At 62.1% G+C, this 100,411-nt stretch carries 91 protein-coding genes and 2 pseudogenes (1 of these 93 cut by a window edge); 42 read left to right on the top strand and 51 right to left on the bottom strand.

Translation table 11 applies throughout. The features are described 5' to 3' along the window. Positions 1 to 507 precede the first annotated feature (507 nt). The 3 genes from B0G73_RS21175 to B0G73_RS21165 all read left to right on the top strand — a co-directional run bounded on the left by B0G73_RS21175 (position 508) and on the right by B0G73_RS21165 (position 3,147). Positions 508 to 1,008: a DUF305 domain-containing protein gene (locus B0G73_RS21175; RefSeq protein ID WP_106283224.1), complete on the top strand. Its 501-nt coding sequence runs from the start codon at positions 508 to 510 to the stop codon at positions 1,006 to 1,008. Beyond that, positions 1,005 to 2,483 carry a YncE family protein gene (locus B0G73_RS21170; RefSeq protein ID WP_106283223.1) on the top strand — a complete coding sequence of 493 codons (1,479 nt, stop codon included), beginning with the start codon at positions 1,005 to 1,007 and terminating at the stop codon, positions 2,481 to 2,483. The genes B0G73_RS21175 and B0G73_RS21170 overlap by 4 nt, the downstream gene beginning before the upstream one ends. Positions 2,484 to 2,841: 358 nt before the next feature. Beyond that, positions 2,842 to 3,147, top strand: coding sequence for a hypothetical protein (locus B0G73_RS21165; RefSeq protein ID WP_258193399.1), 306 nt, complete (start codon positions 2,842 to 2,844; stop codon positions 3,145 to 3,147). 262 nt (positions 3,148 to 3,409) lie between these two features. On the opposite strand, the gene antC is transcribed toward B0G73_RS21165, so the two are convergent. The 10 genes from antC to B0G73_RS21110 all read right to left on the bottom strand — a co-directional run bounded on the left by antC (position 3,410) and on the right by B0G73_RS21110 (position 13,324). Continuing rightward, entirely contained in the window at positions 3,410 to 4,435 is a 1,026-nt protein-coding gene (gene antC, locus B0G73_RS21160) for an anthranilate 1,2-dioxygenase electron transfer component AntC (RefSeq protein WP_106283222.1), read from the bottom strand. Positions 4,436 to 4,449: 14 nt separating this feature from the next. Then, a complete protein-coding gene (gene antB / locus B0G73_RS21155; RefSeq protein WP_106283221.1) occupies positions 4,450 to 4,938 on the bottom strand; it encodes an anthranilate 1,2-dioxygenase small subunit in 489 nt (162 codons plus the stop codon). Between the two features lie 4 nt (positions 4,939 to 4,942). Continuing rightward, complete coding sequence (gene antA / locus B0G73_RS21150; RefSeq protein ID WP_106283220.1) at positions 4,943 to 6,331, bottom strand: anthranilate 1,2-dioxygenase large subunit; 1,389 nt, start codon at positions 6,329 to 6,331, stop codon at positions 4,943 to 4,945. A 119-nt stretch (positions 6,332 to 6,450) separates the two neighbouring features. Next, entirely contained in the window at positions 6,451 to 7,371 is a 921-nt protein-coding gene (catA, locus tag B0G73_RS21145; RefSeq protein WP_106283219.1) for a catechol 1,2-dioxygenase, read from the bottom strand. 95 nt (positions 7,372 to 7,466) lie between these two features. Further along, positions 7,467 to 8,423, bottom strand: coding sequence for a transporter (locus B0G73_RS21140; protein WP_106283218.1), 957 nt, complete (start codon positions 8,421 to 8,423; stop codon positions 7,467 to 7,469). Positions 8,424 to 8,462: 39 nt separating this feature from the next. Beyond that, positions 8,463 to 8,993 (bottom strand): flavin reductase family protein, encoded by a 531-nt coding sequence (locus B0G73_RS21135; protein ID WP_106283217.1) that lies wholly within the window; start codon positions 8,991 to 8,993, stop codon positions 8,463 to 8,465. Positions 8,994 to 9,020: 27 nt separating this feature from the next. Next, the gene (locus tag B0G73_RS21130; protein WP_106283216.1) at positions 9,021 to 10,259 is read right to left on the bottom strand and encodes a styrene monooxygenase/indole monooxygenase family protein; all 1,239 of its coding nucleotides are present in this window, start codon (positions 10,257 to 10,259) and stop codon (positions 9,021 to 9,023) included. 84 nt (positions 10,260 to 10,343) lie between these two features. Beyond that, the gene (locus B0G73_RS21125; RefSeq protein WP_106283215.1) at positions 10,344 to 11,132 is read right to left on the bottom strand and encodes an SDR family oxidoreductase; all 789 of its coding nucleotides are present in this window, start codon (positions 11,130 to 11,132) and stop codon (positions 10,344 to 10,346) included. A gap of 29 nt (positions 11,133 to 11,161) precedes the next feature. Beyond that, complete coding sequence (locus tag B0G73_RS21120) at positions 11,162 to 12,403, bottom strand: dienelactone hydrolase family protein (protein WP_106283214.1); 1,242 nt, start codon at positions 12,401 to 12,403, stop codon at positions 11,162 to 11,164. Positions 12,404 to 12,796: 393 nt separating this feature from the next. Beyond that, positions 12,797 to 13,324 carry a lecithin retinol acyltransferase family protein gene (locus B0G73_RS21110; RefSeq protein WP_106283213.1) on the bottom strand — a complete coding sequence of 176 codons (528 nt, stop codon included), beginning with the start codon at positions 13,322 to 13,324 and terminating at the stop codon, positions 12,797 to 12,799. A gap of 355 nt (positions 13,325 to 13,679) precedes the next feature. On the opposite strand from B0G73_RS21110, the gene B0G73_RS21105 reads away from it, so the two are divergent. Beyond that, positions 13,680 to 14,717: an AraC family transcriptional regulator gene (locus B0G73_RS21105; RefSeq protein ID WP_106283212.1), complete on the top strand. Its 1,038-nt coding sequence runs from the start codon at positions 13,680 to 13,682 to the stop codon at positions 14,715 to 14,717. Positions 14,718 to 15,017: 300 nt separating this feature from the next. Here the strand turns inward: B0G73_RS21105 and B0G73_RS21100 are convergent, their stop codons facing one another. Beyond that, on the bottom strand, positions 15,018 to 15,443 hold the full coding sequence (locus B0G73_RS21100; protein ID WP_258193398.1) for a hypothetical protein: 426 nt from the start codon (positions 15,441 to 15,443) through the stop codon (positions 15,018 to 15,020). Between the two features lie 686 nt (positions 15,444 to 16,129). Between B0G73_RS21100 and B0G73_RS21095 the strand changes: the two genes are divergently transcribed. Further along, positions 16,130 to 17,047 (top strand): helix-turn-helix transcriptional regulator, encoded by a 918-nt coding sequence (locus B0G73_RS21095; protein WP_106283210.1) that lies wholly within the window; start codon positions 16,130 to 16,132, stop codon positions 17,045 to 17,047. Between the two features lie 279 nt (positions 17,048 to 17,326). Next, entirely contained in the window at positions 17,327 to 20,236 is a 2,910-nt protein-coding gene (locus B0G73_RS21090) for a winged helix-turn-helix domain-containing protein (RefSeq protein WP_106283209.1), read from the top strand. 113 nt (positions 20,237 to 20,349) lie between these two features. On the opposite strand, the gene B0G73_RS21085 is transcribed toward B0G73_RS21090, so the two are convergent. Continuing rightward, positions 20,350 to 21,126 carry an SDR family NAD(P)-dependent oxidoreductase gene (locus tag B0G73_RS21085; RefSeq protein WP_106283208.1) on the bottom strand — a complete coding sequence of 259 codons (777 nt, stop codon included), beginning with the start codon at positions 21,124 to 21,126 and terminating at the stop codon, positions 20,350 to 20,352. 197 nt (positions 21,127 to 21,323) lie between these two features. Between B0G73_RS21085 and B0G73_RS21080 the strand changes: the two genes are divergently transcribed. Continuing rightward, entirely contained in the window at positions 21,324 to 21,911 is a 588-nt protein-coding gene (locus B0G73_RS21080) for a TetR/AcrR family transcriptional regulator (protein ID WP_106283207.1), read from the top strand. 86 nt (positions 21,912 to 21,997) lie between these two features. Here the strand turns inward: B0G73_RS21080 and B0G73_RS21075 are convergent, their stop codons facing one another. Both B0G73_RS21075 and B0G73_RS21070 read right to left on the bottom strand, forming a co-directional pair. Further along, a complete protein-coding gene (locus tag B0G73_RS21075; protein ID WP_106283206.1) occupies positions 21,998 to 23,482 on the bottom strand; it encodes an esterase-like activity of phytase family protein in 1,485 nt (494 codons plus the stop codon). A 247-nt stretch (positions 23,483 to 23,729) separates the two neighbouring features. Beyond that, a complete protein-coding gene (locus tag B0G73_RS21070; protein WP_106283205.1) occupies positions 23,730 to 24,701 on the bottom strand; it encodes a LysR substrate-binding domain-containing protein in 972 nt (323 codons plus the stop codon). Positions 24,702 to 24,802: 101 nt separating this feature from the next. Here B0G73_RS21070 and B0G73_RS21065 point away from each other — a divergent pair, with 101 nt between their 5' ends. The 6 genes from B0G73_RS21065 to B0G73_RS21040 all read left to right on the top strand — a co-directional run bounded on the left by B0G73_RS21065 (position 24,803) and on the right by B0G73_RS21040 (position 31,152). Next, complete coding sequence (locus tag B0G73_RS21065) at positions 24,803 to 25,882, top strand: ABC transporter ATP-binding protein (protein WP_106283204.1); 1,080 nt, start codon at positions 24,803 to 24,805, stop codon at positions 25,880 to 25,882. A gap of 65 nt (positions 25,883 to 25,947) precedes the next feature. After that, positions 25,948 to 26,661 (top strand): HAD-IA family hydrolase, encoded by a 714-nt coding sequence (locus tag B0G73_RS21060; RefSeq protein WP_106283203.1) that lies wholly within the window; start codon positions 25,948 to 25,950, stop codon positions 26,659 to 26,661. Positions 26,662 to 26,665: 4 nt separating this feature from the next. Continuing rightward, on the top strand, positions 26,666 to 28,003 hold the full coding sequence (locus tag B0G73_RS21055; protein ID WP_106283202.1) for an FAD-binding oxidoreductase: 1,338 nt from the start codon (positions 26,666 to 26,668) through the stop codon (positions 28,001 to 28,003). Continuing rightward, on the top strand, positions 28,000 to 28,908 hold the full coding sequence (locus B0G73_RS21050) for an ABC transporter permease (RefSeq protein WP_106283201.1): 909 nt from the start codon (positions 28,000 to 28,002) through the stop codon (positions 28,906 to 28,908). The genes B0G73_RS21055 and B0G73_RS21050 overlap by 4 nt, the downstream gene beginning before the upstream one ends. Further along, positions 28,905 to 29,699, top strand: a complete 795-nt coding sequence (locus B0G73_RS21045; protein WP_106283200.1) for an ABC transporter permease — start codon at positions 28,905 to 28,907, stop codon at positions 29,697 to 29,699. Before B0G73_RS21050 ends, B0G73_RS21045 begins: the two co-directional genes overlap by 4 nt. Positions 29,700 to 29,724: 25 nt before the next feature. Continuing rightward, the gene (locus B0G73_RS21040) at positions 29,725 to 31,152 is read left to right on the top strand and encodes an aldehyde dehydrogenase family protein (protein ID WP_106283199.1); all 1,428 of its coding nucleotides are present in this window, start codon (positions 29,725 to 29,727) and stop codon (positions 31,150 to 31,152) included. 82 nt (positions 31,153 to 31,234) lie between these two features. Here B0G73_RS21040 and B0G73_RS21035 read toward each other — a convergent pair whose 3' ends face one another. Then, a complete protein-coding gene (locus tag B0G73_RS21035; RefSeq protein ID WP_106283247.1) occupies positions 31,235 to 32,914 on the bottom strand; it encodes a GMC family oxidoreductase in 1,680 nt (559 codons plus the stop codon). Positions 32,915 to 33,034: 120 nt separating this feature from the next. Continuing rightward, on the bottom strand, positions 33,035 to 34,096 hold the full coding sequence (locus tag B0G73_RS21030; protein WP_181196610.1) for an ABC transporter substrate-binding protein: 1,062 nt from the start codon (positions 34,094 to 34,096) through the stop codon (positions 33,035 to 33,037). A gap of 239 nt (positions 34,097 to 34,335) precedes the next feature. Between B0G73_RS21030 and B0G73_RS40585 the strand changes: the two genes are divergently transcribed. From B0G73_RS40585 to B0G73_RS40580, 5 genes are all read left to right on the top strand, one after another. Further along, on the top strand, positions 34,336 to 34,506 hold the full coding sequence (locus tag B0G73_RS40585) for a hypothetical protein (RefSeq protein ID WP_181196609.1): 171 nt from the start codon (positions 34,336 to 34,338) through the stop codon (positions 34,504 to 34,506). An 87-nt stretch (positions 34,507 to 34,593) separates the two neighbouring features. Continuing rightward, positions 34,594 to 35,217, top strand: coding sequence for a hypothetical protein (locus B0G73_RS21025; protein ID WP_258193397.1), 624 nt, complete (start codon positions 34,594 to 34,596; stop codon positions 35,215 to 35,217). Between the two features lie 256 nt (positions 35,218 to 35,473). Next, the gene (locus tag B0G73_RS21020) at positions 35,474 to 37,126 is read left to right on the top strand and encodes a cyclic nucleotide-binding domain-containing thioredoxin-disulfide reductase (RefSeq protein ID WP_106283197.1); all 1,653 of its coding nucleotides are present in this window, start codon (positions 35,474 to 35,476) and stop codon (positions 37,124 to 37,126) included. A gap of 204 nt (positions 37,127 to 37,330) precedes the next feature. Next, positions 37,331 to 37,621 (top strand): hypothetical protein, encoded by a 291-nt coding sequence (locus tag B0G73_RS21015; RefSeq protein ID WP_106283196.1) that lies wholly within the window; start codon positions 37,331 to 37,333, stop codon positions 37,619 to 37,621. A 53-nt stretch (positions 37,622 to 37,674) separates the two neighbouring features. After that, positions 37,675 to 37,818, top strand: coding sequence for a hypothetical protein (locus B0G73_RS40580; RefSeq protein ID WP_166679001.1), 144 nt, complete (start codon positions 37,675 to 37,677; stop codon positions 37,816 to 37,818). 204 nt (positions 37,819 to 38,022) lie between these two features. Here the strand turns inward: B0G73_RS40580 and norR are convergent, their stop codons facing one another. Further along, entirely contained in the window at positions 38,023 to 39,618 is a 1,596-nt protein-coding gene (gene norR / locus B0G73_RS21010) for a nitric oxide reductase transcriptional regulator NorR (RefSeq protein ID WP_106283245.1), read from the bottom strand. 112 nt (positions 39,619 to 39,730) lie between these two features. Between norR and hmpA the strand changes: the two genes are divergently transcribed. Continuing rightward, positions 39,731 to 40,912 carry an NO-inducible flavohemoprotein gene (hmpA, locus tag B0G73_RS21005; RefSeq protein ID WP_106283195.1) on the top strand — a complete coding sequence of 394 codons (1,182 nt, stop codon included), beginning with the start codon at positions 39,731 to 39,733 and terminating at the stop codon, positions 40,910 to 40,912. A 79-nt stretch (positions 40,913 to 40,991) separates the two neighbouring features. On the opposite strand, the gene B0G73_RS21000 is transcribed toward hmpA, so the two are convergent. Together B0G73_RS21000 and B0G73_RS20995 are read right to left on the bottom strand one after the other, a co-directional pair. After that, a complete protein-coding gene (locus B0G73_RS21000; protein WP_106283194.1) occupies positions 40,992 to 41,279 on the bottom strand; it encodes a hypothetical protein in 288 nt (95 codons plus the stop codon). Between the two features lie 486 nt (positions 41,280 to 41,765). Further along, positions 41,766 to 42,290 carry a phasin family protein gene (locus B0G73_RS20995; RefSeq protein WP_106283193.1) on the bottom strand — a complete coding sequence of 175 codons (525 nt, stop codon included), beginning with the start codon at positions 42,288 to 42,290 and terminating at the stop codon, positions 41,766 to 41,768. A gap of 754 nt (positions 42,291 to 43,044) precedes the next feature. Between B0G73_RS20995 and B0G73_RS20985 the strand changes: the two genes are divergently transcribed. Next, the gene (locus B0G73_RS20985; RefSeq protein ID WP_106283192.1) at positions 43,045 to 43,536 is read left to right on the top strand and encodes a low affinity iron permease family protein; all 492 of its coding nucleotides are present in this window, start codon (positions 43,045 to 43,047) and stop codon (positions 43,534 to 43,536) included. A 54-nt stretch (positions 43,537 to 43,590) separates the two neighbouring features. Here B0G73_RS20985 and B0G73_RS20980 read toward each other — a convergent pair whose 3' ends face one another. Then, the gene (locus B0G73_RS20980; RefSeq protein WP_106283191.1) at positions 43,591 to 44,622 is read right to left on the bottom strand and encodes an alpha/beta fold hydrolase; all 1,032 of its coding nucleotides are present in this window, start codon (positions 44,620 to 44,622) and stop codon (positions 43,591 to 43,593) included. A 127-nt stretch (positions 44,623 to 44,749) separates the two neighbouring features. Continuing rightward, a complete protein-coding gene (locus B0G73_RS20975; RefSeq protein WP_106283190.1) occupies positions 44,750 to 45,064 on the bottom strand; it encodes a DUF4148 domain-containing protein in 315 nt (104 codons plus the stop codon). A gap of 545 nt (positions 45,065 to 45,609) precedes the next feature. On the opposite strand from B0G73_RS20975, the gene B0G73_RS20965 reads away from it, so the two are divergent. Continuing rightward, on the top strand, positions 45,610 to 46,356 hold the full coding sequence (locus tag B0G73_RS20965; RefSeq protein ID WP_106283188.1) for a hypothetical protein: 747 nt from the start codon (positions 45,610 to 45,612) through the stop codon (positions 46,354 to 46,356). A 188-nt stretch (positions 46,357 to 46,544) separates the two neighbouring features. Here B0G73_RS20965 and B0G73_RS20960 read toward each other — a convergent pair whose 3' ends face one another. Together B0G73_RS20960 and B0G73_RS20955 are read right to left on the bottom strand one after the other, a co-directional pair. After that, positions 46,545 to 48,023: an MEDS domain-containing protein gene (locus tag B0G73_RS20960; RefSeq protein WP_106283187.1), complete on the bottom strand. Its 1,479-nt coding sequence runs from the start codon at positions 48,021 to 48,023 to the stop codon at positions 46,545 to 46,547. A 302-nt stretch (positions 48,024 to 48,325) separates the two neighbouring features. Then, positions 48,326 to 49,195, bottom strand: coding sequence for a class I SAM-dependent methyltransferase (locus tag B0G73_RS20955; RefSeq protein WP_106283186.1), 870 nt, complete (start codon positions 49,193 to 49,195; stop codon positions 48,326 to 48,328). 128 nt (positions 49,196 to 49,323) lie between these two features. On the opposite strand from B0G73_RS20955, the gene B0G73_RS40575 reads away from it, so the two are divergent. Beyond that, on the top strand, positions 49,324 to 49,473 hold the full coding sequence (locus B0G73_RS40575) for a hypothetical protein (protein ID WP_166678903.1): 150 nt from the start codon (positions 49,324 to 49,326) through the stop codon (positions 49,471 to 49,473). A gap of 15 nt (positions 49,474 to 49,488) precedes the next feature. Here B0G73_RS40575 and B0G73_RS20950 read toward each other — a convergent pair whose 3' ends face one another. Next, a complete protein-coding gene (locus B0G73_RS20950; protein WP_258193405.1) occupies positions 49,489 to 50,094 on the bottom strand; it encodes an ester cyclase in 606 nt (201 codons plus the stop codon). Between the two features lie 373 nt (positions 50,095 to 50,467). On the opposite strand from B0G73_RS20950, the gene B0G73_RS20945 reads away from it, so the two are divergent. Together B0G73_RS20945 and B0G73_RS20940 are read left to right on the top strand one after the other, a co-directional pair. Continuing rightward, positions 50,468 to 51,397, top strand: a complete 930-nt coding sequence (locus B0G73_RS20945) for a Dyp-type peroxidase (RefSeq protein WP_258193404.1) — start codon at positions 50,468 to 50,470, stop codon at positions 51,395 to 51,397. Further along, positions 51,390 to 52,193 (top strand): family 1 encapsulin nanocompartment shell protein, encoded by an 804-nt coding sequence (locus tag B0G73_RS20940; protein WP_106283185.1) that lies wholly within the window; start codon positions 51,390 to 51,392, stop codon positions 52,191 to 52,193. Before B0G73_RS20945 ends, B0G73_RS20940 begins: the two co-directional genes overlap by 8 nt. A 62-nt stretch (positions 52,194 to 52,255) precedes the next feature. Here B0G73_RS20940 and cydB read toward each other — a convergent pair whose 3' ends face one another. The 5 genes from cydB to B0G73_RS20915 form a co-directional block, all read right to left on the bottom strand. Further along, positions 52,256 to 53,263: a cytochrome d ubiquinol oxidase subunit II gene (gene cydB / locus B0G73_RS20935; protein ID WP_106283184.1), complete on the bottom strand. Its 1,008-nt coding sequence runs from the start codon at positions 53,261 to 53,263 to the stop codon at positions 52,256 to 52,258. Between the two features lie 4 nt (positions 53,264 to 53,267). Continuing rightward, complete coding sequence (locus B0G73_RS20930) at positions 53,268 to 54,656, bottom strand: cytochrome ubiquinol oxidase subunit I (RefSeq protein WP_106283183.1); 1,389 nt, start codon at positions 54,654 to 54,656, stop codon at positions 53,268 to 53,270. Between the two features lie 213 nt (positions 54,657 to 54,869). After that, positions 54,870 to 57,650, bottom strand: a complete 2,781-nt coding sequence (locus B0G73_RS20925; RefSeq protein WP_106283182.1) for an ATP-dependent Clp protease ATP-binding subunit — start codon at positions 57,648 to 57,650, stop codon at positions 54,870 to 54,872. A 390-nt stretch (positions 57,651 to 58,040) separates the two neighbouring features. Then, positions 58,041 to 58,421 carry a TraR/DksA C4-type zinc finger protein gene (locus B0G73_RS20920; protein ID WP_106283181.1) on the bottom strand — a complete coding sequence of 127 codons (381 nt, stop codon included), beginning with the start codon at positions 58,419 to 58,421 and terminating at the stop codon, positions 58,041 to 58,043. A gap of 49 nt (positions 58,422 to 58,470) precedes the next feature. After that, entirely contained in the window at positions 58,471 to 58,719 is a 249-nt protein-coding gene (locus tag B0G73_RS20915) for a hypothetical protein (protein ID WP_106283180.1), read from the bottom strand. Positions 58,720 to 58,870: 151 nt separating this feature from the next. Here B0G73_RS20915 and B0G73_RS20910 point away from each other — a divergent pair, with 151 nt between their 5' ends. Next, entirely contained in the window at positions 58,871 to 59,188 is a 318-nt protein-coding gene (locus B0G73_RS20910; protein ID WP_106283179.1) for a DUF6566 family protein, read from the top strand. Between the two features lie 78 nt (positions 59,189 to 59,266). Here the strand turns inward: B0G73_RS20910 and B0G73_RS20905 are convergent, their stop codons facing one another. Further along, positions 59,267 to 59,623, bottom strand: coding sequence for a host attachment protein (locus tag B0G73_RS20905; RefSeq protein WP_258193396.1), 357 nt, complete (start codon positions 59,621 to 59,623; stop codon positions 59,267 to 59,269). 285 nt (positions 59,624 to 59,908) lie between these two features. Between B0G73_RS20905 and B0G73_RS20900 the strand changes: the two genes are divergently transcribed. After that, entirely contained in the window at positions 59,909 to 60,778 is an 870-nt protein-coding gene (locus tag B0G73_RS20900) for a LysR family transcriptional regulator (protein ID WP_106283178.1), read from the top strand. 55 nt (positions 60,779 to 60,833) lie between these two features. On the opposite strand, the gene B0G73_RS20895 is transcribed toward B0G73_RS20900, so the two are convergent. After that, a complete protein-coding gene (locus B0G73_RS20895) occupies positions 60,834 to 61,820 on the bottom strand; it encodes a zinc-dependent alcohol dehydrogenase family protein (protein ID WP_106283177.1) in 987 nt (328 codons plus the stop codon). Between the two features lie 346 nt (positions 61,821 to 62,166). Here B0G73_RS20895 and B0G73_RS20890 point away from each other — a divergent pair, with 346 nt between their 5' ends. Further along, positions 62,167 to 62,511, top strand: coding sequence for a DUF4148 domain-containing protein (locus tag B0G73_RS20890; RefSeq protein ID WP_106283176.1), 345 nt, complete (start codon positions 62,167 to 62,169; stop codon positions 62,509 to 62,511). Between the two features lie 140 nt (positions 62,512 to 62,651). Here B0G73_RS20890 and B0G73_RS20885 read toward each other — a convergent pair whose 3' ends face one another. Next, positions 62,652 to 63,392, bottom strand: coding sequence for a GntR family transcriptional regulator (locus tag B0G73_RS20885; protein WP_106283175.1), 741 nt, complete (start codon positions 63,390 to 63,392; stop codon positions 62,652 to 62,654). Positions 63,393 to 63,750: 358 nt separating this feature from the next. Here B0G73_RS20885 and B0G73_RS20880 point away from each other — a divergent pair, with 358 nt between their 5' ends. Further along, positions 63,751 to 64,182: a VOC family protein gene (locus B0G73_RS20880; protein ID WP_106283174.1), complete on the top strand. Its 432-nt coding sequence runs from the start codon at positions 63,751 to 63,753 to the stop codon at positions 64,180 to 64,182. 148 nt (positions 64,183 to 64,330) lie between these two features. Then, positions 64,331 to 65,644: an MFS transporter gene (locus B0G73_RS20875; RefSeq protein ID WP_106283173.1), complete on the top strand. Its 1,314-nt coding sequence runs from the start codon at positions 64,331 to 64,333 to the stop codon at positions 65,642 to 65,644. 82 nt (positions 65,645 to 65,726) lie between these two features. On the opposite strand, the gene B0G73_RS20870 is transcribed toward B0G73_RS20875, so the two are convergent. Together B0G73_RS20870 and B0G73_RS20865 are read right to left on the bottom strand one after the other, a co-directional pair. After that, the gene (locus tag B0G73_RS20870) at positions 65,727 to 66,065 is read right to left on the bottom strand and encodes a DUF190 domain-containing protein (protein ID WP_106283172.1); all 339 of its coding nucleotides are present in this window, start codon (positions 66,063 to 66,065) and stop codon (positions 65,727 to 65,729) included. Positions 66,066 to 66,517: 452 nt separating this feature from the next. Beyond that, the gene (locus tag B0G73_RS20865) at positions 66,518 to 67,006 is read right to left on the bottom strand and encodes an SRPBCC family protein (RefSeq protein ID WP_106283171.1); all 489 of its coding nucleotides are present in this window, start codon (positions 67,004 to 67,006) and stop codon (positions 66,518 to 66,520) included. A 253-nt stretch (positions 67,007 to 67,259) separates the two neighbouring features. Here B0G73_RS20865 and B0G73_RS20860 point away from each other — a divergent pair, with 253 nt between their 5' ends. Continuing rightward, positions 67,260 to 67,694: a MarR family winged helix-turn-helix transcriptional regulator gene (locus B0G73_RS20860; RefSeq protein WP_106283170.1), complete on the top strand. Its 435-nt coding sequence runs from the start codon at positions 67,260 to 67,262 to the stop codon at positions 67,692 to 67,694. A 65-nt stretch (positions 67,695 to 67,759) separates the two neighbouring features. Here B0G73_RS20860 and B0G73_RS41355 read toward each other — a convergent pair. After that, positions 67,760 to 67,933: pseudogene (locus B0G73_RS41355) on the bottom strand (enoyl-CoA hydratase); the annotation flags it as partial. On the opposite strand from B0G73_RS41355, the gene B0G73_RS40570 reads away from it, so the two are divergent. From B0G73_RS40570 to B0G73_RS20825, 7 genes are all read left to right on the top strand, one after another. Then, positions 67,902 to 68,180, top strand: a complete 279-nt coding sequence (locus B0G73_RS40570; protein ID WP_181196607.1) for a hypothetical protein — start codon at positions 67,902 to 67,904, stop codon at positions 68,178 to 68,180. The pseudogene B0G73_RS41355 and the gene B0G73_RS40570 overlap by 32 nt on opposite strands. 359 nt (positions 68,181 to 68,539) lie before the next feature. Further along, the gene (locus B0G73_RS20850) at positions 68,540 to 69,637 is read left to right on the top strand and encodes a sugar ABC transporter substrate-binding protein (RefSeq protein WP_106283169.1); all 1,098 of its coding nucleotides are present in this window, start codon (positions 68,540 to 68,542) and stop codon (positions 69,635 to 69,637) included. 8 nt (positions 69,638 to 69,645) lie between these two features. Then, positions 69,646 to 70,635 (top strand): ABC transporter permease, encoded by a 990-nt coding sequence (locus tag B0G73_RS20845; protein WP_241974875.1) that lies wholly within the window; start codon positions 69,646 to 69,648, stop codon positions 70,633 to 70,635. After that, positions 70,635 to 71,405 (top strand): ATP-binding cassette domain-containing protein, encoded by a 771-nt coding sequence (locus B0G73_RS20840; protein WP_106283167.1) that lies wholly within the window; start codon positions 70,635 to 70,637, stop codon positions 71,403 to 71,405. Before B0G73_RS20845 ends, B0G73_RS20840 begins: the two co-directional genes overlap by 1 nt. 150 nt (positions 71,406 to 71,555) lie before the next feature. Then, positions 71,556 to 73,190, top strand: coding sequence for a D-alanyl-D-alanine carboxypeptidase/D-alanyl-D-alanine-endopeptidase (locus B0G73_RS20835; RefSeq protein ID WP_106283166.1), 1,635 nt, complete (start codon positions 71,556 to 71,558; stop codon positions 73,188 to 73,190). A gap of 237 nt (positions 73,191 to 73,427) precedes the next feature. Next, positions 73,428 to 73,685, top strand: a complete 258-nt coding sequence (locus tag B0G73_RS20830; RefSeq protein ID WP_308706148.1) for a hypothetical protein — start codon at positions 73,428 to 73,430, stop codon at positions 73,683 to 73,685. Positions 73,686 to 73,737: 52 nt separating this feature from the next. Next, positions 73,738 to 74,586, top strand: a complete 849-nt coding sequence (locus B0G73_RS20825; protein WP_258193395.1) for a transposase — start codon at positions 73,738 to 73,740, stop codon at positions 74,584 to 74,586. Positions 74,587 to 74,641: 55 nt separating this feature from the next. Here the strand turns inward: B0G73_RS20825 and B0G73_RS20820 are convergent, their stop codons facing one another. From B0G73_RS20820 to B0G73_RS41345, 5 genes are all read right to left on the bottom strand, one after another. After that, positions 74,642 to 74,851, bottom strand: coding sequence for a hypothetical protein (locus tag B0G73_RS20820; RefSeq protein ID WP_012428068.1), 210 nt, complete (start codon positions 74,849 to 74,851; stop codon positions 74,642 to 74,644). A 409-nt stretch (positions 74,852 to 75,260) separates the two neighbouring features. Next, the gene (locus B0G73_RS20810) at positions 75,261 to 75,893 is read right to left on the bottom strand and encodes a response regulator transcription factor (protein ID WP_106283163.1); all 633 of its coding nucleotides are present in this window, start codon (positions 75,891 to 75,893) and stop codon (positions 75,261 to 75,263) included. Continuing rightward, positions 75,871 to 77,520 (bottom strand): response regulator, encoded by a 1,650-nt coding sequence (locus B0G73_RS20805; RefSeq protein WP_106283162.1) that lies wholly within the window; start codon positions 77,518 to 77,520, stop codon positions 75,871 to 75,873. Before B0G73_RS20805 ends, B0G73_RS20810 begins: the two co-directional genes overlap by 23 nt. Continuing rightward, positions 77,517 to 79,682, bottom strand: a complete 2,166-nt coding sequence (locus tag B0G73_RS20800; RefSeq protein WP_106283161.1) for an ATP-binding protein — start codon at positions 79,680 to 79,682, stop codon at positions 77,517 to 77,519. The genes B0G73_RS20805 and B0G73_RS20800 overlap by 4 nt, the downstream gene beginning before the upstream one ends. Positions 79,683 to 79,879: 197 nt before the next feature. Continuing rightward, positions 79,880 to 80,548: a hypothetical protein gene (locus B0G73_RS41345; protein WP_258193394.1), complete on the bottom strand. Its 669-nt coding sequence runs from the start codon at positions 80,546 to 80,548 to the stop codon at positions 79,880 to 79,882. Between B0G73_RS41345 and B0G73_RS20790 the strand changes: the two genes are divergently transcribed. Continuing rightward, the gene (locus tag B0G73_RS20790) at positions 80,543 to 81,424 is read left to right on the top strand and encodes a hypothetical protein (protein ID WP_106283159.1); all 882 of its coding nucleotides are present in this window, start codon (positions 80,543 to 80,545) and stop codon (positions 81,422 to 81,424) included. The genes B0G73_RS41345 and B0G73_RS20790 overlap by 6 nt on opposite strands. A gap of 195 nt (positions 81,425 to 81,619) precedes the next feature. Beyond that, positions 81,620 to 82,117 (top strand): hypothetical protein, encoded by a 498-nt coding sequence (locus B0G73_RS20785; RefSeq protein WP_106283158.1) that lies wholly within the window; start codon positions 81,620 to 81,622, stop codon positions 82,115 to 82,117. Between the two features lie 23 nt (positions 82,118 to 82,140). Here the strand turns inward: B0G73_RS20785 and B0G73_RS20780 are convergent, their stop codons facing one another. Further along, a complete protein-coding gene (locus B0G73_RS20780; RefSeq protein ID WP_258193393.1) occupies positions 82,141 to 84,387 on the bottom strand; it encodes a PAS domain S-box protein in 2,247 nt (748 codons plus the stop codon). Positions 84,388 to 84,917: 530 nt separating this feature from the next. On the opposite strand from B0G73_RS20780, the gene B0G73_RS20775 reads away from it, so the two are divergent. The 3 genes from B0G73_RS20775 (at position 84,918) to B0G73_RS20765 (ending at position 88,444) form a co-directional block, all read left to right on the top strand. Beyond that, positions 84,918 to 86,237, top strand: a complete 1,320-nt coding sequence (locus B0G73_RS20775) for an MFS transporter (protein WP_106283157.1) — start codon at positions 84,918 to 84,920, stop codon at positions 86,235 to 86,237. Positions 86,238 to 86,287: 50 nt separating this feature from the next. Further along, a complete protein-coding gene (locus tag B0G73_RS20770; protein ID WP_106283156.1) occupies positions 86,288 to 87,256 on the top strand; it encodes a dihydrodipicolinate synthase family protein in 969 nt (322 codons plus the stop codon). Positions 87,257 to 87,367: 111 nt separating this feature from the next. After that, positions 87,368 to 88,444 (top strand): LacI family DNA-binding transcriptional regulator, encoded by a 1,077-nt coding sequence (locus B0G73_RS20765; protein WP_181196606.1) that lies wholly within the window; start codon positions 87,368 to 87,370, stop codon positions 88,442 to 88,444. A 28-nt stretch (positions 88,445 to 88,472) separates the two neighbouring features. On the opposite strand, the pseudogene B0G73_RS20760 reads toward B0G73_RS20765, so the two are convergent. The 10 genes and pseudogenes from B0G73_RS20760 to B0G73_RS20715 all read right to left on the bottom strand — a co-directional run. Beyond that, positions 88,473 to 88,559, bottom strand: a pseudogene (locus B0G73_RS20760) (SDR family oxidoreductase); the annotation flags it as partial. Between the two features lie 10 nt (positions 88,560 to 88,569). Continuing rightward, a complete protein-coding gene (locus B0G73_RS20755) occupies positions 88,570 to 89,268 on the bottom strand; it encodes an SDR family NAD(P)-dependent oxidoreductase (protein ID WP_106283155.1) in 699 nt (232 codons plus the stop codon). Positions 89,269 to 89,312: 44 nt separating this feature from the next. Then, on the bottom strand, positions 89,313 to 90,080 hold the full coding sequence (locus B0G73_RS20750; protein ID WP_106283154.1) for a DeoR/GlpR family DNA-binding transcription regulator: 768 nt from the start codon (positions 90,078 to 90,080) through the stop codon (positions 89,313 to 89,315). 134 nt (positions 90,081 to 90,214) lie between these two features. Then, a complete protein-coding gene (locus B0G73_RS20745) occupies positions 90,215 to 91,402 on the bottom strand; it encodes an exo-alpha-sialidase (RefSeq protein WP_106283153.1) in 1,188 nt (395 codons plus the stop codon). A gap of 25 nt (positions 91,403 to 91,427) precedes the next feature. After that, the gene (locus B0G73_RS20740) at positions 91,428 to 92,852 is read right to left on the bottom strand and encodes a sodium:solute symporter family protein (protein ID WP_106283152.1); all 1,425 of its coding nucleotides are present in this window, start codon (positions 92,850 to 92,852) and stop codon (positions 91,428 to 91,430) included. Positions 92,853 to 92,978: 126 nt separating this feature from the next. After that, on the bottom strand, positions 92,979 to 95,312 hold the full coding sequence (gene pdxA / locus B0G73_RS20735) for a 4-hydroxythreonine-4-phosphate dehydrogenase PdxA (protein ID WP_106283151.1): 2,334 nt from the start codon (positions 95,310 to 95,312) through the stop codon (positions 92,979 to 92,981). Next, positions 95,309 to 96,478 carry an iron-containing alcohol dehydrogenase gene (locus B0G73_RS20730; RefSeq protein WP_106283150.1) on the bottom strand — a complete coding sequence of 390 codons (1,170 nt, stop codon included), beginning with the start codon at positions 96,476 to 96,478 and terminating at the stop codon, positions 95,309 to 95,311. The genes pdxA and B0G73_RS20730 overlap by 4 nt, the downstream gene beginning before the upstream one ends. 53 nt (positions 96,479 to 96,531) lie before the next feature. Then, on the bottom strand, positions 96,532 to 97,419 hold the full coding sequence (dapA, locus tag B0G73_RS20725; protein WP_106283149.1) for a 4-hydroxy-tetrahydrodipicolinate synthase: 888 nt from the start codon (positions 97,417 to 97,419) through the stop codon (positions 96,532 to 96,534). Positions 97,420 to 97,486: 67 nt separating this feature from the next. Continuing rightward, positions 97,487 to 98,650 (bottom strand): porin, encoded by a 1,164-nt coding sequence (locus B0G73_RS20720; protein ID WP_374957024.1) that lies wholly within the window; start codon positions 98,648 to 98,650, stop codon positions 97,487 to 97,489. Positions 98,651 to 98,986: 336 nt separating this feature from the next. Continuing rightward, positions 98,987 to 100,411: the 3' portion of a hybrid sensor histidine kinase/response regulator gene (locus B0G73_RS20715; protein WP_106283148.1), read on the bottom strand. The gene runs 1,149 nt beyond the window's last position; the window shows 1,425 of its 2,574 coding nt (coding positions 1,150-2,574); the start codon falls outside the window, past its right edge; its stop codon occupies positions 98,987 to 98,989.

Raw genomic sequence — 100,411 nt, 5'->3', positions numbered from 1 at the left:
GGCCGGCGGGGTAATCAGGGTTTCGAGATTCTGTTCGTCTGACCAGCGCTTTACTTCCGGCTTCCTTCGGATTCCAGGTTGCCCGCAGCACCGTTGCCTTTCGCTAACTTCCCCCTGTCGGGCCCGACGCGGTTTGGCCGAACCCGGAAGTTCGTCGCAAGCCGCACCGCCAACGGCGGTGAACTTCGGCTGTCGATCCGTATCAGCCGTCGGGAACGGTGCGGCATCAAGGGCGGCTGCTGATGATCTTCGTACCTCGCTTCGCTCTGGTTCACAGCCTGTGTGGGCCACGCGATGTCATCTTCAGATCGTCCTCCTCGCGCACTACCATTCCTTTACGATCCGATGATCTTGACGTGATTTGACGGCACTCGGCAGGCTATGCCGCGGCGCCCAATCGGGCCGCAAACGCTCATCTGCGCGAAATCTGTGTCAGATACGGAATAACTCCGCATCTGACAGGTTCACTCCAATGAGACACCTGTTTATAACAACGGGAGAACCATCGTGCGTACCCCAAGCCCCCGTACCGTGCTGACGATCCTGAGCGTCGTCATTGTTCTGGCGATCTCGGCGCTTTGCGACTCACCTGCCTTCAGTGCCGGCTTACAGACCGACGGTACGTCCAACGAAACCCCCTTCCTCGCGGAGAACAATACCGCCATGACAAGGATGATGGACGGCATGTCGACGAGACCGACAGGCAACGTCGATCGCGATTTTGTCGCAATGATGGTGCCTCACCATCAAGGTGCCATCGACATGGCGCAGGCCGAACTGCGTTACGGTCACAACGAACAGTTACGCCGCATCGCGCAAGAGATCGTCGTCGAGCAACAACAGGAAATTGTCGCCATGCGCGTCGCACTCGGGCAGCCATTGCCGCCACCTGCCGCCGCCCCGGACCAGCAAAAGCCGGCGTCTATGCCTGTCGCACCTGTTCACCGGACGTCCGACCACGGCATGCAAATGAACACGCCAAACCGTATGCAGGAGGACCGGCAATGAAACGCCAATCAAGAATCACCATCGCGTTGTCTGCAGCCATGCTGGTGGCGACTCAGCTCGCGTGCGCTGGGCAGGCCCCTGGATCGCAGTCCGATCCTGACATTCCCGTAAGCCATCACGACCGCGTTTACGCCGCTGAGCAGTTTTCGAACACGGTGTCGGTGATCGATCCGGCCGACACCACGCTGCTCGGCCTGCTTCGGCTCGGCGATCCCTCGCCGGGCAATTTCAGTCCGTTGTACAAAGGTCAGTTACTAGTGCACGGCATGGGTTTCTCGCCGGACCATCACACGATTGCGGTTGTCTCGATCGGATCGAACTCGGTTTCATTCATCGACACGCAGACTAACGCCGTCAAGCATGTCACCTACGTTGGCCGCTCGCCTCACGAGGCTTTCTTCACGCCCGACGGAAAGGAGGTCTGGGTGACCGTGCGTGGTGAAAACTACGTCGCGGTACTTGACGGAAAAACGTATGAGGAGAAAACACGCATTATTGTCCCGGCTGGCCCCGGAATGCAGATATTCTCGCCGGATGGGAAATACGGTTATGTCTGTTCGTCCTTCAACCCGGAGATCGAGGTGGTGTCCGTGGCCGACCACAAGATCGTCGGCACGGTCCAGCAGGCCAGCCCTTTTTGTCCCGACCTGGCGGCGACGCCCGACGGCAAGCAGGTCTGGTTCACGCTCAAGGACACCGGCAAGGTCCAGGTGTTCGATGCAAGGCCGCCATTTGCGCTGATCAGGACACTCGACACAGGCCCAATCACGAATCACGTGAACATCGTACATAACGACAAGGGCACGTTCGCGTACGTCTCCGTTGGGGGCCTGAATGTGATCAAGGTGTTTCGAACTGACAACTTTTCGCAGGTCGCGACGATACCTGTCGGCAACTTGCCGCACGGGCTCTGGCCGTCGGGGGACGGCAGCCGCATCTATGTCGGGCTGGAGAACGCCGACGCGATGACTGCGATCGACACACTGAGCAACAAGATCATCGCGACTGTGCCCATTGGCCAGGCGCCGCAGGCCGTCGCCTATGTGCCGAATGCGGTGCCGGAAGGTGATGGTACGCAGAATCTGCAGACGTTGGGCCTCGCTGGTCAGAGCGTCCACCTTGCACTGGTGCCGGTGGGCGCGGGCAAGACGGCGGACGCCACCCATGCACCTACGACTGTCGCGTTGTTCGACCAGGGCTTGGTGCAGGTTCTCCAGGCCGCTGTCTCGGGTCTTCAACCGAAGCAGCCCTATGTTCTAGGTCTTGCCGATAACCCCGATGGCACGGGTGACCTGCAAGTGCTCGCGAATTTCATGTCCAATCCGGCCGGCTCGGCGATCGTCAATGCTCTCGGGCAGATTCGCCAACTGGTCACACCAGGAATGGGCCATGCCGCTGACAAGCGCCGCTACCTCGTTGTCGCGCCGCAAGCGTCGGGTAAGCCTGGTGCCCCCGTACAGGTCCAGTCGCCGTAACCGGTTCCGCCGCCACGTCTCGTTCGCGGCGGCGGAACGGTGTGCGGTGCGGCTATCTGATTCTGGTAGTCACGGGAGCGATCCCGTCGCGGCGGCGAATTGAATGAACTGCTCCTGAGTGGAACAGACGCCGGAACGTCTGAGCGACGGTAAGAGGAACGACGCTTCATGGCCAGGTCCTGCCTGTTGGGGATTCGCAGGACATGACCCGTTCGAATCAGTCCCGCTTCGCAATCACACCTCCGCTAAACGACAATCATCTCGGCGGAGTGGTAACGTCGTGTCGACAGAACCCCGCGTTTGTAAGGTCCCTGTGCCACACTTTGATGTCAACCTATCGTCGACGCAGGTGAATGCGATGGATCAGCTACATACTGCCATGACTGCCCCCATTCTTTGCGCCGACTCCGCGGTATGGTTTTCCGCCTATGGGTTCGGCTGGGGATACTGCGCTTTCGCGCTGCCGTTTGAAGTCGTTAGTGAAGAGCTTGGCGCTCGCAATGAAACCGTCCAACAGGTGCGACTCGCGTTCGAGTTGAACAAACGCCGAATTCTAAGTACCGTGCAACAGTATGAAGCAGCATCTGCAACAGGCGAGCGCATAACGCTCTCGGTCGCGGATCTTCAGCGCCGGACGCCCGACGTCGTTTACTTCGGAGCATAAATGCCGACAGACCGCGCTTGGCCGACCTCTGCCTGACGGCGATCGGTCGACCCGTTGCTGCCGGTCGAGCCGACGCCGTTCCAAAGGCAGGTATCAGATCAGACGGGTCATTCGGCACGTCGCGCAAGGACATGTCGGCGGTCGCAGCCGGATAAGCGTCCTGTTAAAACGATCGACTGTCTCTCGACCTCTTCCCGCTCTTCATAATGCAACGGGGCGCCAGATACATCCCGACTCGCCTGCCTGTACGAAACATATCTGTCTAACCTCCGGTGCTCGCAAACTTTTCGAAATGCAGCTGAGAATCCTGAAGGCCTGAAGTCGCCAACCACTTCCTGATCGCTTCAACCATCGGGGGCGGGCCGCATACATACATGTCGAAAGGTCGCGCGGCGAGTGCCTTCGCGTCGAAATGATCCGTAACGTACCCTGTCTTCCCGCTCCAATCGGGCGACGAATTCACGACCACCGGCACGTATGAGAATCCCTCGATACGATCAACATACCCTTTCAACCGTTCAGACTCGCACAGATCGCCGACGTTGTTCACCCCGTAGTACAGTGTCACGGGTTCACCGCAGCCACCACGCGACGCCATCTCATCCAGCATGCCGAGGAACGCCGAAAGGCCCGTTCCGCCCGCGACCATCACAAGCGGACGTTCGACGTGTCGCAGGTAGAACGTTCCAAACGGCGCTTCGAGGTCGATTGACTGACCGGGCGAACAGCGTTCGCGCAGGTAATTGCTCATGGCGCCATCAGGCAGCAGGCGGATAAGAAACTGCAACTGATTGTCGTGGTTAGGCTGATTCGCGAACGAATAGGAACGCCATGCGTCCGTCTCCGGTACCAGGAGGCGAGCATACTGACCAGGCAGAAAGTCCAGCCGCCTGCGCACGGTGCTCGCGTCGAGATGCAGAATTGCCGTCGAGCCGGATACTTTCTCCATGCGGGTGACGGTCGCCGTCATGCGACCTATATCGTCGGTGTGGCATAGCGTCGAGTCGAAGTCAAAGAAGAACGATGCATCCGATCTGACTCTGGTCTGACACGACAGCATATTGCGTTGCGCGCGATCCTCTGCAGAGAGCGCTTCGTCGTCCACATAGTCCTGTGCATATTCGCCTGATTCACAGCGTCCCTTGCACGTGCTACAGACGCCTTCGCGGCAGTCGAATGGGATCTTCACGCCATTGCGCAATGCCGCGTCCAGCAAGATCTCATTTGCGCCGACATCGAAGAACAATGTCTTTCCATCGGCAAAACTGAAGGCCACCTTGTGATTCATCTCGATGCCCCCGATTACAGATGGTAAAAGTCCAGGACCGCGTTGATGCGGTCATTGAGCAGCAGTGCGTGTTTGCGCACAATCTTCCAGCTATCGCCGTCGGCACGCAGTTGGTAAGTCCCGTGGCCGAAAAAGTGCTCCGACACGCCATGACGCGCGTAAAACGTTGCCCAGTTGACCTTTGCTTCCGTCAACCCGTCCGGCCCGCCAGAAACACGTACATTGCTGATTTGATGGAGGGTACGCGGTAACGGTGTCGACGCGGCCGATTTGCCGGTGCGCAGTCGAAACACACGATCTTCCAGTCCGGAGCGATTCGCATAGTAGATCAGTGACAGACCGCGCCGGGGATCTGTCGTGTACTCGAATTCCGAATCCCACTGCGGCACGTGGAATTCGCATCGCTCGTCAAAAAGGGCGAGGTAAGCATCCCAGTCCCGCGCGTCGCAAAGTTCGGATTTGCGATAAAAGAACTGTTCAATTGAAGGCTGCAACGGGTTCATGATCTCAGACCTCCTTGATGCTCAGTGACTTCTGCCGCAACCCTTTCAGCAATAGCGCCTGCCATGCGCCGTGCTGGTTCACATACAAACCTTCATGCGTGAACTCGGAACCTGTTAATGCGGGTGAGATGCCCAACAACGTGCTGTTAGGTGTTTCCTGTTCCATCCATTTGTGATGGCCTCGCGAAATGTCGCTCCAGCGCTCAAGGCGCGCCTGAAAGCCCCGCTGCGCTTCACGAAACTCCACGAGATCGTCGGGTGTGCCCATACCCGACACATTGAAAAAATCCTCGAACTGGCGGATGCGGCTCTCACGGTCGCTGTCCGATTCGCCCTTCACGCCGATGCACTGGCTGATCACCTCGGTCTTGTTCCACGCGATTGGACGCACGATGCGCAACTGCGAGCTGATCTGGTCCATGAAGAAAAGACTCGGGTACACGTTCAGGTTGCGCAGCCGATGCATCATCCATTCAGCGCGCTGCGTGCCGTACTCCTGAACGAGGCGTGGCATCACACTCGCATAGCCGGGTCGCACCTCCGGATTTGGCATGTCACTGAATAGCACCGAATGCCCGTTACGGAACGAGAACCAGCCGTCGTCGGTCTCCGCGTCGCCAGCACCGAGCTTGCTGTAGTCGAGCGTGCCGTTGGTTGCCGCACCCTTTTGCACATTCGATTCATGACGGTGCTTGACGGTCGCCACATAGTTGTAGTGGACTGTACTCACGTGATAGCCGTCGAGTCCATTCTCGTTTTGCAGCTTCCAGTTGCCGTCGTAGGTATAGGTCGACTTGCCAGGAAGCACCTCGAGCTCGCCGGTAGGCGACTGTGCGACCATCATGTCGAGAAAGACGCGCGTGTCGCCAAGGTAGTCTTCGAGCGAATCCGTGGCTGCCACATCAAGGCTAACGAACACAAAACCCTTGTAGCTTGCAATGCGCGCCTTCTTCAGGCCACGCGTGCCTTTGTCGAAGTCTTCACAATATTCCGACGGCGCCTTGACCTTGACGAGCCGCCCGTCACTCTTGTAGCACCATGCATGGAACGGGCACGTGAAGGTCGACTGATTGCCTTTGCTCATGCGCGTGAGCGTGGCACCGCGGTGCTGGCACGCATTGACCATCGCGTGAAGCGCACCACTGCCGTCCCGGCTTATGATCAGCGGCTGGCGGCCTGCCTGCATCGTGATGAAATCATGCGGATGCGGAATTTCGCTCTCGTGACATGCATAAATCCACGCCTTTTCGAAAATCAGTTCCATTTCGAGCGCGAACAGTTCAGGCTCCGTGAACATTTCGCGAGCGATCCGGTAGACGCCCTCTGCCGGACGGAAGTCCAGGCAGCCGCTCACAAACTCCTTCCATTCAGCTACGTTTCTTACAGTATTCATCGTCGTCCTCTCATGTCTGCCGCCGGCTGACGGTGCAAGGCACGCACCGCATGCTTCCCGTCGGTATGCGTTACGCTGCGTCGCTGCACAAGGTGCCCGGTAACCGGATCCTTTTGAATTCAGGCGCTCGCACGTTCACGTTCGACTTCAGCTGGCGGCGCGCCGGCTGTTTCGCCATACAGGCGGAAATCGAAATCGATCGATGCGAAAGGCGTCGTCACGCCCCTCCGTGCGAGTTCTTCGGGCGCATCGACACGGCGTATGGCGGGCACAAGACCTTCACGGCTTGCAAACGCGAAGTCGTCCCAAAGGTAGCGGTCGCCATCGATATTGATCTGCGTCGTGAGCTTGCGATGACTCGCTGCCGACACGAAGAAGTGGATGTGCGCCGGACGCTGTCCGTGACGGCCTAGCAGGTTGAGCAACTGCTGAGTCGTGCCTTCGGGCGGGCATCCATAGCCGACAGGCATGATGCTGCGCAACGAATAACGCCCGCTGTCATCGGTCAGGATGGACCGCCGCAAGTTGAATGGCGACTGCGTCTTGTCAAAGTGGGAATAATTGCCACGCGTGTTTGCATGCCACACTTCCACCTTTGCGTTCGGCAAGGGGCGTCCGTCTGCTCCGTAAACCGTGCCCTGGATGAAAAGCGCTTCCGCGGCCTCTGGCTCACTCTCGTCGTCGAGCCGCGCGAAGCCAACACTTTCGGGTGCGCCCGCAACATACAGGGGGCCTTCGATAGTACGCGGCGTGCCGCCCGTCAAGCCGGCGCGCGCCTCAGCCTCATCGCTGCGAATATCGATGAACCGCTCGAGGCCGAGCCCTGCGGCGAGAAGACCGATTTCGCGAGTGGCACCAGCCTGCGCGAGATACTCGAGACCCTTCCAGATCTCGCCAGGCTGCAGATCGAGGTCCTCAATGGCCTTGAACAGATCGCCTGTCAGGCGAACCACCACCTCCTGGACGCGCTCATTGCGTACGCCTTTGGCTGCGTCCACGATAAAGCACTTCACCAGTGCATCTATGTCGTCGTGCATCATGCTAACTGCTCCTTCAATGCGATCCGAACGAGAAACCACCACCGTTCTTTTGGTAACCAAAGAAAATGCAAAAAAAACTTTGCGGAGATATATCGCTAATTAAAATGATGCACATACCGCAGGACCACCCTCGTCCCCTGGGGGCGATTTCTGGCGTCCCGCTCGAAGTAAGTGTTAAAAAACACATGATCGTGCTGCGAAAAGCTATACATCGCACCTGGCCCGATCGCCCAGACTGCTTCGCGAGTCCCCGGCACGTCTGCGCCGTTCACCTTCATGTCGGTGATCTGCCGCAGCCAATACCCGTTCAGTCCAATCCGAAGACCGGGGCGAACTTCGTACTCGGTGGCAAGGTTTACATGAACGGCCTGGCCCGCCTGAGATGAAGTGACATCGGGTCCGAGCGCCGTCGCCGGGTCGTGGTTGGTCGCATTCCACAAGTAATGCAGACGCCATGAAACGGTCCACTTCGGCGTCAGCCAGACGGTCGCCGCCCAGTACGGGTTGAACGACCAGAAGTGGCTGCCCGGATTGATCGCCTTGCGCGGATCGTATGCCCCCGTCGGCACGATGAACTGGAACTCAAAGCGCTGCGCGAAACGCGGACCGTTAGCGCCCATCACGGGATCGAACTGGATGAACGGTCCAATCAGCAGATCACCGATACCGTTCTGTGAGCTCAGCGCTGTGTTGCCCAGGCCATCGTCCACATGCGCCGATGCGATCCATGGCAGCATCAGATTGAGACCCGGATGCGCGGTCGCAAATGTTAGGGGCGACTGGTATGTGAGCTGCGTGATGCCCGCAAAGATATCGATATCCTGCTTCGGCAGCGGCACCCGGTTCCCCGCGTTGTCGTTGATTCGCCCCGCCGTGTAGTACTGGAAGTACTGCTGCGCATACCAACCCGATCCAGCAGGCGGCAAGCCGTCAAGAAAGCTTGTCGCGCCCAGATTGACGGCCGGAAGATCGTTGGCGGAAGCCGGCGAAGCGAAACACAATACCGCCACTGATACGAGACATGGCAAGAGTCGAGCACCGTTGTTTCTCATTGACAGCACCTTCTATCAGATTGTCATGGTCGCGAAGCGTCAAATGTGCGGATGCGGTGAAACAACCCGATAAGCGCCTGCATGAAAGACGAGGGGTGCTCTGCCAAACGACTCATACTCCTCGACACCGCCAATGAAGATGAGGTGATCGCCACCGTCGTATTGACCGACGTTGCGACACACGAAGTGAGCGGCACTACCGTCGATGAGCGGCACGCCGTCGGGACTATCGACGCAGGGCACGCCTGCAAACTTGTCAGGAGATGCCGTTGCAAAAGTACGCGAAAGATGCTGCTGATCGTCGGCCAGCATGTTGATGGCGAAATGCGTAGTTGCAACAAAATCGGCCATGCTCGGTGACGGTTTTGCGAGACTCCACAAAATCAACGGAGGGTCCAGCGACAGCGAAGAAAATGAATTCGCGGTTAGCCCTATTCTTCGGCCATCTCCCGTGCGTGTCGTGATTACCGTGACGCCTGTCGGAAACTGGCCGAGTGCGGAGCGGAAATGCTTCGAATCGAACGGGCGGCTGCCCGTCGCGAGCGCATCGAGATTGAGGTGAGTGGTCATGTGTGATCTCCTGCGGGTCGTTCGTGGTCAGGCGGCAGCCCTGGTCTTTTCGCGGATGAACGCGTTGCATGCAGCCGGATCGAACCACCACGGCGAAAACGTACGCGGATCATCGAAGCCATTGACGATCCCGGACGCAAGCGCCTGCGAATCGCCGGCAACGCGGAGCAGATCGAGGATGTGGGGCGGCGGCGGCGTGAGCATCGAATTGGTCCACCTGACCACGTGTTGCGCGTAGTCCCAGTAACGGTCGAACGTCTGCTGCATCCAGTCCTCGGAGAAGGGTGCCGATTCTCTTGCGAGGATTGCGTTCAGGTACACCTTGCTGCATTTCGCCGCGCTGTTCGAACCTTGCCCGGTGATAGGGTCATTCACCACCACCGCATCGGCCATCCCAAAGATGGTCCGCCCGGAGGGCAGCCGGAAGAACGGCTTGCGTACGGTGGGTGCAAAACGACCGGACAGAACACCGTTGGGATCCGTCAACTGCACATTCGCGCAACGCTCTGCTTCCCAGGGAACGTACTGGCGGACAATGTCGAGACTTCTTTCCAGATGCTGCGCGGGTGTTTTTACATTGCCCCAGCGATCCAGCGGTCCGCCAGGAATGCCTTCGAAGACCATGATTTCGCAGGGCCCCGTCACCGTCAGGGCCGGGAACACGAAATACTCTCCTATTCCAGGCAACAGGTTGAAGCGCACCCGTGAATAGGGCGTCGACGGCGTCATGCCCGTCACATAGGTCAGGGCCAGGACGCGCTGCGGCTGACTGAATGCGCTACGCTCCGGGTCGCGTCCGAGCAGGTTGACTACCTCGCCCTTGCCTGCTGCAAGCAGCACAAGATCGTGGCTCGCGCTCAACTGTTCGAGCTCCGGCACCCCGACATCGACGATGCGCACATCGGCTCCGCGCCGTGCAACTTCTTCGAGCCATGCCGCCATCTTGATCCGTTGATCGACGGCCTGTGCATAGCGATGCAGACGCGCCGACCAGTCGATGATTTTTTCGCCGGCCACTTCCGGGTGCGGCACAGCGACACTGATTCCCTCAATGGAAGGACACGCTTCCTCCCATCCGTTCAGACCGAGATCGCGCTCGGTTTGCAGGGATTCATTGAACATGCACTGGCTGGACATGACCCTGCCTGTGCGAATCTGCTCTGCGCTGCGATTGGTGGCGAGCGTGATCCGATAACCCTGATCGAGCAAGGCCAAAGCCAGTTGCAAGCCTGCCTGTCCCGCTCCGACGACTGCAATGTTTCTCATGGACGATGTCTCCTGAATAGGTTGTTGTCTGGGAAAAGACGCATGGGCGTCGATGCGTTATCCGCCGCGCACCCTCGCAAGGTTTCATTCGGCAAGCCTGGGGATCGCGGGTATGTTCTGTTCCGGTCCCATCGTCGAGTAGCCGCCATCCACCGCGTAGTCCGCACCCGTCACGAAGCTGGCCGCATCGCTACACAGGAACGTGACGACCCGGGCAACCTCTTCGGGATTGCCGACCCGCCCCAGAAGGTGAAACGAGGCAGCGACACGATCGGCTTTCGCGCGATTCCCGTGTGTGAGTTCATGCATCACGCGGGACCACGTCCAGCCCGGAGACACGGAATTCACCCGGATGTTGTCGACGGCGAGATCCATCGCCATGCTGCGCGTCAAATGCCTGAGCGCGGCTTTCGATGCCGGATAAAGCCACCGCCCCGTTTGCGCGCACTGGGCCGAAATCGAACTGAAATTCACGATCACACCCCCGCCCTGGTGTTTCATGTATGGGTAGGCCGCTTTCGCAAGCATCACGGCGGAGATCACGTTGACGTCCATGGCGCCGAGCCAGTCATTGCGGCTCGCACTAAAGCCGTTATCCACGTAACTGCAAGCAAGGTTCACAAGAATGTCGACCGCACCGAAACTGTCGACCGTTCTGGCAATCGCGTGATCGATGGCCTTGTCGTCGGTGATATCCGTCTGGACGAAAATGGCGTTTTCGCCGAGCGCGTGTGCTGTGCGCTGACCGTTTTCCGCATCGATGTCCAGAACGGCAACCCTGGCGCCGGCGTCGGCCAGATCCTTCGCGACGGCCGCGCCAATCAGCGTGGCGCCGCCTGTGACGATCGCCACCTTTCCTGTCAGTGATGTCATGGTGTTCTCCGTGGATTCGTCAGCGTGGTTCAACGTGCTGCGCTGTCGGCGCTCAGCCAGCGGTTCATCAGCGTGTTTGAAGGGAGGGTTTCGTCGAGCAGTTTGTGGGCCGTCTCGGCGCCCGCGACCGGCAAGCCTTCCGGCTCGAGCAGACCGATCTGCACCAGTACACTCGCCTGGTCCCAGTAGATGTGCTCGTGATAGAGCTTGTCGCCGCGAAATTTGACAATCGCAACGAGGGGTATCTCGACACGCTTTCCAGTCGGTGCAACGCCTGGCAGCATCCAGTCGATTTCCGTCGTATGGGTAAAGCAGAACAGCAGTTCGTCGACGATCTGCGTTGCGCCAACCGTGCGCGACACTGGGGTGATCGTGGTATCGGGCGGATTGTTATGGACGAAGTGATGGCGATAAAAACGCTTGAGTTCGCTGTACCCGACGCCGCCCGTCATCGTGGGAATGTGATTGACGTACGGCTCGGGTACCATCGTGCGCATGGTCGCGTCGACGTCGCGCGTGGTGAATTCATGAGCGAGATGCGCCTCCCAGAGCGAAGACAGATCGTAGTGCGGACCCATCTCGCGCCTGAACGCCGCAACCGTGCGTTGATGCGCCATCGTCGCAGCAGCCTTGTCCCAGTGCTCGCCGCGTGCCCGGGCAAATGCGTGATCCAGGCCGGGATACGTGTAAATCTCGACGCACTCCCGCCTGGACAAAGCCGCCTGGATCTGCTGCTGGGCTTCGGCAGGGCAGAAGCGGTCCTGCCCGGCGATCTGCAGCACCAGCCGTCCACGCAGGTTTTCGGATTCATCAAGGGCCGTTTCGATACCGACACCGTAATAGCTGACGGCACAAGCGACGCGCGGCAAGCGGCACGCAGCGAGGTACGCCAGCTTGCCGCCCAGGCAAAAACCAAGCACACCGATTTGACCGACGCATTCGGGAATCGAACCGAGCGCACTTATGGCTGCATCGATGTCTTCGACGCCTTTGTCGTGATCGAAGGCGCGATACAGAGCGAAGGCACACTCGGCGTCTTCGGGCGAATAGTCCAGTTCAATACCCGGTTCGGCGCGCCAGAACAGATCGGGAGCAAGGACGGTATATCCTTCTTCGGCGTAGTAGTCGGCCACTTCGCGCATCGTCCCGTTGACGCCGAAGATCTCATGGCAAAGCACGATGCCGGGACCTTTCCCGTTCGCCGGCGTCGCCAGATAGCCGCGAAAAGTGGCGCCGCCCGCGCATGGAATTTCGATGTATCGACCTTTCATTTGAGCCTCGACATAGGGTGGTTTGTGAATCAAGTATTGGTGGCCAATACTGGGTGCACTATCCGTTGCCTGCGACCGGTATCCAGGAAATGCGGAATTCGTCACTGATGCCGCGGATCCGCGTGCAAGTCACAGCCACGAGGCCATCGCAGGCCTTTCCGTCTCAGGCGGATATACCCGCCACGATCTGTCGTCGTGTCTGAAGAAGAAAAGTGCTAGCGTTCCCATCGGCCCCGACGTCTCGACGCAGACATAGCGTTGGCGATGCAGTGAGAGTCGACTGAACCGGGTCACACGCGTGCGCACGGCGTGCGTCGGTGCGAGCCATTTATCGACCAGTCCGCGCAGCGATTTTTCCGTGGCGTGCATGTCGTTCTCCATGACGGGTGCAGATCACATTGCGCGCGCGATGCAGCGCATGCCGTGCAGTTTCAGTGTGAAGATCTGGAGGAACAGGCCCGTTACGGCACGCAGCGCCAGCATGGGATGGGCGAAACATGCTTCGACCTGTTCACTGCGGCTTTCCCCATACAAGCACCAGTTGCAGAAATGCTCGCAGTTGTTGCGCAACAGCCGGTAGCGGTTTTCGCCCAGTCGCGAGCGGGCGCGGCGAACTGCTTCGGCGCCGACGTATCTCGCCATAGGGTTCGGCTTGACCGCGATTTCATGCCCTGAGGCAAAGCACTCGATCGTGGTTTCCTCCACCGGACCTCGGTGCAGAGATCGGCAGAGACCGGCGTAGTGCACCACCGTTCCATTTCCCACATAGATGCCGTGATGGTCGTATGCGGATCGGCGAGCAATAATGTGGCTGCCCTCATCCGGTTCAATGTCAGTCGGCAGAGTGCTTGACCGCACGCGTTCGGATCCGACCCGCACGAAGGTCCTGTCGAGTCTCCCATTGAACTGCCTGGATGCCATGGCACACCTCCGTAGGCGCTGGGGCCATGATCAAAGCATGAGGCGCCGGCTTCCGCCGATCTATCCACCGAATCCAATCGATGTCCGGAGAGTCCAGAAATTGTGTCCGTCCAGGCCGGTCGTTCGTGCACCGTTGTCTCACCCTTGTGCCGGGTATTTGCCGATGTGAACGAACTCGGATTTCTCTAGGATCGAAACGAAATGGCCCGTTTATTGCGAGCGCGATGAGTCATATAACAGGTATCGCGACAGCGATATCCGAATCCTCGCAGTACTATCCGGATAACACGGCGATTCCGCGAACGCGGCGAACGTGTTGCATTGCACAAGTGCATGCGTGCTTGGTGGAGAACTTATGGAGCACTGGTCGGCGTTCGGTGTCGATGGGCAACGGCTGGCAACCGCACCCTGTTTCAATCGCGACAACCTTCTGCTTCAGTCAAACGATCTGGAGGAAGTTCGCGCGAGTGTTGGACGCATCTTCAAGCCGCACGGACTCGAGTTGGCAGGCGGGTCTCATCGTCTGTTTGGCCGCATGCACCACGCGCGGCATGGCGACCTATCGCTGAATCTGCTTGATTATGGGAGTGAGGTGACCATAGATCCAGGACCCCTGGAGAGCTTTTTCCTGCTGCAGATTCCGGTTCATGGCAATGCCGAAATCGAATGCGGCAACAAGCGGTTCGTGTCGTCCGCGCTTGTAGCATCACTTCTTTCTCCGTCGCTGCCCTTACGGATGCACTGGAGCGACGCGTGTCCCCAGGTTCTCCTGAAAATCGAACGCGGGACCCTGGAGCGTCACTGCGAGCAACATCTGGGGGAGGCGTTCAGGCGACCGGTCGAATTCGATCCGGAACTGCAACTGGGATCCGCTGGCGGCGTTTGCGTGATGCAACTGCTGCCGTCTTTGGCGGACGTATTGAGTTTCCCGGACCACCCACTGCGCAATCCGCTGGCCTTCAGTCAGTTCGAGTCCACTCTCATCAACGCGTTGCTCTACGGCCAACCGAATAGTGCCCGGGCCGGACTTCGTCATCCCGTCGGCGCGCTCGCGCCGTTCTTTGTCCGCCGTGTCGAGGAATTCATTCGCGCAAACGTGCACGAGCCTTTGACCATCGAGCGACTTGCGGAGCACGCTGGCGTCAGTGCTAGCACCTTGTTCGCCGGATTCAGGAATTACTACGGCCTCAGCCCAATGGCTTATGTGCGACAGTTACGCCTCGAACGTGTCCGAGCCGATTTGCTCGCCATGGAAGCATCGAACGCCTCATCAATTACTGACGTCGCAACCAAATGGGGATTCGCGCATCTCGGCCGGTTCTCACTGGAGTATAAGCGGCACTTTGGTGAATCGCCGTCGGCTTCTCTACGCTACCGGGGCAAACCTGGCTAGCGCGTCCAACACCCGAGGTTTTATGGCCCACTTTACGCATTCTAGGTAGGCGCTTGCGGACCGGTCGCGTATGTGTCCACGAACGTCCACTGTTCGATTCGGAACTGCCGCTCCAATGGCTGCGGGGGCCGAAGCAGCGAATGGCAGCTCGTGGCCGCACGCTGCCTGATGCCCTTTGGCTCATCGCGACCCTCAAGGCGCAGCCAACGTTCCCGACAGCGGCCATTGGCAACGCCAACTAACCGGCTGTTCGCCCAAATACGCCAATAGGGATCGCTTACTGACATCCGACTGATCGGATCAACCAGCTAGGTGTCTGACAATTTTCTGAACCGATGGGATATTCGGAGCACTTTGGGCTGGCAAATCGTGCGGACACCACGGATAGGGCAGCATCCGCACCCATTCGAGAATTAGTTGGCTCGATTCTCCGGACAGGTTTTTCATCTCTTCGATGGTTATTTTAAGCTTCGAGACCTTTCCCGATCCATCTTGACAAAGCCATTCGTATCTACCGAAACCCATGCGTGCCGCGCCTGATACCTTTTCGGTCATGCATACGAGCCAATTGCAACGGAATGAGGTTTCGTCGTCTGGCGGTGTCCCCAGGCACAACGTGTAGATGTTCTCGTAGCGCTGCGCGAACTGGCTTACCAAAACAGCTGAAATGCCATCCACGCCTTTAACCAATGTCGGGAATGATATCTCCTCGGTTTTGACTTCCATGACAAGCTCGGCATCAACCGTGAACGCACTGGGCATCAAATGCGGCCGGTTTCCGTCCTTCGCATGAATGTAAGTCTCGATCGATCGTCGTAGCAGTGTCATTTCGGCGTCCGCAAGCTAAGGGGTATTCCACAACGAGTCTACCGCGATGGACTGACGCTGCTATTGATGCCCCTACGGCGTTACGGACATGCCGGCCCTCACGTATCGTGAAATGGGTTCAAGAGCAGAAATTGGCGACGTACGCGATGTCCCTCATGGCCGACTTCTGTCCGACTCGGCCTCGGCGCGGTAGATGCTCACGCGACCAGACAATGTAGTCCAGTCATACCAACCTTGTCGCTCAGTCGCACAACTGCGGCGGCAGTCGCACTCACTCTGTCGCCCTACAGCATCGATATCCGTTGCGCCAATATGTCGGCGCAAAAATAAATCATTTCGGCAAGCTGAAAAAAATAAAACGGCGGCGCCAACAATATGCAGCGCGACACCACGCCTGCACGCTCCACAGCCCACGCGTCCGCATCATGTCTCCTTCTGCCTACTATCAAAGCACCGGCCATTCAACTCCGCACTTCCACATTCCGCGCCGATTAAGCCATAATCCCGCTAGCTTACATTTTTTAATTTTCAGGTAAATTGCTGAAAGCAGTGCGACCGCTGCGCGACGATCGAGGTGACCCATCATGTTGAACGCCACACTGACCGCCACCACCGCCCCGGCCGCACGATCCAAGGACTCGCTGGGATGCCTCTCGAACCAGCTCGGCCGGGACCTCGAACTCGACACGGGCGAGTTCAAGTTTTATCGCAAGTCCACCGCGGACGACAAACCAAGCGCGGTCGCCATGCACGGTTCCGATCGCGGCTTCCTGATCGGCGTGTCGCTCAAGCCTGGCCACCGGCGGCGCATCTATTCGGCGCACCGTTGGACGACCCACGACTTCGGCCAGGATAGCGTCTATATCCGCGACTTCGCGGACGACTACCAGGCCGATCTGCAACGCGGATTCGATTTCGTGCTGATCGAACTGTCGCGTGCTTTCATCGCGAACGCCTGTTATGAGCGCAACGGTTCAAACGTGCCGCGCCTCGCCACGCTCGCCGGTCGCCACGATCCAACGCTCGGCCACTTCGCGCAGATCCTCTCGCTCACGCTGGACCGCAAGAGCGACGCAAGCCCGCTGTTTGTCGAACAGTTAGGTCTCGCCATCGGCACACATCTGCTCGATCGATACGGCGACACGGCGTGCTCGTCCTTCAGCAAGACCCGGCGCCTTTCGAGCTTGCAGGAAACCCGCGCCAAAGACATGTTGCTCGCGAAGTCGCAAGGCAACGTGTCGATCGAAGAAATCGCCAACGCATGCAACCTCTCGCGCAGCTACTTCATTCGCGCCTTTCGCGAAACCACGCATCGCACGCCGCATCAATGGCTGCTCGAAAGGCGCATCGACCGGGCTCGCGATCTCCTGAGAAATTCGGACTATTCCCTTTCCCAAATCGCCATTGCATGCGGCTTCTCCGACCAGAGCCATTTCACGCGGACCTTCTCGCAACTGGTCGGCACGCCGCCCGGCACATGGCGCAGACAGGCCACCGGCTGAGCGGCCGGACCGTCGAACAAACGCCGCTGACAGCGCCGCCCGCCTCCTGAATCATGCCGCTATTGCAACGAACGAACGGCGTTCGCACGCACCGTTAGACTTTCCTACAAAGCATCGCACTAACCGACAAGACGCGCGTGATTTGCCAAGGTACTTTCGAGCCCATCGACGATGGCTGTTCGAGCCTGCGCCGCCGCAGCGAGGACATGCAAGGCGCTCACCAACCACCGAGCGGCACATCGCCCTCTCACGCTCATTGTCCCGGGACTTGAAAACGACATGATTGAACTAGGCCGCTTTCAAATCGATCTGGAAATGCGCAGCGTGCGGCGAGACGGCGAAGCGCTGCATCTCGGCTCACGCGCCTTCGACATTCTCGCCGTCATCGTGTCCGCCGCCGGCCGTCTCGTCACGAAAGACGAGTTGATGAATGCGGTCTGGCCGAACACCGTGGTGGAAGAGAACAACATCCAGGTGCATCTGTCAGCGTTGCGCAAAATTCTCGGCGCGGACCGGCATCTGATTCTCACCGTGCCCGGCCGCGGCTATCAGCTTGTGCATCGGCAAAAGCCGGCCCCTGTGCGGCCCGCCAATCAGGTTTGCGCCGGGCGTTCTTTGCCTTCGCCCAAAAGCCGCCTCGTGGGCCGCGACGCGGCAGTCGAACAGCTCCGCGCGATGCTGCAGGACGCGCATGTGCTGACGCTGGTGGGCGCGGGCGGCATCGGCAAAACCAGTCTCGCGATCGAAGCCGCGCGTCAAGCCGAAGAGAATTTCGCCGAGCCGACCTGCTTCGTCGAACTGGCCACGCTGACCACGTATGACGGCGTACTCGGCGCCATCGCGGAAGGCTGCGGGCTGCTCACGGAAGGCGCGGCGCCCGCCGTCACGCAACTCGCCGCGGCGCTCGCGCACAGGCATCGGCTACTGGTGCTCGACAATGCCGAGCATGTGATCGGTTTCGTGGCCGAAATCGTGGAAGCATTGACGGCGGGAAGCGATTCGCTGCGTGTGCTCGTGACGAGCCGTGAACCGCTGCGCATCATGCCCGAAACCGTATTTCGCGTGGATCCCCTGGACGTACCGCGCTTGCATTGCACCGATGCGGAGATCCTGCAACAGTCGGCCGTGAACCTGTTTCTGCTGCGCGCCAACTCATTGCAGTACAAGGTGGGGGCCGAGAGCGCCGAATTGCGGCTGGTCGGCGAGATTTGCCGCCGGCTGGACGGCATTCCACTCGCAATCGAACTGGCCGCGGCGCGCGTCGCGGCGCTCGGTGTGGAAGGCGTGCATCGGCGGCTGGACGATCGCATGGCGATTCTCGCGGGCGGCTACCGCACCGCGCTGCCGCGCCATCAGACCTTGCGCGCCACCTTCGACTGGAGCTTTGCGTTACTCGACGAAGACGCGCAGTGTCTCTTCCGGCGGATCGCCGTGTTCGGCGGCGTGTTCACGTTCGAGGCCATGTGCGCGGTCGTGTGCGATTCCACGTTGACGATCGCGAACGCGATCAGCGGGATCAGCGAACTGCTGGCCAAATCGCTCGCCAACGTCGAGTTCGACGGGCCGGTCGCCAAGTACCGGCTGCCCGAATCGACGCGAGCCTACGCGTTGGAAAAACTGCAGGCCGAAGGCGAGCGCCCGGCGTTCGCTTCGCGCCACGCGCGCTATCTGTCCACCTGCTTTCAGTTGCGCACGGCGCCGGCCGTGCCGCGCGACGCCGAGCGCGCCACGGTTCTCCACCACTCGTTCGACGACGCGCGCAGCGCGTTCGACTGGGCCTTCTCCCCCGAAGGCGATGTGTGTCTCGGCGTCGATCTCGCGTCCAACCTCGCCGATGCGCTACTCGACGGCGGCATGATCGCGGAGGCCTGCGCACGCGCCGAACGGGCGGTCGGCGTACTCGACCAGCTTCCGGCCGGCACGGTGGGCGCCGCCTGCGACATGCGGGTGCGCGCGGCGTTGGCGACGGCCTTGCCGTCGGTTCACGGGTGCGTGGCGCGGTCGGCCGAACTGTGGCGTGATGTTTTTGCGCTGGCGATCGCGAGCGGCGACCGCGCGTTTCAGGCGCGCGCGCTGTGGGGCCTATGGAACATGATGCTCTCCAGCAGCAACATCCACGAATCGATGAAGTTCGCGCGGCAATTGCAGCGTCTCGCCGAAGACGAAAGCAATGCATGGCAAGCCGTTCTGGGCGACCAGGCAGTAGCCATATCGCAGCATTGTCTCGGGCAGCACGCGGAGGCCAAACGGAGACTGCTGGACGCGCGCGAACGCTTTGCGCAACTTGAGGGCGAGTCGCAGCGGGACAGCGCGTTCGCCGTCGATCCGCTCGTCTATTGCAATGGGACGCTCGCGCGGATCGCCTGGCTTCAGGGCCAGCCTGGTGAAGCCATGACGCTGGTCGATACGCTCGTGAGCCGGGTTCGCCCCGAAACGATGGAGCCATCGCTCACGCACATGCTCGGCGCCGTGGCCGCGCCGCTCGCGCTGCTGTCGGGCGATCTGAGCCGCGCCGGGGCGTACCTGGAGATCATGCGCTCGCAGGCAGCGCTGCATCGCTTCGACGCGTGGGTGGAGTATTGCGGCTGCCTGAGCGCTTACCGCGACATCCTCGACGGACAGGTGGCGCCGGCGCTGCCGATCCTGGCCGCATCGCTCGATGCATTGATTGCGCGCGGCTTCAGGCGCCTCGTCACGTTGTTTGTCGTCGTGCATGCGGAGGCGCTCGTGAGCGTGGGACGCCCTCGCGAAGCGACCAGCCGTCTGAACGACGCGCTGGCGTTTTGCCAGCATCACGGTGAACTGATGTTTGTGCCGGAAATCTGGCGTGTGCTGGGGATCGCCGCGCACGCTGAAGCCGGTGTGCAAGCCGGTGCCGGCGAAGAATTCGGCGACAGGCTCACTCACGCGCTCACCTGTTTCGCGACGGCACTCGAAATGTCCCGCGCGCAGGGCGCGAGAATGTGGGAGCTGCGCGCGTCGCTGGCCATGGCGGCACTGCTGCGCGACCAAGGCCGGAATGACGAAGCGATCGAAGTGCTGGAACAGATCGCAGCGTATTTCGACGCGTCAGCCAGTGCCGCCGATGTGCGCTCGCTGTTCACGATGATCAGGGCGCTGCGCTCACGTCACGGCAAGACAGGACAACGAGCGGCGTTCGCAGAGTCTGGCGAATCAGTTGATGGATAACATCGAGAGCTTCGTCAACGATACGCCGATGAATCTGGCGAGCGAGGCGTATTGAGCTTGCTAGCCGCGCCGCCTGTATGTCGAGCGACGCAGCTGCCTGCCTTGAACGCCGCTTACGCCTGACGGAAAATCGGCGCGCCCCACGGCGCTCCAATCGTGCCGCCGTCCACGACGATTTCCGCGCCGGTCATTCCCGACGCGTCGCCGGAAGCCAGGAACAACACGGCCGCCGCGACTTCTTCCGGAGCGGCGAGGCGCGCCATCGGAACACGCGGCGCGAGCGCCTGTTCGGTGCCGTCGAGCGTGGCGCCCTCGCGCGCGCCACGCGTCCAGATCGGCGTGCGCGTGCCGCCCGGGATCACTGTATTCACGCGAATACCACGCTGCACCAGTTCCGACGCGAAGACCTTCGCCATACCCGTGATGCCGGCCTTGGTGGCCGAGTACGCCGACGAGCCAGGCGAGCCGAGTTCACGCATGACCGAGCCGTTCAGCACGACTGCGCCACCCGCGCTCATCAATGGCAATGCGGCTTGCACCGTCAGAAAGACCGCCGTCAGATTCGTGCGGAGAATGGCCTCGAACGCCGCGGCCGTCGTGCCGCCGAGCGGCGTCGGACCCGAGATGCCGGCATTCGCGAACACGATGTCCAGCGAGCCGAATTTGCTCTTGATCTGTTCGAACAACGCGTCGATGTCCGCTTCGTTATCCAGATTGGCCCGCACGCCCAGCGCATTGTCGCCGAGTTCGGACACGGCCTGATCCAGCTTCGCACCGTCGCGGCCGGTGACCACCACCTTTGCGCCTTCGGCAATCAGCAGCTTCGCCGTGACGAAACCAATGCCGCTATTCCCACCGGTAATCAACGCTGTTTTTCCTGAGAAACGCATCAGCTCTCTCCTTGATTGCGCCGCGAACGCGCCGATAGTCACGGCCGTGCGACGCCTGTAACGGTTAAGCGGCCAACAAACGCCGCCGCGTGCGGACATCCGCGAAAGATGCCCTCATCCAACATTCTGCATGTTGATCATCATGCACATTTTCAGTATTATGCTCATCATGCAGATTGTCAAGAGGGGTGATGGAAATGGGCTACTCGCAGGCGCAAAAAGCAGAAAGCCGGCAGCGTGTGCTGGAAACAGCGGCGCGGCAGATTCGGGAAGATGGCATCGAGGCGCTCGGCGTGGCGGACTGCATGCGGCGCGCCGGTCTCACGCATGGCGCGTTTTACGGTCACTTCGAGTCGCGTGACGCCTTGATCGTCGAGGCGCTGGAGTATGCCGTCGCGCTGAGCGAGAAACGGATCACCGCGACCGTGGCGGCCGCGAACGCGAACGGCTCGGCGAAAAAAGAACCGTTGCGCGTGATCGCCGAAATGTTTCTCAGCGAGAAACACATCAAGGATCCGGGCAACGGTTGCGCGTTGTGCTCGCTTGCCGGCGAAGCGCGGCACGCGGCGCCGGCGGTTCGCGAGAGTTTGACGCAATACGTGCACAAGCTGGCGGCGCGCATCGCGCAGACGCTGGCCGGCGATAGCGAAAGCCTGGCGCTCGGCATTGTCGCGACCATCGTCGGCGCGGTGACGCTGGCGCGTGCCGTCGACGACCCTGAAACAGCCAGATCAATTCTGGCGGGCTCGCTGGATCTGATCGTGGCGCAAGGCGCCGAAGCCTAGCTTGATGGAGCGGCGCCGGCACAGGCCAGCGCCGCCCTTCTGTCGCCTCAATGCGTGTCGGAAACTACAAGGCGCGCGTCAGCGCTTCAATGATCGTCGTCGCGATCGAAGCCGCACATGCGGTCCGACTCGCCGTGGTCGCGGCGGTGGTCGTCGTGATGATCGTCATCCACACCGGGCAATTTTTGCGCAACATAACCGGGCAAGTCGCTCGGGTCCCACGCGAAGGCGAAAAACTGATTCGGGTTCGCGATACCGGCCGGGTGGTTGGTATCGGTAACCGTGCCTATGAAGTCGTTGTCGTTGGCAACGAACAGCGTGTGCTTCTTCGCACCGCCCACCACGACATCGGGACCGAATGCCAGACCTTCCAGCTTCGCCGGAATATCGTTCGCGTTGTAGCCGTGGGCGGTGAGCGCGGCAACCAGGTCCACAAACAGCGTCTTTTGCACCGCATACGGCGCGAGGCCGGCCTCGCCGCTTGCGTTGCTCACGTCCTGAGCGCCGTTCAGGTCGATATGGAACACCTTCTTGAATACGGCCGTCGAGTTATCGCCCAGGCCCTGGCCGTCCCGCTCATCCATCAGCATTTCGTGATCGTTGACGGCCACCACGTCGCTGATGGTCGGATATTTGGGCTTGGCTGCCGTGCCGATGTTCGTCAGCGGATACGCGAACTGGGTCGTCTTGCCGGTGCGCACGTCGATCCTGACGATGCGCGTGTACGCGCCTTTCGTACCGCCATCCTGGATCAGCGGGCTTTGCATCGCGCCGAACAGCGTCTTGCCGTCCGGCGAGATCGCGAGACCTTCCATGCCCTTGTTGGCGACACGGCCCGAGGTGTTCTCCGAGATTTCGTCGTTGCCGATCGGGCTCAGTGTGGCAACCGCGAACGTGTCCGGCAGCTTGTACGTGTCGATCCGGCGGCCGCTGCGGCGATCGAAACGATACACGTAAGGGCCGTACTCGTCCGAGATGAAGACGCTGTCGCCGTCGTTGCTCACGCGCACGCTTTCGGGATCGAAGCGCGCGTCGCGGTCGTTCGTCGACAGGCGGGTCGGATCGAAGTTGTCCGAGCGGCCGGTGAAGTAATTGGTGTGATTGCGGCGGTTGAGCGCGGGTGCGCCGTTGGGCACGCCCGCGGCAGCGCCTGTGCCGTACACCAGCCTGTCGTCGGTGTGAAGCAGCGTCGTGGCGAGCAGGGTCGGCGTCATCGTGTACGGAAGCGACGCACCGCTCGCGCCCGGTTTCAGGCGCAGACGCAAAGTCTGAAAACGGTTGATATACGAAGCGGTGTCGTCGATCGCCGGGTTGTACGAGACCGCATTCGGACCGCGGTCCGGTACGGCGACGAACGTATGGCATCCCGCGTAAGCGATGCCTGAACCGAGACCGCCGAGCAGATTGCCCGCCACACCGTTCTCCAGCGGCGCCGCGGTTTCCTTCGATAAGTCGCTGGCGAGGCCGCTGAGCTGGCCGACCGCGATGAGATCGATGCCGGCATGCGCGGCCGTTGCGAAGAAAAGCGACGAAGCGATCGCCGTCAGAGCAAAGATTCTTGAACGGGACACGGTGTCTCCTTGATTGGAAGGCTGGTTTGTCGACGGATCGGGCGCGCGGCGTCGTGCATGGGCGCTTTTGTCCGAGTGGATGTGCGAAAGACGTTGAAGGCGGGCCGGCCCGCGGCCCGTCGGCCGATTGAAGGCCGCCGGTAATACTGCGTGAGGTTCGTGACCGAATAATGACGCCTGGAACCAGCCTTGAGACGACGGCGGCAGCATTGCACTGCGCCGGAAGGGTCGATGGGTGCCCGCGCCCTTACCCGATCACCAATCCCGCGTCGGCCAGCGAACGGCGCAAACCCAACTTCGGATACGCCCGATCCACCGCGCGCACGTCCGCGCGCGTTTCCTCGATGATCCAGTCGCGCACGTCCGCCGCGGCGGGCCGCAGCGGGCGGCTCTCCGGCCACACCAGACAGCAGCGCCGGTTGGTGACGATCAGTTCCTGTTCGGCCGGCTGAAGCGCGCCTTCCAGCAGCCAGTGCGACACCACGTTCAACCAGCCGAGCGCCACGCCCTGGCCGAGCAACGCGGCCTGCACGACGATCGCGTAGTCGTTGAAACTCAACATGCTCGCGGCGTGCCGTCCGTGTGCCGCGAACGCTTCAAAGCGCTCATGCCAGCCGCGCTCGCCGTCGTCCATGACGATCACCGTGTCGCCGTGCGCGCGCCCCGCCTCGGTGGCCGCAATCTCGTCATAGCGCCGGTTGCACACCGGCAGCAGCGTCTCCGGCATGACCAGCACGCTGTTCTCGCCGATTTCGTCCTCGCGCCGAAAGCGCATGCCGAGATCCACGTCGACGAGCGGGCCGCCGATGCGCCCCGAGATCAACTGGAACCGCAAGTCGACATGGGGGAACGCCTGATTCAGCCGGTTCATGCGCGGCATCAGCCAGTGCGTGGTGAAGGCCGTGGACACCGACAGCGTGACCGACTCCACGCCGGTGGCGCGCGCCTCGATCTCGCGGATCGCGCCTTCAATGCCATTGAAGCCCTCGGAGATCTTCCGATAAAGAATCTTGCCGTTCTCGGTCAACTCGATGCCGCCGCGCACGCGCTCGAACAGCCGCACGCCGAGATGGTCCTCCATGCGCGCGAGCATGCGGCTCACCGCAGGCTGGCTCACATATAACTCCTGCGCCGCGCGCGTGAAGTTGCCGCAGCGCGCGGCGGCTTCGAACACGAACAGCGCATTGGCGCTCGGCAGTTTTTTGCGGAGATTAGGCATGATCTGATGTTATGCCTTCTCCAACAATTTGGGAATTGCCGCCAAAAAAGGCGAAGCCTATATTTTCCCTAACGCAGGCTTCTACAGCGAGACATGACGCAATGGACGCACGAGCGAAAACAGGTGTTTCGATCCGATCGGCAGCGAAACGTTATGGCCAGGTGGTGGCCCTCGACGACGTTTCACTCGACATCGCCCCCGGCGAATTCGTCTCGCTGCTCGGCCCTTCAGGCTCGGGCAAGACCACCCTGCTCGGCATTCTCGGCGGCTTCGTGCAGCCGAGTTCGGGCGCGGTCTGGGTCGGCGAACGCGACATTACATTTGCGCCGCCGCATAAACGCGACATCGGCATCGTGTTTCAGAACTACGCGCTGTTTCCGCATATGAGCGTCGGCGAGAACGTCGCGTTTCCATTGCGCGCGCGCCGTCAGCCGAAAGGCACGTGGGCGAAGAAAGTCGCCGACGCGCTGGCGATGGTCGAACTCTCCGGCTACGAAAGCCGCGGCATCGGTCAGCTTTCCGGCGGTCAGCGGCAGCGCGTGGCGCTCGCCCGCGCGATGGTGTTCGAGCCGCAACTGATCCTGATGGACGAGCCGCTCTCCGCGCTCGACAAGCAGTTGCGCGAAACCATGCAGATCGAACTGCGGCGGCTGCATCGCAAGCTCGGCGCAACGATCGTCTATGTGACGCATGACCAGCGCGAAGCGCTCACCATGAGCGACCGCGTGGCCGTGTTGAAAAACGGCCGGCTGGTGCAGATCGACACTCCTGAACGGCTCTACGACCGGCCGTGCGACGCCTTCGTGGCGAGCTTCATCGGCGAGGCGACGCTGCTCGATGTGACGCGCGCCGGCGACGACGCCGTGCGTCTCGGCGATACCATTCTGCGCACCGCGCATCCGCTGCCACGTGGCAACAAACTGCTGCTCGCGGTGCAGACCGAAAAACTCGTGATCGACGGCGGCGGCGTGCAGAACGGCAATGTGAACCGTCTATCGTGCCGCGTCACCGAGGTGCTGTATCAGGGCGAGAGTCTGCGCGTGTTCGCCGCGCTCGCCGACGGCACCGCCATCAGCCTCAGACAACCCGGCGGCCACGACGCGCGCCGCCGCATTCCCGAGCCGGGCGCACAGATGAGCGTCACGCTCGACCCACAGGACACGATCGTCGTGCCCGCCTGATTTTTTCCGCCCACGCATGGGGCACTCCCTCTCCGATTCACCGCACATTGCAAAAGGATGATTTCATGAAGCTCACCGATTTCAAGGTCCTGACGTTCGACGTCGTCGGCACACTCATCGACTTCGAGCGCGGCGTGCTCGCTTCAGTTCGGCGCATTGGCGGCCCAAAAGCGAAGGACCTGACCGACGACCAGATCTTCGAGCCGTACATGCGCGGCCGCGCGACATATCCGGGCCGTTCGAGCCACGAAATGGCGAATGTCTATCTGTCGCTCGCGAAAGAACTCGGTCTGCCCGACGACGCGCAATCGGCCGCCGCCTTCCAGCGCGACGTGCTCGAATGGCCGGCGTTCGCGGATTCGGTCGCGGCGCTCAAGCGTCTGCGCAAGCACTTCCGCCTGGTCGCGATGACCAACGCGGACCGCGTGGCACTCTCGGCCTACGCGCACACGCTCGGCGATCCGTTCGACGACACCGTCTGCTGCGATGAAACCGGCGTGGCCAAGCCCGACCCGCAATTCTTCGCATACAACCGCGGCCGTCAAGCGGCGTTCGGCTACAAATTCGGCGAAATCCTGCACACCGCGCAGAGCCAGTATCACGACATCGGCATCGCCACGAAACTCGGCTATGCGACCTGCTGGATCGAACGCCGTCAGAACGTGAAGGGCTTCGGCGCCACGCCCGTGCCGGAAGCGGTGACCACGCCGACCTTCAAGTTCGCGACGCTCGGCGCGCTCGCGGACGCTGTCGAAGCCGAAGCACGCCTCGCCGCCTGAGCCGATGCTCGCGCCGATGACACCTCCCACGCCCGCGCCTGATTCGCTCTGGCGCGCGCTCCTGACGGCATCGCCTGGCGCCGCTGCGGCGGTCAGCACCGGCGTACCGCTCGCCCGCGATCTCGACGTCGAGGTCGCCGTGATCGGTGCGGGCTACTCGGGGCTTGCCGCGGCGTATGCGCTGCAAAAGCGCGGCGTCGACTGCGTGGTGCTCGATGCGAATCCGGTGGGCTGGGGCGCGAGCGGGCGCAATGGCGGCGTGGTGTCGTCGAAGTTCCGCCTGTCGTTTCCCACCATCGACAAGTTGCACGGCCTCGATACCGCGAAGCGCATGCATCGTCTCGCACATGACGGTGTGCGGGTCGTCGAGACGCTGGTGGATGAATTCCAGTTGGCGGGTGCCCGCTTCGAACACACGGGCAGCCTGCGCTGCGCGCACACGGACACCGCGCTCACCGCGATCCGCGCCGAGGCGGACTGGGTTCGCACGAATCTCGGCGATACCTCCATGACCGCGCAATCGCGTGCCGACATCGAACGCGAGACGGGTTCCAAGGGCTTTGTCGGCGGCGTGCTGAGCGCGGACGCCGGCACCATTCTGCCGCTCGAATACGTGCGCGGACTCGCGAGCGGCCTCACGCTGCGCGGCGTGCCGATCTACGAATCGACGCCGGTGCAGCAGATGCAACGCGCGCCCGGCGAACCGCGCGTGATGCTGCGCACGCCCGGCGGCACGGTGCGCGCGAAGCAGGTCATCGTCGCGACCAATGCGTATTCGGATCTCACCGAGGCCACCGCACCGTATCAGCGCGAACTCGTACCGTTTCGCAGCGCGATGATCGCCACCGAGCGCCTTCCCGCCGACCTCGACGCGCGCCTGATGGTCGAGCGCCGCAGCTACACCGAAACGCGGCGCATGATGAAATGGTTCCGCAAAGTGGACGGCCGCATGCTGTTCGGCGGACGCGACGCGTTCGGCAAGGAAGGGCAAACCACCGGCTTCGACGCGCTGCAGCGTGCCATGGTCGCGCTCTTCCCCGATCTCGCAGACCTGCGCGTGGAATATCGCTGGTCGGGTTATGTCGGCATGACGTTCAATTCGCTGCCGCATGTGGGACGCAGCGACGACGCCACGACCTTTTGTCTGGGGTATAACGGAGCAGGCGTCGCGATGGCGAGCCTGCTGGGTCAGCATGCCGCCGCGCTCGCGCTTGGCGAAACGCCCGAGCTTTCGCTGCTCGGCGCGCCCGGTCTGCGGCCGGTGCCCTTCCATTCGCTGCGCGCGCCGGGTGTGAGACTCGTCGCGGCGTGGTATCAGTTTCTCGACGCCGTAGGTGCATGATGACAACCGCCAAACGGATGCTCCAGGGAACCGCCTTGATGCAGGCCACCGAGTCCGATCCCGCCGCGCGCTATCAGCGCCGCGAGGATCGCACGATGCTTCTCCTGATGACCCCGGCGCTCCTCGTGATCGTGGTGCTGCTGGTCGTGCCGCTCGCGTGGCTGTCGTGGCAGTCCATCTATCACGACGGCTTCACGCTCGAAAACTACCGGCGCATGTTGACCGGCGCTTACCTCGATACGTTTCTGCTGACGTTCAAGCTGAGCATTATCGTGACCGTCATCACGCTGCTGCTCGGCTATCCGGTGGCGTATTTCGCCGCCTCGTTGCCGCCGAAGCTGAGCGCGCTCGTGCTCGGCATGGTGATTCTGCCGTTCTGGACCAGCGTACTCGTGCGCACCTATGCGTGGCTCGTGCTGTTGCAGCGCACGGGGCTGGTGAACAAGGCGCTGATCGCCTCGGGACTCGTCGACCGGCCAGTGCAGCTCGCGTACAACCAGTTCGGCACGGTTATCGCGATGGTGCATATCCTGCTGCCGTTCATGGTGCTGCCGCTTTATTCGGCAATGCAGAAAATCCCGTCGAATCTTTCGCAAGCGGGCGCGAGCCTGGGCGGCTCACCGTTGCACGTATTTCTGCGCGTGTTCCTGCCGCTCTCGCTGAGCGGCGTGTTCGCCGGCGTCACGCTCGTGTTCGTGTTGTGCCTCGGCTTCTACATCACGCCTGAACTGATGGGCGGCGGCAAGTCGATCATGGTGTCGATGGTGGTGAGCCGCAACGTCGAGATCTACAACAGTTGGGGCGCGGCGAGTGCCGTGAGCGTCGTGCTGCTGATCTGCGTGTTCGCGATTTTCTACGCCGCGAGCCGTGTGGTGCCACTCGAAAAGACCCTGGGCGCGAAATGAGCAAACTCCCGTTCGGACGGATCGTCCTCGGCGCGAGCGTCGTGCTGATTCTGCTGTTTCTGATGGTGCCGGTGCTGATCGTGGTGCCGCTGTCGTTCTCCGACACGCGCTTCATGACCTTCCCGCCGCCCGCCTACTCGCTGCGCTGGTATCACTCGTTCTTCCACAACCCCGCATGGATCGACGCGGCGCGCACCACACTGAGTGCTTCGATTTGCGCCGCGCTGATCGCCACCCCGCTCGGCGTGGCCGCCGCCTACGCGATCCAGAACGGCACGCACTGGATCATGCGCTATCTGCGCACGCTGCTGATGCTGCCGTTGATGGTGCCGATCATCATCGTCGCGGTCGGCGTATTCTTCGTGTACTCTCAGGCCGGCTACGTCAATACGCTCGGCGGCCTGATTCTCGCCGATACGATGCTCGGGCTGCCGTATGTGCTGATTTCGGTCGGCGCCGATCTGCGCACTTTCGACCGCACGCAGGAGATGGTCGCGCGCAGTCTCGGCATGAATCGCTTTCGCAGTTTCATGACGGTGACGCTGCCGCAGATCAAGGCAAGCGTCATTTCCGGCGCAGTGTTCGTGTTCATTCAGGCGCTCGACGAAACGGTGGTCGCGCTCTTCGTGTCGGGCGGTTCGAACCAGACGCTCACGCGCCGCATGTTCGTGACGCTGCGCGACGAGATCGATCCGACCATCGCCGCGATCAGCACGATGCTGACCGTGCTGACGCTGTGCCTCGTGATGATCGTCGTGGTGAGCCGCCGCTCCAACGCGGCGCGCGCCTAACCTCTCTCTGAAGAAACGTGACTACATGGTCAACGCACTGAAGTTTTATATCGATGGCGCGTGGGTCGAGCCGTCCACCGACGCACGCCGTGCCGTCGTCGATCCCTGCACCGAGCAAGCCATCGCCGAAGTGGCAATGGGCACGCCCGCTGACGTGGATCGCGCGGTAGCCGCCGCGAAGCGCGCGTTCGTGTCGTTCTCGCAGACCACGCCAGCCGAACGCCTCGCATTGATCCGCCGCATTCTCGAAGTATTTCTCGAACGTCAGGACGAAATGGGCGACACGATCTCGCGCGAACTCGGCGCACCGCGCGCGATGGCGCGTGCGTGGCAAGCGGGCATCGGGCGGCGGCATCTCGAGGAACTGATTCGCACATGCGAGACGTTCGCGTGGCAGCGCAGGAAGGGCACGACGCTCGTCAATCACGAACCGGTCGGCGTGGTCGCGCTGATCACGCCATGGAACTGGCCGATCAATCAGATCGTCTGCAAGGCCGCGCCCGCCATTGCGGCCGGATGCACGATGGTGCTCAAGCCCAGCGAAGTCACGCCTCTCAATGCGTTGCTGTTCGCGGAGATACTCGACGCGGCAGGCGTGCCGCCGGGCGTGTTCAATCTCATCAACGGCGACGGGCCGACTGTCGGCGCGGCGCTCGCGGCGCATCCCGATGTTGATATGGTGTCGTTCACCGGTTCGACACGCGCGGGCGTCGAGATCGCGAAGCTCGCGGCGCCGACTGTGAAGCGCGTGCATCAGGAACTGGGCGGCAAGTCCGCGAACATTCTGCTCGACGACGTCGATTTCGAAGCGGCTGTGACGGCCGGCGTCAACTCGTGCTTCAACAACAGCGGCCAGTCGTGCAATGCGCCGACGCGCATGCTCGTGCCCGCGGCGCGCCATGACGAAGCAGTGGAGATCGCGCGGCGCGCGGCGCAGGCGCAACGCGTCGGCCCCGCCGATCACGAGCGCACGACCATGGGTCCGGTGGTCAGCAGCGTGCAATTCGAGCGTGTGGAGCGGCTGATTGCGGCCGGCATCGACGAAGGCGCGCAAGTCGTGGCCGGTGGCCTCGGGCGTCCGCCGGGTCTGGAACGCGGCTATTACGTGCAACCGACGGTCTTCGCGGATGTGCGCCCTTCCATGACGATCGCGCGCGAAGAGATCTTCGGCCCGGTGCTCGCGATCATGCCGTACCGCGACGAGGAAGAAGCGATTGCGATCGCGAACGACAGTCCCTTCGGCCTCGCGGCTTATGTTCAATCCGCCGATCTGGAGCGCGCGCGGCGCGTGGCGTTCAGGCTTCGTGCGGGCAGCGTGTATCTGAACTATCCGTCCTGGGATGCGGGCTCGCCGTTCGGCGGATACAAGCAGTCCGGCAATGGACGCGAATACGCCGAATGGGGACTTGAGGCGTTTCTTGAAGTGAAGGGTATTGTTGGATTCGGCGACTGAGCACGCTGGGCGCCGATTGGACCATTCATCGCTTGATACTTGACGGGCCGCTGCGCTGCAACGCGGCGGCCCGTCATTGCATTCACATACGCCCGCGCAACATGTCCGCAATCCGCTCCGCGATCATGATGGTCGGCACATTCGTGTTCGCGCAGGGTATGGACGGCATCAACGACGCGTCGCACACATAGAGGCCGCTGACGCCATACACCGCGCCGCGCGCGTCGCAGACAGCGAGCGGATCGTCGGCGGCGCCCATGCGGCAGGTTCCGGACGGATGCCAGGTGCCGCCCACGGAACGCGTCACGAAGCGCGTCAACGCATGATCGTCGGCGAGCAAATCGTTTAGCGTCACGCCTTGCGTGACCACGCTGCGCACCAGCCACGCGCGCAACGGTCCGGCAATGTCCAGCAGCAGGCTCAGCATCCCGCGTTGCAATGCATTCCACGCGCCTGGCACGGCCACGCTCGCGACACGCGGCGAATAGCTCGAAGGCAGCAGCGTCGCGCGATGCTGCGCCATCATCGGATCAGCGAGCGTGCGGGCGCCGAAACGCAGCGCGAGCTTCAGCCGCTCGAGATCGCGCGCGTCGGCGAGCATGTTGAAGTCGACGATGGGTTCGTCTTTCGGATCAGCCGACGCGAGACTCACGCGGCCGCGCGAGTACGACTTGTTCACCCAGAAGAAGATCGTGCCGAGCCGGTGGCCGACCGAATGCCAACCCGAGCGCGAGAGGATCGCACCGTGCATGTCGCCGGGCACTGCCCCGCTCACCCCCGACGAGAAGCGCACAATCGCCTGCTCGTGATGCTCGTTCGGATATAACGTGCGGGAGGCGCGCGGCAGAAACGCCGACACGGCAATCGACGGATGCTCCATCAGATTGCCGCCGACACCGCCTCGACCCGCCACCACCTCGATACCGAGTGCGGCAAGTTCGGCCGCCGGGCCGATGCCGCTTCGCATCAGCAGCGCCGGGCTGTGAATCGCGCCCGAACAGATGATCACATGTTTGGCGCGCAACGTTTCGGCGCGCCCGTCCTGGCCGATCACGCGCGCGCCGATCACGAGCTTGCCGTCAAACAGCACGCGTTCGACGAGCGTGTGCGTGCGGATCGTGAGATTCGGTCGAGCGCGCACGGTGTCGTCGAGATAGCAGACCGAGGTCGGGATGCGTTCGCCCGCTGCGCTCACCGCGATCGATCCAATGAACGTGCCGTCCTGCCACTCGCCGTTCTGGTCGTCACGCCGCGGGTAGCCGCGTGCGTCGAGCGTGGCGAGCACCGCGCGCACGAATGGCGAGATACGCGCCCACGGCGTGCGCTGGATGCGAACCGGCCCGCTCTTGCCGTGCAACGCGCCGTCGAAGTCGCAATCGGTTTCGAGCTTGCGGAAGTACGGCAGGCAGGCGCTCCAGTTCCAGCCGTGCGCGCCGAGCGCGTGCCATTCGTCGTAGTCGGCCGGCGCGCCGCGATTCGCCATCAGCGCATTGATCGCCGAACCGCCGCCGAGCAGGCGCGCCTGTTCGTAACGGCGCGGCGCGGCCGGGGTGCTCATGCATGCCTGCAGTCGCTGCCAGATGTTCGCGGTGTCGAGATAGGCGCGGCCGGGATAGCGGCTGCGCACTGCCTCGGGCATATCCGTTCGCGAGATATTGCGGCCGGCCTCGACGAGGCAGGCGGTCTTGCCGGCATCTTCCGACAGGCGCGCGGCGAGCACGCAGCCTGCTGAGCCGCCGCCGAGAATCAGATAGTCGATCACGATCGATGAATGCGCAGACGATGAGCCGTGCGGGACGCGCGATAAGCGCTCAGCGTTGCGCGCGCAGTTCGGCGCGTTGGCACTCAACGGCCTCGACTGGCGCGCGCAAGATGATGGCGCTTACTGCATGAACTTGAGCCAGCGCGCCTTCGCCTGGATGCCGGCGTCCGACGCCCACCATTCCTCCGACATCAATGCCTGCTTGGACGCATTCTCCGGCGAACTCGGCAACTCGCTCGCGCGCTTCGCGTCGATCTTGCCGGTCTTGAATGCCGCCGGATTGCCCGGACCGTAGTCGATATAAAGCGGCAAGTTGGCCTGCAATTCCGGCGAGACCGCTGCATTGACGAACTTGATCGCCTCGGGCAGGTTCGGCGCGTTTTTCAGCACACAGAGTTGGGTGTTCTGCAGAATGCCGTCGTTGAAGGTGAAGTCGACATCGGGATTGTCCTTGCGCACCGCACTTGCACGGCCGTTCCAGATCATCGTCATATCCACTTCGCCGTCGTGCAACAACTGCGCCGACTGGCCGCCCGAGGTCCACCAGACGGTCACGTCCGGCTTGATCTGCTGCAGCTTTTTAAATGCCCGATCGACATCGAGCGGATAGAGCTTGTCACGCGGCACACCGTCGGCGAGCAGCGCGGCTTCGAGCACGGTCTGCGGATCGTTGCGCAATGCGCGCGTGCCGGGGAATGCCTTCACGTTCCAGAAATCGGCCCAGCTCTGCGGCACTTTTTTCAACGACTTCTTGTTGTAGCCGATCACCGTCGAATAAAACTCGTACGCGACCGAGTACGGCGTGCGGTATTTCTCCGGCATGGCCGCCCCATTCGGAATCTTCGAGAAGTCGAGCTTTTCCAGCAGACCTTCCTTGCCGCCGCGCAGGCAGTTGGAGGTCGGTGTGTCGACCACGTCCCAGATCGGCTTGCCGGTCGCGGCCTGGGCTTTGATCTGCGGCCACGCGTCCGGAATGCTGTCCTGGTTCACCGTGATGTTAAGCAGCTTCGCAGCCGGGTCGAGAATCGCCTTGGTCTGCGCTTCCTGATAGGTCCCGCCTTGCGAGACAAAGGTGATCTTGCCGGCGGCGGCAAACGCGGGCGTCAAACACGCGGGCGCGAGATTCGCGACGCCGAGGATCAGAACAGCGGCAAGCGGGCGCAACATGGGCTTCTTGATCACGACGGGGTCCTCGAAACGGTTGAGCGAACATATCGTCGATGTCATGCATCGTTGAGCCCAATATAGTGAGTCTATTTATTCGCGACAACGCCGGAATTGTTTGAGTGCCCATGACGTCACGTTATAACCCGGCTAAACCCCAATGCCGTGAAAACACCCGTTTGCGTACGCGCGAGACACGCGCCGCATGCTGATGCCAGGTTATCGGCGCTCGAGACCAGACGCAAGGACTGTGAATCATGGCGCTGATCAACAGACAGGCGTTTACGCTGCTCAAGGCGCGAGGCTCACTCGACAAGGCGCTGGGACTTCTCAACGAAACGCGCAGAGGCGGCGGGCAGCTGATAGTGATGGACCGACCGTCGAGCGGTGTCAGAACGGTGTCAAAACGTGCGGAGAAAACCGCATAAATCGCATTGCAAAACGCCGCGCCAAATGTTTTTTGGCGGTCGATTATCATGATTCGATCACCTCACTCGAATGGTTCGGTGTTGGATATGACGAATACAGGCAAGGCGTTAGTAGTCGCGCTGGTTCTGGTGGACGTGGGCTTCATCGCTTACCAGCTTCTCCCTAAAAGCAATCGCTCCGAAGTGGCGCCGGACGCGGTGACGGCCAGTTCCGTCGTCACGGCGCCGGTTAGTCCGCGCGTGGACGGCACGCATGTGACCGCGGGCAACGTGGTTGCCACTTCGCCGTCCGCGAACAGCACGGGCGAGATCGCGGGCGCACCGTTGTCGCCCAAAACGGAGCCGGTCCTCAACGGCGCGCAGCCACAGGCATCGCGACACAAACCGCCGGGGCGCGCGCCTGCATCGGCGGAAGCGCGCGAGTCTGTCGCTGCGAAGGCGAACACCGTGCAGCCGATTGCACGCGCGCGCAGCGATCTGACCCGGCATGGTTCGAATGCCGTCGCGGCGGCCATGACGGAACAGCTCGTGAGGGAATCGTCCAAACCTGATCCGTCGCTGCCGATGCCACCGCCGACGCAGGCCGCACCGGTCAGCCAGGACCACCGCGGGTCGAACCCCGTCGCCGCCGCGATGACGCAGGAACTGGTAAGACAATCCGCACGAGTCGGTCCAGCTTCTCAGGCACCGGCTCCAGGCGGCACGCAGTAATACTGCAGTCCGAACTAATTGAATAACCGCCTGCCTTCGATCGACAGGCAGCCTTCCCAACTACACGGCAGCATGGCTGTCGCGTGCATTTCGAACACCCCGACTCGCTGCAATCGGCCCAATCGCCGAAGGTTTGGGCGCGATGCCGCGTGCGCTTCGTCGCAGACTCGAAGCATGAAGTCGCCGGGCGAACGTCCTATACTGGTTCGGACTCCCGCAGACCGCCCCTCCTCAACCTGCCTGTCTGGACCCAGCCATGCTGACAACCGACGACATCCGGTCAGTCCCGCTCTTCGCCACCCTCTCCGACGACGAACTCGACCATCTCGCGCACACGTCCGCGGACCTCCATCTGTCCGCCGGCGAGTTCGCGGTTCATGAAGGCGGCGAACGCGCACTGTACGTCGTGCTCACCGGCAAAATGGAAGTCATCAAGACGTTCGACGGAATCGAGCGCACGCTAGGCTGGCGTTTACCCGGCACGATCTTCGGCGAAGTGCCGCTTGCGCTAAGTTCGCCGTTTCCCGGCGCGTACCGTGCGGCGGAGCCGTCCCGCGTCATGCGTGTGGACGCTCAACGTTATTACGAACTGGCGGCCGCATCGCCCGCTGTGGCGCTCAAGATGGGCGCGCTCGCGCGCGAACGCATCGGCGGCTTGCAGGGGCTTTCCGCTGAACCGCCCAAGGCGCGCGTCACCATGGTCGGCAGCCGCTGGGACGATGCCTGTACGGCGCTGCGGCATTTCCTCGCGCGCAACCAGATCAGCTACGACTGGATGACGCCGGACGCGCCCGAACTGCCCAGGCGTTGGCCCGGAACCTGTCCGGCGGAAGAAGAGTGTCCGTCGCTGCGACTGGTCGACGGCACGGTGCTAAACCGGCCCGAGACCCGCGAGCTTGCCGGACTGCTCGGTCTGCAAACGCAGCCCCGCCTCGCCGAATACGACACGATGATCATCGGCGGCGGCCCGGCCGGTCTTGCCGCGGCGGTGTACGGCGCATCGGAAGGCTTGCGTACCATCGTGCTGGAGCGCGAAGCGCCCGGCGGCCAGGCCGGCACCTCTTCGCGTATCGAGAACTATCTGGGCTTTCCTAACGGCGTCTCCGGGGACGAACTCGCGAGCCGCGCACTGCAGCAGGCAAGGCGGCTCGGCGCGGAGATTCTGGTGACTCGGTCAGTCGATCGGATCGATGTGCAGGCGCGTAGCGTTCACCTCGACGGCGGCGACATCATCCGGACGCGCACCATCATTCTTGCGACGGGTGTCACGTGGCGGCGTTTGTCGATCGAAGGCTTCGACCGGTTTATCGGTAAGGGTATTTACTACGGCGCGTCACGCAGCGAAGCGAACGCGACGCATGGTCTCGACGTGTATCTGATCGGCGGCGGCAATTCGGCCGGCCAGGCCGCGCTGTACTTTGCGAATCATGCACGCATGGTGACGCTCGTTCTGCGCGGCGATTCGCTCGAAAAGAGCATGTCGCGCTATCTGATCGAGCAGCTGCGCGGCAAGTCGAACGTGGCGGTGCGACTGCGGGCGGAAGTCGTGGGCGCGTACGGCGATACCCATCTGACGGCGATCGACGTGCGCGATGCGTCGAGCGGGGAAGCGCGCCGGCAAGATTGCGGGGCATTGTTCGTGTTCATCGGCGCCGACGCACAGACCGGCTGGTTACCCGAAGAAATCGCCCGCGATGCGCGTGGCTACGTGCTCACCGGCGACGACGTCGTCAAGGCCGGACGCTGGTCTCATAACCGGGATCCCTACCTGCTCGAGTCGAGCGTGCCCGGTGTGTTTGCCTGCGGCGACGTGCGCCTGAGCCCGGTCAAACGCGTTGCTTCCGCGGTCGGCGAGGGCAGCATGGCAATCGCGTTCGCCCACAAATATCTGCAGCAGGACGCCCGCTAGCGGCGGTCGCGCCGCGCGGCTATTCGGCCCGCACGCGAAAGCGCGCCGGCCGCTGGACGGCGGCGCCGACAACGCCTATTCTTCAGCGGAATACGTCGGTTTTCCGATCATCGCAGATTGACTAAAAAACAGGCTTCTGTTCGGCCGATTGGAACCTGCCCCGCCAGCGCACACTTGGCGTACCCATTGCGCAAGGAGCCCATGATGTCTACCCGCCACGATAAAGATAACGAGTTCGAAATCGGCCTGCCGGCTGCTTCGACGCCTGAATGGACCAGTCCGGTGCCGGGCGCCGACGCCGCAACAATGCGCGGGCTGCACCTCGCATCGGAGAGCGTGCTGTGCCTCGCGACGCAGACCTACGACGCCGTTGCGCGCGGCGACGCGGCAGGCGCGGAGGCGACGCGCGCCTCGCTCGAACAGCAACTGCAACTGGCCACGCGCCTGATCGACGAGCTTCTGTTCGACGGCAGCGGCCCGCATACGACCCATTGACCGGCCCGTCGGCCGAACAGCACCCATCGCAGTCTCACCCTCTGAAAATTGACATGAGCGCTCTGACGGTAATTTTCTGCATCTGGGCCATGGTGGCCTTCTGCGCAATCCTCTTTATTCGCGGCGCCACCTCGCGCGTGGAGCGTCCAACCCAGGCACCGCAAAAGCGCCCCGCGCGCTTTTCGATCGCGGAGTGACTTAAAGCACTGATTCCGATTCGCACGTGAGAACACCTGCGAATCCTTCGAACGTTCTCATCGGAATAGTCGTACGGCAAAAGCGGCGCGGCAGCCCATCATCACCATAGGTCGCAACGACCGGGCAGCCGCCGCAGCATGAATCCGAGCGGTGCAGTGCTGCCGGCTTCATCTGCGCTGCCTTTTATCCCATGGAGATCGTCTTCATTTAAGGCCGAGCCGTTTAGCCAACCGGTTCAGATTCGCTCGGTCAAGACCAAGCTCGCGCGCGACCGCCGCCCAATTCTGATCGTGACGGGCCAACGCGTCGACAACGGTGTTCCGCTCGAACTCGGTGACCGCGCTACGAAAATCCTTCGATCCGGTCTCAGTTGTTTCAGCCTGCGTTTTCTGGACCCTGTCTTCGTCCGGTGCGGCCGCCAGCGCAAAGTCGGCGGCCGTCAACGTCAGAATCCGGCGACGCTCGCGATTCGCCGCCAGCGCCTTGAGCGCGCTTCGGCCGATCAGGTGCTCCAACTCACGCACGTTCCCCGGCCATGGATAACGCAGCAGCATGGCTTGCGCGTCCGTCGCCAGACGCAGACTCAAAAGACCGAGCCGCGAGCGATTCTCTTCGAGAAAAAACCCCGCCAGCAGCAACACGTCGCGGCCGCGCTCGCGCAACGGCGGCACGCGTAACGGATAGACGCTGAGCCGATGGTAGAAGTCCGCGCGGAACCGCCCGGCGCGAACCTCTTCAGCCAGATCGCGATTCGTCGCGGCGATCAACCGCACGTCGACCTTGTGCTCTTGGTCCGAGCCGATGCGCTGCAACTGGCCGTTCTGCAAAACCCGCAACAGCTTGGCTTGCACAAGTAGCGGCAGCTCACCCACTTCGTCGAGAAAAATCGTGCCGCCGTCGGCCAGTTCGAACTTGCCGCGCCGGTCCGACGACGCGCCCGAGAACGCGCCCCGCACATGCCCAAACAGTTCGCTCTCGACGAGCGTATCCGGCAGCGCGGCGCAGTTCAGGCTGATCAGCGGCTTGTTCGCCCGCGCCGAGAGCGCGTGGATCGCGTTGGCCACGAGTTCCTTGCCGACGCCGGTCTCGCCGGTGATCAGCACAGTGAGATCGCTACCGGCGACCACCTCGATTTCCTTCATCAGATGCGTGTGCGCGTCGCTGCTGCCGACCATCTCGCGCCGGCTCTGGCTGCTCGCCTGCCGGTAGGCTTCAGCACGCGCCCGCTCTTCCTCGCTGCTGCGCGCAAGGGTGTCGATTCGCTCGACGACGCTCACGGTAGCGGCGGCCAGGCCCAGAAACGCCCGCAGCGACGCCATGTCGATACTGTCGAAGCGCGCCGGGTCGAGCGCGTCGAGCGTGAGCAAACCCCACGGCCTGCCGCGCACGAACAGCGGACAGCCGAGGCAGTCATGCACTTCGAGATGCCCGGCCACGCCTTGCACGAGGCCGTCGTAGGGATCCGGCAGATCGGAGTCGGCGGCGAAGCGGGTCGGCTCCGGCCGCGACAACAGCTGCTCGAAGCGCGGGTGGTCGCTTACACGAAAGCGGCGTCCGAGCGTATCGCTGCTCAATCCGTCGATGGCGAGCGGCACCAGCGTGTCGCCCTCCAGACGCAATAGCGCGGCCGCGTCGCCGGGAAACAGCGCGCGCAGGCTGCTCAGCAGACGGCGGTAGCGTTCGCGGTCGGACAGCTCGCGCGAGAGATCGAGGATCAGCGGTGTCAGGACGTCCAGCAGTGCTTTCGCAGTCAAATTGACTCCGTCAGGAGTCTTTTCGACTAAGGTCGAATTGACCATCATTAAATTCAGATCGTTGATTTGATTATATTTTATACCTGGCACGGAACATGGATACATCAGCACATCAGTCGAAGCACGACTGGATATCCACCAACTACCAGGACTTCCCATGCTTTCCGCCGAACACCGCGCCATCGTCAAAGCCACCGTTCCTCTTCTCGAAAGCGGGGGCGAGGCGCTGACCACGCACTTCTACGACATGCTGATCAGCGAACATCCCGAAGTGCGTCCCATGTTCAATCTCGCCAATCAGGCGAGCGGCGCGCAGCAGCGCGCGCTGGCCAACGGCGTGCTGATGTACGCACGTCACATCGATCAACTCGAACAACTGGGCGGGCTGGTCTCGCAGATCATCAACAAGCACGTCGCGCTGAATATCCTGCCGGAGCATTATCCGATCGTTGGACAGTGCCTGCTCAGATCTATCCGCGAAGTGCTCGGCGCGGAGATCGCCACCGACGCGGTCATCGAAGCATGGGCCGCCGCTTATCAGCAACTCGCCGATCTGCTGAGCGGCCTCGAAGAGAAAATGTACGCCGAGCGCGAAGCGGCGCCGGGCGGCTGGCGCGGCACGCGGCTCTTTCGTGTCGCCCGTAAAGTGCGGGAAAGCGACGAGATCACGTCGTTCTATCTGCGTCCCGACGACAACGGCAAGCTGCTCGCGTTTCATCCGGGGCAATATATCGGCCTGCGGCTCGTGATCGACGGCGAGGAAGTGCGGCGTAATTATTCGCTCTCGGCCATGTCGAACGGCGAGGAATACCGGATCAGCGTGAAGCGCGAACCGAATGGCAAGGTGTCGAACCATCTGCACACGCACGTCAATGAAAACGATACCGTGGAACTGTTCGCGCCGGCTGGGGATTTCAAGCTCGAAGACAGCGACAAGCCGCTGGTGCTGATCAGCGGCGGCGTGGGCATCACGCCCACGCTCGCAATGCTGCAAGCCGCGCTGAAGACCGATCGCCCCGTGCACTTCATTCACTCGGCGCGTCACGGCGGCGTGCATGCGTTCCGCGACGTGATCGACCAGCTGGCCGCGCGCCATCCGAAGTTGAAGCGTTTTTATTGCTATGAGCAGCGCCGCGCGGAAGATGCCGACGCGCACGGCATCGGCTATCTGGACGAAAAGCATCTCGACGCGTGGCTGCCCAGGACGCGTGACGTCGACGTCTATTTCCTCGGACCGATCGCGTTCATGAGGGCCATCAAGAAGCATTTGAAGGCGATCGGCGTGCCGGAGTCGCAGAGCCGGTATGAGTTCTTTGGTCCGGCTTCCGCTCTCGAATAAAGCGCGGGTTGCGCTTGACGTGCAAATAGCCGGAGCCGGCTATTTGCATGCAACGACCGGGCGCGTTGAAATCACGCCTTTAGCAAAGCGTTGCGCTCGTCACCCAGGACATGCTCTTGAAGCGCGCGATCATGGCGTCCACCAACTCGCGTTGCGCTTGAGCCAGCGCAATCGTGACCTCTTCAAAACCGCTGCCCGGAAGCGTCGTGACAGCGACTGTCTCGACGTTGCGGGAGAATGGAAATAGCACCTGCCAGATTGCGGCAATGCGCATACCGTGAAGTGCCGCGCGCACCACGAGTCGATGACGGCCCTGGGTGTGCGATGTCAGTACCTGCAATCCGCTCTCAGAAGATTCACTGGTCATGTCGTGTCCTTTTATATTGACTGATCCGCGTTGCTCGCGGCTTTTCGATGTTTGCCGATTCTCCCACCTTATTAAGGCATCTTGATGATTCCGCTCAAGCGCCTGAGCAAGGCGTCGGCATGCTCGCGCTCGACCCTCGATATTTCGCGCTGATTCAGTATTGTCTCGATACGTTGACGCCAATAATTCGGTTCATTGACGACCGACGTGCCGGCCATCGAATCACCTTTTGAAAGCAATCTCTCTAGCGTTGTGACTATCGTTTCAATATGCGAAAGATCGTTCCTATAAGAAGCGTGACTTCCCATTACATTCCCGGCTTACTTTATCAAGCGCCTTCGGACCGCCCTTCGAACGGGTTGGCAAGCAACGCGATACCCGTTTCGCTTCCGAATCGGCCGATCCGTCTGCTTGGAGGAAAGCGAAACAACAGCCCCCGGCGCATTTGCGCCAGGCTGCGTGAGCATTGCTGTTGACTGACTGGCTTTATTTGGCCCGTGCCTGAGCAGGCACCGTCAACTGACTGGCTTGCGCCATGGCAATGGCTTGCGCAGTGGCTTTGCGCATCGCGTCGTAGGCAGCGCCCGCGCTGGAAACCGCCGACTTGAACGCGGTGACCGCGAGTTCGGAACCTGCGGGCGCATTGCGCGCGAAGTCGTCGAACGCCGTCTGCATTTTCGTGTTGGATTGTGCGAACCGGTCTTCGACAATCTTCAGAAACCCGGCTTGTGCGTCATTCGCGATTTCAAACATGTGACTGCTATAAGACAGTACTTTCTCAGCGACGGGCTTGGCGTTGCTGGCCTGATGAACAAACAGCTCGACCGGCGTCTTACCCGACATCGCCATCTGCCATGCCTGCTCGCTCTCCGCAAGCGTGGCCCTGGCTGCCTGCAGGTTCAACTTAGCCAGCTCTTCAAAATACTGGAATGTTTGCTGCGCCAACGAAAAGGCGACGGCAACATTGGCACTTTGCAGGGAGATGAATTGTTCTGGCGTCGAAAAATACACTCTGGACTCCTTCGTTAAGACCTTCACATTGCTCAGACAAGAGATATGCGAAACCAGCGGGATGCAAGCAGATTGTTGACCCTCGAATTGCCCCAAGCCGCTCGAATCGTTTTGCGATGCAGCATTAGATGAAACATTCTAACTTTGTTAAATCTGCACCTGGCGTACTCTTTTGTAGGTAATTACCCTTGGCTAATGGCGCGGTTTTGGCTGGGGAATTGCGCAGCTGCGAAGGTTGAAAGATCAGCGGAATAAGCGCCGCCCCGGCGCATGGGCCGCCGTATGGGAATCAACGTGGAGAACACTGTCGATAAGCGACTTGGTCGCGCTACGAAGTGTGTGAGCAGATGTGCGATAGACGGTCAAATGCATGTGTATGTGACCGTCTATCGGGTTGGAGAAAACAATAAATGTGATGCGGATTTACAACCATCTATCCGCAGCGCCGCGCAATTCAATGCGGCGGCAATACCAGTGGGCCGCAATTGGTATCAGCAATAAACGTCGCGAGTATTTTGGCCGTGTGCACGGAATCAGGCGCTCATGAACGCCAATTTCCTCTTCCTGCGAATCAACACGGATCTGGTGCCGGACACTCAGCGCGCTGAGGGCGCTGTCGGATTACCTGGAACAGCATCCTGAATGGATCGTGTGGGGTAAATCGGCGGACCGCTGACGTGCTTCGAGGCATGCCCGTGGGCCGGGGTTGCGCCTGTGCGATGATGCCTCACGTCGAACCGCCCCCCCGGAGGTCATGATGAGCGGCAAATGGTTTTCGAAGTTCGCAAGCTTCCTTTCCACGATGACCGGCAGGCCGGTCACCTTTGTGCTGGCCGTCGCCATGGTGATCGTCTGGGCCCTCACCGGCCCGCTCTTTCACTACAGCGATACGTGGCAACTCGTGATCAACACGTCGACCACGATCGTTACGTTCCTGATGGTCTTCCTGATCCAGAACACCCAGAACCGTGACACCGCGGCGATGCAGATCAAACTCGACGAGTTGATCCGCGCATTGGGAGGGGCTCACAACGCCCTGCTCGATCTCGAAGAACTCGAGGAAAAGGACTTGACGCGCTTTCGACGACACTACGAAAAGCTGGCTGAAGAAGCGCGCGCTGTGCTGCGCGCCGGCGGCAGCGACACCGATTCGCCGTTCGTCGACAATCGCGATGATCGTGACGAAGACCGGCGAAGCGGTAAAGGTCGCGACGGCAAACCTGGAGCGGTGGAGCAACGCGACTAGCCAATGCATTGGTTGCGTGCGCACGCTTTGCAATAGCCGTCAGCGCGCGCAATGCTAGAAACGTGCGACGTCGATCACGGCATCGGCAAATGCTTTCGGCGCTTCCTGCGGCAGATTATGTCCAACACCGCCGCCGATGTTCCGATGCGCGTACTTGCCGGTGAACTTCTTTGCATACGCCGCCGGGTCCGGATGCGGCGCGCCGTTCGCGTCGCCTTCCATCGTGATGGTCGGCACGGCGATCGTCGGCGCCGCGGCCAGGCGCTTCTCCAGATCGTCGTATTGCGGCTCGCCCTTCACCAGTCCCAGACGCCAGCGATAGTTGTGAATCACCACCGCGACATGATCAGGGTTGCTGAACGATTGTGCCGAGCGCTCGTACGTTGCATCGTCGAAATTCCATTTCGGCGATGCCGTATGCCAGATCAGCTTGTTGAAGTCGTGGCGATTCGCGTCGTAACCCGCCGCGCCGCGCTCCGTCGCGAAGTAGAACTGATACCACCAGGCCAGTTCCGCTTTCGGCGGCAACGGCGTGCGGTTCGCCTCCTGGCTGCCGATCAGATAACCGCTCACCGAGACCATCGCCTTGCATCGTTCCGGCCACAGCGCGGCGATAATATTCACCGTGCGCGCGCCCCAGTCGAAGCCGCCGAAAATCGCCTTGTCGATCTTCAACGCATCCATCAGCGCGATGATGTCGACCGCCACGACGGCTTGCTGGCCGTTGCGCGGCGTATCCGCGGACAGGAACTGCGTCGTGCCATAGCCGCGCAGATACGGCACGATGACGCGATAGCCGGCCGCTGCCAGCAACGGTGTGACTTCGGCAAAGGCATGGATATCGTACGGCCAGCCGTGCAGCAGGATCACAACCGGCCCGTTCTGCGGGCCCGCCTCGGCGTATCCCATGCTGAGCGTGCCCGCGTTGATCTGCTTGACGGTGTCGAACGAGGCGGCGCTCGCTCCCGCCTTCGTGCTATTGGACTGTGCGTTGGCAAGCCCGCTCAGTCCCAGTTCCATCAGGCTGAGGCCCGCAACCGCCGTCCCAAGCAGACGACGCCGCCGGGTGTTGATCTGGTCAGACATGGCTAATTCTCCTTATGTGCGACAGCGCTGAATTGAACAGTGCGCCCGCGCGACGCACCGAATGGTTGAAGCAAAACATCGCGAGGCGTGGTCGACAGAAACGCCCGTCCTCGAAGCCGAATTTAAGTTACGGCTTGGCGTAGATCGCACCGAGACCGATCACTTCAGAGTCCGGCGCACGCGAACCGGACGCCGAACTGCCAACCGTCGCCGAGCCGTATGACGATGCCGTCGGCCCGTTTTGCGCACTTACGCGAGCTTCGGCAGCCAGGATATTTCTCGGGTACTGCGTCTCGTCGCTCGCGGGGTTGTAACCGGCCTTCTCCAGCTGCACGAGTTCCGCGCGAACCTGCGCCCGGGTGAGCGGCTGATTCGATTGTGCGAACGACAAAGCCGGCAGAGCAACGGCAGCGGCGACGATAAGCGATTGAATGACTTTCATGACTTTCACCTCGAGAAAATGTCTTCCACGCAAACGCCCGTTTGCGTTCTGGTTAGCAAGGCCAGTTCGGCTGGCTTGGAAGCATTAGACCCCGTGGACGTATCTGGCTTATGTCGGCAATGCCCGCTGATGAAACGTTATGTACCTTGCTACGGTGCGGATACATTGCGATACAAAGAACGGGGCGACGTTAAGGCTTCAGCCCGCCTCTAAGTCCTCGCCCATGATGAGCAGAAAGGGCGTTGCCTGGGAGGAAATGCTCAGTTTCCTGTAGAGATTGCGCCGGTGAATCTTGGCCGCGGCGGGTGATACACCCAGCTGTCTCGCCATGTTTCTGGTCGAGTCATCAGCGCGACTCCGGTCTCGCGATGGGTCAGTCAAGCATTGGATCGTCTGCGCAATGCTTTGTATCTCCGCGATCAATTGAGGTTTTCTATTGGGCCAAGAGACCATCGCCACCGGGTCGCCGCTGATGAAACGCGACATCGCATACCTCAAGCGGCATGTCAGCGCGGACACAATTCAAAGCGGCGCGGTAACTTACAATGCTGCGGATGAGCCCCTCTTCTACAGCATCGAAGCGAGACGTACTGACTTCCTATTTCTCAAGTGGCGATGCCATTCGCAGTCGAAGCGTCAGTGACATCGTGCTGTCAGGCATGCTCGACGTGCCACCGCTCCCCGCTCGTGTGCTTGCGGATTGGGACAGGGAGACGTCGTCGCACATGATCCTCGAACCCGGTGACGTCGAGGTCATGCCGCTGGCGCGAACGCAAGTGCGCTGGCCGGACTACACGCGCTGCGTGCGAGCAGCGTCCGAATGGACGGCTGCGCTAGGCCTCCCCGGCGTGCTTGCCGTCAGCGACATTGCGCTCATGGCCTGCCGTGGCGCGAGATATCACCATGACGGCGCGCAATATGGCGGTGCGGCCTTTTGCAATCTGTTTCTGAGCGAAGACAAAGGGCTGGATGTGCATTTCCCCGGTACGGGTCATCGCATTCCCCTGACTCGCGGCACGGCCTTGATATTCGACACCGGCCAGCCACATGGGGTAATCCGGCGCGGCAGCAGCGGATTCAATGCTGCTGACTTCGCTGCGGATCAGGATTGCACGCAAATATTCCTGACGTGGGAGCTTCCCATCGAAGACGTGCATGTGGCGCAGACGCTTAAAGTTGCCTTCGACATTGGCTCTCCAATCTCTTTGCACGCGGATAAAGAGCAAGTGTGCGTGAATGGCGAACCCGCCATGGTGTGCCCGGAAACCGGTCGTTGGTGTCGGGTTGAATGATCGTCGAGGTTGACAGCGAGTTGTCGCGGTTGAGCCTTGCCTCCTGCAGGCAACAGCATCAAGATTGCCTTCCGGGCTTTCGCGTCGCTAGTGGTGACCGCATTGGCGTTCTTGCAAGCCGCGGCCTGAGGCGACTCGGCCGCAACCGGACATGCGTGGCCTGACGACGCGTAAAGCCATCGCGTTCGCTATACGGCAATACCTTGCGTGACCGGTGCGGCGCAGACCGCTTCGCATTCTTGCGCTTCGGACGCGATCGTCGTGATTGGCGTGACTAGCTTCGCCAGCGGCAGGCGCACCACGAATTCCGAGCCGCGGCCCAGTCCCCCGGAAAACGCTTCGACGGTGCCGCCATGGCTCGCGACGATATCGCGCACCACCGCCAATCCGAGTCCATGCCCCCTTGTGCCCAAGGCGCGGCCCGCAAGCCCGCGCGCGTAGGGCTTGAAGATGCTCGCAAGCTCGCCCGGCGCGATGCCGGCCCCTTCGTCGCTCACGCTGATATAGCAGTAACGCCCGGCGCGGGACGCCGTCACCTTGATGGCATCCGCAGCCGCCGAATATTTGAGCGCGTTGATCAGCAGATTGACGAACACCTGGGTCAGCTCGCCGAAATCCCCTTGCACCCGCAACGGTGCGTCGCCGGCCGTCACCTGAATCGGCGCGTGATCTGGCGCGCCCGCTTCGGCTACCAGCACACAATGCGCGAGCAGATCGCCGACATCGACCGGCGCGCGATTCACCACCGCCCTCTCGCGCGACGCACATGCCAACGCGCCCAGCGCCGGATCAATAGAACCGGCGGAACCGGCGAACCCGTCACCGTCCGGCGCCATCAATTGCTGGGCCAGTTGACCGAGCACGCTGGCCTGCCGTGAGAGTAGAAGCGCGTATCGCGTCAACTGTTCGTCATGGCCGTACTGGGTGTTCAACAAACGCGCGAGCAGTCCGAGCGGCGTGATGGCATTGCGGATTTCGTGGCCTATCGTTGCGCCGATCGAAGCCTGTTCCGATTCATCGCTACGCCCGGCAACGGTGACGACGTGCTCCGAACGTTGCACGCTCTGCCCACCAGCCTGCGCGCGCGCATGCCCGGGAGTCTCGACGCGCGGCCGCTCGATCTTCGCATCGTGCAGACGCTCGATGTCCCGCGCCTGCGCAGTGCGAAGCTTCTGCACGCAGTACGTGCACAAGCCGATGATCGGCAGCGCAGCAAGCCTCTCCTTCAGCGAGGCTTCATAGTCGAGCAGCGCAACCCAGTCGGTGCTTTCGTTGCAGACGGCGTCGCCGGCCACTCGCAATCCTTCGAAGCCTCGCCCCAGTGCGTCGTTGATCGCCTTCGACCATAAACCCACGGTGGCGCCGCCGTTGAAGCCCGTTTTAGGCGAGGCGTAAATCTGCGCGCCGTCGAGAATCTGCAATTGGCCTGCATCGATATATTCCGCGAGTGCGGGCGCGGTTCGCGTGAGCATATAGCGGGCTTTGTCGGGTCCCAGCAGCGCGGGCGCGATCCACACGGCCGCTTCGCGATTGGCGAGTCCGGCATGCAGGAAGTCCGCGGTGACGCTGAGCAATTCGCTCCGCGATTCGTAGAAGTGACACAGATGGGAGCCCCAAGTGAGGGCGCCAAGCGCTGGAAAACCGCTTTTACGAGGTCCGGTGGTCATCGTTTCCCTGAGAGTGCGTGGGTCAAGAACCACAGTCGCGCCAGGCTTTAACGATGTCCCGCGCGCTCGAATATGAATGTCACGGCACCGCTCGCGTCGATCCGCCGATCCTGTTGAAGGACAGGAAGCGGTTCCGCCGCGTTGGTGCTCGATATTTGGGATTCAGCAGAATTTGAAAGTACGCGAGGGCCCGCTTTGACAGAATAGATATTTTCCCTATGCATGTTTTGGGGCGGCAATGAGCATCTGGTCACACGCGCGTCAATCACATGTGGTATTCGATCTGAAGAGGGGCAATGCGCTCACGGCGGCCAGGTGCTCGCCACGAGCAGATCCTCGGCATTGTTCGGCGGGCGCAGACCGTCGGTCCTGCCGGAGAAGTAGCGCTGCGTCAGATGGGCCGCGGGGACGTGCGTCGCTTCGCCAAAGCCGGCTTCATGGGCCAGCGCCAGCATCTCCGGTGGAGTGAAGAAGCTGATGAAAGGTGTCCCGCTTGCTCGCGCGCCCTTCTCCGCCATCTCGAGCCCCGGACGCACCTCAGGGTCCGCCAGATGCAGCGGGAGCAGGAAGGTCATGGCAAGCGTCGATCCCGGCGCGAGCGCCGCGACCTCGCGCAGCGTGGCCAAGTTCGCTTCCAGGGTGAGATACATACTGACGCCCGTGGAGACCACGATCGCCGGCTTGCTGTCATCGAAGCCGGCGGCCGTCAACTCGTCCCGCCAGTTCCGGCCCGCTTCGAAATCGACCGGCACGAAGCGCAGCCAGTCCGGCACGCCGTAGCCGAGTTCATTCAGCTGCTGGCGCTTCCATGCCTGAGGACCTGGCGGGTCGATCTCGAACACCTTGAGGCGGGACGCGATCTCCGGCCTGCGCTGCGCGAAGCTGTCGAGCCCCGCGCCGAGGATCACGTACTGACTCAGCCCGCGCCCGGCCTGTTCCACGACCAGGTCTTCGATGAAGCGCGCCCGAGCCACGATCGAAGCGCGAAACGGACGCGTGAACTGCGGGTCCATGTCTCCGCGGCCGCGCCAGTCGTCGCCCGGAGCCAGCAACTTGAGGCCGACCGTGTCTTCCAGCACATGCGGCGGCGGGTCCGCCTCGACATGCAGCGCGCGCCACAAGGCGACACGCGCAGCGGTGCCGTCGGGCGCCGCATTTCGCTTCTCGTTCATGACTCTCGATCCGGTTGTGTGTTTCCGGGCTCCGATTCGACATCGCACACCAGCACCTGTCGCAATCCTGCCGCGCGCAACAGGCTATGATTGCCACGTGAATAGACGAGCCGATGACGGGAGACAGCGTGTCACAGACAAGCTCTGATCGCAAGACGACCTTCAGCACACGCCTCTTATGGTTCATTGGACTGTGGCTGCTCGGCGTTGCCGGTGCCGTGCTGCTCGCGCTGCCGTTCCGGCTTCTGATCGCCGCGGCCATGCATTATCAGCATTGAGGCGTTGCTTCCGCTTCAATGCCGGTCGAGCATTTTTGGCAACTGGCCAAGCTGTCGAAATAGCGATAGCCAATCTTCGAGGTGCCAGGTTTTCTCGATCAGATTTCCACGCATCTGATGGAAAGAATGAATCGCGAATTTCACATGCTTCGAACTCGCGTCGATGCCGAGCAGCTTGCCCGTTTGCGTGCCGCTGATCTCCGCGCGAACCCCTATCCGGTTGCCATGCACCAGCAAATCGAGAATTTCGACTTTCAAGTCCGGCAGCGCGGTCGCTATGTCATGGAACACCTGAACCATTTGACCGGGCCCGGGGGCGGCGCCGCGAGGCTCCGGAATGTACTGCCAGTCGGGGGTGACAACCTTCGCCAATAACTCGACGCTTTTCTGCTCGAACGCTCGATAGAACCCTTCAACCGCTTCTCGCGCCACCGCTTCATCGGTACCTGAGGTCATGATCTGCTGCTCCTGAGGGTGCAAGTCGCCATGGTAGACCGAATCATTCCGGGTGGCTTCACGGCATTCAACGTCACCCCCGCCCTCCATTTGCATGCGAATGAATGCGGCCGTTTTTTGCCAATCCGCCGCGCCATAGCGCGTCCCGAAGCCGGCACCCAGCACCCACAAATTATCTGCCCGGTATAACATCTGTGAGCGTGATGGACGTCAACCATGTCACGCATGTTGCGCCCTTCCTGCGACAAGCCAAAGCGGCATGCATGCGTGCGGCGTCGCGGTGACCGCAATAGCTAACCTGCTTCAATCATTCAAACGAAACTCGCGCCGCCTCCGGCATGAAACGCGCAGGCGGAACGACGTGGGTTCTACTGCTGTAGGAACCCGTAACGGTCTAACAACAATCAAGCCGATGCCCAACGAAATCCCGGAACCGCAAGCAATTTGTAATGACGTCTCCCGCAGCGCGATCTTCATTGTCGCGACCGTCGCGAACGACCGTGATCAGGAGGCCAAGGTGCGCGAATGATGCGGCGACATTGCCGCCCTCGTGCGCGCGGTCGGCAAGCGTGTGCCGGCCGGCAATCTGTCGTGCGTCTGCTCGTTCGGCTCCGACGCGTGGGACAGGTTGTTCGGCGCGCCGCGGCCCGCCCTCCTGCATCCGTTCCGCGACATCGGCGAGGGCGAGCGTCGCGCGTTGGGGACACCGGGCGATTTCCTGCTGCACATCCGCGCCGATCACATGGATCTCTGTTTCGAACTCGCCACGCAGTTGCTGGGCGCGCTCGGCGACGCGGTCACCGTGGTCGATGAAGTTCACGGATTTCGCTACTTCGATATGCGCGACATGGTGGGTTTCGTCGACGGCACCGAGAACCCGACAGGCCGCGCCGCCGATGAATACACGCTGATCACCGAAGACCCCGGCTTCGAGGGCGGCAGCTATGTCCTCGTGCAAAAGTACCTGCACGACATGGACGGATGGAATGCGCTTTCGGTCGAGACTCAGGAGCGCATTATCGGCCGCAAGAAATTGTCCGACGTCGAACTGGACGCGGCGGTCAAACCGTCGTCATCGCACAGCTCGCTGACCACGATCACCGAGAACGGCAAGGAAGTGAAGATCTTGCGCGACAACATGCCATTCGGCCGCCTGGGCGCGGCCGAATTCGGCACCTACTTTATCGGCTACGCACGATCGCCCGCGCCGATCGAGCAGATGCTGGAGAACATGTTCATCGGGCGGCCGCCGGGCAACTACGACCGGCTGCTCGACTATAGCCGCGCCGTCACGGGTGGCCTGTTCTTCGTGCCGTCGGCCACCTTGCTCGAAGAACTCGCGGACCGCGATCCGCCGAGCGTCACGGCCGCCATCGAAACACAGCCCGAACCCTCTTCGCCCGCCGAGCCGCGCCACGACGGCTCGCTGAATATTGGCTCTCTCAAGGGAATCTCCCAACATGAATAACCTGCATCGCGAGCTCGCCCCCATTTCCAGTGCCGCCTGGTCGCAGATTGAAAACGAAGTGGCGCGCACCTTCAAACGCAGCGTAGCGGGCCGTCGCGTGGTCGACGTCAAGGGTCCGGGTGGAACCGAGTTGTCCGGTGTCGGCACGGGGCATCAGACCGCGATTGCCGCGCCTCAACAAGGCGTCGTGGCCAGGCTCGCGGAGGTCAAGCGCGTGGTCGAGTTCACCGTGCCGTTCGAGTTGCAGCGCGAGGCGATCGACAGCGTGCTGCGCGGCGCGAACGACGCCGACTGGCAACCCGCGAAAGACGCAGCGAAAGAACTCGCCTATGCGGAAGATCGCGCGATCTTCGACGGATACGAGGCAGCGGGAATCGGCGGGATTCGCGAAGGCTCGTCGAACGCGCCGCTCGCGCTGTCCGCCGACATCGGCGATTATCCGCACGCGATCGGCAATGCACTGGAGGCGTTGCGGCTCGCCGGCGTGGACGGGCCTTATTCCGTGCTGCTCGGCGCCGACGCCTACACGGCGCTCAGCGAGGCACGCGACCAGGGCTATCCGGTGATCGAGCACATCAAGCGGATCGTGAACGGCGACATCGTCTGGGCGCCCGCGCTGAGCGGCGGAAGCGTGCTCTCCACGCGAGGCGGCGACTTCGAGTTGCACCTCGGTGAAGACCTGTCGATCGGCTATCTCAGCCACACCGAATCGGTCGTGCGCCTCTATCTGCGCGAAACGCTGACATTCCTGATGTTGACGAGCGAAGCCTCCGTGTCGCTGACGCTCGCTGAATAAGCGCGGGCCGTTGCGGGCTCAGGCACGCAACGGCCGTTTCATCCGCGACCGGCGGCGCGGTGTCAGTGGTAGCCGGCATCCCCTTCCCGCACCTTGCCGCGGAACACGCGGTACTGCATAGCGTTGTAGACGAGGATAACCGGCAGCACGATCACCGTGCCGACCAGTGTGAAGAGCTGGCTCGAATGACTCGACGAGGCTTCCCAGATCGTCAGCGAAGGCGGCACGATGTTCGGCCAGATGCTGATCAGCAAGCCGCTGTATCCGAGAAAGCACAGCGCAAGCGTGAGCAGGAACGGCATCGCTTCATGCTGCAAGCGAAGCGATCGAAAAATGCCCCACACGCAGGCCAGAACGAGAATCGGCACGGGCATGAACCAGCCGAGATAGCCGCTTCCGAACCAGCGATGCTCGACCGCCGGCAATCCGATCACGGTCCACAGACTCACCACGAAGATGATCCCCAGCAGCACGGCCAGCAACGGCCGCATCACCTCGCGCATCTTGCGCTGCAGTTCGCCTTCGGTCTTGAGGATTAGCCAGCCGCAGCCGAGCGTCGCATAGGTGAAGAGCACGCCGATGCCGCAGAACAGGCTGAACGGCGACAGCCAGTCGAACGGGTCGCCGGCGAATCGGTCATCGACGACCTTGATGCCTTGCAGCAGCGACCCCAGCACGATGCCCTGGCAAAGGCCCGCGAGAGCCGACCCGGCGATAAAGGCGAGATCCCACGCATGCTGGGTCCGCGTGGCCTTCGCGCGCAATTCAAAGGCCGCGCCGCGAAAGATCAGCCCCACGACCATCAGGATCAGCGGCAGATAGTTTGCCGGCAGCAGCGTCGAATAGACGACCGGGAACGCACCGTATAGCCCCGCGCCGCCGAGCACGAGGAACGTTTCGTTGCCGTCCCAGACCGGCGCGATGGTGTTGAGCATGACTTGCCGATCGCCTTTCTCCTCGAAAAACGGAAACAGCAGGCCGATGCCGAGATCGAAGCCGTCCAGCATCACATAGATGAAAACGCCGAGGCCGATGATCGCGGCCCACACGACCGGAAGATCGATTTGCATGGCCTCACTCCCGTTCCAGTGCGTCCAGCGGACGATTGCGCAACACCGGATGTTTAACGGACCGGCGGGCATCGACCTGTTCTTCCGGTCCGCGCTTCATCATCTTGAGCATGTAGTAGACCCCCATACCGAATACCAGGAAGTACACCAGCACGAAGATCAGCAATGACACGCCCGCTTGCTGGGCACTGATCGGCGAGAGTGAGTCTTCGGTTCGCAGAACACCATAGACCGTCCAGGGTTGGCGGCCGACTTCCGTTGTTACCCACCCGGCCAACAGCGCGACGATTCCCGACGGCCCCATGCACAGCACGAAAACCTGATACCAGCGCGTCTCGTAGAGGCGCCCTCGCACCCTGAGCAGCAACCCGAGCAAGGCGGCCAACAGCATCAGCATGCCGAGGCCCGCCATGATCCGGAAGGTCCAGAAGATGATTGGCGAATACGGGCGGTCTCTGGCGGGAAACGTCTTGAGCCCGCGGATTTCTCCATCCCAGCTATGGGTCAGAATGAGGCTGCCCAGATGCGGGATTTGCAGCGCATAGCGCGTCACTTCCGCATTCATGTCGGGAAAACCGACCAGATTGAGCGCCGTGCCGCCTTTCTCGGTTTCCCACAGGCCTTCAATTGCGGCGATTTTGGCGGGCTGATATTGGCGCGTATTGAGGCCGTGCGCATCGCCGACAAAAATCTGCACCGGCGTGAGCAAAAGCAGAATCCACAACGCCATCGAAAAGCTACGCTTGACGGGTCCGTCGCGCCGGCCATGCAACAGGTGCCACGCCCCGCACGCAGCGACGATAAAGCCCGCCACAATGAACGCGGCGATCGTCATATGCGCGAGCCGGTACGGGAACGACGGGTTGAAAATCACCTTCAGCCAGTCGACCGGTACGATCCGGCCGTTTATCATGGCGAATCCTTGCGGCGTTTGCATAAAGCTATTCGACGCGAGAATCCAGAAGGTGGACATCAACGTGCCGAGCGCCACCATCAGCGTGGCGAAGAAGTGCGCGCGCGGACTCACACGCTGCCAGCCGAACAGCATGACACCGAGAAAACCCGCCTCGAGAAAGAACGCCGTCAACACTTCATAAGTCAGGAGCGGTCCTGTGATGTTGCCGGCAATGGTGGAAAAGCCACTCCAGTTGGTGCCGAACTCGTAGGCCATCACCACGCCCGAGACCACGCCCATGCCGAAGCCGACCGCAAAGATCTTCGACCAGAACAGAAACATGTCCTTGTAGACCGCGTCGCCGGTCAGCAACCAACGCCCTTCCAGCACGGCGAGGAAGCTGGCCATGCCTATGCTGATGGCGGGGAAAATGATGTGAAATGAAACCGTGAATGCGAACTGAAGCCTGGCGAGGTGGAAGGCGTCGAAGATTTCCATGATTGAACGGCGGCTCCAGGTTGTACCGGCACTTGCGCAAAGATGAACGCCTCGCGAAGCTGAGAGACATCACTCAGCCGGCGAACCGCGCGCCTCCCGTCTCTTTCCTGGTAGAAGAGTTCGGGAGGCATCATCAGGTCCGCTTCCGGATAATACCCGCCACACCGCCGACACGCTCGCTGCGTGTCCTTGCCCGTTGCCCACGCCACGCCGTCAGGAACTGGCGCCCTCCGTGGACTCCGTGCTGCCGACTTCGTCGGACGACTTCTTCTTTGTCCGGCTATTAGCGCGTTTCACCTTGGGCGGCGTCGCCTCGCCGCGAACGAACTTCACTTCGCCGCTGTCCTTGTCATAGCTGACCTCGACATTGTCGCCCGATTTCAGTTTGCCGCCGAGAATCTCCTTGGCAAGCCGCGTTTCCAGTTCCTGGCGAATCTGGCGCTTCAGCTCGCGGGCGCCGAACTCCGGCCGGTAGCCGGCCTCGGCCAGATGGTCGACAATCGACTCGTCGATCTTGAGTGTGATGTCCTGAGCCGCCGCGGTGCGCGTGACCCGCTCGAGCTGGATCCGCACGATCGAGCGGATATTCTCGCGAGAAAGTCCGTGAAAGACGATCACCTCGTCGATGCGGTTCAGAAACTCCGGACGGAAGTGGCCCTTGAGCACATCCATCAACTCCTCGCGAAGCTTCTTTTCCGGCAACTGGTCCGCCTCGGGCTTCTCGAGGTTATCCATGATGATGTGCGCGCCGAGATTGCTGGTCGCGATGATGATCGTGTTGCTGAAGTCCACCACGCGGCCCTTGCCGTCGGTCAGACGGCCGTCGTCGAACACCTGGAGCAATACATTGCTCACGTCCGCGTGGGCCTTCTCGATCTCGTCGAGCAGAATCACGCTATACGGCCGCCGCCGGACCCGCTCGGTCAACTGGCCGCCCTCGTCATAGCCGACATATCCAGGCGGCGCGCCGATCAGGCGGGCCACCGCGTGACGCTCCATATACTCGGACATGTCGATACGAATGACCGACTGTTCATCGCCAAACACCGTTTCGGCCAGCGCTTTCGCGAGTTCGGTCTTGCCGACGCCGGTCGGTCCGAGGAAGAGGAAAGTCGCGATAGGCCGGTTCGCCTGGCCGAGTCCGGCACGCGACAGGCGCACGGCGTCGCTCACGGCAAGCACCGCGTCGTCCTGGCCGACCACGCGCTCACGCAGCTTGTTTTCCATGTCCAGCAGCTTCTGGCGCTCTTCCTGTGTCAGTTCCGTGACCGGAATGCCGGTTTGACGCGACACCACTTCGGCGATGGCCGCCACGGTGACTTCAAGCGTTTCCGAACCGGTCTTGCGCTGCCATGCCTCCATCTGCTCATCGAGTGTCGTCTGCTTTTCGCCGATACGTTCCTCGAACTTCTTCGCCTCGTCATAGCGCTTGCGCGAGGACGCGTAATCCTGCTCGCGCTTGAGTTGAGACATCTCGGCTTCGAGTTCCTGGATGTCCGCCGGACGTGAAGTCGCACCGATCCGTACGCGCGCCGCGGCCTGGTCGATCAGGTCGATGGCTTTGTCGGGCAGAAAGCGCGACGTGATGTAACGGTCCGACATTTCAGCGGCCGCGACAAACGCATCGTCCGCGAAGGTCACCTGATGATGCGCCTCGAGCTTGTCGCGCAGGCCGCGCAGGATGACGATGGTCTGCTCGACGGTCGGCTCGGGCACCAGCACCGGCTGAAAGCGCCTCTCCAGCGCGGCGTCTTTTTCAATGTACTTCTGGTATTCGTTGAGCGTCGTCGCGCCGATCAGACTGAGTTCGCCGCGAGCCAGCGCCGGTTTGAGCACGTTCGCGATGTCGAGACCGCCCTCGCCGCCGCCCTGGCCGGCGCCCACGATCATGTGCAACTCGTCGATGAACAGAACCAGTTCGTCTTTCTTTGCCGTCACTTCGTCGATCAGCGTTTTTGCGCGTTCCTCGAACTCGCCGCGATACTTCGCACCGGCCACCATCGAATTGATATTGACCTCGACGAGCCGCTTGCCGCGCAGATTTTCGGGGACCTCGTCGTTGACGATGCGCTGCGCCAAGCCTTCGACAATGGCGGTCTTGCCGACGCCGGGCTCGCCGATCAACACCGGATTGTTCTTCCTGCGCCGCGCGAGTACTTCAATCGTGCTTTCGATTTCCTGCGCGCGTCCCAGCACCGGGTCGAGCTTGCCCTGGCGCGCGAGCGCCGTGAGGTCACGGCCGAACTTGTCGAGTATGGGCGTGCCGGTCGGTGCATCGACGCGGCCGTCCTCGGCGCCTTTGCCGACCACCTTCACCACTTTCTGCCGCAGCCCTTCCGGCGTCACACCATACTTCTTCAGCAACGTGCCCGCGATACTGTCCGGCACCGCCGCCAGTCCGATCAGCAGATGTTCCGGGCCGACATACGAATGACCCAGATCACGCGATGCCTGGAACCCGTACTGGAACACTTTCTTCAGGCGCGGCGAGATGGTCATCTTCTCGAGCGGCGCATCGGGATTCGCGGTGCCCTTCTGCGCGTGCTGATCGATATAAGCCTTGATGTCCTGCGGCGAGAGCTTGAGTTCCTTCAGCAGCGCAGTGCCGACATCGTTGTCCGCCAGTACATACAGCAGATGTTCGGTGTCAAGCTCGCTTCGCTGGAGTTCGTGCGCTTTCTCTGCAGCACGCTGCAACAACTCGAGCGTCTGTTCGCTGAAGGCGTCGGTTGCGTCGACCGATTCGCGCGGCACCTCAGCGGAGAGACTCTCGTTATCGTCGTCTTCCTCGTGCGCGCCGCCCGTCCCGCCGAAGAAGCGTGACAGACCACCGCCTCCCAATAGCGAGTCGAACGGGTTCGCCATGCTCTGGTGCCGCATTAATTGCCGGTAGTCGTAATCGCAAATCGATAAAGTTTTCCGCTCGCCGTTCTGCACAACGGTCACACGGGCGACGGCGGGACGAGCGTTACAGATTTCGCAAAGGGCGGGCATCGTAAAATCACCTTTCTGAGGTAAGGCATCCGATGTTGTTAGAGATTTTAGGACGCGTTCAAGTGAGGGGAGAACGCTCGGAACCTGTCGCCGGCCTTTCGTTATGGTTGTGCGCGAGGCCGATGTTTCGCTGTTCAGCGTTCAAAATGGGCGTCGCTTTCGAACAGATAGCGACGCACGCGCGGCTTGCGTCAACCGGCATGCGCTTGCGCTCTCTCACTACGCGTCTGGTCGCCGCATGATTGGCATAACGAACCTAAATAAACCGCCCTTGAATTCTATGAGTGGATTGTGAGTAAGGGGACATTGGTTTTTCCGATGGGGTGCATGGGCCGACATGCCGACGCTATCGTGCGGCGAGACGACGCGCTCTAATTCGTCTGGTCGTCACTACTTGCGGGCCTCGCGGCGGCTCTGCTCCTCCACGGTGAGAATCGCTTCTGGCATGACCTCGAGCCGCTCTTTCGGGATTGGCTGGCCGCTTTCGTCGGAGAGGCCGTAAGTGCCGTCGTCGATTTTCTGCAGCGCACGCCCGATATCCGCAATGCGCTGGTCGTTCACATCGTGCAGCGACTGATTGATTTCATTCTGCGCCATTCCCTGCGCCGCGTCCTCATACTCCTCGGCTTCGTCGCCGTGCTCCTCCCGAGCCGTTCGATCGTCTGCGATCGTTTCTGCTTCGCCGCCCAGCAATTCCCGGCGCAGCGCCTCCAGGCGCTTGCGCTGCTGCGCGATGAACTCGTCACTCAAGCCGCTCTGTTGGTTCGACATGGTGTTCTCCCTCCGTATGATTGGCCCGCTGAACGTTGGGACGGCGCCGTCAACTTTCGTCGACGTTGTCCGCGTAATGGTCGACGGTAACCTTGCATTCGTCGATCACGACCTGAAGAAAAGCAGGCTCGTTTCTTTCCACCCATCTTTCCACGTGCAGGAAACGCTGCGTGCCGAGGTCGGCGATGCGCTCGGCATCCGAGGTTGTGACATCGACCGTAACGATCCCCCGATTTGTTTGCAGAGGCGAGATCGTCGCGGAGAACTGAAACCGTCTATATGAAAATTCTTGTGCCATAGCCGACTCCCCTAGCAGAAGTGAGTTAAACGTACGGTTTCTTCATACGAGTGCGCGGTTTCGTGCGCGCCAGCTTGCGACCACCATGGTCATGCTACCGGGATTACGGCATGATGGCGCTAGCAGCGACACGCAGGCTAAGGAGAAAACGATGCCAGCATCCACTGTCTTCTATGGCGAGTTCGAGATGGTCGTGCGCCCCGAGACCAATAAGTTCGGCGCCTGGATCGCGAGCGTGAGCCTGAAAAATAGCGCGGGTAAGGTAGTCGATATTCGCCCGATGACCGTTCAGCCCGAATGGCTGACCGAAGAAGAAGCGATCAGAGACGCGGTCGAATGGGGCCGCAGGTTCATCGATCGTGAGTTCGAGACGCCGCAACCGCACTCCGGGGTCAGCGCCCGGTCTCGCGCGGAAGACTGGTTCCGCGATGCCGAAGAAAAATCGCACGGGCCCGACATCAGTTCCTGAACGCGGCAAACCTGAACGCCGCAAATCCGGCCCTGCAACGCGCTTGCGGGCTCAGTGAACTCTTTGCGCAGCCGCCCTCTACTTACGCAGACGCGCCTCGATTTCCTGTTTACTGAGCGCCAGCAGATCTTCGCTGATCTGCTCGAATATCATTCGACGCGCTTCCTCACTCAGATTCGAACGCACCATGCCGAGAAATTTCGCCTCCATGGCGAGCCGCAGCCGATTGTAGAGTTGACGGAGCCGCCCTTCTTCCAGATAAGCGGCAACCCGTTTTGCAAATTTCTCGCGGTCTTTCTCAGTCAGTGCCGTGCCGGTGTATTCGTCGTTGACGAGAACTTCGACCTCCTGCAAGTCGAGCTTAAGCCCAGGCGTCTGGAAAACGCGCGCGCGACCTCCGTCAGCCACGACAAGCCAGGTAACTTCGACCATCATGCACCTCTGAGCAGAATTTCCAGCGCATACGCGGCGCTCGCTCGCCGACAGTGCCGACGATACTCACTCAAGATAGCAGTTCGGACCGGCTACGCCCAAGGTCAATTCGACGATTCATCGCATCGGCGTGAAGTTCGCCGCTCGCTCGGCTTGCGGACATTGGTGTCCGATAAGTCAGGAATTTCAGCATATTGATGGCCGCGGACGCGGTCCTCGGCTTCGGCCCGACGCCAAACCGCGAAGTTCGGTACGATAAGGCCGCCTGTCGCACGAGCACATCCTGCTATGAACGAAATGACAATGGATTGGGGCGATGTCCGCGTGTTTCTCGCGATCGCCCGTTGCGGCACACTCGGCGCCGCCGCGCGCCAACTGGGACAAACCCAGCCCACCATGGGGCGCCGGCTGCGTGCGCTCGAAAGCGCGGTCGGCCAGGCGCTGTTCCAGCGCACCGCCGACGGCTTCGTACTGACCGACGAAGGCACTGCGGTGTTGAGTTTCGCGGAACGAATGGAGGAAGAAGCGCTCGCGTTCACACGTTCGCTCGCGGGGACCACGCAGCAGTTGACGGGGTCGCTGCGCGTGTCGTCCTCGGACTGGTTCGGCATTCATGTGCTCACCCCTGTGTTCGCCGGGTTTCTCTCGCGGCATCCGCAACTCTCGATCGAGTTGGTCACCGATTCGCGACGCTACAGTCTTTCGCGCCGTGAAGCGGATCTTGTGTTTCGCATCACGCCGTTCGACGAACCCGACGTGATCCAGCGAAAGGTCATGGATCTGAACTACGCGCTGTACGGGCACGCCGATCTGGTGGCGCCGCAGGCCGGCGATGGCGCGGGGCAATCGCTCATTACGATGGACAGCGCCTTCGAGGCCCTGCCCGACGTGACATGGATTCGCCGCATGCTGCCGAATGCGCGAGTCGCGTACGCCAGCAACAATCGCGGCGTCCAGGCGCGCATGTGTGCCGAGGGCGGCGGCTTCGCGGTGCTGCCGTGCGCGCTTGGCGACAACACGCCGGGACTGCGGCGCATCGACCTCGGCGAAACGCCGCCGGGCCGCCAAGTGTGGCTCGGCTACCATCGCGACCTTCGACGGCTGGGGCGGTTGCGGGCGTTGATCGACGTTGTCGTCGACAAACTCGCCAACACGTAATTGACGTCTGGCCGCCGCTGAATTCACTCACGATTGCCGACCCGCGCGGCCGGCGTCACTCGATATCGACGACGATCTTGCCCCGCGCGCTGCGATTGGTGATTGCGTCGTACCCTTGTTCCGCCGAGCGAAGATCGAAGCGGCGCGGATCGAGCCGCGGCGTCAATTGACCCGCTTCGACGAGGCGCGTCGCCTCGCGCAGCATCTCGCCGTGATGCGCCCGATTCTCGCCGCTCAGCAGTGCGTGCAGGGTGAACACGCCCGAATACGTCGCCTCGCGAAACGACAGCGGTGCGAGTGCGTGGGTGCCCCAACCGAGCGCGCTGACGACATGGCCGAAATGCTTGACCGCCGCGAACGATGCATCGAGCGTCGCGCCGCCCACCGTGTCGGCGACCACCTCGAATCCCGCCCCGCCCGTATGCTGCGCGACGTATTGGTTGACGTTCTGCGCGGCGTAATCGATCGGCGTGGCGCCGAGGCGCATGAGTTCGTCCTGATCGCGTGCGCTCGCCGTCGCGAACACCCGAGCTCCCAGCGCCCGCGCGAGTTGCACCGACACGTGGCCCACGCCACCCGCGCCTCCTTGCACGAGCACGGTCTGCCCGGCCTGAAGCTTCGCGCGATCCACGAGCCCCATGTAGGCGGTGATGAACGCAAGCGGCAAAGAGGCGGCTTCGCGCATCGACAGATTGGCGGGCTTCAGCGCGAGCAGATCCGCGTCGACCGCGGCATATTGCGCGAGCGAACCCTGAATGCCGCCGACACCGCCTGTCATGCCGTAGACCTCGTCGCCCGCTTTGAAGCGCGTCACGCCTGCACCCACCGCCTCGACCACGCCGGCCATGTCGATGCCGAGCACCAGCGGCAGCGGATGTTTTGCATGAGCGGCGCCCCCTGCGCGGATTTTCGTGTCGAGCGGATTGAGACCGGCCGCCGCTATACGCACCCGCACCTGGCCGGGCAACGGTTCAGGGCGAGCCACGGTGGTGAGTTCCAGCGGTGCGTTGTACTGGGAGAGAACGAGGGCTTGCATCGTCATGTCGACGCTCCTTGCAAATACCGGTGAGAGGAAAAGCAGATGGAGCGAATAGTGACCCATGCAAACGGGACTGAAAACTTACAAATTTGCACGCTTGCCATGCATTAATGCATGACGCAACGCCTGCGCCGCCGACCGCTTTGCGCGCCCGACCCCTGAAGGGGGCAGGCCCAACATGTCAATTTCGTAATGAACCGGTGGGGATCGCGTCAGGTCCGCAAGCGCAATATGGTTTCCAGACGCTCAGAGAAGAAAGACCCGCGCAATACCGGTAGCGTCGAATGAGCTGCTGCTATTCAACGAATTTCCCTCGATCAACCCTCGTACTTATTTCGGAGTCTGAATCATGAAGAAAGCTATTGTTTGCCTCGCCCTCGCTGCCGCCGCCCTGTCCGCTCCGGTGCTCAGCTTCGCGCAATCCAACGGGCCGGTGACACGCGCCGAGGTCCACAGCGATCTCGTGCAGTTGGAGCGGGCCGGCTATAGCCCGGCGCGTTCCGACGACGCCAGCTATCCGGCCGACATCCAGACCGCCGAAGCAAAAGTCGCCGCGCAATCCACGCATCAGCAAACGCAGAGCTACGGCGGTGTGCCGGCGAACGCCACGTCGTCCGGCGGACCGGCGCATACGGCAATGCAATCGACCTGTATCGGTCCGGCCAGCTTCTGCACCCCGTACTTCGGCAAATAAGCGATATGCCGCGCCGGTCCCGTGCTTGCCGCCAGCCGCACGGGACCGAGTTTGATGACGCCCTTGCCTTGCGGGCGTCGCCGTTGATGACGCGCAGCGTTTTCAGGCGCGAGGCAGACACCGCGGCGGCCGCACACGACTCAATCCTGCAAGCCGCGCACGTTCCGGTAAGAACAACGGCTCGAATCGACGAAGCGCACGCGAAACTCGACCGGCTGGTCTTTGAACGTGAAGGCCGTGCGTTCGATGCGCAGCACCGGCGCACCGACTTCGATATTCAGCGCGCGCGCCACTTCTTCGTCGGCGGCCGCGCCGCCCAGATCTTCCACCACGCGCACGACTGAGATTCCAAAATGCTCCTGGTAAAAGCCATAAATGGAACCGCGCCGTGCCTTGAACATCTCCGCTTCGAGCGTCGGGAACACGTCGAGCGGAAACCACAAACGATCGAGCATGACAGGCACGTCATCATGCAGCCGAAGATTGTCGGCGGTGGCAAGCCGTGCGCCGCGCGCGAGCTTGAGCGTCGCGGCGAGTTCCGAGCTCGCGCGCTCCTTGCCGAAACGCAGCAGGCGCGCGGTGACTTTCAGTAATTCGCCGTCTGTATCGACGAAGCTGAAGTAGTGGTCGAACGCATGTTCGTCGGCGAACTTCGCGACGATCGTGCCGCGCCCTGCCCGGCGAATCAGCAGACGCTCAGCCACCAGTTCTTCGACCGCGCGGCGGATCGTGCCGATGCCGACGCCGAATTCCTCGGCTAGTTGCGGCTCCGTCGGGATCTTGTCGCCGGCTGTCCATTGGCCGGTACGAAGGCGCTCGAGAATACCGGCGCGGACGATTTCATAGAGCGGTTGCTCTCCCGGAGTACGAAGTCCTGGCATTCAGGTCAGTGTCAGAGTGAAGAAAAAAGGAATCGGAAAACGCCACCCGATGCGCGATGAGATGGCCGCGAAACGCACGCGTTTCATGCGCCGCTTCCGGGCAAATTCGCGGTCCGATTCGCGGCCCGATTCGCGGCCCGCATGGCGAATTCCGGAAGGATACAGGATCGACACCCAAATGCATCACCACGACAGGGCGCCGCGCTGAACAACCGCGAGGATCGAAGACAATCGGCGTCGACCCGCACCGATCTTTTAATTCGAATCATTCGAATGATTCGATTGACGAAGGCATGATGTCGTCCTAGACTGATCTCCATCGCGCAACCACGCGCGCTTACGTCAGAGGAGATGAGCCATGCCGAATTTCATCAAGCACATTGCATTCAAGGTTGAAGATGTCGAGAAGGAGCGCGCGTTCTATGAGAACGTGTTCGGCTACAAGCACGTGAATACGGTGCGTCGCAAGGGCAAGAACGGCGACCACATTTCGCATCACCTGACCGACGGCTATATGGACCTGACGTTGATTCACTATGAGCAATCGGATTCTGACGAAGCCGATTTCGCCGGGCCGGCGCCGTGCATTCACCACATCGGCATGGAAGTGGAAGACCTCGAGACGTTTATCGCGCAGATCAAGGAAAATGGCGGTGAAATCCTGACGGCGCCGGGTCATCTGCCGGTCAAGTTCCGTTCGCCGAACGGCCCGGTGGCCGAAGTCGTGCCCATGGATCGCTGGGAAAAGAAGACGCTCGCCGCCGGCGTACACGGTGAAGTACTCGAGTAACTACGTTCAGGTTCGCATTACACCAGCTCGCATTACACCAACTCACCAGCGAGCGGTTCGACGTACGGCGACGTGGAGCGATCCCCGCGGCGCCGCGACACCAAACGCAACGGCACGTGCCGTTGCGTGGTCGCAAGGAGGAGACACGATGGAATCGATCCGCCGCCGCAAGCGCTTTTCCGCGACGACAGGCGTACTGATTGTCCTGTGCATCATGTCGTTCCTGATGTATGTGGACCGCACCAACATTTCCACTGCGGCTCTCGCGATCCGTCGCGATCTGCATCTGAGCAACTCGCAGCTTGGCATCGTGTTTTCCGCTTTTGCGCTGACCTACGCGCTCGCGATGATTCCAGGCGGCTTTATCAGCGATCGTCTCGGCGCCCGCAAGATGCTCGCCGTGTGCGGCGTGCTGTGGGGTCTCGGCACGCTCCTGACCGGCCTCGCCGGCGGGCTGGGGACGCTGCTGCTCGCGCGCTTCGTCGTGGGGTTGGGTGAAAGCCCGATAGTACCGGCATCGGCCCGCGCGTTGACGGCGTGGATGGAACCCGAGCGGCGCGGCTTTTCGCAAGGCATCACGCATGCCTGCGCCCGGCTGGGCAATGCATCGACACCGATTCTCGTCGCCAGCCTGATCAGCGCATTTTCGTGGCACATCGCGTTCATCGTGCTCGGTGCGGCGAGTCTCGCGTGGGTCGTGCTGTGGGTCTGGTATTACCGCGACAATCCCGCTGATCATCCCGGCATCACGCCCCATGACATCGCGCGCCTGCCCGCCAAACTCGGCAAGGCACGCGTGCCGATGCGCTGGCCGCCGCTCTTGCGGGCGCTCTGGCCGGCTACTCTAGTGAGCTTCTGTCACGGCTGGATTCTGTGGTTCTTTCTCAACTGGATGCCGTCGTTTTTTGCGCAGGCGTATCACCTGAATATCCGGCATTCAGCCATTTTCAGTTCGGGCATTTTCCTGAGCGGCGTAGTCGGCACCACGCTCGGCGGCTCGCTCAGCGATCTGATGCTGAAGAAGACCGGCAACATTCGCCGCTCGCGTCAAACGCTGATTACAGTGGGTTTTCTCGCACCCATCGTATTCTTCGTGCCCATGTTCCTGCACACGTCGTCGACGCTTGCCGCGCTCTCGCTGGCTGCCGCGCTGTTTCTCTCCGAACTGGTGACCGCGCCGCTGTGGGCCGTCGCAATGGATCTCGCGCCCAATCACGCGGCGACCTCGAGCAGCATCATGAACGCGGGGCTCGGCATTGCGGCATCGGTGTCGCCGCCGCTCGTCGGATGGCTGGTCGATACGACGCATTCATGGCAACCGGTGTTCGCGCTGTCGATGTTCTTTCTCGCGCTCGGGCCAATCGCCGCGCACTGGGTTCGCCCCGACCGTCCCTATCTCGGCGAGCCCGAAGCAAAAGCGAAGGAGGCCGGCGGTTTTGCGGCACGGATGGATGCTTACTGAACGCGGTGCCTCGCCGACGCATGTCGGCTGGCGACGAGTTGGGCGCGTCCAACCTCACGCAGTGTGCGCACGAAATCGTAGGCTAGGACTTCGTAGCGGTGCTGTTGTCATCCCCGATAACGCCGAACTCGACGGGCGTCTTCACGTAGAACAGATGCACGCCGTCAGCGCGCAGCCGGTCGAATAACCGGTCGGCTTCGTCGCTCGTCACGGCCATCACGACGGACAAAGGCTGGTCCGCCAGCTCGAAGAAATGTGCGGAGTGAATGCGGTGATGGTGGCCGATTCCTTCGCAGCCTGGTATCACGGTCGCGCCGCGCAGGCCAAGTTCGCCCGCAAGATGGACGAGCCAGTCAGCCAGCGGTTTGCCGCGATGGCGGCGATCCTGTTGAGTAAAGAAAGTGACCTGATAGCCGTTCATGTCGGTGTCTCCTGTCCGCGCTGATTCGCTGTCGATTATTCTTGTCAGTAGAGAGGCGCGGCAATACCTGCGTCGCCGGTTCGGCGCAGTCGTTGGCATCATCGGCCGAGCTCTGGAATAAGTGTAGATGCCGGGCAGAACGAGTGCCAGCTAAGGCTGGCGGGATGCCCCGTATTCCTGCTGCCAGCAGCGCAGGCCGAACAGCGGCACGAGCCCATAAGCGTGGTCCAGCATGTCCGACTGCAGGTTTTCGTACGGCCGCAGCGATTCCCGTCGCCCGCAGCTTACGTACTCTCTTCTTCAAACCGCCGCTGCAGCCACATTCGCAATGTGTGCCCCTGGAAGAACCGCAGCTGCGATTGCGCACGCGGTTCCTGAACGGCAAACTGCATCGTACAACTCGCGGATTCGCAAATGCACTGATTGAACCCTGCCCTGCCCCGGGTCGAGTTTTATCCCTGCTCGATCCCAAGGAGCCGCGCGTCAAGCCGCCGCGCTAGCGCCGCGCCGCCTTCGCGCATCACCACGTCGTGATTCCATTGGAAAACCGGTCGCAGCAACGGCGCCAACGCATTCATCCACGCGCGTTTCGTATGCACGCACCAGTCATAGCGAACCACGGTCAGGTTGCGCCCGTCGGTCGAGAAGCTCCACCGGCCCGCGCCTTCGACGTCGCCACTGGCCTCCCCTTCCAACGCCACCAACGGGTCGACGCGCGTCACCCGCATATCGAACACGAGGCGGTAAGGCAACCAGCCTTTCCACGTATAGCGTTGAACAACGCCCACGCCTTGATCCGAACCCGCCGCCAGCTGGTCCACGCGCTCGACGTTATGCCACCATTCGGGCCAGCGCGCCGAGTCCTGGATTGCCGCCCACACTTCCTGCACTGGCGCATCGATGCGCCAGGTAGTGGAAAAGCGGTATTCGACCGTGCGCAAGCTGCCTCCATTCTTAATATTGTTCCAGAGATTTTGGCAGATGCTCGTTGTACTTGCCATCACCGGCGAAACTGCGCCGCGCGACAAAACGTAGAACAGCCGGAAGCAGCCGGCGACCGCTGACGCGCTCGGCGACAGGATTAACTGTCGCCCGTCGTCCGATAGGACTCATGCTAGGATAAAAGTTCGCGCACGAACTAAATTACAGCAACAAAAGCGCCGTCCGCCGGAGCGCAACAGGTGAGGTTGAAACATGGATCATCGGCTCGTGTATCTGCTCAATGTGGGCCAAAGACGCCTGCATCGGTGGTCGCAAGCTCGGACAGCCGCAGGTGGAGTCACTGCGGCGCAGGCGGGGCTGCTTTTCTTTCTCGGGAAAAACGACGGAGCACTCACGAGCGAGGCGGCTGCTGCGCTCGATCTCAAGGCACCGGGAATGAGCGGATTGGTCGACAGAGCGGAGCGGGCCGGTCTCCTGGAACGCCATTCGGACGAACTCGATGGGCGCGCATCGCGACTTTGGCTAACGGCGGCAGGACGCACCGCACTCAAGCGGTCGAAGTCGGGCCTCTCTGAGCTGAATGTCAGGCTGACGGAAGGATTTACGGAGGCCGAGATCGACGTGGTTGGGCGCTGGCTGACGAGTTTGCAGGACAAGTTCCCCGATGACGACGAGGAAACGGCGTAAGGCGACACCTGAGGACGGCGGCAGCAGCGTGTCGCCGTGTTGCCCGGCAGTGTTCGCCGCTCCCATCAGCGTGGAATCCTCGTGAAGTCCGGCCGGCGTTTCTGAGCAAACGCGAGGAATGCTTCTTTCGCCTCCGCGCTGACAAGTCGCTCCATGAATGTGACGCTTTCCCGATCCATCTGGGTTGTCAGCCGCTCGGCGTCCCGCATGAACCGTTTCGTTGCTGCCAGTGATCCGCAGGCACGCAGGGTACATTTGAGCGCGCCAACTTGTTCGCATGCGAAATATATAATATTCGCACACGAAGTAACCGTGTTTGTCATCGACAAGGCGGATCAGCGAGAACGTCGTTGCGGAACGCAAGTGCGACCCGCTTTTGGAAAACATCGAGAATTCGACCGCGAACCCAGCGGCTTCCGGTACGCCGCACTTCATGCGTTCTGCAAGCTTTCAGAAAAGCGCGATACGCGTCGCGAATCCCAATAATTGGTCTGCAGCAACCCTGAACCGTCGGGCAGTATGGAGCGAACGCTTCCCCTTCTTCTCATCCGTCTTCTGTCAGGTATCAACTCGGTAGTAATACTATTAAATCGGTGTATCGTTCACAAAAAAAGCCGCGCGTTGCACGCCGGTCATTCGTATTCAGACCAGTTAAGGGTATACATCGATTAGTAGCCAAAAGTGCGTGATATAGCATTTTCGTGGGGTAGTCATGCGTACGCGCGTGCACGTGGGCTTTCCGAAAGGAGCGATGCCCAGCTCCGGTGCCTGTCTTGCCGGAGTTTTTTCCGCTTGCGCCGTTACAACCAGTGAAACGTTCTACAACTGAGAGACGGGAGACTGAGATGGCGCAATCAAAGGAAGACAAGGACGAAGTACAGGGGACGCGTCGTGGTTTGCTGCAGGGCGCAGGCCTGACAGCGGCACTGGCGCTAATGGGCGGAATGGGCGGCATGAGTGGAATGATCTCGTCGGCCCAGGCGGCGGAAGGCGGTTCGTTTCCAGCACACAAACGTTGGAAGATCGTATTCGTCAACCATGTCACGACGAATCCCTTCTTCGTGCCCACGCAATACGGCATTCAGGACGCGACCGCCTTGCTCGGCATGGACTATCAATGGACCGGCTCGGCCAATGCCGACATCGGCGAAATGGTGAACGCGGTCAACGCGGCGATTGCAGCGAAAGCCGATGCCATCGCAGTACCGATCGTCGACCCCAAGGCATTCGACAAACCCATCCAGGCCGCGCTCGACGCCGGCATTCCCGTGTTCGCCTATAACGCCGACGCGCCTTCGGGTTCCACCAATCCGCGCCTTTCGTACATCGGCCAGGATCTTTATCTGTCCGGCTATCAGATGGGCGAGCGGATCGTGAGCCTTATCGACAGCGGCCTCGTCGCGCTCTTTATCGCCACTCCCGGCCAACTCAACATTCAGCCCCGGCTCGATGGCGCGGCGGCTGCAATCAAGAAATCGGGCAAGAAGATCGACGTGCAGACCATCGCCACCGGCGCGACCGTCAACGAAGAACTCTCGAAGATCAAATCCTTCTTTCTCGGCCACCAGGATCTCAAAGGCATGTTCGCGGTGGACGCGGGAAGCACCCAGGGTGTCGCCGAAGTCATGAAGGAATCCAACCTGCCGTCCAAGGGCGTGCACGGCGGCGGCTTCGATCTGCTGCCGCGCACGGTCGATCTGATTCACGACGGCTTCCTCGACTTCACCATCGACCAGCAGCCGTACGTGCAAGGTTTCTATACCGTGGTCGAGGCGTTTACCTTCCTCGCTTCCGGCGGGCTCGTCGGGCCGGCCAACGTTAACACGGGCCTGAAGTTCGTCACCAAGGGCACGGTCGATCCGTACCTGACCACATCGACGCGCTATGAAGGCAAGAGCACGAAGCCCCAGATCGTGCCACGCACGGGTGCGATCAAAGGGTGACGTCTTCCGTGACGGACGCCCAGCAAGCCGCCAAACGTCCGAGGCGCTGGTCCGGCGCGCTCGGGCGTTCCAGCGAGATCCGCATCTTCGCGGTGGCGCTCATCCTCTGCATCTACTTCGAGACAGTCAATCATGACTTTCTGCTGACCGGCGCGAGTCTGCAGAATCTCTCGCAATTCATCGCGCCAGTGGCGATCATTGCCTTTGGCGAAATCATGCTGATGATCGGCGGAGAGATCGATCTCTCTGCCGGGATGGTCTTCGCGTTTGCGCCTTTCATCATGCATTTCGCCATCGAGGCGGGCTTGCCGCCGTGGCTCGGCATGCTCACGGGTTTGGTGGCCGCGGCCATCGTCGGGCTGATCAATGGCGCGGTGACGGTGTACCTGCGCATCCCATCGTTCGTGACGACGCTCGGCACCTTGTTCTTCGTGAACGGCCTCACGCTGACCATCTCGCGAGGCACGCCGGTTTCGCCACCGGAGAATTCAGCGTTCGCGGCCTTCATGGGCGAATGGGGCTACAGCGAAATCATCTGGACGCTCGCCATTGCGGCCTTCATGCACGTGCTGCTGCGCCACACGCGCTGGGGTTTGCATACGATCGCGTCGGGCGCGAATCCGCTGGGCGCGAGCGAGGCGGGGATCCAGGTCAGACGCCTGAAGCTCGGCAACTTCATTCTTGCGGCGCTGCTCGCCGGACTGACCGGAATCCTGGAGGGCTTCCGCATCACGTCGATCGATCCGCAAGCAGGCGGCAACCAGATCATGTTTCTTGCCGTCGCCGCTGCCGTGATCGGCGGCACGCCCCTCGCCGGCGGATCGGGCACGATCATCGGCGGACTGATCGGCGCGGCGGTGCTCGGCATTCTCAACGACGGCTTCACGCTGATCGGCATCAACGCCTTCACCTTCAACATGATTCTCGGCGCGGCGATTCTCGGCGCCATGATCTTCAACATCCACGTGGTTCGTCTCGCGCGCAAGGGGGAGTTGTAATGTCCGAAGTGCTGGAGGCGCTGCGCGGCGAAGACATCGTCAAACGTTTCGGCGCGGTCACCGCGCTCGATGGCGTTTCGCTCACGTTGAAACAGGGCGAGATTCTTGGCGTACTCGGCGACAACGGCGCGGGCAAATCGACCCTGATCAAGATCCTGACTGGCTTTCATCAGCAGACGAGCGGCAAGCTTTTTGTCGGCGGCGAGGAAACGCTGCTGCGCTCGGTCGATCACGCCCGTTCACTCGGCATTGAATGCGTCTATCAGGATCTGGCGCTCGCCAATTCTCTGAGCATTTATCACAACATGTTCCTGAATCGGGAGATCATCCGCCGAGGGCCATTTCGGCTATTGGACAATCGCGCCATGCGCGAGCGCGCCGCGGAGTGTCTTGAAGAAATCGGCGTGCATGTGCCCTCGGTCGATTTGCCGGTCGAGCAGCTTTCGGGCGGCCAGCGGCAAGCCATCGCGGTCGCACGCGCGGTCAATTCGAATGCAAAAATCCTGTTGCTCGACGAACCGCTGGCCGCGATGGGCGCCCGCGAGGCGGGACTCATCATCGACCTGATCCTTCGGCTCAAGGCGAAAGGCGGCCTGTCTATCGTCATGATCATGCACAACTACGCGCAGACGCTCGACATCGCGGACCGTGTGATGCTCATGCAACGCGGACGGGTGACTTATCAGCGCGAGGCAGCCAGCACGTCGGTGGAAGAACTGATGGATATCGTGCGGCGCGAATATCGGGCGATGCGGTCAGCGACGCATTAATACCCGATCCGGCGGGCCGCCGGCTTTGCTCCTGGAGCTTATCGAATAGTCGCGCCCCGCTCGCAAGCGCCGAAGCCGAATACGCTGCGAGTCGAGCCGCTTAACGAACAATCAAGTGCGGTCAAGTCCAGCCAACGCCGGAGACATGCCATGAGCCCGACAATGGATCGACAGTGGAAGCGGTGGACCGCAATCGCGGGCGCCGCTCTGCTGGTGTCGTGCGGCGATTCGCTCAGTTCGAGTCCCACGGTCCCCGATTCGATCATGCAGGTGATGCAAAAACCGGTCTACAAGAACGCGACCTGGTCGATGCAGGTGGTCGATCTCGGCTCGGGCCATGTGATCTACGACCTGAATTCGAGCGCCCAGATGTTGATCGGCTCAGTGCGCAAGCTCTTTTCGGTCGGCTCCGCACTGAATCAACTGGGTGCGCGGCACCAGTTCGTCACGCCGGTCTACCGGCAGGGCACGCTCGATGCGGGCGGCACCCTCACCGGCAATCTGATCCTGCTGGCAAGCGGCGACCTGACCATGGGCGGCCGGGCCAACCCGGACGGCACGATCGCCATCACGAACTTCGATCACAACGAGGCCAACTCGCTGGGCAACGCCATACTCGCCACGCCCGATCCGCTCGCCGGCTTCAATTCCCTCGCGGCGCAGGTGGCGGCTGCGGGCATCAAAACGATCAATGGCGATGTCGTGATCGACGACCGGCTTTTCGAGCCCTTTGACTTTCGCGGTGAATTCAACGTGCGGCCGATCTTCGTCAATGACGACGTGGTCGACGTCACCCTGAACCAGAGCGCCGAAGGCTCGGCCGTTCCGTTCGACTGGCGGCCCAAAACAGCCGCGTTCAGCGTGCAATCCACGCTAGCGACGGGCAGCGCGGCCTCGCAGCTGGACATCGAACTCGCACCGGAACTGCCGTTGTGCATCGGCTCGCCGGGTTGTATCGGCAACATAACCGGCAACGTGCCGGCGGGTTTTACGCCGCCACTGACGAACGCCTACCCGCTGATCCGCACGTTCCGCGTGACCCAGCCTTCCAATTACGCTCGCACCGTGTTCATCGAAGCGCTGGCGCGCGCGGGTGTCACGGTTTCGGCGACGCCCGTCGCCGCCAATCCGGTTCAGTTGCTGCCCGCGCGAGGCTCGTATTCGAGCGCGATGCAGGTTGCGCAACTCACTTCGCAACCGTATGAGCAATACGTCAGATACGTCATGAAGGTCAGCTATAACATCGGTGCCGACACCAGCCTCATGCTGTTCGGTCTCGCACGCGACGGCTCGACGACGCTGACCGGCGCGCTAGCGGCGGAACAGGTCCAACTCTCGAACACGTTCAAGATCCCGTCGAGCCAGTATCACTTCATCGATGGCAGTGGCGGCGGCGACTCGACGGCGAGCGGCACGGCCGTCATCGCCATGCTCAGAGGCATGAGCACGACGCAGGTCTTTTCGCCCTTTTTCGACGCGTTGCCGGTGCTGGGCGTGGACGGATCGCTGGCCACCATCACCGCCTTCGAATCCGATGCGACGCTTGCAGGGGCGAAAGGCCAGGTGCACGCGAAAACTGGCACTTACGTCACGGAGAACCCAAACACGCCATCGCTGCCGTTCCTGAGAGGACAATCCCTCGCCGGCTATATCGATGCGAAAAGCGGCCACCGGATCGCGTTCGTACTGACGGTGAACAACGTTCCTATTTCGGGCATCAGCGACGTGCTCGCGGTGTTTCAGGACGAAGGCACGATATCGGCGATACTCTGGAAACTGCAGTAGTGCGGGCGCGTCCGCTCTTTGCGTCGATATAGCCGGTCATCGGCAGACGCAGACCTGGCCGACTAAGGATTTCCTGACCCGAAGTTCAGCATCGACCCCACTCATTTTCTTGATCTCCTGACAGCACTGCGAAAACTGGCCGCATACGATGAACGCACGCCGATCGTCCTTCGTCCGAGTGCTGCCATGGTTCCGTATCTGTCTGAAAGAGAAAATTCGATCGAGCACGTCAATGCGATGTGCTTGCGCCTCTTCGACCGGTGGTGCGAAACCAGAAGCGTCGTGCCGCTGACGTATCTGCTAAAAGGCTGGCCGATGACGAACGGCGACCCCGACACCCTCCGGCGTCTCGGAACCGCGTTGCGTGAGCTCAGACGGCAACATCTGCACGATTCCAACGACGCCGCCTTTCAGGAAGTCTGCGAGCTATCGGATTGTGTCGACGATCTGCTGATCCTTTCCTCCCTGCCAACGTCGGCGACGAGCGGCTGGTAGCGCGAACGGCGACAGCCGGGCCCGCGCAATGCAATAAGTAGGGGAGGACAGCGTGCATTTCAACGAAATCAGTGACGAAGAGTGGCTGCTGCTCGCGCCCGTCCTGGCCGATCCCCCGCTTATACACCGGCAGCGCGGCCGGCCACGCGCAGCGGTTCGCGCGGTGGCGAATGCCGTGCTGTGGGTACTCACAACCGGCGATCCCTGGTCCACGTTGCCAAGCCACTATCCGTCGGTGCCGACGTGCCGGCACCGCTTCGAGGCGTGGCGTTCGAGCGGCGCCCTTGCGCAGATGTACCGGATCCTTTCGAGCAGCGGCCGCACGTTTCGGTGCGGTCCGCAATTGACACTGGAACGCCGCAACGCCGTGACGCGCGGCATCGACCGCCAGACTCGAGACGAAGGTTTTCGGCGGGTGTTCTGGAGAGATCAGGCGTCGTGGCAGACATCGCGCGAGACATGGCAGTCGTCCCAAACGGCGGATATTTTCAAGGATCTCGCACGCGATCTCCCGCACCCCGCCAACTCCGAGCATGCCATACCCGAGCGCGTCGAACCCCGCGCGCCGGTGACACACCTCCCTGCCGTTCATCGAGTCGCGTCGCCGTGGATGGGCCTCGCGTCGAAAGGCCGAACCGAATCCGACCCGCGCGGCTACGTCATCTACATTGCCGCCGATCGGCTGGCGAACGCCCGTTTCCGCGGATGGACCGAGATCGTGCGCGACGATCGGCGAGTCGCGCGCTCAGGGCTGATCGGTCCGAGCTTCAAGAATTGCGAGACGGCACAGCAATACGCGCTCGAATGGGCCTGGCGGTGGATCGACGAGGAAAGCGGTGAAGACGGCAACGCCGCCGAACTGGACAGCGACGTCCGGCAGCAAAAAACGCGCGCGGGGTAAGCGACGCATCGACGCGACCCATCGACGCGGCGGATGCCCCGGCGCGTCCGCTGCGTCAATGCACCACGCCGAAGATCGCGTTGACGCCCTCCGCGGGCGTCAGGCCCACGTCGAAGTAACCTTCCAGCCTCAAAGCGGTCGCGTCGTCGAGTATGAAAGGCGGCCGGATGAAGCCGGTCGCGAATGCGTGGTCGTACCAGTCGCTCAGCCACGCACGCAATTCGGTTTCGTGGCCGGACAGCGTCCCCAGGTTGTCTGCGTTCATCGATAAACTCCTTTGTGCGGCCTTGTTCACGTCAACTGGCGAGCGGTTCAAAGCTCATTCTGCACAGATCCTTTGCCGGCGGAAATACGTGCCAGGTACCGTCGTCGTGCCGGAAGAAGAACAGCAGGATCGGACCGTCCGGACGCCTGATTTCGACGCATACCCGGCAAGTCCGACCGTCCGGCGAACCATGCAGCGTAAGCACACGAACTGGTAGCGTACCCGCCGTTGCCAATAATTTGTCGCGCAGTCCACGTAGTGAGCTTTTTGTCGCATCCACATCTGCCCCCGCACTTCAGGTTCCCATTTGACAATCGTGGGACAACGGCGAGGATTCTTCAGTCAGCAGCGCCGGATTGTTGATTCGGGAAATGCTGCTTCGCGCCTCAGGATATCCCTAAAGGCTCTGTCACTCCGTCACCAGACCGTGCCTGATCGCATACCGGATCAGCTCGGCGTTGTTGTTCAGGCCAAGCTTTTGCATGAGACGCATCTTGTGGGTGCTGATGGTCTTGGCGCTGAGCGAACACGATTCGGCGATCTCGTTGATGCTTTGACCGGCCGCCAGCATCCGTAATACCTGAAATTCACGGTCGGACAACACCTCGTGCGGCGGCGCATCGCCGGAATGCGTTTCGAAGACCATGGCGTCGACCAGTTTCGGGTCGATGAATCGCCCGCCTCCGGCCAGTTTACGGATCGCCGCGAGCAGCACGTCCGGATCGCTGTCTTTCGTCACATAACCGGTCGCGCCGGCGCGCAGCGCGCGCGACACGACCTGCGCCTCGTTATGGATACTGAGCACGAGGATCGGCAAGGGCGGCTGCTCGAGGCGTACGCGGCGGATCAGATCGACTCCGCTGATGCCGGGCATCGTCATGTCCAGCAGCACGAGATCGAAGCGCCTCGCGCGCAGCCGGTCGAGTACTTCCGAACCTTGCGCGGCTTCGGCGGCGACGACGATATCCGTGGTCGTCGCGATAATCTGTTTCAGTCCGCCACGCACCACGGCGTGGTCGTCAGCAATCAGGACGTCGATCATTTTCTGCCCCGCCTGTATGCGGAATGTGAATGGAAATGGCGGTGCCCATGCCCGGCGCACTGTCGATGGTCATCGCGCCGCCGATCAGACGCGCGCGCTCCTGCATGCCGAGCAGTCCGTAGGAATACCCCGTTCGCGCCATGTCGGGATCGAAACCGCAGCCGTCGTCGCTTACGTGAAGTTTGAGCGCCGACGCCGTGCTGGTCAGCGTCACGTCGGCCCGCGTTGCATGCGCGTGGCGCCCGACGTTGGTCAGCGACGCCTGAACGATACGAAATACCGCGGTGGCGCACGTCTCCGGCAGCACCGGTTCGCCTCCGTTGATATGCAACTGGCAAGGAATGCCATGGCGCCGAATGAAGTCCTCCACGAGCCATTCCAATGCCGACACGACCCCGAAGTTCAGCGCCACCGGCCGCAGATGGTTCGCGACATTGCGGACCATCCAGATAGTCCTTTCGACGAGTTCGCGCATGTCCTCGGCTTTGCGCATCGCGTCCGGATCCTGGCCGAGGCGCATTTTCAGCAGCGAGACATCCATCTTCAACGCGGTCAGCAACTGGCCGAGTTCATCGTGAATCTCCATGGCGATGCGCTTGCGCTCTTCCTCGCGAATCGCCTCCATATACGCGGACAACTCGCGCAACTGGTTGCGCGATTCGAACAGCTCCTGCTCGATACGTTTGCGCGACGTGATGTCGTTGAGGCCCACGTAGATCGCCGGAGCATCGCCGAAGGTCGCGACGCGCGCGGTCGCCATGGCCCAGAACGGGGAGCCGTCCACGCGCCGCATGTGGACTTCGCTGTTGTTGAAACTGCCCTCCGTGCGCAGATGCGAGACGAGCCGGTCACGATCGACAGGGTCCATATAGAAGTCGACGATATTGGTCAGCGTGCGCATGCCGGTATCGAGACCGAACAGTTCTCGCAGTGGCTCATTCACGTACAGGATGACGCCTTCGGGCATCGACGTGATGCACAGCGGGATCGGGCTGGTTTCGACAATCGTGCGGAAACGCGCTTCGCTCGCCTGTAATTTCGCTTCCGCCCGAAGGCGCTCTTCAACCTGGGCGGACAGCCGCGCGTTCGACTCCGCGAGTTGCCGCGTGCGCTGCTCGACCTGCTGTTCCAGCGCATCGCGCGCGCTCGACAGTTCCGTCTCGGCCTGCTGGCGCACCGCTATCTCGTTCAGAAGCAGGCGGTTCTGCGCGACGAGCTGCCGGTGCATCACGCGCAAGGCGAGATGAGTTTCGATGCGCGCCATCATTTCGTTCACGCGCACAGGCTTGGCCACGTAATCGACGCCGCCGGCCGAAAAACCCTCGACCATGTCTTCCGCGCCGGTCAGCGAGGTCATGAAAATCACCGCGATGTCGCGCGTGCGCGGATCCGCCTTGAGCCGCCGGCAGGTCTCGAAACCGTCGATGCCGGGCATCTTCACGTCGAGCAGGATCAGGTCGGGTTGAGAAAACAGCGCGCGTTCGAGCGCCTCTTCGCCGTCGAGCGCGACGAGTACCCGAAAGCCGCGGTCCGTCAGGCTCTCCACGACCACGCCGAAATTCGCCGGCGTGTCGTCCGCGATCAGGATGGTCGGCCGTTCGCCGGCCTCCGTGTTGAGCTCGTTCATGGCCTGGGCTCGACATTCAGATGCCGCTCGACCAGATTAAGAATGGCTTTCGACTGGTAGTCGCGAGCGAGCGCGCAGAGTTGCGCCGTGAACGAGCGATAACGTGAATCGCCCGCCGCCACGCTCTCGGCCCAGACGATAATTTCATGCATATCGCCAAGGCGGGCAAGGTGATGCAGTTCTTCCATCTGTTGCTGGGGCACAGCCGCAAGACTGATTTCGGGCGTCGCGGCGCGAGCGGACGACGGCTGCGACGCATGGCTCCACGTCAGTCCGAGCAAAGTGGCAATTTGTGCCAGCAGCGCTTCCAGGTCGACCGGTTTGGGCAGGAAGGCGTTGACGCCCGCTTCAATGCTCATCACCCGGTTGACCCCGGATGGGCTGGCAGACATGGCAACGATGGGGACATTGGCGAACTCCTGCGATTGGCGCAGGTTGCGTGTCAGGTCGAATCCGTTCATCTCGGGCATCACGATGTCCGTGAGAACCAGCGCGGGTTGTTCGCGCTGCGCCACCTCCAGCGCCTCGCGGCCGTTTTCCGCCTCGACGGTATCGAAGCCGAGACGGCCCAGCAGATCCACGATGATCGCGCGATTGATCTCGACGTCGTCGACCACCAGCACCTTCCTGCGCGGCCCTTCGTAGCCCGTCGCGGTGAACGAGAGCGACGCCGGCTCCGCCGTCTTGCGCAACACGGGTGCCACGTTCGCTGCCGGCAGTTCGAAGCGGAAGGTACTGCCCTGCCCGATCTGGCTCTCCACCTCGATCTCGCCGCCCATCGCTCGCACGAATTCGCGGCTGATGGCGAGGCCAAGTCCCGCCCCGCCGGCTCGCCGCTCGGCCGCGCCCAGTTGCTCGAACGGCTCGAAGATCGTATTCAACTGGTCGTGACCAATGCCGATGCCCGTGTCGCGCACTTCGAAACGAACACGGTTCGGCTCGGACCGCGAGATATGCAGGCTGACGCACCCCGAATCGGTGAACTTCACGGCGTTGGCAAGCAGGTTGAGCATGACCTGGCGCAGGCGCCGTTCATCGGCACGGACACCGGCGGGCGCCTCTGCGCCGATGTCGCAAATGAAGTCGAGGCGCTTCTGCTCCGCTTTCACGCCGATGATGTCGCGAATGACATCGACAAACCCCGCCAGCGGCACGTCACCGATTTCGACACGCAGCTTGCCCGCTTCGATCCTCGCGAAATCGAGCGTGTCTTCAATCAACGTCAGCAGATGTTCGCCACTATGGCGAATGGACGCAGCGCGTTCGCGCTGCCGCTCGCTCAGCGTGTCATCGCGTTCGAGGATCTGGGCGTAGCCGAGAATGCCGTTCAGCGGCGTCCTCAACTCATGGCTCATATTCGCGAGGAATTCGCCTTTGGCCCGGTTGGCCGCCTCCGCCAGATTGCGTGCTTCGCGTTCAGCCGCCGTGTCCTGCTCGTCGCGATACGCGCAATACAACCGCGCGCCCATGGCATTGAATGCGGCCGCCACGCGATCCAGTTCGTCCGGCTCACGCCGTTTGCGCCGCTGGAGACTGAACGGCCGGGGCGGTTCACGGAAATCGTAGTTCTCCACCATGCGCGCGATGGCCGCGACATGCCGCATCACGAGACGGGACAGAATGTAGACGATGAACAGCGAGACGAGAAAGGTGTTGGCGGCCTGAGTGACCAGGATCATCACCGCGGTACGCGTCAGTTCATGGTAAAGGTCGAGCAGCGTGGCCTCGACGTAGAGCTTGCCGATCTCGCGCTGCTTGCCTTGCACGCTGTAGTAGAGCGGGAATTCGCGGGCGATGACCCGACCGGCCGAGCGATGGCCCGCGCTCAGATAAGGAGATTGCCCCTCTTTGCCCGCCTCACGAATTTCCACGGCACGAATGTCCGGGAGACGCAGAATGCCGTTCAACTCCAATTGCAGCTGCGAACCATCCAGACGCCAGAGCGCTTCCGCGAGACTGTCGCGATTGCTGCGATCAATGTCCGCAAGGCGATTTTCAATCTGCTCCACGCCCCGGTAGTAGTCGCTGTAAAGCTGCAATCCGGTCAACAAGACGGTGACGACGCAGCTGACCAGCAGCACAGTCACGAGAAGCCGCGAGACGAGGCTACTCCTGAAGCTGCCGATCAAACTCCACCATGCGTCGAACAGGTTGTGCTTCATACATCCCCGCGAGTGCTACGGTTCTTGTTTCGTCTATTCTGCACTCGTTGCGCGCTGCGCGGCCCAGATCTGTTGGCCGCCGCATCGGCAGGGTGGCGATTTGACGTTCGCCTGCCCCAGCCAGCCAGTTACTCTCATTTGCCGGTCTGCGCCGGTGGTGTTTCCGGGAAACGCGTTCCGATCGAACTGACGTGAATCTACATGACGTACATGTTCGATTCGACAGGCGACATATCGTTGATCGCCGGCGGCAAGCAGATTCGCGGATACAGCAGAATTTCATCGATGCATGACGTCAGTTCGCCGAGGATCGGCCGCACGCGGCCGCCAAGGGCGTCGGGGTTCGACATCCGCAGTTCGCGCAATCCGTCCGACAATTTTTTCACGGACGCGTGCCCCCAATCCGGCAACGGCCAGCAGTGCAACAGATAGCTGAGCGGTATCACGCTTCTGCTTTCACACCAGATGTCGAACAGGCGCTCGCAGCCGGCGTTGAGGAATTCAACCGCGACTTCGCGGCTTTCCGAATGACCGTTCATAACGGATCCACAGAGATAGACGATTTCGATAGACCATCGTAGGGAGGCCGAAAGTGCCACACAGTCAGGAAGCGCGGAAAAATGCACTTCCGATCCGCTGAATATGCCGTCAGGAAATCCTGAATGGCCGTGCACGAGCGTTCGCGCGCCTGGGGCCTTGCGTCGACCTGTTTCAGATCGCATCGCGCTGCCTGACAAAGGGATTACACGATTTGTCAGCACAGGCACGACGTGGCACGATGAAACACCAGTCAGGCAAGAACCTGTGCGGACAAGCGCCTGTTTGAGCGCGTCACGGCTGATTCGAGAAACCATCCATTCATGCATCGCAGGCGCTTTGTTCTGGCCGCGCTAAGTGCGGCGGGCAGCACGCTTCGGGCACGCGCCGCCCCGGCCGACCCATCCGTCCACTTCGACATCGTCTATCCCCGCATTCGGCCTACCCGCGACGTGCAAGCCGCGTTTGCGCTCGCCGTGCTCGATCTCGCCATGAAAACGGCCAACGCCTCGTACACGTTGCGATCGGCCGACATCGAAATGGAACGCGGCCGCGCGCTTGCCGAACTGGCCGGCCCCGACAATATGATCAATCTGCACTGGACGAGCATGGAGGCGCAGGCCGAGCGCGGCCGGAACGTCGTGCGGATTCCGATACACCGTGGTCTGATCGGCCACCGGGTGTTCCTCATCCGGAAGGATCGGCAAGCCGATTTCGACAAGGTCGAACGCTTCTCCGATCTCAAAGCGTTCATGTGCGGCCAGGGACTCGGCTGGATCGATACGAAAATCCTGAGAGCTGCCGGCCTGAACGTCCAGACCTCGACCTATGACACGATGTTCGAGATGACCCAGGGCGGCCGCGTCGACTTTTTCCCACGCGGCTTAGTGGAAGCATTTACCGAACTGGAAGGACGCCAGCACCTGGAGCCCGATCTCGTGGTCGAGAACCGGCTGTTGCTGAAGTATCGATCGGATTTCATTTTCTATGTTGCAGCGGGCCATGAAGCACTGGCACAGACCATCGAAGCGGGGCTCGTCGCCGCGTATCGCAATGGCGCGTACATGAGGCTGTTCAACACCCATCATTACATTCAGGATGCGCTCGCGCGCGGAAATATCGCGTCCCGGTTGACCTTCACGCTCGACAACCCCTTCCTTTCCGAAGCCGACCGGAGGATTCCAGACGAGTACTGGATGCGCTGATGTCGCCGGCGGCGACTTTCTTCCGCTGGCAAAAACAAATGCCAGGGCCAAAAATCAGGAAATCCTGACATCAAGCTGCTTCGGGCGTCGCCGTATACATGGAAAGGCGGCGCGAATCCCCCGGCGCGACGTCCTTGCAATTGCAGGCGGGGTCATTCATCGCCACTCACGAATCCTACACATGGACATTGACAGGTGAAGCCGCACACGTTCGTCCTACAGGCGCGGCTTTGCGATCGCGCCACGGCGCTCAAGACGCGCATGGCCGAAGCGCATGACAAAGCGCAGCAACTGGTCGAGCGCGCCGAGGGCTGCCTCGCGGTGCTGGATCATATGCGGCAGGGCACGTCCACCGCGGCCAACATCTCGCTCGCGGACGATGCAGGTCCGCTCATCGCGGCGCTATATCGCGCGGAAAGCGACTGGCACGATCAGTTGCAGATGTTGAAGGCGCTGCTGATCGAACTCATGCATCAAAGTCGAAGCAAGCGCGGCGAGATCGAGTCGCTGGCCGCGCTTGCGTTTCGCTCGCAGACGACTCCTGAAGCAATCGCCGCAGCCGAGCGCGCCGTCGAAGTGCATCAGTCCCACTTTCAGGACGTCGACGCGCAACTGGAAGTGGCGCGCGTATGGTTCGAAAGCTTCGACCTGCAGATCAACGCGATTGTCGCCGGTTTGCGGAAGTCGTCTTAAAGGTTCGATCAGGTTCTCGACTGCTATGAAGCGTCGTCGGCCGGTATGCACACGGTGATCGACGTGCCGCTGCCCGGCGCGCTGAGCACCGAAATCTCGCCGCCCAACATCAGTACGCGTTCTCTCATGCCCACCAGCCCGAACGACTTCGTCCGCGCCGCCATCGAATCGAAGCCGCAGCCGTCGTCGCTTATTTCGAGGACCCAGCAGCGTCCGGTCCGTTCGAGCGAAATCGTGACCTGGGTCGCTGCGGCATGACGCGCGACATTCGTGAGCGCCTCCTGCACGATGCGAAACAGTGCGATTGCCCGCGCCTCGTCGAGGACCAGACTATCGTCAGGAATCCGTAGATGGCAGGCCACCCGGCCGTCGCGCGAGAATTCGGCGGCCAGCCACTCCAGCGCTGCGACGATGCCGGCATCGATTGCGGCGGGACGCAGCGACGCGACCACATTGCGAACCACCTGCATGGTGTCGTCGGCGAGCGCCAGCAGGTCCCGGAAACGCCCGGCCAGCGCCGGATCGTCTTGCGCGAACTCGATTCGCATGGCCGATACACCAAGCCGCAGCGCTGTCAGTTGCTGTCCCAGTTCGTCGTGCATCTCGCGGGCAATGCGCTTGCGCTCTTCCTCACGCGCGGTTTCGCGTAACGACGTCAACTCCTGCAACAGCGCATACGATTCGCGCAAACGGAGTTCGGCCTCCATCCGCTCGGTGATGTCGGTCCAGATCGTCAGCGCACCGCGTATGTCGCCGTTAGCGTCGTGCTCGGGCACCGCGCTAACGTGCCAGCCCACTGGCTTGCCGTTCTTCTCCGACGTGAGATCCACCTTAGCGCCGATACCGCTTGCCATCACCTGCTCCAGCGTGGCGGTGATCATCCGCAACTCGGGCATCACACTGTCCGATAGCTCGGCAGGCGCTTTATCGATGGCGTCCGCCGCGCGAATCCCGTTGACCTGTTCGAACCTCGGATTGACGTAGCTATAACGACAGTTGCGGTCGTAGCGAACGATCATCTCCGGCGCGTTTTCGGTCAGCGTACGAAACAGTTGCTCACTGCGCTTGAGTTCGTCGATGTCGCGGCATATGGCAAGCACGGTGGCGACCTGGCCGTCGGCGGCAAACTCCGGCACCATCCGCATATGCCCCCATCGCACCTCGCCGTTGGCGTTACGGAACCGCACTTCGTCCATGCGCTCCGTGCCGGTCTCGACAACGCTCCGCAGCCGGTCCCGATACCGTGGCACATCGACCACTGGCGACTCGTCCACGCTTGCCGTGCCGGTGGCTTCGTCGGCCGTCGGCGGCAAGATCGCGCTCAGTGCCGGATTGGCGTAGATGCGCCGGCAGTCGCGGTCGAAGCGCGCGATGTAGTCCGGCGAATGCTCGACCAGCGCCCGGAATGCCTGCCCGCTCGCATGCAAGCGCTCTTCCGCCTTCTTGCGTTCGGTGATGTCGCGCCCCAGCGCCAGCACGCTCGTGATCTCGTCGTGCAGCCCACGCTCCGCGAGAATGCGGACGTGGTGATAGCTCACGTCATTCGCGCCGTTGCGCAACGTGAGTTCGTGCGTGCGTTCCGCGCCTGTTGCCAGCGTGGCCGCCAGCGCATTCTGATAGGCGACGAACTGGGGATCGGCGGTATGTTCGGTCGGCGTCGCGCCGAGCATTTCGTGCAGGGGGCGGCGCAGTATCGCGGCAAGTCCGGAGTTGGCATAAACCAGCCGACAGCCGAGGTCATACCGGCAAATGATATCGGGCGTGCTTTCCGCGAGGCGGCGGAATTGCGCCTCGAGTTCCAGTTGCGCGATCAGGAGCTGCTCGGTGCGCTTGCGCTCGGTAATATCGCGCACGAGCGCGAGGTTATACGGTTGGCCTTCGTACTCGAAATAGCTCGCGCTGATCTCGACCGGCAACGTCGTGCCGTCCTGCCGCCGCTGCATCGACTCGATCATTATCGAGCCGTTCTCGCGCAACTCTTTCCAGACGTCGAGCCACCGTTCAAAGTTCCACTCGGGATCGATATCCATCACGCGCATCCGCAGCAACTGCGCCTGACTGTATCCGAGCATGCGGCAGGCCTCCTCATTGACGTAGATGAAGCATGCGCGCTGGTCGATCAGATAGGCAGCATCGCTGACCAGGTTGAGCGCGTAGCTCTTCAGGTGCATGAGCGCATCTGGCTCGGCCGTGGGGAGTTCGAGGCGCCCATCATCCTGCCGGGTCGCGGCTGCCGGCGCCTTGCGTGGGTCACCGCTGATCTCTTTCATTGAATTGCGCGCGTGTCGGGTCAGTGGTTGCGTGTCGTCGTCGATAAGCGGCCCCGTCCGCCTGTATCGCGGGCAGGGCAGACAACTTATTCGATAAGCATAGCCCGGAATGCGCCGGCGGAAAATTCGGTCTGGCGCGGGCGAAGGAGCGATCAGCCGCCCCTTCGCTTTCAGCAACGTGGCATTCGCCCGCCAATCGCCGGGGTTTACCCTTCAACGCATCGCTATCGCTTGCAATCTCTTCGAAGAAAGGCACAAAATGTAAGCGCTATCATTTAGACATGTGAAGCGAAGTTGCCAGCAAAATCCCGTGATTCGCGTAAAAGCGCAGCCTAATGTAAGCGCTAACATAGGTGATGGAACGAAGTATCCGCCTTCACCCACGTTGACGCCACACTCAGCGCGATGCGCAAAAGCGCGCGGACCTCGACCAACGCGCGCCGACGTAGACGCGCACATTCCGGCCGCCTGACATCGCATCAGCGCGGCTTGCTCACACCCGCCGAAGACATGAAACGGAGACAACGATCATGAGCGCAACACCGAGCCTCGAGCAGGCGCCACCGCGAATCCGCCGCGCCCAGATCGTGGCGCTCACACTGCTGATGGTGAGCGGCATCGTCAACTATCTGGACCGCGGCACGCTCGCGGTCGCCAATCCGCTGATCCGTCACGACCTCGGGCTGTCGCTCGGACAAATGGGACTGCTGCTCTCCGCGTTCTCGTGGAGCTACGCGCTGTTCCAGTTGCCGGTGGGCGGCCTCGTCGATCGCATCGGACCGCGCAAGCTGCTCGGCATCGGCCTGATCGTCTGGTCGCTCGCGCAGGCGGCGGGCGGATTCGTCTCCACCTTCGGCTGGTTCATCCTCGCGCGGATCGTGCTGGGCATCGGCGAAGCGCCGCAGTTTCCATCGGCGGCCCGGGTGGTCAGCAACTGGTTTCCGCTGCGCGCGCGCGGCAAACCGACCGGCATTTTCAACTCGGCGTCGCCGCTCGGCACGGCGCTCGCGCCGCTGTGCCTTTCGGTTCTCGTCGTGCAGTTTCACTGGCGCTGGGCCTTCATCGTGACTGGCGTGGTCGGTCTCGTCGTCGCGCTCGTATGGCTCGCGGTGTACCGCGACCCCGTCAAGGCGACCATGACCGAAGCCGAGCGGCACTATCTCGAAGGCGACGAAGCGGGCCGCAAGCCGGCACCCACGGTCACCTTCGCTGAATGGCGCTCGCTGTTTTCGCACGGCACCACGTGGGGCATGCTGATCGGCTTCTTCGGCTCGGTCTATCTGAACTGGGTGTACCTCACGTGGCTGCCCGGCTATCTGACGATGGAACGCCACATGAGCCTGATGCACACGGGCGTCGCGGCATCCATACCGTTCTTCTGCGGTTTTCTGGGCTCGCTGACGGCCGGCTGGTTCTCCGATCTCATCACGAGCCGCAGCACGAGCCCAGTTGCGAGCCGCCGCAATGCGGTGGTGATCGCCATGCTCGGCATGGTCGCGTTCACGATTCCGGCGGCGCTCGTCGAGAGCAACACGATCGCGATCGTATGCATCTCGGTGGTGATCTTTCTGGCGAATGCCGCATCCGCCAGTTCATGGGCGCTCGCCACCGCCGCCGCGCCGCCGAACCGCGTCGGCTCGCTCGGCGCGATTCAGAACTTCGGCGGTTTTCTGGGCGGCGCGCTCGCCCCGATCCTGACGGGCTATATCGCGCAGAGCTGGTCGTTCGTCCCCGCGCTGCTCACGGCCGCGGGCATCGCTTTCATCGGCGCGATGAGCTACCTCCTGCTGGTGCGCAAGCCGATCGAAGACCCGTCCGCCCAAACCGAACCCGTGCGAGCGCCCGCGTAAAACGCGCGCGCCGCCCCGACTCAACGAACCCTTGCAGGGAGATCACGCGCATGACCACCTTCAAACCAGCCGCCACGTCGATCGAAGGCATCGTCCCCGTGATGCTGACGCCATTCGACGACGCCGGCGCCATCGATTACGCCGGACTCGAACGCCTGATCGAGTGGTATCTCGCGCATGGATCGGATGCGCTCTTTGCCGTCGCGCAGTCGAGTGAAATGCAGTTCCTGACGCTCGCCGAACGGGGCGCGCTGGGACGCTTCGTCGTCGACAAGGTGGCGGGCCGCATCCCGGTCGTCGTCTCCGGCCATATCAGCGACGACCCCGACGCGCAGGCCGAGGAACTCAACGTCGCGGCACGCACCGGCGCACAAGGCATCGTGCTGGTGACGAACCGGCTCGATCCGAAGCAGCAGGGCACGGAGACGTTCACGGCGAATCTCCGGCAACTGCTCGCGCGCCTGCCGTCCGACATTCCGCTCGGTTTGTACGAATGCCCCGCGCCCTACCGCCGTCTTCTCTCCGATGACGAACTCAAGCTGTGCATCGACACCGCCCGCTTCATCATGCTGAAAGACGTGAGCTGCGATCTCGCCACGGTCAAACGGCGCGTCGCGCTGGCAGAAGGCTCGCCGCTGAAAATCCTGAACGCCAATGCGGCCATCGCGTGGGACGCGATGAAGGCGGGTTCCGCCGGCTTCAACGGCGTATTCACCAACTTCCACCCGGATCTGTACAACTGGCTGCGCAACCATGCGGCGCAAGACCCGGTTCTGGCAGAAGAGCTGGCTACGTTTCTTGTGCTCGCCGCCGTCTCCGAATCGCTCGGCTATCCGGCTCTCGCGAAGATCTACCATCAACGGATCGGCACGTTCGGCTCGATTCGCTGCCGCGTGATCGACTACGACGTGCGCGAACGCTTCTGGGCGCTGGACGCGGTGCTCGACAAGATCGTCGCCGGCACTGAGCATTTCCGTGGGCGTATCGCGGCACTCGGAGCGAACCGCCCGGTCCGCTAGCGTTTGACTGGAAGATTTCCAGGTCACAGGAGCGTCCGCCGGCGCTGTCGCGCGCGTCCGCGGCGGTAAGATGGCGGGCGTTCCCCGATTCACTCTGCGCGCTCCAACCTGATGCCTGACTCTCTCGACCCGCCGGCCGCCGCCCGCACCCAGACGAACCGCGCTCGCCGCGGCACGGGTCGCAGCGTGCTTTCCGATGTCGCCAAGCTCGCGGGCGTCTCCACCGCGACCGTCTCGCGGGTCTACAACGAGCCGGACAAGGTCTCCGCGAACGTGCGTGAGCGCGTCGAGCATGCCGCGCTCGCGCTCAACTGGTTTCCGAATGCGGCGGGCCGCGCCCTCGCCTCCACGCGCAGCCACATCGCCGGCATCATCATTCCGACTTTGGATGATCGCGTGTTCGCCTCACAAGTGAGCGGCATGCAGGCGGCGTTCGCGGCGCGCGGCATCACGCTGGTGCTCGGCTGCTCGAATTACGACCCCGCGCAGGCGCTCATGCAGGTGCGCGCGATGCTGGCGCGCGGCGTGGAAGCGATGGCGGTGGTGGGCGAGGCTCATCCGCCCGAACTGTTCGATGCGTTGCGGCTCTACCGCGTGCCGTATGCGGTGACGTACGCGTATCGCAAGGACAGTCCCCACACCTGCATCGGCTTCGACAATCATGCGGCCTATGAGGAGATCACCGAACATCTTATCGGCCTTGGGCACCGCGCGTTCGCGGTCTGCATCCAGCCGACGCGCGACAACGACCGCGTGCAGGCACGCGTCGCGGGCATTCGCGCGACCCTCGAACGTCACGGCCTCGCGGTGCGGCCGGAGCATATGTTTGAAGGCGAATCGACGATGGGATTCGGGCGCCGCAGTCTGCGCACGATCTGGCAAGCGTCGGGCGAGCGTCCCACCGCGATCGTCTGCGGCAACGACGCTATCGCGCTGGGCGTGTTGCGCGAGGCCGAGGAACTGGGCATTGCGATTCCGGGCGAATTGTCCGTCACCGGATTCGACGATCTGGAAATGGCGCGGGAGATCCGCCCCGCGCTGACCACCATGCGCGTCGACACCTACGAGATCGGCCGGCTTGCGGCGCAGTATCTGCTCGACACGCTCGACGGCAAGCGTCCGCTGCACGGGCAGGAGGTGCATGCGTTGTTTCAGCTGAGGCAATCGACGGGACCGGCCGCGAGATAGTCTCGCGGCGCGATGCCTCATCGACAGGCTACAGCGTGGCGGTCACGCCGCCGTCCACGTAAAGAACGTGGCCATTGACGAAGTTCGAGGCGTTGCTCGCCAGGAAGACCGCGGCGCCGCCGCATTCAAAGAGACCCGCCGCCGCACATCACAATCTGTTGACCGGTAATGGACCCGCCCTCCGGCCCCAACAGGAATGCGGTCAAACCGGCCACTTCCGACGGTTGAACGAAGCGGCCGAGCGGCGGCATTTTCGGTGGAGTGCCCGCGCGCGCGGGATCGCGCAGCAAGGGTGTATCGGTCACGCCGGGAGCGACCACGTTGACCGTGATGCCGCGCGGCGCAAGTTCGGCCGCCCAGGAGCGGGCCATGCCGACCAGCGCCGCTTTGGTGGCCGCGTATTGGCTGCGCGTAGGCGCGCCGTTCGCGGTCCGGCTGCCGATCAGCACGATACGGCCGCCCGCCGGCATATTCGGCAGCAAGGCGTTGGCGAGAAATGCGGCCGAATCGACGTGGATGCGCCACATCGCGGCGCCGTCGTCGGCGGAGAGTTCGCCGAGCGGCGCTGTTCTCATGAAGCCGGCGGCATGCACGAACGCATCGCATGCGCCGATCGATTCGACAACCGGTGCGAGCGCCGCGAAGTCCGTCACGTCGACGGGAACGATGGTCAGATGTTCGACGGCTTGCGTCGCCGACCGGCGGCACAAGCCGGTCACGCGCCACCCTTCGTTCAGCAAACGTTGAGTGATCGCCAGGCCGATACCCGACGAGGCTCCTGTCACCACGGCATGCCGTTGCTTCACCTGTGTCGTCGTTTCCACTTCACTCCCCCTGGATAATCGTAAAGAGGAGACGCCGGAAACGCTTATCGAACCGCTACCGTCTCCACCGTCACCTCGCCTCGTTCGTCGAACAAGGCCAGTTCATGCGGCTCGGCCGCGTCATCGGTAATCAGCGTCCACTCGCGTTCGAGGGGCGTCCAGTGCTGCTGGCTGGCGCGCCCGAGTTTGTCGGCTGTCACCAGCACGAACACGCTCGCAGCCTGACGAATCACGCATTCCTTCAGATACGCCTGCTCCGCCGTCGCCTCGCACAAGCCACGCGCCGCCGTTACGCCGTCGGCGCCGAGAAACGCCTTGTCGAACGTGAGGCGGCTCAATGCCAGTTGCGCGAGCGGCCCGAGCGTACTCATGCTCGAAGAACGGATGTCGCCGCCCACCAGCGTCACGCGCACCTTGCTCGACGCCAGCGCGCCGACCACCAGCAGGTTGTTCGTCACCACATGCACCGAGCGCTGTCCGATCAACTGACGCGCGAGCGCCGCCGTGGTGGTGCCGCCGTCGAGAAACAGCGTGTCGTCTTCCTGCACATGCGCGAGCGCGGCGCGTGCAATCGCATCTTTCTGCTCGCGAAAGCTTTCGCTGCGCTCGTCGAGCGAGGCCTCGGGTTCATGCGCGCTCACCGCGGCCGCGCCGCCGTAGGTGCGCAGGATCTGGCGGCCTTCCGCGAGCGCCCGCAGATCGCGCCGCACCGTTGCCTCGGACATGCCGAAGTGCTCGCACAACGTCCCGACATCTGTCATCCCGCCCAGCACAGCGTGAAGCATCGCCTCGCGGCGTTTCGCAACTTTCATGATCTTGGATCGGAGGAACCGGTTTAGCGACGGCGCGCAAGAGGCGCGCCAATAAGTGCGCCTAGTGTAGCGAATTTCCATCGCACGCCGTGGTCCCTTGCGGTTCGCTCCGATCCAGCTCCCGCGCTAACGTGTCAGCCGCGCACCCACGCTTCGTCGACGCATACGTATTTGATGCGTTGGCGAAAGTACGTGAAAGCGATATGCAATGCGCCGTCGGCCGATTGCACGATCGACGGATACGAATACTCACGGTTGCGCTGCTCCGCCGAGTTGTTCGTCATGCAATAACCGTCGCCGATTTCCAGCGCGCGCCGGCGCGTCCAGGTGTGGCCGCCGTCCTCGGAGATCGCCAGCGACATCGGCGAGCGCGGCACGCCCCACACGGCCGTGCCGCGCGTCGACGCGCCCTGGTCGCGCAGCGCGCCGCTATCTTCGGAATCCTCGATGTCGTCGTATAGCGACGCACGCCGCTCCGTACTATGCGAAGCATCGCTTTCGTTGAACACCAGCGCGAGATGGCCGTTCTTCAGCGCAACGAACTGGATCGACGAATTGTTGTTCGGCAAATCGGTCGCTTGCGGCGCGCTCCACGTGCGGCCGTCTTTCGAGCGGCTCGCGTAGATCGAATCCGCCCAACGGCTGCGAAACAGCGCGAGCAGCGAACCGTCGGCCAGCAGCTGCACATTCATGTGCACGCAGCCCACGCTCTCGGGCACCTCGTGTTCGCGCCACGAGCGGCCCTCGTCTTCCGAAATCAGCACCGCGCTGATGTCGTTGTTGCCGACCCAACGCTCGCCGGGTTCCGTGCGGCACATGAACACCGGACACAGCCATGCGCCGTCGGGCAGCACGACGATCGGCTGGCGCACGAAGGTGCCCGGCCGGTCGAACAGCGTTTCGATCGGCCCCCACGTGAGACCGCCATCGGACGAGATACGGCGGCGCACGATCGCGGTGTTCTGGTGTCCCGACAACTGCGCGGTGTAGGTGAGCCAGAGCCGGCCGTCGGGCGCGGTGAACAGCACGGGGTTCTGTTCCGAGCGCGTCGGATCGTCCGACAGCTTTTGCGGCTCGCTCCACACGCCACTGCCGGCTCGCAACCGCGACATATAGACCGACACATCGGGAATGCCCTCTTGCGTGCCGCCGAACCAGACGCACAACAGGTCGCCGTTCGGCAACGCATGCAGATTCGCTGCGTGGTTCTGCACGCAGAACGAAGGCAGATAGGCGTCGCGGCGCTGCGCGTCGGCATAGGTCACGCGCACATGGTTGTCCCATGTCGCCGCGCTGGGTGTTTCTGCGAGGATGGAAGACATCCGGTGTTCTCCTGATTACAGCACGTCAATGTGATTCACGATGCGCGAGACGCTCGCCGCTCGCGCCGACCGGCTTGGAGCCCGCCGGAAACAACAGCTTCTCCAACACGATGACGACGGCCGGCGTGACCAGCGACACGTACATGTTGTCGATGCCGAGCGGATTGCCGAGCAGATACCAGACGGTCGTGGCCAGCGCGGACACGATCAGCGCGGCCATGGCTCCGCGGCTGCTATTGAAAAACGGCAGATAGATACCGATCAGCGCCACCACGGACACCGTCAACCGCAACGCGCGCGTGAAGAACGACAGCGCGAGAATCTGCGGCACGAACAGGACGAATACGAGCGGAGCAAGTCCGACTGCCAGCGAAATCCAGCGCGTCATGCGCAGTTCGACATCCGGCGTCGGATGATAGCGCGGCACGTAGAAGTCTTTGACGATCAGCGAGGCGATCGCGAGCGCCACCGTGCACACGCTCACGAAGATCGACGCAACGAGCGACGTCGTCACCACACCGGCCAGCAGCGGGTTCATGTGTTGCAGGAAAACCGGCAACGCATACAGGCTCTTGATACCCGGAAACAGATACTTCGCGGCGACGCCGAGAAAGCCGAGCGCGAGTGAAATCGGCACGCACAGCACCGCTGCGAGCAAGGACGCACTGCGCGCCGCCGCGGCTGAGCGCGTGGCGGAGATCGCCTGAATGATGAACTGGGTGGAGAAGATCGCACCTGCGGTGCCGATGATCCACGCGCCGATCGTGCCGTTGCTGAGCGATCCGTTCCAGGTGAAATAGTGCTCGGGCATGTTCGCCATCATCGGCTTGATGCCGCCGGTCAAGCGCCACGCCACCACCACCAGAATCGCAATGCCGATCAGCTTGACCGCGCTGTGCACGATGGTCAGATACGCCACGCTCTTCAGGCCGCCCCACGCGAAATAGATCGTGCTGACGATGGCGGTGATCACCGCCGCGGTCGGCAGATTGATCCGCATCACGGTCGAGATCGCGGCCGCTCCGCTCACGTAGTTGCCCACGTTCACGAGAAAAAGCGCATAGATCATGATCGCCGAAACCACGAGCTTGGCGCGCTTGCCGTACTTCATGGCTATGAAACCGGAGATCGTGAATTCACCCGAATTGTAGAGACGTTTGGCCATGAACAGGCCAAAAAACAGAAAGCCAATGGACGCGGCGATCACCGACCACGAAGCCGCGATACCGGCGCTGAACGCTTCCTGCGAGGTCCCCACGGTCGACTTCGCGCCGATGAACTCGGACATGAGCAGGACCGCGACGACCACGACCGGCATGGAGCGCGACGCCACCATGAACTGCTCGGAATTGCGGCTGCGCAGCTTCACGCTGAACCAGCTGGTCAGAAGTATGTAGACCACGACCATGCCGATGATGATCGCGGTGTCCCAGTAGCTGAAAGTTGCCATGGTGTCTCCAATGTACTTTTGCCGATGCATACGCATCGAGTCATCCGGCTGCGCGGCGTGTGTCCGCCGTCCCCGCAGCCGTTATCCGCGTCCCGTCGTAACGGGATGCCCGTTCACTAACGGCTCTCAGGCTTCCAGTTCGGAACGCCGGGTGGCAAGATCGAGCGCCTGCTTCAGCGCCTCGAGCATGCTGCCTTCGTCGGCGATACCCTTGCCGGCGATATCGAACGCGGTGCCGTGATCGACCGAGGTGCGGATCACCGGCAGCCCGACCGTCACGTTGACACCGGCCTCCAGCCCCATCACCTTCACCGGGCCGTGCCCCTGGTCGTGGTACATCGCGACCACCACGTCGAAGTCGCCGCGGCCGGCGCGGAAGAACAGCGTGTCCGCAGGCAACGGGCCCTCGACGTCCCAGCCGCGCGCCTGCAATACCTTGACGGCGGGAATGATCTTTTCCTCTTCCTCGCCGTAGCCGAACAGGCCGTTCTCGCCCGCATGCGGATTGATCCCGCACACGCCGATGCGCGGATTGTCGATACCCGCGCGCACCAGCGTTTCATGCGCGCGCTCGATGGTCCGTTGCACGAGACCCGGTTCGATACGGCGAATCGCGTCGAGCAGGCCGATGTGGGTCGTGACGTGAATCACGCGCAGCTTCGGCGCGACGAGCATCATCGACACTTCGTCGATGCCCGTGAGATGCGCGAGCATTTCGGTGTGGCCCGGGAAAATGTGGCCGCCGGCGTGCAGCGCTTCCTTGTTCAGCGGCGCGGTGCAGATCGCGTCGAGTTCGCCGGCGGAAGTCAATTTGACGGTGCGCGCGATGTACTGATACGCGGCGTCGCCCGCGACGGCGGAGAGCTTGCCGTATGGCATGTCGGCGGGAATCAGGCCGAGGTCGATGCAATCCACCACGCCGCATTCGAAGCCGGCATCCGCCGGGCTCGCAATCGAGCGCACTTCGAGCGAGACGCCCGCGCGCTGGCCCGCGTCGCGCAGACGCGCGGCGTCGCCGATCACGAGCGGACGACATTGCTCGTAGACCGAGGCGTGCGCCAGCGCCTTCATGACGATTTCCGGGCCGACGCCGGCAGCATCGCCCATGGTGATGCCGATAACTGGACGATAGGTCATTGTGGTCAGTCCTTTGATGATGGCCGCGCACGGCCGGGCATTGGGTTGGACGCCGGCGAGTTTTCGCCAGGCCAGATTGAGCGTATCCGGATGGCCGAAGCCGCCCGCTTTGGTGACGACGTTAAGACGGCGCCCGTTGTGAATGGCGTGCAGCAGCGGCACACCGCTCTCGATTTCTTCGACGACGCGTAATTCGCCGATACCCGCCGCGGACAGCAGCGCGCGGGCCGTTTCTCCGCCGGTGGCGATCGCGCTGCCGGCGTACTGCAATGCGGGAACCAGAAGCGCGGCGAGGCGCTGGCAGAACAGCAGGCCGTCGGCCACGCTGGTGCGATCCGTCTGGCTCAACGACACGACGACATGTAGCCCTCGCTGCAGCGCCGCGCTCACCTCGCTGGTGAACTGCGCGTGCGCTGGCTGGATGCTACGCAACGTCGACGGGTCGATTTCGAACGACGCAAGCGCCTCACCCGCTTCCGTCCTGAGTCGCGCGACCTGCGCATGCGAGACGCTCGACATGCTGCCGACCACGGCCAGCACGGGTTTGTTCGGCTCACGAGCGGCAACGCCGACCTCGCTGGCGGTCGTCACGTCGCCGGGGTTCAAAGCCTGCATCAGATCGCGAGCGAGACCGGCCGAGCCGACCCAGAACACGCCACCCAGCGAGGCAGAAGCGTGCGCGATGCGCCGCAGGTCGTCGTCCGCTTCGCTGTCGCATACCACTGCTTGAATGCCGGCCTGCCGCATCGCGTTAAGCTTTGCCGTCAACGCGGCCTGATCCGAACGCACCTCCGCGAGCGACAAGGTGTCGGTCCGCACATCGTATTGCGCGAGCATCGACGCAATGGCGGCCTCGCCGGCAATGCCCTCGTTGCGCCAGACTTCCGTCTGCTCCACCGGTACGCCGTTCAGCCATTGACGGCCGTTACGCGTGGTGCGTCCCGCTGCGGGAAATGCCGGCGCTACGATGGCCATGCCCGCCAACGGAATCAGCGCCGCGACTTCGGCTGCGACGTTGCCGCGCAGCGTCGAATCGATCTTCTTGTAGAGCCGTGTGTCCGCATGAGCGAGTTCACGCCAGACCTGGGCGTTCACATGCGCCGCCGTTTCCGCGCCGAGCCGGCGCGAGTCGGCATCGACCGCGAGAACGTCGATGTCTCGCGTGACGTCAGTCTCACCGCCCTCGCCCGTCAACTTAGGCATGCGTGCGTCGAGCATGACGACACTGCGCAAACCCAGGCGCGCGCCCGTCACGGCGCAATCGGCCGTGCCGGACAAATCGTCGCCGATGATGAGCAGGCGCGGCTCACACGTGCGGTTCATGGCAGCAGGCGGCGATAGATCGCCTTCATGTCGTCGAGGGACAGCGGCTTCGGGTTGTTGCCGAGTAGCCGTTTGACTTTCGCCGCCGCGACGGCGAGCGCGTCGAGATCGTCTTCGCTCACGCCGAACTTGCGCAGATCCTGCGGGATGTCCACGGCCGCGGTCCATTGATCGATGCGCTCGATCAGTTTCGTGGCGGCCGTCAGGTCGTCGTCGGCGGACGTGGCCAGCGACAGCGCGCGCGCCACGTCGGCGAGCCGGCCGGCGCAGGCATCCATGTTGAACGCCATCACATGCGGCAACAGCATCGCGTTCGCCACGCCGTGCGTGATGTTGAACATGCCGCCGAGCGGATACGCGAGCGCATGGACCGCGGCGGTGCCGGCCGCCGTCAGCGCCAGTCCGCCGTACATCGAACCGAGCATCATCGCCTCGCGCGCCTTGATCGACTCGCCATGCTGGTACGCTTCGATGATGTTCGCGCCGATCAGCCGCATCGACTCCATCGCGAACATGTCGCTGATCGGATTGGCCTTGGTCGAGATATACGATTCGAGCGAGTGAACGAAAGCGTCCATGCCGGTGGCGGCGGTGATCGCCTTGGGCAATTTCAGCGTGAGCGCCGCGTCGAGAATGACGAGTTGCGGCAACAGATGGCGGCTCACAATGCCGACCTTCAGCTCTTCGTCGGGTAGCGTGACGATCGCGTTCGGCGTCACTTCCGAACCCGTACCCGCGGTGGTCGGCACGAGAATCAGCGGCACGCCCGGCTTCGCGATCAGATCGATGCCGAGCCATTCACGCAACGGCTGTTCGTTGGTCAGACGCACGGCGAACAGCTTGGCTGCGTCGAGCACGCTGCCGCCGCCGATCGACAGAATCGCGTGCGGCGCGAACGGCGCGATCTGTTCGCTGAACACGCTTTCCACATTGCCGATGGTCGGCTCCGGTTCGACATCGCGCACGATCAGCACTTCAATGTCTTTGGCTGCAAGACTCGCGATCACGCGGTCGATCACGCCGAGTTCTTCCATCGCCGGCTGGGTAATCAGCGCGATGCGTTTGACCGGCGCGTCGAGCAGCGCGAGCTTATCGGCGAGCAGATCGAGGCTGTGCGCGCCATGCACGATGTGCTTGACAGTCTGGAAGTGATAGGTCGTGGTCATGGCGATGTCTCTTGGGGCAGTGAATGAGGTACGGACGGAAGAACGGGCGCGCTTTAGCGCGTCTCGCGATAAATCGAGAGCGCCTGTTCGAGCCGGGCGCGAGCGTTCGCGTCGAGCGGCTGCGCGGGCGAGCGCGCCGGACCCGCCGGCATGCCGAGCATTTGCGCGGCGGTCTTCAGCACGACCGGCATGGTGCCGAGCGCGAATGCGTCGCGCAGCGCGCGCAACGATTCCTGCGCCTTGCGTGCAGCCGCGATGTCGCCGGCCTGAAAGTGCTTCCATATCGACGTGACCACGTCGGGCACCGCGTTGGTGGTCGCGGCCACCGCGCCGTCGCCGCCCGCGATAAGCGTCCACAGGATCATCGAATCCGTGCCGGTGAAAACGGCGAAGTCGTCGCGGCGCAGATTGATCAGCTGCAGCAAACGATCGAAGTCGCCGCCGCTGTCCTTGATGCCGCGAATGTTCGGTATCTCGGCGAGGCGCCGCACTGTGTCCACGTTCAGCGTGATGCCGGCCTTCGCGGGGATCGTATAGAGCATCACCGGCAGCGTGGTGGCGCGCGCGATCCGCTCGTAGTGCGTGAACAGTTCCTGCTGGGTTGCGCCGTTGAAGTACGGCGTGATCACCGATACCGCATCCACGCCCACGTCGAGCATCTTGCTGTTCAGATCGATCACGTCGCGCGTGGCGTACGCGCCCGTTCCGGCAATCACCGGCACACGCGAGCGCGCCTGATCGACCGCGATCCTGGCGATGCGCAATTTTTCCGCTTCGTTCAAGGCGATGAATTCGCCGTTGGTGCCGAGCACGAACAGCGCGTGCACGCCGGACTCGATCAGGCGTTCGATCAGCGTGCGCAAGCCCGCTTCGTCCACCTCTTCGGTTGCCGTCATCGGCGTGATGAGTGCGGGAATGATCCCTTTGAACAAGACTGTCATGCTCGACTCCACTTCCACGACGGAAGGTTTCTACACCTTCCTGTTTAGATCAAATTGCGCGAAACGCTCAGAACTTGTGACGCAAACCGAGTGCCGCGACGAACTGATGCGAGGTGCTCGACGCCGTGATCGGCCACAACGCCGCCGTGGCCGCGCGGCCCGTCGAATCGATGCCGCTCGCGCCTTGCCAGCCGGTGCTCAGATAAACGTCGGTGCGCTTGGACAGAAAGTAGTCGGCGCCCGCGTTCACCTGGTTATAGTGCGCGTCGCCCGCGCCATGCGTGCGGGTGTAGTTGTAAGCCACGCCGAGCAGCGTGGCCGGCGTCAACTGGTAGCGGAAATTTGCTTCGACGTTGTCGAACGTCGCGGTCTCGCCGACGAAACGCGCGACCGGTGCCGAGGCCGCGCCCGAGCCCAGATCCTTGAACTTCGAGTTCGAATAGATCAGGCCGAAAGTCGCCGCGCCGAATGTGTATGCGCCGCCCACGGCCGCTATCTGCAGCGTGCGCGCCGACGCATAGCCCGAATAGATCGGCGTGTTGTTGGGCGAAATCGCCGCCGCGCCTGCCGTGCCGTCGAAAAGTCCCGTGTTCGGTGTGGTGGCGTTCATATACGACGCCGCGACCACGAACGGGCCGTTTGCGTAGGTGGCGCCGAGCCCCCACACGCGATTGTTGGCGAAGTCGCCTGCCGTGCCGCCGAAGCTGTACAAACCGCTGAAGCGAAAGCCCGCGTAGTCGTTGCTGATGAACTTCACGCTGTTGCTGATCCGCGCGTTCACGTAAAGATTGTCCGTATTCCCCGGATGGGCGCCGAGACCGCCCGCCCATTGATTGGCGGCCGTCAGCGTGCCGATGAAGTCCGCCGAAGTATCGTTCTGCCGGCCCGCCGTCACCTTGCCGAAGCCGCCGCTCAAGCCCACATAAGCCGCGCGGCCGAACTCACGGCCGTTCTGGCCGAGCGTGCCCGTCGTGCTGCTGAAACCGTTTTCGAGCACGAACACTGCGCTCAAGCCGCCGCCCAGATCCTCCTGGCCGCGCAAACCCCAGCGGCTGCCGGACAACGTGCCGCTCGACATCTGAATGTTCGAGTGACCTTTCTGGTTGTTCGTGTAAACGAGTGCGGTGTCGATCAATCCATACAACGTGACGCTGCTTTGCGCGTGCGCGCCGGTTGTGGCGGCGCCAAGCACGCCCAAAGTGGCCAGAACCTGGAAGGAACGCTTTTTCAATGATGTCTCCGTAATTTTTCTGATGGCACGCCGTGGCGCTCAGGCCACGTTGAGACGGTCGGCTTCCCCCAAGAAGTGATTGCTTCGCTCAAGGAAAACGACCGTTTCGATCAATATAGTGATTGAAACGGTCGGTTGCAAGCGATTTTTTCGATTCGATCACTTTTGTGATTGAATCAGTCAATTGGCTTGTGGTGCCTTTGCGCCAAGGGGATTGGGCGTTGCCGGGCGGAGGAAAGGCCGGCGAAGGAGGAACGTCGGTAGTCGAGGAGCATGCTGCGCGGCACGTCGCGAGGCGGATAAGCGCCGCCGTCGCCGACCGACGCTTAACGCCGATTAGTCGCCCAATGAGTCCCCGTTCTCGCCGCGCGCTTTGGCTGAAGTGAAGTAGGTCCGCAACGCGGGGGCCGAGTGATCGCTCAGCGAGCAGATTTGCGCCAGCCAGTCGGCTTCCGCGGGCCATTCGCCTTCCACCACGCGCGGATAGATCTGCCGCACGAACTGATGCAGCGCCTTCGCGCCGATGTTGCCGCTGATGCCGAGCAGGACGTGCAAGGCGCCATGCGTCGATTCGAGGTCGCGGGCCGCCACGCTGGCGGCGAGTTGCGCCACAGTCGAGCGAATCTGTTCGATGCCGTTGAGGAACGTCTGGTCCAGCAAATCGAGCGCCACCAGTTCTTCGAGGTGTTTCTCGTCGAGCAGCGAGCCTTCCCTGATCGGCGCCGGCCTGGCGGCTTGCAGGGCGGGTGTCTGTGCCGGTTCTGGTTTGCTCGGCCCTTGCGACGCACGTTGCTGGGCAAACTGTCTTGCAAGAGACGCATAGAGCGCGCCGATCTGCACGGGCTTGACCATGACCTCGTTCATGCCCGCGGCCAGACATGCCTGCACGGCTTTCATATCGGACTGGCCGGTCAATGCAACGATGGGAATCCGGGCATACGCGTCGGCTCGAGCACGGATCGACGCAGTCGTTTCCACGCCGCCCATGCCCGGCATGTTCATGTCCATCACGATGGCATCGACGGCGTCGCTCTCCTCCAGCCTCGCCAGCACGTCCGGCCCGTGTTCGGCCTCGACGACGCGCGCGCCGCATCGCTCCAGATAACCTTTGGCGATCCGCCTGCTATAGGTGTCGTCGTCCGCCACCAGAATCGTTTTGCCGGCGAAACCGTCGAACGGGTGGCTCTGAACGTGCCGATCGCCGCTTTCGAAAAGCTTTTGAAGCGTCGCGATCAGTTCCACCGCGCTGGCGGATTTGCTGATCAGATCGTCCATGCCGGCGCGGCGGGCGAGCACCCGCGTCACATTGCCCGGCTCGGCCGTAAGGGCGGCGATCAGAACATTCCAGTTCGGGTGTTGATGGTCGGCGCGAATCTTCTCGGCCGTGGTGTAGCCGTCCATGAGCGGCATATTGATGTCAATCAGCACGAGGTCGTGCGGCGCCGACTGTTGAAGCACCCGCAATGCCGCCTCGCCGTTTTCCGCCTCGCTCACCTGCGCGCCGACCTTCGACAACGCGCGGCGGCTCCGCGTCCGCTGAGCGGCATCGTCGTCCACGACGAGAATGCGCTTGCCGGCAAAAAATGGCGTGGCGCGCTCGAAAACCTTCTGCTCATGCTCGGCCACTTCGCGGCTGGAGACCGCGGGGAATTGCAGCGTGAACTGCGTAAATTTGCCGACTTCCGAGCGGCAGGCGATCGTGCCGCCGAATGCGCGCATTGCGCGCTGGCAATAGGCAAGGCCGAGCCCCGTACCCGCCGA

The organism is Paraburkholderia sp. BL25I1N1, assembly GCF_003002025.1.
Lineage (GTDB): Bacteria > Pseudomonadota > Gammaproteobacteria > Burkholderiales > Burkholderiaceae > Paraburkholderia.
The sequence above is the reverse complement of the archived record's forward strand: the minus strand, read 5'-3'. Positions and strand labels throughout refer to the sequence as shown.

Coding starts and splice junctions, on each gene's coding strand:
- B0G73_RS21170 (WP_106283223.1), top strand. CDS start 1,005: ATGAAACGCCAATCAAGAATCACCATCGCGTTGTCTGCAGCCATGCTG.
- B0G73_RS21165 (WP_258193399.1), top strand. CDS start 2,842: ATGGATCAGCTACATACTGCCATGACTGCCCCCATTCTTTGCGCCGAC.
- antC (WP_106283222.1), bottom strand. CDS start 4,435: ATGAATCACAAGGTGGCCTTCAGTTTTGCCGATGGAAAGACATTGTTC.
- antB (WP_106283221.1), bottom strand. CDS start 4,938: ATGAACCCGTTGCAGCCTTCAATTGAACAGTTCTTTTATCGCAAATCC.
- antA (WP_106283220.1), bottom strand. CDS start 6,331: ATGAATACTGTAAGAAACGTAGCTGAATGGAAGGAGTTTGTGAGCGGC.
- catA (WP_106283219.1), bottom strand. CDS start 7,371: ATGATGCACGACGACATAGATGCACTGGTGAAGTGCTTTATCGTGGAC.
- B0G73_RS21140 (WP_106283218.1), bottom strand. CDS start 8,423: ATGAGAAACAACGGTGCTCGACTCTTGCCATGTCTCGTATCAGTGGCG.
- B0G73_RS21135 (WP_106283217.1), bottom strand. CDS start 8,993: ATGACCACTCACCTCAATCTCGATGCGCTCGCGACGGGCAGCCGCCCG.
- B0G73_RS21130 (WP_106283216.1), bottom strand. CDS start 10,259: ATGAGAAACATTGCAGTCGTCGGAGCGGGACAGGCAGGCTTGCAACTG.
- B0G73_RS21125 (WP_106283215.1), bottom strand. CDS start 11,132: ATGACATCACTGACAGGAAAGGTGGCGATCGTCACAGGCGGCGCCACG.
- B0G73_RS21120 (WP_106283214.1), bottom strand. CDS start 12,403: ATGAAAGGTCGATACATCGAAATTCCATGCGCGGGCGGCGCCACTTTT.
- B0G73_RS21110 (WP_106283213.1), bottom strand. CDS start 13,324: ATGGCATCCAGGCAGTTCAATGGGAGACTCGACAGGACCTTCGTGCGG.
- B0G73_RS21105 (WP_106283212.1), top strand. CDS start 13,680: ATGGAGCACTGGTCGGCGTTCGGTGTCGATGGGCAACGGCTGGCAACC.
- B0G73_RS21100 (WP_258193398.1), bottom strand. CDS start 15,443: ATGGAAGTCAAAACCGAGGAGATATCATTCCCGACATTGGTTAAAGGC.
- B0G73_RS21095 (WP_106283210.1), top strand. CDS start 16,130: ATGTTGAACGCCACACTGACCGCCACCACCGCCCCGGCCGCACGATCC.
- B0G73_RS21090 (WP_106283209.1), top strand. CDS start 17,327: ATGATTGAACTAGGCCGCTTTCAAATCGATCTGGAAATGCGCAGCGTG.
- B0G73_RS21085 (WP_106283208.1), bottom strand. CDS start 21,126: ATGCGTTTCTCAGGAAAAACAGCGTTGATTACCGGTGGGAATAGCGGC.
- B0G73_RS21080 (WP_106283207.1), top strand. CDS start 21,324: ATGGGCTACTCGCAGGCGCAAAAAGCAGAAAGCCGGCAGCGTGTGCTG.
- B0G73_RS21070 (WP_106283205.1), bottom strand. CDS start 24,701: ATGCCTAATCTCCGCAAAAAACTGCCGAGCGCCAATGCGCTGTTCGTG.
- B0G73_RS21065 (WP_106283204.1), top strand. CDS start 24,803: ATGGACGCACGAGCGAAAACAGGTGTTTCGATCCGATCGGCAGCGAAA.
- B0G73_RS21060 (WP_106283203.1), top strand. CDS start 25,948: ATGAAGCTCACCGATTTCAAGGTCCTGACGTTCGACGTCGTCGGCACA.
- B0G73_RS21055 (WP_106283202.1), top strand. CDS start 26,666: ATGCTCGCGCCGATGACACCTCCCACGCCCGCGCCTGATTCGCTCTGG.
- B0G73_RS21050 (WP_106283201.1), top strand. CDS start 28,000: ATGATGACAACCGCCAAACGGATGCTCCAGGGAACCGCCTTGATGCAG.
- B0G73_RS21045 (WP_106283200.1), top strand. CDS start 28,905: ATGAGCAAACTCCCGTTCGGACGGATCGTCCTCGGCGCGAGCGTCGTG.
- B0G73_RS21040 (WP_106283199.1), top strand. CDS start 29,725: ATGGTCAACGCACTGAAGTTTTATATCGATGGCGCGTGGGTCGAGCCG.
- B0G73_RS40585 (WP_181196609.1), top strand. CDS start 34,336: ATGGCGCTGATCAACAGACAGGCGTTTACGCTGCTCAAGGCGCGAGGC.
- B0G73_RS21025 (WP_258193397.1), top strand. CDS start 34,594: ATGACGAATACAGGCAAGGCGTTAGTAGTCGCGCTGGTTCTGGTGGAC.
- B0G73_RS21020 (WP_106283197.1), top strand. CDS start 35,474: ATGCTGACAACCGACGACATCCGGTCAGTCCCGCTCTTCGCCACCCTC.
- B0G73_RS21015 (WP_106283196.1), top strand. CDS start 37,331: ATGTCTACCCGCCACGATAAAGATAACGAGTTCGAAATCGGCCTGCCG.
- B0G73_RS40580 (WP_166679001.1), top strand. CDS start 37,675: ATGAGCGCTCTGACGGTAATTTTCTGCATCTGGGCCATGGTGGCCTTC.
- norR (WP_106283245.1), bottom strand. CDS start 39,618: ATGGTCAATTCGACCTTAGTCGAAAAGACTCCTGACGGAGTCAATTTG.
- hmpA (WP_106283195.1), top strand. CDS start 39,731: ATGCTTTCCGCCGAACACCGCGCCATCGTCAAAGCCACCGTTCCTCTT.
- B0G73_RS21000 (WP_106283194.1), bottom strand. CDS start 41,279: ATGACCAGTGAATCTTCTGAGAGCGGATTGCAGGTACTGACATCGCAC.
- B0G73_RS20985 (WP_106283192.1), top strand. CDS start 43,045: ATGATGAGCGGCAAATGGTTTTCGAAGTTCGCAAGCTTCCTTTCCACG.
- B0G73_RS20980 (WP_106283191.1), bottom strand. CDS start 44,622: ATGTCTGACCAGATCAACACCCGGCGGCGTCGTCTGCTTGGGACGGCG.
- B0G73_RS20975 (WP_106283190.1), bottom strand. CDS start 45,064: ATGAAAGTCATTCAATCGCTTATCGTCGCCGCTGCCGTTGCTCTGCCG.
- B0G73_RS20965 (WP_106283188.1), top strand. CDS start 45,610: ATGCTGCGGATGAGCCCCTCTTCTACAGCATCGAAGCGAGACGTACTG.
- B0G73_RS20960 (WP_106283187.1), bottom strand. CDS start 48,023: ATGACCACCGGACCTCGTAAAAGCGGTTTTCCAGCGCTTGGCGCCCTC.
- B0G73_RS20955 (WP_106283186.1), bottom strand. CDS start 49,195: ATGAACGAGAAGCGAAATGCGGCGCCCGACGGCACCGCTGCGCGTGTC.
- B0G73_RS20940 (WP_106283185.1), top strand. CDS start 51,390: ATGAATAACCTGCATCGCGAGCTCGCCCCCATTTCCAGTGCCGCCTGG.
- cydB (WP_106283184.1), bottom strand. CDS start 53,263: ATGCAAATCGATCTTCCGGTCGTGTGGGCCGCGATCATCGGCCTCGGC.
- B0G73_RS20930 (WP_106283183.1), bottom strand. CDS start 54,656: ATGGAAATCTTCGACGCCTTCCACCTCGCCAGGCTTCAGTTCGCATTC.
- B0G73_RS20925 (WP_106283182.1), bottom strand. CDS start 57,650: ATGCCCGCCCTTTGCGAAATCTGTAACGCTCGTCCCGCCGTCGCCCGT.
- B0G73_RS20920 (WP_106283181.1), bottom strand. CDS start 58,421: ATGTCGAACCAACAGAGCGGCTTGAGTGACGAGTTCATCGCGCAGCAG.
- B0G73_RS20915 (WP_106283180.1), bottom strand. CDS start 58,719: ATGGCACAAGAATTTTCATATAGACGGTTTCAGTTCTCCGCGACGATC.
- B0G73_RS20910 (WP_106283179.1), top strand. CDS start 58,871: ATGCCAGCATCCACTGTCTTCTATGGCGAGTTCGAGATGGTCGTGCGC.
- B0G73_RS20905 (WP_258193396.1), bottom strand. CDS start 59,623: ATGATGGTCGAAGTTACCTGGCTTGTCGTGGCTGACGGAGGTCGCGCG.
- B0G73_RS20900 (WP_106283178.1), top strand. CDS start 59,909: ATGAACGAAATGACAATGGATTGGGGCGATGTCCGCGTGTTTCTCGCG.
- B0G73_RS20895 (WP_106283177.1), bottom strand. CDS start 61,820: ATGACGATGCAAGCCCTCGTTCTCTCCCAGTACAACGCACCGCTGGAA.
- B0G73_RS20890 (WP_106283176.1), top strand. CDS start 62,167: ATGAAGAAAGCTATTGTTTGCCTCGCCCTCGCTGCCGCCGCCCTGTCC.
- B0G73_RS20885 (WP_106283175.1), bottom strand. CDS start 63,392: ATGCCAGGACTTCGTACTCCGGGAGAGCAACCGCTCTATGAAATCGTC.
- B0G73_RS20880 (WP_106283174.1), top strand. CDS start 63,751: ATGCCGAATTTCATCAAGCACATTGCATTCAAGGTTGAAGATGTCGAG.
- B0G73_RS20875 (WP_106283173.1), top strand. CDS start 64,331: ATGGAATCGATCCGCCGCCGCAAGCGCTTTTCCGCGACGACAGGCGTA.
- B0G73_RS20870 (WP_106283172.1), bottom strand. CDS start 66,065: ATGAACGGCTATCAGGTCACTTTCTTTACTCAACAGGATCGCCGCCAT.
- B0G73_RS20860 (WP_106283170.1), top strand. CDS start 67,260: ATGGATCATCGGCTCGTGTATCTGCTCAATGTGGGCCAAAGACGCCTG.
- B0G73_RS40570 (WP_181196607.1), top strand. CDS start 67,902: ATGAACCGTTTCGTTGCTGCCAGTGATCCGCAGGCACGCAGGGTACAT.
- B0G73_RS20850 (WP_106283169.1), top strand. CDS start 68,540: ATGGCGCAATCAAAGGAAGACAAGGACGAAGTACAGGGGACGCGTCGT.
- B0G73_RS20840 (WP_106283167.1), top strand. CDS start 70,635: ATGTCCGAAGTGCTGGAGGCGCTGCGCGGCGAAGACATCGTCAAACGT.
- B0G73_RS20835 (WP_106283166.1), top strand. CDS start 71,556: ATGAGCCCGACAATGGATCGACAGTGGAAGCGGTGGACCGCAATCGCG.
- B0G73_RS20830 (WP_308706148.1), top strand. CDS start 73,428: ATGTGCTTGCGCCTCTTCGACCGGTGGTGCGAAACCAGAAGCGTCGTG.
- B0G73_RS20820 (WP_012428068.1), bottom strand. CDS start 74,851: ATGAACGCAGACAACCTGGGGACGCTGTCCGGCCACGAAACCGAATTG.
- B0G73_RS20810 (WP_106283163.1), bottom strand. CDS start 75,893: ATGATCGACGTCCTGATTGCTGACGACCACGCCGTGGTGCGTGGCGGA.
- B0G73_RS20805 (WP_106283162.1), bottom strand. CDS start 77,520: ATGAACGAGCTCAACACGGAGGCCGGCGAACGGCCGACCATCCTGATC.
- B0G73_RS20800 (WP_106283161.1), bottom strand. CDS start 79,682: ATGAAGCACAACCTGTTCGACGCATGGTGGAGTTTGATCGGCAGCTTC.
- B0G73_RS20790 (WP_106283159.1), top strand. CDS start 80,543: ATGCATCGCAGGCGCTTTGTTCTGGCCGCGCTAAGTGCGGCGGGCAGC.
- B0G73_RS41345 (WP_258193394.1), bottom strand. CDS start 80,548: ATGCATGAATGGATGGTTTCTCGAATCAGCCGTGACGCGCTCAAACAG.
- B0G73_RS20780 (WP_258193393.1), bottom strand. CDS start 84,387: ATGAAAGAGATCAGCGGTGACCCACGCAAGGCGCCGGCAGCCGCGACC.
- B0G73_RS20775 (WP_106283157.1), top strand. CDS start 84,918: ATGAGCGCAACACCGAGCCTCGAGCAGGCGCCACCGCGAATCCGCCGC.
- B0G73_RS20770 (WP_106283156.1), top strand. CDS start 86,288: ATGACCACCTTCAAACCAGCCGCCACGTCGATCGAAGGCATCGTCCCC.
- B0G73_RS20765 (WP_181196606.1), top strand. CDS start 87,368: ATGCCTGACTCTCTCGACCCGCCGGCCGCCGCCCGCACCCAGACGAAC.
- B0G73_RS20750 (WP_106283154.1), bottom strand. CDS start 90,080: ATGAAAGTTGCGAAACGCCGCGAGGCGATGCTTCACGCTGTGCTGGGC.
- B0G73_RS20745 (WP_106283153.1), bottom strand. CDS start 91,402: ATGTCTTCCATCCTCGCAGAAACACCCAGCGCGGCGACATGGGACAAC.
- B0G73_RS20740 (WP_106283152.1), bottom strand. CDS start 92,852: ATGGCAACTTTCAGCTACTGGGACACCGCGATCATCATCGGCATGGTC.
- pdxA (WP_106283151.1), bottom strand. CDS start 95,312: ATGAACCGCACGTGTGAGCCGCGCCTGCTCATCATCGGCGACGATTTG.
- B0G73_RS20730 (WP_106283150.1), bottom strand. CDS start 96,478: ATGACCACGACCTATCACTTCCAGACTGTCAAGCACATCGTGCATGGC.
- dapA (WP_106283149.1), bottom strand. CDS start 97,419: ATGACAGTCTTGTTCAAAGGGATCATTCCCGCACTCATCACGCCGATG.